Below are 114,256 nucleotides of genomic sequence, written 5' to 3'. Positions count from 1 at the left end.
TTCAGCGACGAGAAGCTCTTCGAACTGCGTCGCCGCAAATTCGGCATGGTCTTCCAGAACTTCGCGCTGCTGCCCAACCGCAGTATTGTGGAGAACGCCGCGTTCGGGCTCGAAATCCAGGGGATGGACAAGGACAAGCGCGAGGCCGAGGCCCGCCGCGCCCTGGAGCTGGTGGGCCTGAAGGGGTGGGAGGACGCCTACCCCAACCAACTCTCCGGCGGCATGCAGCAGCGTGTGGGCCTGGCCCGGGCGCTGGCGGTGGACCCGGACATACTGCTGATGGACGAGGCTTTCAGTGCCCTCGACCCGTTGATCCGCCGTGACATGCAGAACGAGCTGGTCGACCTGCAGGCGCGGATGAAAAAGACCATCCTGTTCATCACCCACGACCTGGACGAGGCGTTGAAGCTGGGTGATCGCATCGTGCTGATGAAGGCCGGTGGGGTAGTGCAGATCGGCACCCCGGAGGAGATCCTCAGCAACCCGGCCTCCCGCTACGTGCAGCGCTTCGTCGAGGACGTGGATAAAACCCAGGTGCTCACCGCCGGTGCGATCATGGGCAAGGCCCGGGTGGTGGCTTTCGAGTCGGACGGCCCGCGCACCGCCCTGCACAAGATGCAGGAGGAAAGCTTTTACAGCGTGTTCGTCACCTCCCGCGACTTCCGGGTCAAGGGCGTGGTCTGGGCCGATGACTGCGCCGCGGCCATCAAACGCGGGGACAAGGACCTGACCGGTATCCTCGACACCGGGTTCAGCACGGTCCGCGAGGACGCCCCCATCGCCGAACTGATCACCCTGCTGGCCGACAGCCGGATTCCCGTGGCAGTGGTCGATGAGAACGACAAGCTGCTGGGCACGGTGGTCAAGAGCAATGTGCTTTCCGCCCTGGCCGAGACCCAGGACGCCGATGTGCTCCCCGAGCACCCCGGGCAGGATGATGCCGCCGCTTCCGAGAGCGCGTCACCAGAGGAGGGCGGGACAGCCGCCGCGGGCGAGCAGGTTAAGGGAGGGCAGTCCTCATGAGCCAGGAATTTCCCATCATTGGCAAGATCCCGCTGGCCGACTGGATTGACAGCGGCCTGGACTGGCTGACCGACAAGTTCGCCCTGGTGACCCGCGCCATCAGCCGCTTCATGGGCGATGGCGTGGACGTGGTGGTCGGAGCGCTGACCTATCCGCCACCCTGGGTGGCGATCCTCGGTTTCATGGCACTGGCCTGGCTGTTGGCCGGTCGGCGGGTGGCCATCGGCACGGGCCTGGGGCTGGCGCTGCTGTGGAACCTGCAGCTGTGGGTGGCCACCATGGAGACCCTCACCCTGGTGCTGTTCGCCACGGCGGTGGCGGTGGCTATCGCCATGCCCATTGGCATACTCGGTGGCCTGTCCGAGCGTGCCCACCGGGTCATGACGCCGGTGCTGGACTTCATGCAGACCATGCCGGCCTTCGTCTACCTGATCCCGGCGGTGCCCTTCTTCGGCCTGGGGCCGGTGGCGGCCATGTTTGCCACGGTGATCTTCTCCATGCCACCGGCGATCCGGCTGACTACACTGGGGATACGGCAGGTGCCCGCCGAGCTGGTGGAGGCGGCGGACGCCTTTGGTGCCACCCGACGGCAGAAGCTGTTCAAGGTGCAGCTGCCGCTGGCCGTGCCCACCATCATGGCGGGTATCAACCAGACCATCATGCTGGCCCTGTCGATGGTGGTCATCGCGGCCATGATCGGCGCCGGCGGGCTGGGGGGCGAGGTATGGCGCGCCATTCAGCGCCTGCAGTCCGGTATGGGCTTCGAAGCCGGCATCGCCATCGTCATCCTGGCCATGATCCTCGATCGCGTCACCCAGAAGATTGGCCGGGGTCGCAAGCAAGCCAAGAAGAGCTAGTTCACGTCATAAAGGAGTGGAGCGCTATGAGAAAATCGCTGAGCAGTCTGTTTGCCGTGGCAGCGGCCGGCACGTTGATGGTCACCTCCCTGTCCGCGGCGGCCGAGGGCCGCATCAACATGCCCTACGTGGAGTGGGACAGCGAAGTGGCCAGCACCAACGTGGTCCGTGTGGTACTCGAGGAGGCGGGCTACGACGTGCGCACCACCTCTGTCAGTGCGGCGGCCATGTGGCAGGCCGTGGCCAGCGGTGACCAGGACGCCATGGTGGCCGCCTGGCTGCCCACCACCCATGAAAGCTACCTGGAGCAGACCCGCGACCAGGTAGTAGACCTGGGGCCGAACCTGGTTGGTACGCGAATCGGGCTGGTTGTGCCGGCTTATGTGGAGATTGACTCCATTGAGGAGCTGAACGACCACGCCGATCGCTTCGATGGCCGCATTGTCGGCATCGATCCGGGTGCCGGCATCATGAGCACCACCGAGACCGCGATTGATGAGTATGGGCTGGATCTGCGCCTCGTGGACGGTTCCGGGGCCACCATGGCCGCGGCCCTGCGCGACGCCATCCGCGGCGAGGAGTGGGTGGTGGTCACCGGCTGGACTCCCCACTGGAAGGAGGGGCGCTGGGACCTGAAATACCTGGAGGACCCGAAGGGCGTCTACGGGGGTGAGGAAGAGATCCACACCATTGTCCGGCAGGGCCTGGAAGAGGATCACCCCACCGCCTTCGCTATCCTCGACAAGTTCCACTGGGAGCCTGAGCACATGGCCGAGGTGATGGTCATGAACGAGGAGGGCGGCGACCCCTACGAGAACGCCAAGAAGTGGGTCGAGGAAAACCGCGACATCGTGGAGCAGTGGCTGCCGTGATCGCGGCTTGAGCCGGTCGCCGGCGGGGCATGCGCCCGCGTGACCGGCCCTGTAACAACGGGGCCACCGGATGGGATGGCGCATGGCTGTCCCGCCCGGTGGCCCTTTTGCGTCTCGGGTCGCCGTTCGGAACCGGGTGCGGCCATGGGTTATCATCGGCATCTCTCAGGACAACGGCAGGTGGAATCGTGCGTGAATACTGGATGAGCCCGGTGACCCGCTGGGTGGGTATCGTGGTGTTGGTGGTGATCCCGGCCTTGCTTGCTGCCGGCATCAGCCAGGGGCGATTGACCCCGGACGAGCCGGGCGCCTTTTACATGAACCTGTTTCTGGGCGTGCTGGTGGTCTACCTGGTGGGGATGCTGGTCTGGAATGGCAGCCAGCAGCCGCTGGCCCGCGAGGACGGTGAGCACTTCGAGGTGCTGAGGGCCTTCACCCCCGGTGGCGGTTGGCGGGTCTACGATCTGGACAAGCTGTTCATCGTCCGCCGCTCGCTCTCCGGCACCATGTTCGGCTTCACCGACGGAACCCTGGCCCACCTGCGCACCAGCCTGCTGCGCCGGCCGGATGCCAAACACCTGGTACAGACGATGCGCGAACGCGCTGATCGGCAAAAGCCGGAGGGGCTGGGGTGAGTAAGCAGCAAGCCCCGCACCGGCTGGGCCGGTAACGGGGCTTGGCGGCGATGGCCTGTGTTGTCCGTTACTAACGCTGCGGCTCAGACCTCCTCTGTCGGCTCTCCTTCATCCTCGCTGGTTTCTTCGCCGACGTCGTCATCGTCATCCGGCTCCGTCTCAAAGACGAGTTCGTCGGTCGTATCCCCGCCGGATACATCTACCGACCCCTGGGCGCCAATGATTAGCTCATTTCCGCCTTCTTCCGGGTCATCTTCGCTGGCGTTACAGACAAGGGCCACGGTGTAGGTATCCGGTTCCAGGAAGCCTACGCGGAACTGCCATCGTCCCTCAACGGCCTCGTCGTCACGATTGGCCGTGGTCAACGGGGCATTGTCGCTGCCGATGTCACCGAGGTTCTCCGTTTCGCCCTCATAGACGTAGGTGGCAGGCGTGGCATTATCCGCTGTCTCGTCTTCGCAGAGCGCTGGATCGGCAAGTACCGTCAAGTGGCCGACGTTGTCCAAGGAGACCAGCCGATGCACCGGACGCAGGATGTACCGATCATCGCCGGTGAGCGTCAGTGATTTCCTCAGGTCGATATCAATCACCAACCGGAGGTTTTGGCCGTCAGATATCGTCTCGCCGCCGGGCATGTTCAATTGTAGCCCCCGCTGTTCCCCGGAGGGGATGAAGAGGTTCTCACGCTCGCCGTCGATTTCTATGAAAGACCACTCGGAGCCCGCCAATGGAATGTCGGACTCCTCATCAGCGTCTAGGTGGAGCCGGATCCAGTTGTAGGTACCTGCGGGTATGGTTTCATCCGTGACGAGCGGTTCGCTCTCTGGACCCTGGAGTTCGAGCAGGTTGATGGCGTCAGGGTTTTCGACGGGGACGGTGAATGGCTCGCCATCCCGTGGGTTGAAGGTGACCTCGGAAAACTTGACGAATACCCCGTCAACCTTGTCGACGGGGGCGTCAGTTACGGCGAGCGAGAATGTGGCCTCACCCTCCGAGTCGCTGCTGCTCCCGCCGCTGTTGCATCCGGCGATCAGCGCGCCGCTGGCGACTATGGCAGCCAGGCCGGGCCAATATTTGATTGTCAGTCTGTTCATTGTTTTCAAGTGCCTCTTCCCTAGGTAGCACTACTACCCTAGCCCGATCTGCATATCGGTTCAGCCCGTTGTGTCAAGGGTTTCTCGCTGATGCATAGTTGCCTGTTACCCTTGCGCTTGCAGTAGCCACCGGTGTCACTGTCTATTGGGGCAATCGTAAATGGCAACAGTGGTTCTGATAGCCTGCTGCTATCATGGTCTCTCCCGACAACCACAGCATGGGAGCCTCTCTGCATGTCGCAGTTGACCGTCAAGTCCCTGTACGAGGGCCGGAAAGGGTTCCGGCACGACGATAAGCCGCGCCTCGGGGTGCTGGTAACCAACCTGGGGACGCCGGATGCCCCGACTACCCCCGCGCTCCGCCGGTATCTGGCCGAGTTCCTCTGGGACCCCCGGGTGGTGGAGGCGCCACGATGGCTGTGGTGGTTGATCCTCAACGGCATTGTCCTGCGTACCCGTCCGGCGAAATCGGCCGAGGCCTACCGGGAAGTCTGGACCGACGAGGGGTCACCGCTGCTGCTGATCGGTAACAAGCAGACCGACGGTATCCTCAAGCGGTTGCGCGAGCACTGTGACGGGCCCGTGGTGGCCGAGCTGGCCATGCGTTATGGCAATCCCTCCATCGCCTCGGGGCTGCAGAAGCTGCGCGACCAGGGGGCGGAGCGTATCGTGGTGCTGCCCCTCTACCCGCAGTACTCCGGCTCCACCACAGGTTCCACTTTCGATGCGGTGGCGGACGAGCTAAAGCGCTGGCGCTGGGTGCCCGAGCTCCGCTTCATCGGCCAGTACCACGACGATGAGCGCTACATCGACGCGTTGGCGGCCAGTATCCAGGAGCATTGGGCGGAGCACGGCCGCGGCGAGAAGATGCTCTTCTCCTTCCACGGCACCCCGCGCCGCTACCTGCTGGACGGCGACCCCTACCACTGCCAGTGTCAAAAGACCGCCCGGCTGGTGGCGGAAAAGCTGGAGCTGCCGGACGACGCCTGGCAGGTGACCTTCCAGTCGCTGTTCGGCAAGGAGGTGTGGCTGCAGCCCTACACCGACGAGACGGTGGAGAAGCTCGCCAAGTCCGGCCTGAAGCGGTTGGATGTGATCTGTCCCGGGTTCTCGGCCGACTGCCTGGAGACCTTGGAGGAGATCGAAGGCGAGAATGCCGAGATCTTCGAGGAACACGGGGGCGAGAAGCTAAGCTACATCAAGGCGCTGAACGACCGCGAGGACCATCTCGACATGTTGGCAGGTGTGGTCATGGAGCACATCCAGGGCTGGCCGGAGGCGGGTGGCCCGCCGCGCACCCTGCGCGACCCGGAGGCGACCATGGCGCGGGCCCGGAAACTGGGTTCGGAGGTCTGAGCGTATGGCTCGGCTCCGGCCCTACCGCTTGTTCTGGGCGGGCCTGGCGGCCGTGTTACTCTGGGCCGTGTTCACCGCCGGCACCGGCTGGGATCCGCTGGGCCTGCTGGTGGTGGCGGCCGCCGCACTGGCCGGCGCGTGGTGGGCCCCGACCGACCTCCTCAGGGTCAGCTGGCGCGCGCTGCCGGGCTTCGTGCTCTTCTTCGTGGACCGCTCCCTGCGGGGCGGCGTGGATGTGGCCTGGCGCGCCTTGCGCCCGACCCTGCCGTTGGAGCCGCAGTGGGTCGTGCGGCCGTTGCGACTGCCGCCCGGCGGACCGCGCAGCCTACTGGTCAGCGTGATCAGCCTGATGCCCGGTACGCTATGCGCCGAGTTGGTGGACGACGAGCTGGTGGTGCACGCCCTGACGCCGGGCCTGGACGGCAAACTCGACGATCTGGAGCAACACATCGCGCGGCTATACGCATTGCGGCTTTAGTCGAGGGAGTGGTTGATGGACACGGCCCTGCTGCTGGTGGCGGTTTTTCTCATGCTTAACCTGCTGACAGGGCTGGTCCGGGTATGGCGTGGTCCCACGCCCGCCGACCGGATGCTGGCGGCCCAGCTGTTCGGTACCACCACCGTGGCCGTCCTGTTGATCCTGGCCGAGGCCATGAACCTCCCCGCGCTGCGGGACGTCGCGCTATTGTTCGTGCTGTTGGCCACCCTGGTCAGCGTGGCCTTCGTGCGCCTGCCCCGGCGGGCGGAGGAGCGGGAGTGAACGTGGCAGCAGTGGTGGCCTGGTCACTCATCGCGGTCGGTTCGGGGTTCTTCCTGGCCGGCACCGTCGGCCTGCTGCGTTTTCCCGGCGTTTTCTCCCGGCTGCACGCCCTGACCAAGGCCGATAACGTCGGGCTTGGCCTGCTGGTTCTCGGGCTGGCGATCCTCGCCGGCAGTCCCTGGACGGCCCTCAAGCTGGCCGTGATCTGGGCCCTGGCGCTGTTGGCCGGCACCGTCTCCTGCCATCTCATTGCCCGCTACGCCCTCCGCGAGCAGGGGGGCAGGGAGCGGGCCGAGCCATGATGGACTGGTGGCTGGACAGCCTGCTGGTGCTGGGTCTGCTCTGGCTGGCCTGGCAGGCGGTGAGTGCCCCCCGCGTGTTCCGGTCGGTGGTGATGTTCATCGTCTTCGGTTTGTTCATGAGCCTCTGCTGGGCGCGCCTGGCCGCGCCCGACCTGGCGTTGGCCGAGGCGGCCATCGGTGCCGGCCTGACCGGGGCATTGCTGCTCTCGGCCTACCGGGCGCTGCTGGCGCGCCACGAGCAGCGCCTGCCGGAGCCCCGGGTGTCGCGGCCGCTGGCAGGCCTTATCGCGGTGCTCTGCGCCCTGGCCTTCGGCGTGCTGGCCTGGGTGCTGTTGACCGTGCCAGGGGTGGAGACGCCCGCTGGGCGGGAGGCCCTGGCGCGCATGGACGACCTCGCGGTGGACAACCCCGTTACCGGCGTGTTGCTGGTCTTTCGTGCCTACGACACCCTCATGGAGCTGGGGGTGCTGCTGCTGGCGCTGCTCGGGGCCCGGGTGGTGGCTGAGCCGCTGCGCGCCTCCGGGCCGGGCCCCTGGCAGCGCCCGGGGTTGCGTGAGCCGGTGCTGGTGGCGCCGTTGCTGGCGCTGCTGGTGCCGCTGATCGTGCTGGTGGCAGGCTATTTGCTGTGGGCGGGCACCTCGGCGCCCGGGGGCGCCTTTCAGGCCGGTGCGGTGCTAGCCGCGCTGGGGGTGCTGCTGCGCCTCACCGGGCGTGTCCGGCCCACCATGAACAGCAGCTTCCATGAGCGAGCCTTGCTGGTGCTGGGGCTGGCGGTGTTTACGGTGGCCGGGGCCCTGGGCTTCGGTTTCGAGGGTTACATGCTCAGCTATCCGGCCGGCTGGTCCTATCCAATCATCCTGGTGGTGGAGAGCGCGCTGATGCTCTCGATTGCGCTCACCCTGGCGCTGTTGTTCAGCGGCTCTGGCGGCCTCCGGGGAGGGGAGTGATGGACCAGGTACCGCTCTACGTTCTGACCGCGGCGGCCCTGTTCGGGATCGGCGTTTACGGATTGCTCGTGCAGACCCACCTGCTGCGCCGCATTCTCGCCGTGAATGTGATCGGCAATGCGGTCTTCCTGCTGTTGATTGCCTGGGCGGTGCGGGACGGTCAGCCGCCGGACCCGGTGCCCCACGCCATGGTGCTCACCGGCATCGTCATCGCGGTCAGCGCCACCGCCTTTGCCCTGGCGCTGTTGCGGCGCTACCACCGGGACACCGGGTGCGTCAGCCTTGAGGGCAGGGAGGACGAGGGCGGATGACGGGGGCGGTCTGGGCGATCTTCTGGCCGCTGCTGGTAGCGCTGGCCGACTACCTGTTCCATGGCCGGGGGCGGGGGGCGTGGCTCGCGATCGGTGCTGCGGGGACCGTCGTCTCGCTGGTGGTGCTGACCGGCGCGGTGGTGGCCGACGGTGTCCTGGTGCACCCGCTGGGTGGCTGGGCGGCGCCGCTGGGTATCGAGTTGTACGCCGACGGGCTGGCGCTGCTGATGCTCTGGCTTACCGCGGTGGTGATGCTGGCCGTGGTGCCCTATTCCCTGGCCTGGTTCGGTGATCAGGCCCGGGCCCGTTATTACTGGCCCATGTGGTGGTTGCTCTGGTCCTCACTGAACGGCCTGTTCCTGTCCGCGGACCTGTTCAACCTGTACGTGATGCTGGAGCTGGTTACCCTGGCGGCCGTGCCCATGGTGGCGCTGGCCGGCAAGGCGGAGGCCCTGCGCGCCTCGCTGCTGTACCTGCTCTTCGCGCTGCTGGGGTCGCTGGCCTGGCTGCTCGGGGTGGCGCTGCTCTACGCCGGCGCCGGCACCCTCCATCTGCATGGCCTGCCGGCACTGGCCGGTGAGCCCTATGCCGCCCTGGCGGCGGGGCTCATGACTGCCGGGCTGTTTGCCAAGGCCGCGCTGTTCCCTCTGCACGCCTGGCTGCCGCCGGCCCACGGCAACGCGCCGGCACCCGTCTCTGCCATCCTCTCCGCGCTGGTGGTGAAGGCAGCAGTCTACCTGGTGCTGCGGGTATGGCTCTGGGCCTTTCCGGAACTGCTGGACCCCCTGGTCGGGCAGGTGCTGGGGCTGATCGGCGGTGCGGCCATGGTGCTCGGGTCGATCTGGGCCTTCCGGCAGACGCGGCTGAAACAGGTGATCGCCTACTCCACCGTCGCCCAACTGGGCTATCTGCTGCTGATCTTCCCGCTGGCGGCCAGTTTCGCCGCCTGGCAGGGTGTGGTTTACCACGGCCTGGCCCACGGGGTGGCCAAGGCGGCGCTCTTCCTCGCGGCGGGGAACATCATGATCGTGGTGGGGCACGACCGGCTGGCCGAGATGCGGGAGCTGGGCAGCGTGCTGGCTCCGAGCCTGTTCGCCTTCGGGCTGGCCGCCGTGAGCCTGATGGGGCTGCCACCGGCCGGCGGATTTGTGGCCAAGTGGTTGCTGGTGCAGGGGGCACTGGAGGGTGGCCAGTGGTTCTGGGCCCTGCTGGTGATGGCGAGCGGGCTGCTGGCGGCGGCCTACCTGTTCCGGGTCATGCGCATCTTCGTGCGCCATGCAGCGGCACCGGGCGAGGGGGCCAGAGGGGCCCACCGCCTCGGACCGGCGCTGAACCTGCCGCCGCTGCTGCTGGCATTGGCCGCGGTGGGGCTGGGGCTCGGGGCGGAACCGCTGCTGGATCTGCTCTCCATCGCGGAGGGGGGGCCATGAGCGCGCTGTACACCGCCATGCCCGTCTGGGTGATGATGACCTCCCTGGTCACCGCGGTGGTGATCTTCCTGCTGGGCGAGCGCCGGAACCGCGCGCGAACGGCGATGAATCTCGCCGGTGCGCTGGCCAAGCTGGCGCTGGTCGGCGTAATGCTGATGGGCGTCTGGTCCGGCCACGACTTCCACTTCCACTGGACGGTGATCCCGGACGGGCCGGCCATCGTGCTGCACGCCGACGCCCTGGCGATGCTGTTCATATCGCTGTCGGCGGTGCTTTGGTTGCTGACCACCATCTACGCAATCGGCTACCTGGAGGGTCAGCCGCACCGCGCGCGTTTCTTCGGCTTCTTCAGCCTCTGCGTGGCGGCGACCATGGGCATCGCCACCGCCGGCAACCTGTTCACCTTCTTCCTCTTCTACGAGTTGCTCACCCTATCCACCTGGCCGCTGGTCGTTCACAAGGGCAGCCACGCGGCGATGCGCGGTGGCGCGGTCTACTTGCGCTACACCCTCGGTGCGGGGTTGGTCCTGTTGCCCGGCATGGTCGGGTTCTACCTGCTCACCGGGCTCCAGGAGTTCCAGCCCGGCGGCGTGGTGGGTGAGGTGTTACCCGGCCAGGCGCTGCCGCTGACCGTCTTTTTCTGGATGATGGCGCTGGGGATTGGCGTAAAGGCGGCGCTGGTGCCGCTGCACGGCTGGCTGCCCACGGCGATGGTGGCGCCGGCCCCAGTCTCCGCGCTGCTGCACGCGGTGGCGGTGGTAAAAGCGGGGGCGTTTGGCATCGTGCGTCTGGTGCAGGACCTCTATGGCGTGGACGTGGTGCTCGACCTGGGGGTGGGCGTGCCGCTGGCACTGCTCGCCTCGGTCACCATCCTTTACGGGTCGTGGCGGGCCCTGGCCCAGGACGACATCAAGCGCCGGCTCGCCTTCTCCACCGTCAGCCAGGTGTCCTATATCACCCTCGGGGTGGCGGTGGCCGGGCCGGTGGCGACCGTGGGCGGGCTGGTGCACCTGGTACACCAGGGCCTGATGAAGATCACCCTGTTCTTCTGCGCGGGCAGCGTGGCCGAGACCCTCGGCGTGCACAAGATCCAGGACCTGGACGGCACCGGGCGACGCATGCCCCTGACCATGACCGCCTTCACCCTGGGGGCCTTCGGCATGATCGGCGCGCCCCCGCTGGCCGGCTTTATCAGCAAGTGGCACCTGGGCATCGGCATGGTGGAGGCGGGCATGCCTGCCTTCATTGCCGTGCTGGTGGCCAGCACGCTGCTGAATGCCGCCTACTTTCTGCCGGTGCTCCACCGGATCTGGTTCCGGGAGCCTCCGGCGCAATGGCCGCAAGAGCGCGACCTGGGCCGGGGCGAGACCCACAGCTGGCTGCTATGGCCGACCCTGGTTACAGCCGCCATGGCCGTGGGGGCCGGCGTGCTGGCCGGGATGCCCTTCAGCCCGCTGGACTGGGTGGCCCTGATCGTCGAGCGGGAGTATGGGCTGGTTCCGGTGGTGGACTGAGCAACCGGCACGCACGGATTGACATAGTGTTAAAGGAACACTAAGTTTCTTTCCTTGTCACACTAGCCAAGAACATGCAGATTGCCCCGAGAACCAACGCCGCCGTCAGCGCCGATGTGGTGATCTTCACCATCTACGAGGGTCGCCTCAGCGTGCTGCTTGTCAGGCGGGTCACCGCCCCCTACGCGGGGTTGTGGTGCCTGCCGGGCGGGTTGCTCGACGAGGGCGAGGCGCTGGACGACTGCGCCCAGCGCGTGTTGCTGGAGAAGACCGGCATCCAGGGCGTGTACCTGGAACAGCTCTACACCTTCGGCCAGCCGGGGCGTGACCCCCGCGGCCGGGTGCTCTCCGTGGCCTATTATGCGCTGGTCCCCTACGACCGGCTGCACGTTCGCGGCGGGGTGGAGCGGTTGGACTGGTTCCCGGAGGACGAGTTGCCGCCGCTGGCCTTCGATCACCGGCAGATCGTGGGTGCGGCCCGACGGCGACTGGTGGGGAAGCTGGAGTACTCCACTATCGCCCTGCAGTTCATGCCGGAGGAATTTACCCTGTCGTCGTTACAGGGTGTTTACGAGACCATCCTGGGCGAACGCCTGGACAAGCGGAATTTCCGTAAACGCCTACAGGCCCTGAACTGCCTGGAGGACACCGGAAAGCGTTACAGCGGCGGCAAGCACCGCCCTGCGCGCCTCTACCGGGCGAAAAGCCCGGGCGAGGTGCGGATCATCAAGTAGGCAAGGCGGCCCCGGGGCCGGAGGTGGATTTTATGAGCAATGCGCAGGCCATCCGTATGGAACGCCCTCAGCACTTCCGCGAGCAGCCGCAACGGGCCGCGGACGGGGTCGGCGGTGACGAGCGCGAACGGTTGATGGCGCGCATCGCCGAACTGCTGCGCGAGCGCGACGCCGTGCTGGTCGCGCACTACTACACCGACCCGGATCTGCAAATACTGGCCGACCGGACGGGTGGCTACGTCTCCGACTCCCTGGACATGGCCCGCTTCGGTGCCGAGCACGAGGCCTCCACGCTGGTAGTGGCCGGGGTGCGATTCATGGGCGAGACGGCGAAGATCCTCACCCCGGAAAAGCGCGTGCTCATGCCCGACCTGGAGGCCACCTGCTCGCTGGACGAGGGCTGTCCCCCGGACGAGTTCGCCGCCTGGTGCGACCAGTACCCGGATCGCACCGTGGTGGTGTATGCCAACACCTCCGCCGCCGTGAAGGCGCGCGCTGACTGGGTGGTCACCTCCAGCATCGCGCTGGACATCATCAACCACCTGAAGGCAAAGGGCGAGAAGCTGCTCTGGGGCCCGGACAAGCACCTGGGGGATTACCTGCAGCGGGAGACCGGTGCGGACATGATCCTCTGGGACGGCAGCTGCATCGTGCACGAGGAGTTCAAGGGCCTGGAGCTGGAGCAGCTTCGCGCCGAGCACCCCGAGGCGCTGGTGCTGGTGCACCCGGAGTCCCCCCGTGCCGTGGTGGAACAGGCGGACGTGGTGGGCTCCACCTCCAAGCTGTTGGAGGCGGTCACCACGCGGGATGAAAAGCAGTTCATCGTGGCCACCGACGCCGGCATCTTCCACAAGATGCTCGAAGCCGCCCCGGAAAAGGAACTGCTCAAGGCCCCCACCGCCGGGCGCGGTGCCACCTGCTCCAGCTGCGCCCACTGCCCGTGGATGGCCATGAACGGCCTGCGCAGCCTGCTCCGGGTGCTGGAAGAGGGTGACAATGAGATCCACGTGGATGAGGCGGTCGCCGAGCGGGCGCGGGTCTCGCTGGGGCGGATGATGGACTTTGCCGCGGCCCGCCGGCGGGTCGTGGCCGGTGATGCGTAAGGAGCCGATGACCCTTGCGCATCACCCAGCTGCTGATCGCCGTCTACTGCACCCTGCTGGCCTTCTCCGCGATCTACGCACCGCAGCCGCTGCTGCCGGTGCTGCAGGAGGCCTTCTCGGTCAGTGAGCCGCGTGCCTCGCTGCTCATCACCGTGACCCTGCTGCCACTGGCCATCGCGCCGGTGGCCTACGGGTTCGTGCTTCAGCGCTTTTCCGCCAAGCGACTGCTCATCGGTGCCACGGCGCTGCTGGCGGTCACCGAATACGCCATCTTCTTCGTCCAGCACTTCGAACTCTTCCTGTTCCTGCGCCTGTTGCAGGGGCTGATGATCCCGGCGATCCTCACCTCGCTGATGACCTACCTGTCGGCCAGCGCGGAGCAAAGCCGGATCTCGCGGGTGATGGCCTTCTACGTGGCCGCGACGGTGATGGGCGGGTTTCTCGGTCGGGCGGTCTCCGGGGTTATCTCCACGGAGTTCGGTTGGCGCTGGTCGTTCCTTTTCCTCGGGGTCGCGCTGACTGTCTGTGCGCTGCTGCTGCGCCGGCTGGATGCCGACCCGCCGGTCAGCTTCCAGAAGCTGCGCCTGGGCACCGTGGCGGAGGTGCTGCGCCAGCCCAGCTTCCTGCGTCTGTACGGGGTCATCTTCTGCGCTTTTTACGTCTTTGCCTCGCTGCTCAACTTCCTGCCCTTCCGGCTGGTGGAACTGGGCAGCGGCATGAACGAGACCGGCATTGCGCTGATGTACTCCGGTTACCTGATGGGTGTGGTCACCTCGCTGTTGTCGCTGAAGATCGCGGACCGGATCGGCGGCCAGGTGAACACCATGCTGCTGGGGACGCTGATCTTCGCCGGCTCCCTGGCGTTTTTCTTTGCCCATCCGGTGTGGCTGATCTTCCTCGGGATGTTTGTCTTCTGCGGGGGCATGTTCCTGATCCACTCCCTGGCGCCGGGCTATCTCAACAAGCGCGCCGGGGAGCATCGCGGCGTGGTCAACGGCCTCTATATCGCCTTCTACTACGCCGGCGGTACGGTGGGCTCGTTCCTGCCCGGGTTCATCTACCACGGCTTCGGTTGGGGGCCCTACCTGATCTCGCTGGCGGCGGTGCTCGGCCTGGCTGCCTTCTGGTTGCTCGGTCTGAGCCGCCGGACGCGGGAACAACCGGCCTGATGCCGACGCCTCCAACGGTCTGAGTGGCATCCCGCCGGAACTACGGGGTTTCACGCATTACCCCGGATGGCCGCTGCCGTACATACTGTCAGTACCACGCATCAGTACTGATACGGACAGGGCCTTTCACCGGTGAGTCACTCAGCAGGGCACGCCATACCCGATCCGCAGAGCAGGGCGGTCGCCACCGCGCCATCCATGGCACGGGTGCTGCTGCTCAGTACGGCCCTGGTAGTGCTCTATGTCGGGGTGGGGGCCTGGGGCTTCGTCTTCACGCCCGATGCGCTGGGTATCCCGCTGGTCTGGCCGGCGACCGGCGTTGGCCTGGTCTTCGTGTTTCTGTACGGGTACCGCTTGCTGCCGGCCGTCGCCGTGGGGGCGGGGCTGATCGCCATCCTGTTCACCGGCGACATGGCGCCACCGCTGGAGCGGGTGGTCAGCGTGGCGGCCACGGTGGCGGCCACCGCACTGGGGGCCGGCCTGCTGCGGCGTTGGCGGTTCGACCCTCGGCTCGCCCACCTGCGCGACCTGGGGGTGTTCCTGGTGGCCGGTGGCGGCGTCAGTTCCGGGCTGAATGCCGTGGTCGGGGCCTACGGCATTGCGGCCGGCTCCGAACAGGCCGCCTTTGCCACCACCTGGTGGGTCTGCTGGGCGGCGGACTTGATGGGGCTCGCCCTGATCGCGCCGCTTTTGTTCGCCCTGATGGGTGGGCGGTTCCTGCTGCCGCCGGGCCACGATTATCGGGTCGGCGGCACGCTGATTATCGGCATAATCGCCACCTCGGTCGTGGTCTACCTGGTGCCGCTTTCACTGGCGGTTGCGCTCCCGCTGTCCTACCTCGCCTTTCCGCTGATCATGTTCGCGGCGTTGCAGTGCCCGGTGCAGATCACCACCGGCCTGATCGGTCTGTCCGGCGCACTGGCGCTCACGGCGACGGGGCTTGGGTACGGACCCTTCGCCGCGCTGGGGTTGGAGCACAGCCTGCTTGCCCTGAATGCGCAGCTGGGCCTGCTGGTGATCACCGGGTTATCGCTGACAGCGATCCGGTCGGAGCGGGAGGCGGCGGAGTCGCGCGCCCGGGATCACCTGGAAAGCCTCGCCCGTGCCGGGCGGATCAACCTGATGGGGCAGTTGTCCGCCACCCTGGCCCACGAACTGAACCAGCCGCTGTGTGCCCTGACCACCTACGCACAGGCCGGGCGCCGGTTGTTGCAGCGCGGTGAGCCGGAGGCGGCCGCCGATGCCCTGGAGCGGCTGGAAGACAACGCCCGGCGGGCCTCGGAGACGGTGCGCCAGATCCGCACCTTTGCCAGTCGGGAGGCGCCGGACAGGCAGTCGTGCAGCCCCGCGGAGTGGGTCCGGAACGCGGAAGCGCTGATGCGGCGTGAACTGGGGCAACGGGGGGTGGCACTGCAGGTGAACGTCGCGCCCGAGCTACCGCCGGTGGCGGTGGCCCCCATCCAGGTCGAGCAGGTTCTGGTGAACCTGCTCCGGAACGCGGGAGAGGTGCTGGCGGGGCGTCCGGATGCAAGGATTCGCTTGTCAGTGTACCGGCGGCGCCAGGAGCTGGTGCTACAGGTCAGTGATAACGGACCGGGTATCCCGCCCGAGCACCTGTCCCGCCTGTTTGAACCCTTCACCAGTTTCAAGCGGGGCGGGATGGGCATCGGGCTGGCGCTCTGCCGCTCGATCGTCGAATCACACGGCGGCGCATTCACGGCGCGCAACGGGAATGCCGGTGGGGCCGAGTTCCGTTTCACACTGCCATTGGAGGCAAGCCATGGTCACGCGCAGACCGACCGTTCATCTGGTGGATGATGATGACGACATCCGGGAGGCGGTGAGCCTGCTGCTGATCACCGAGGGCATAACCGTCCGCGCCTACGAGGATGCCGCCGGGCTGCTGCAGGGCGTCACGCCTGATGACAGCGGGTGTCTGGTGCTGGTGTGCGGTTGCCGGACATGGATGGGCTGACGCTGCAGACGACCCTTCACGAGCGGGGGGTGAGGATGCCGGTGGTCTTTATTACCGGGCACGGCGATATCCCGATGGCGGTCAAAGCGGTGAACGAGGGGGCCCTGGACTTCCTGGAAAAGCCATTTGATGACGAGGCCCTGCTCAGTGCCGTGGGCCAGGGGCTTGAGCTGGACGCGGCACAACGGGAGGACCAGGGCCGGCGGGAAGAGATCGAGGCCCGGCTGACCCAGTTGACCCCAAGGGAGCGACAGGTTCTGGACGGGTTGCTGGACGGAAAGCCCAACAAGCTGATCGCCCGGGATCTGGATGTCAGTGTCCGGACGGTGGAGATCCACCGGGGCAACCTGATGCAGAAGATGCAGGCGCGAAGTGCGTCTCACCTGGCGAGGCTGGCGCTGGCCTGCAGGGCCTACCGTGACCGGCCCCCGCTGGAGTGAGTGGCGGGGCCGTGACGAGCGGGCCGCTCTCCCGCGCCGTGACCGGCGCCGAGCCACCGGCCCGGGCGGTCGGCTCAGCCCGCAGACGCCGGCACGGCGAACGATGGCTTGGCGCGCCAGTGGCGAAGCGTCGATGGCGCAACCCCGAACTCTTCACCGGGCCGCAGGCCGGCCTCCTCCGCGAGCATGGCGATCAATGCCATGTGGTGCACCGTGTGGCTGATGAGGAACATCAACTCCCGCTGGAGGCTGGAGGGTGTCCAGGTCCGGTGGGGGCCCGATGCCGTGTTGCAGACGCAGGCGACGCGAAGGGGTGTGTCCGGAGCCAGGGCTGCCAGCTCCTGGCCGAGCCGGTCATCCAGCCTGGCCAACGTTTCCAGAGCGCGGTCCGGGTCCCGTTCCAGCACCGGGTCCCGATCGCGGTCATCGTAATCGAGTTCACCCCGGGCACCGGCCAGCAGCGACTGCACATGCTCAAGGATGTGTCGGACCTGTCTGCCGATACCGTTACCGCCGTAAGGCCCGCTGCAGGCCCGGAAGCGTTCAGCGTCCAGCTCGCCAACGAGGCCGGCCAGTTGCCGGAGGAAATGCCGGTTATCATCCACCAGGCTGGCGGTGACGGGATGACCGTTCATGCATTCGTGCTGATACCCCATGACTTGATCCCTAGGTTGGGCAGGTGCCCCGGCGGGGCCGCGGTGGCCCTCTCCGCGCCGGTGGCCTTCACCTGCACTGCGACAGAATGCACATCCCTGTGCAGGGGCGGATTCCGGTGCGCCGGTGTGGGGCAGGGCGGCATCAGTAGCCGCCTTCACCCTCCGCTTCACCTTCACCTTCACCTTCACCCTCGGCCTCTCCTTCGCCTTCACCTTCCGCCTCGGCCTCGCCGGCAGCCTCCGCGGCGGCCATCATCTGGTAGCCACTGTCGGCGACCGCATCAGACATGATGGCGTGGATGCCGGCGCTGCCGCCGACGATCGCCAGTACGGGTACGGTGTAGGCGACGCTGCGCGATAAAGTGCGCAGCAACTGCTGTCGGACTGTTTTGTCGTCACTCATGTTGCCTCCTGTCACTCGGTTGAGGACCCACCCGGACCTTGAAAACCGTTGAGATCCTTTGGGGCTCGGAAATGGCCGGGGCACGCCCCGGCATCGTCATTGCTTGTTGCCCCTCGCCAGGAGATAAAGCGCCACGAATAGCAGGCTCACCTGAAACATCATCCCGCCCATGGGATGGGTCGCCGTAGGCATGAAGTGCCACTGGCCCCAATGCACCATGAAAATCGCGCCCAGCAATACCGGCACTGTGGCCAGTGCACCGAGCCGGGTGACCCAGCCGTTGGTCAGGGCGCCGAGTACCACCAGGACGCCAGCGGCGATTTCTGCGAGGGCCACGAGTAGGGCAACACCCAGGGGGAGGCCCATCATTTCGGCCCAGGGACCGATGCCTGCACCCAGAAACTTGTCGACACCCATGTAGGTGAATACCGAGAATATTACTGCCCGGAGTAACCAGTGGGCGTGGCGTTCCACCCTCTGCAACTCTGCATTGGCTGTCGATAATGCGGCTGTCATGATCATCTTTTTTCACCCTCTTTTGCAGCTTGATAATGGGACCGGAAACAGGTCGTTAATGGCCGATCATTGATGTCTACAATAGAGGTGTGCGGCGATTCCGGGTATCCGTAGTATCACGGAACACCCGGCGTAATGGGCGACTATTGCACTGCTTTTTCCTTCCTCTTTTTCTGGGTGACGTCATGCAGAATGGGGTACACCCTCCGCGTGATGGTCTCGGGGGTTTCCCGAGGGTGCACCGCGTAGACCGGGTGTTGGGCCACCCAGTCGGCAAACCGTGACAGGGTCTGGCGGTCGAGGCCGGTACCACCGTGGCTGGCCGTTTCTGGCAGCAGATGGCCCAGGGCTTCACGCAGGCTCAGTCGCCGGGGGAGGTGGTCCAGTGTCCCGTCGTGCTCACCCGGCATCGCCACCAGAATGGCGGCTACCCGCAGGTGGTTGTCCGGTCCGGGCGTTCCGGTCGCCGGCACCAGATGGCCGCGTTGGCCGAACCACCAGAGCGGGTCCTCTGAAAGGGTCGAAGGGTGCCGGGCCCGACGGAGCGGGAGGCCGAGCGGACGGGCGTGGCCATCACCCGCCAGCGCGATGGTGGCACCGCTCCCCCATGCGGGACCGGTGTCGCCCGTCAGGGCGGCTGCCAGACCGTCGTCGTCGGTCGCGCCGGCGCGGCAGACCAGCACCGCGGCGTCGGGTGCCGCGGGATCGACAGTCACCAGGGTGCTGCTGACCGCCACGGTGCCGGAGCTTGGTGCACGGCGCAGCAGGGCGCGGACGAACCACGGTCCCAGCTCCGCCAGCCGCAGGTGTTCGGCTTCCACCTCGCCGCCCACCAATACCGTGTAGCCTCGGTGGGAGCGGCCGATTTCCACCTGCAGCGCCTCTTCGGCGGGTGCTGCCATCGCCAGCGGTGCCAGCAACGGGAAAAGGCGCTCCGCGGCCGGACCGCTCCAGGTGCGCAGGTGCAGCGGCTGTTGCGCCACCCGGAGCGAGAGGGTGTGGGGCGTGTCGGCCCGATCCCTGTTGGCTGTTTCGCCCGGGGGTGCCGTGGCTTTCACCGCCGGTTCGCCCGGCAACGGCTCCGGGCACTGGACCAGGAGCCCGGCCTCCGCCCAGTCGGCCAGGGCCTCCCAGACTTGCTGTTCCAGGGTGCCCCGGTCCGCGCCCTGAAGGGTCTGTTGCAATGCATCGACGATCTCGTCGGGGTGCTTGCCGTTGGTAGCGTGCAGCCAGATCAGGGCGGCGGTGGGATTGGGGGCGTACAGGGCCTGGTGCGCTTCTCCGTAAAGCAGCAGTTCTTCCTCGGTGATCACCTCGGCCACCTGCCAGCGATGCAGTGCGGGGCGTCTCACTGGGGCCTCGCTCATGCTGTCGGCCAGCGCCACGTCGGCGAAGCGGGGCAGGGGGAAGCAGGCGAGGTAGCGGGCCGCATCGGCTGTCGGGAGCAGACGCTCGAAGCCTCCCGAGTGGCGGGCCTCCCGTTCCGCTTCGGCGCGCCAGCGCGCGACGGGGTCGTCGTGCTGCTCTGTACTGTCGGGGGCCGGATCGTTGAGGCCGGCCATGGCCACCAGGTCGGCCACCAACCGACGCTTGATGCCGGCTTCGATGTGGCCCCCATCCTCGGGTGCGGCGCAAACGCCCAGCGAGGGACTGAGATTGCACTCCAGCAGCCAGGGCCGGATCCGGTCGTCGACCAGGCAGTCCATGCCGATGAGCTCGTAGCAACCGGCCGCATCGGCGCCCTGGTGCGCCAACTGTGCCCGCAGGTTCTCCCGCGCCGCGATGGTGGTCAGCGCAACGATATCGCGCAGTCGGTCGAACAGTGCCGCGTCGTCGTGGCCCTGCTCCCGCAACCAGCGGCGGTAGCGCTCCAGGTCCACGAAGACCACGGGGTCGTCGGCGGCCTCGTTGCGGGCGTTGACGTCGGGATTGGTGAGGTGGACGTAGGGGTTGTCGGCATCCTCCAGGCTATAGGGCATGGAGGCGAGCTTGGCGAACCCCTGTTCGTACAGGTAGACGCGTAACGGTTCCACCGAGGTGATCAGCACGTAGAGGCGCAGGACGTACTTGCGCCCCTGCATCAGGTGCGGCTGGCTCAGGTACTCCTGCACCATCCAGCGGTCGTCGGTAGGTACCTCTGCGACGTCCGATACCAGCGAGATGTCCTTGCCGCGCGCCGAGTTCTTCGGCTTGAGCAGCCAGCGCTTGTCGGGATGGGCGGCGGCGTGGGCCTGCAGGGCATGGTAGTCGCCCGGCATGCTGAAGACCCGGGGCACGAAATCCGCTCGCGTCAGGTCCGGGTGTCCGGCCGGGCGGCTGGCCGCCAAACGTCGCTGCAGGTTGTGGACTGTCTGGTAGAGCCGGCTTTTGACCGTGAGGCAATTGTTGCCGGGGATATGGTTGACGGTTCGGTCAGGTCCCGTCTGGCGGAAGACCTCCCGGGGCGGCATGCCGGTGTACCAGCAGGCGTGCCAGTCATCCGCGTCCCCGGGCTGCCACAGCGCCGGGTCGAGTGCCTCCTCGAAGAAGATGTCCTGCTCGCGTTTTCGCTTGCCGCCCAGCCAGTAGCGACGGCGGTGGTCTGTGGCATTCATCTGGTTTCCCCCGTGCAGTCCCTCTGGCGGGCAGCCCGGTGCGCCGCCCGCGTTAGAAGCCTAGGTGGCGGCCCGATTGGCGGGTATGGGGGAAACTACGTAATCAGGGGGTCCACTGACGTTCCCGGAAGAGTTCATCCACCTCCGGGTGGAGCAGGTGGTTGGAGAAATTGCTGAGCGTCTTCACCGCAATGGCGAGAATGATCGCCAGGACGTCAGCCTCCCGGTAACCGGCGTCAAGGAAGGCCTGCAGGTCGTCGTGCCCCGGATGGCCGCGCGTTTCAACCATGATATCCGTGAACTGACGCAGCGCCTCGAGGCGGGTATCCGGCAATGGATGGCCCTCCCTTAGCGCGTCCGTGACGGGTTCGGGTACGCCGGACATCTTGTCCGCTATGGTGCTGTGGGCCGCCATGCAGTACCCGCAGCCATAATATCAGAATCACGTTGCAAGCCTAGATGGCGGGAGCCGGCGGATCATTACGTGACTCTACCTATCGGAAATGCCGGAGACGCGGGCCTGGGCCTGACGGGGCCGTCGGCCGCGTCTCCGGGCATCGGGCGCCATAATCAGATCCCGTGGTTGCGGGTCCTGGCGTCAAGGACGCTGTTGCGTCCGTGCCGGGCGCGTTCCCGCTCGGTCGGTTGAGCGGCCCCTGGCCGCTCCGCCTGCTTGCGTTGCAGGGTCCGCTCGCGCACGGACTGGATGAATGGCAGGTAGTTCTGGCCGACCAGGGGGTCGCCGAAGCTCCGCTCTTCGGGTCCGTTATCCCGGACATGATTGACCCAGGTCTCGTAGTTCTGCCCGACACCGGCGCCCTGGGCTTCGGACAGGGTGGTCGGCGGATTGGCCCGGACCTGATCGACGAACGTGGTCCAGTTCTGGGCCGAGGCCAGTCCGGAGACGGTGAGGCCGGCGCCGAGGGTCAGGGTTACGGCGGTCTTGATAAGCGGTTTCATGGCATTCTCCTGCGCTTTCGCGGTTTGCGGATCGGGCCTTTTTCTCTCCGGCCGAATCCCTGTTGTGGTCTGCGCCTCCCGGGTCTGGGTGATGCCCTGTTTCCGGTTGGCGCACTGTCAGAATAGGGGCATGGGTCATTTGGCGTAATTCGTTGGATTACCTAGCGGAAAATGCTTAACGGGGCGGCTCACGAGTGATTTTTGAGGGGGCGCCGGCGCGGGGCGTCGGCCGGATTTGAAGCGCGGCTGGACCTCTCCTGCCGGGCCTAATACTCTGGGTATTCGAACGGGTTTATTAGCACTGAGAGGGAGCCGAATCGTGGAGGACAAGCCAAGGCCGGAACCGCTGCCTGCACAGCTGGATCCATGGGGTGTGGGTGAAGCCTGGGCGGAGTTGGGGCTGCAATGGCTGCGCCACCCCGATTACGCCCGGAACATGGCGCTGCGCTATGCCGCCGGCGGTGCAGCTTTCGGGCAGGAGGCCTGGCGCCGGCTTTCAGGGTTTCCGCCGCAAACGGTGGAGCACCCGCACCCGGACGATATCCGGTTCAAGGACGCGGCCTGGGAGCAGAACCCCTTCCTCAATGGCCTGATGCAGGCCTACTTGTTCAATACCCGCTGGTGGATGAACGCCGTTTATGAAACGCCGGGCATGGACCCGGCGTTGCTAAAACGGGCCGCATTCTGGGGGCGCCAGTGGGTGGATGCCTTGGCCCCGGGCAATGACTTCTGGAGTAATCCCCAGGCGGTGGAGAAGTTTCTCGCCAGCGGCGGTGAGAGCGCGCTGCGGGGGCTGCGCCAGTTCGGGCGGGATCTGCTGGCCGGTGAACTGCCGATGACCGATCGGGCGGCTTTCCACGTGGGGGGCAACGTCGCCACCACAACCGGGCAGGTGATTTACCGCAACCGGCTCGTGGAGGTGATCCAGTACCGACCGACCACCGACACGGTTCATTCGGTGCCCCTGTTGTTCGTGCCCCCCTGGATCAACAAGTATTACGTGCTCGATCTCAATCGCCGCAAGAGCATGGTCCGCTGGCTGGTGGAGCAGGGCTTTACCGTGTTCCTGATCAGCTGGCGAAACCCCGGGCCGGAGATGCGGGACCTGCGGTTCGGTGATTACCTGAGCGAGGGCCTGGATCCGGCGGTTGAGGTGGTCCGCGAGATCACCGGGGCGCCCCGGGTGCACGCCATCGGCTACTGCATCGGCGGCACGCTGCTGAGCTGCTACATGGCCTGGCGCAACCGCGGGCCGGGCGGGGCGCGGAACAACCCCATCGCCCACTGGACCACCTTCACCACCCTGGTCGATTTCGAGGACCCGGGCGAGATCGGCGCCTTCATTAGTGAACCGGCCATCGAAGCGCTGGAACGGATGATGGAGGGGCCGGGGTACCTGCCCGGAGAGGCGCTGGCCTTTTCCTTCCGGATGCTGCGCCCCAACACCCTGATTTGGCATTACTACATCCGCAACTACCTGCATGGGGAGGACCCGACGCCCTTCGACGTGCTTTTCTGGAACACCGACAACACCCGGCTGCCGAAGGCGATGCACAGCGAGTATCTGCGCGAGTTCTACCTGCATAACCGCCTGCGCGAGCCGGACGGGGTGGAACTGGCCGGTCGCCGGATCGACCTGGGGCGGATCCGTCAGCCGCTATACTGCGTGGGCACCGTCGATGACCACATTGCGCCCTGGAAGCAGGTCTTCCGTCTGCCCGCTCTGGTGGCCGGCGAAGTGCGCGGTGTGCTCAGTACCTCGGGGCACATCTTCGGCATCGTCAACCCGCCGGTGGACCCGCCCAAGCGCAGCTTCTGGGCCGGCCCGGCCACGGGCCTCACCGATCCCGAGCAATGGCGGGCGGAGCAGTCCCTCACGCCGGGCAGTTGGTGGGAGGACTGGCGGGACTGGCTGGCGCAGCGCTGCGGCGAGCGGGTGGCGCCACCGCCCCAGGGCAGTGATGCCCACCCCCCCTTGATGGAGGCGCCCGGCCAGTACGTGCTGGAGCGCTGAGTTGGAGGAGCGAACCGTGGCAGTAATGCAGCACAACAGGCCTGTGGCCTTTTACGATGGCGGATGTCCGGTCTGCCGGCGGGAGATTGCCCATTACCAGCGGCTGGATCGTGAGGGGGCGGTGGAGTGGCGGGATATCCACGCCCGCCCCGAGGTGCTTTCGGACGTCGACATCACCTGGGAGACGGCCATGCGGCGCTTCCACTGCCTGGATGAGACCGGGCGTCTGCGCCACGGGGTGGACGGCTTCGCGGTGATTTGGGCGCGACTGCCCTACTGGCGCTGGCTGGCCCGGCTGGTGCGCGGCACCCGTCTGGTCGGGCCGCTGGACCGGGTTTACGCCTGGTATGCGGATCGCCGCTACGTCCGGCGCTGCGGTGCCAGTGGTTGTGATACCTCGGCGAGGGACTGAGCGGTGGCCGTGCAGATTCGGATGCCCGATGTTCGCCGCTGGCCCGAGGTCGAGGTGCCCACTGCCGGCTGGGATGCGCTGGCGGATTTCCTCGCCGCTCACCCCCGCACCCTGGTCCTGACTGGTGCCGGCATCAGCACCGGGTCCGGCATTCCCGCCTACCGGGATTACGAGGGCCGCTGGGTGCACCGTCAGCCGATGCAGTACCAGGCCTTCATGGGCAGCGAGGTGCTGCGGCGGCGCTATTGGGCGCGCAGCTACCTGGGCTGGCCGCGGATGCAGGCTGCACGACCCAACCCGGCCCATCATGGACTGGCCGCCCTTCAGCACGCTGGTTATCTGGGTGATCTGGTTACCCAGAACGTGGATCGACTGCACCACAAGGCCGGGAGTCCGGCGGTGACCGAATTGCATGGCACGCTTTCAGAGGTGGTCTGTCAGGATTGTGAGCGGCGGATACCCCGAGAAGCGCTGCAGGCGGAGTTGGACGCGCTCAACCCCGACTGGGCGGCCACCGTGCACGGTATCAACCCGGACGGTGACGCGGAGCTGGACGAGGATGCCTATGACGGCTTCCGCATCGCCCATTGCCACGGCTGTGGCGGCGTGCTGAAACCGGATGTGGTGTTCTTCGGCGAGAGTGTGCCGCCGGCCCGGGTCAGCGCCGTGCGTGCGGCGTTGGCGGCCAGCGACGCCCTGCTGGTGGTGGGGTCATCGCTGGTGGTCTGGTCCGGCTACCGCTTTGCCCGCGAGGCGGCGGCCCTCGGCAAGCCGTTGGTCGCGATCAACCAGGGCCGCACCCGAGCCGACGGGCTGCTTCGCTTCAAGGTCGAGGCCCCGTGCCACGAGGTGTTGCCCGCCTTGGCTACCCACCTGTCATAGCGCGCCCCCGCAACTGGACCCTTGCCCGGCGGTGCAGCCGTAGCAGTGGTCCGCGACGGCGATGGGGGCACCGTCGAGGTCGCGTCCAATGAGATCGCGCAGGTGGCTCCGGGGCTTGGCGTCGGCGCCCAACGGGATGGCGAGCATCTGGTTGAAGTCGCAGTCGTAAACGTAGCCGCGCCAGTCCACGCTGAGCAGACTGCGGCACATGACGTTGGCCAGGTTCTCCGGCCGGTAGGCGGACTTGAGCAGGGCCATGTAGGTCTCGTACTGCCCGGATTTTTGGAGCTGCTTGGCGAAGCGGTGGATGGGCATGTTGGTGATCGTGAACAGGCCGTTGAACACCATGCCGAATTCATCCGCCAGGTGCCGCTTGTAATCCGCCTCCAGTTGGCCCTGCGGGGGCGGCAGGGTGGCGCCCAGGGGGTTGTATACCAGGTTCAGGGTGAGGCCGCTTCCCGGTTGACCATAGCCCACGGCGTTGAGTTTGCGCAGGCCGTTGATGCTCTGTTCGAAGACCCCCTCGCCGCGCTGGCTGTCGACGTTGTCTGCCGAATAACAGGGCAGCGAGGCCACCACCTCTACCCGGTGGGCGGCCAGAAAGTCCGCCAGATCCGCCTGTCCGGGCTGCTCCAGTACCGTAAGATTGCAGCGGTCCATGACATGCACCCCCAGGGCGCAGGCCTGTTCCACCAGATAGTGGAACTGCGGGTTCAGCTCCGGTGCCCCGCCGGTCAGGTCCAGGGTGCGTGCGCCGGACTCGCGCAGGTAGTCCAGCACCAGGTCGGCGGTGGCGCGGTCCATCTTCTCCTTGCGGTTGGGCCCGGCGTTCACGTGGCAGTGGAAACAGGTTTGGTTGCACACATAGCCAACGTTTACCTGCAGGGTTTCCAGCTGGCGGCGGCGGATGGCCGGAAAGGTTGTCGGTTGCAGTTGCGGGAAGGTAGCGCTCATCGAGCCTCCGTGGGAACGTGCAAGGGGTCAGCGCCCCGGTAGCCAGCGTTGCAGCAGGGCGACCAGTCGGCGCGTCCTGTCACTGTAGAGTGTCTCGGTGTAGCGGGTGTTCACCGCCCGCCGGAACACCTGGGCCAGGGTGGGGTAGGCGTGGATGGCCGAGGCCAGGGTGGCCACCCGCAAGCGCGCCTGTATGGCGAGCACCGCCTCGTGGATCAGCTCGCCGGCGTGCGGCCCAAGGACGCTGGCGCCCACCAGGCGGCCCCGGCGGACCACCAGCTTGGCTTGCCCCGCCGTTTCCCCCTCCGCCAGGGCGCGATCCACGGCGCTGAAGGGGAAGCGAAGCACCTCCACCTCGATATTGCGGGCCCGGGCCTCGTCCTCGGTCAGCCCCACGGTGGCCAGTTCGGGCGCGGTGTAGGTCACCCAGGGAACCACCCGGTAGTCGGCCTTTTTGGGCACCCGGAAGAGCGCGTTGGCGATGGCGATACCGGCCTGGTACTCCGCCATGTGGGTAAAGGGGTAGGGGCCGCAGCAGTCGCCGACCGCGTAGATATGGCGGACACTGCTCCGCTGCCTCCGGTCCACCCGTATGCCGCGCGGGCCGAAATCCACCCCGGCAGCCTTCAGGTCAAGGTCCAGGTTGGGCGTGCGGCCGGCGGCCAGCAACAGGGTATCGGCCTCCACAGTCCAGTGCGCGGTTCCGTTGCGGCAGGCCAGCCGCGAGACCCCGTCGGCCTGCTCGATCCGCTCCACGGTGGTGCGGGTATGCAGGGTGAGCCCTTCTGTTTCCAGCACCTGGCGCAGCTCAGCGGTCAGCTCCGCGTCATCGCGCGGCAGGATCTGACCGGCCATCTCCACCACGGTGACCTGGCTGCCGAGACGGGCGAAGGCCTGGGCCAGCTCGATACCGATGGGGCCGCCACCCAGCACGGCCAGGCGACGGGGTAGCGTCCTGAGCCCGAAGATGGTCTCGTTGGTATGGAAGTCGGCATCCGTCAGCCCGGGGATCGGCGGTATCGCGGGACGAGAGCCGGTGGCTATCAGAAAGCGTCGCGCCTGCAGCCGTTCCCCGTTGACGATCACCGTGTCCGCGTCGGTGAAACGGGCGTGACCGAAGCGGACGTCCACCCCGTAGGCCCGGAACCGGTCCGGGTCGTCGTGCTGCTGGATCTGACCGATCACGGCGTGGACGCGATCCATCACGGCACCCAGGTCCACCGGGCCGGGGTTCGCCGCCAGCCCGAATTCCCCGGCCCGGTGTATCAGTCGGGCCACCTCCGCGGAGCGGATCAGGGTCTTGCTGGGTACGCAACCATGGTGCAGGCAGTCGCCGCCCAGGTTCTCGCCGGCATCCACCAGGACGGTGTCCACGCCCAGTTGGCCGGCAACGCTGGCCGTCACCAGCCCCCCCACGCCGCCGCCGATGATGACCAGGTCGTGCTTCATAGGTCTCTCCCGGTGGGGGGCGGATGCTCATCGGGCAGGGGTTGCCGGCGGATGCGGCGGATCAGTCGGGGCAGGAACAGCATCAGCGCCAGCAGGGCCAGCGCGATCAGTATGGCCTGGATGGCGCGCTCGCCGCCGGCGATGGCCTCGGCACCGGCATAGCCGAGCCAGGTGTAGGCCAACGCCCCGGGCGCCATGCAGATGAAGGTTGCGGCCAGGTAGTGCGTGATCGGGATGCGGGTCAGGCCGAGCGCATAATTGAGCAGATTGAAGGGAAACAGTGGCACCAGCCGGGTCAAGGCAACGAAGCGCCAGCCCTCGCGCTCCACCCCGGCGATGACCCGGCCGAGCTGGCCACCGGCCTTGCGCGCGACCCAGTCGGCGGCCAGATGACGCGCCACCAGGAAGGCCAGCCCGGCGCCCAGAGTGGCCCCGACGAGGCTGTACAGCGTGCCCCAGAGCGGGCCGAAGAGCACGCCTCCGGCCAGGGTAAAGACCGAACCGGGGACGAAGCCCACCGCCGCCACCGCATAGGCCCCCATGAAGGCCAGAGGTGCCCAGGCACCGAGATCATCCAGGGTGGCCCGCAGCATATCCAGTTGCAGGTGGTCGCGCAGTGCCCACGCCGCTGCAATCACGAGCAGCAGGCCGAGCACAACCGGTCCTTTGCGTTTTATCGTACTTCGCATGGGATTCCCCGAACTGGCGCATCTGTCAGCCAGTATCGGGGAATAGGGCGCCGGGTGAAATCAGTAATACCCGAAGGGAAGCGGCGGGGGTCAGGCCCGGGCTCCGTCGGTGTGTGAGCATCCGTCCCCAGAAGTCGTGCAACAGCGCCAGTGTTACGGCCTCTGCCAGTTGCCGGGCAGGTGAGCGAGGTCGCCCGGCTCGTCAATGTCGTGCAGCGTGGGCATGCAGTGCAGCGTCCAGCCCAGGGCGCGTGCGCGGGCCAAGGTAATGGCCGTGACGGTGGATGTGCTCCAGGGCACCTGGTGGAAAAGGTCCGCGTGATAGCGGCGCAGGGCCAGTGCCGAATAGCCACCGTCGCTGACCGGCGTGATCACCGCGTCGGCACCATTCAGCGCACGGGCCATGGCGCGGAGCCGGGGGGCGGTCAGTGCCGGGCAGTCGCTGCCCATGAGCAGCACCGGGTGGCCGGTGGCTGTCACCCTTCGGGCCGCCCGGGCCATCCGATCACCCAGATCGCCCCCGCCCTGGTCGCTGATCCGCAGGTCGCGGGGTAGCGCGATGCCTTCCCAGGCCGCCTCGCCGCCCGGCGTGCGGCAGAGTTCCACCGGCCCGAGGTCGGCCGTTAAGGCCTGGTGCAGTGCGTGGGCCAGTAACCGGTCCGCCAGCCGGGCGGCACCGTGGGCGCCGAGTGCGGGGATCAGCCGGGTCTTGGCCAGGCCCGGGCGCGGCGCCTTTGCCAGAACCACGATATGTACCGGGGGGCTGGTCATCGGTAGTGGCGGGCCAGGGTTTTGGCCGGCACCCCCCGCCAGTACGCCAGGCGCAGGCGCCACATCAGGGTGATGGTGCGCCAGACGCCCCGCTGGTCCCAGCGGCGGCCGGAGGTAGTGACCCGCGCCCGCAGACAGCGGGGCGGAGAGAGCCGCTTCAGACGGCGGCTGATCTCGATGTCCTCCATCAGCGGCTGGTCGGGAAAGCCGCCCACGGCATCAAAGGCGCGGCGGGTCATGAACAGCGCCTGGTCCCCGGTGGCGATGCCGGTGAGCCGGGAACGGCTATTCATCAGGGTGCCGACCAGGCGGAGCACGGGGCTGGCGCCGGTGATCGTGACGTCGAACCGGCCCCAGTGCCGCGCGCCGCTGCGCAGCGCCTGTTCAATCAGCGCGTCGGCGCCCTCCGGCAACCGGGTGTCGGCGTGCAGGAACAGCAACAGCGGCCGGCTGCTGGCAGCGGCGCCAGCGTTCATCTGGGCGGCCCGCCCCGGCGGGGAGGACAGCACCCGGAACCCGTGCTTGCTGGCCAGCTCCGCGGTCCCGTCCCGACTGCCGCCATCCACCAGCCACAGCTCATGGCCAGGGCGAAGTGCGGCCTGGAGATTAGCGGCCAGCGCGGGGATGTTATCGGCCTCATCCAGCGCCGGTACGATCAGCGCCAGGCGGTCGGTTTGTTCGGAGTCGCGGTTCACGTTCTCCAGTATGACACGGCCGGTGCCGGCCGCCCGGGCGGCTTAGCCGTTCTGCCAGCCCAGGTAGCGGATCAGTGCCACCACGGCGGAATCGAGCAGGTAGCCGATGACGCCGATGATCAACACCAGGGCAGCCAGCTGGTCGTAGGCCAGGATGTCGCGGGCATCGTTGATGGCGTAGCCAAGGCCGCTGGTCACCCCCAGGTACTCCGCCGGAACCAGCACCACCCAGGCGATCCCCAGCGCCAGGCGGAAGCCGGCCAGGATGTCCGGCGCCACCGCGGGCAGCACCAGCCGGCGCAGGCTGGCGGCCGGCGAGGCGCCGAAGTTGCGCGCGACCTTGAAGTACATCGGGTCGATCCGCTGCACCGCGAAGGCCGTGGAGAACAGGATGGGCCAGAGCGAGGCCATGAAGATCAGGAAGATGATCGCCCCGTCCCAGGTGGCGAAGGCCAGCACGGCAATGGGCATCCAGGCCAGCGGGCTGACCATGCGCAGCAGCTGGAAGGGGAAACTGGTGACCCGGCGGACCACCGGCAATGCGCCCACCAGGATGCCCAGGGGGATGGCCACCACCGTGGCCCACATCAGGCCCTGGGCAATGCGGTTGAGGCTCGGCGCGGCGTGGTGCCAGGCATCGCCGGAGGTCACCAGCTGCCAGGCCGCCGGCAGGGCGTGGCCCGGGGCGAAGCCGCTGAAGGCCATGGTGTCGGGGTTATTGGCGATGGCGTAGCCACCGAGCCACCAGAAGCCCAGCAACAGGGCCAGCCCGGCCAGGGGGTAGGCCAGCGGCGCGGTGCGCTGCCAGATCACCGCGGCAGCGGAGGGGGTGCGCGCCGCGTTGACAGCGGAAGGGGCACCGGCAAGCGGTGCCGGTCCTTGCGTACTCATAGCCGGATGATCTCCTCCCGTTCCCAGGCGGTGTCGGCGGTGACATCGCCCTGGTGCGCCTCCGGGTACTGCTCCAGGGCGCGGCGCACGAACCGGTCGTCCACCAGGTCGGCTGCCACCCGGTCCGGGTCCAGGTCGTCCAGGAAAGTCTTGTCCCCGCCCACGAGGGTCTGCGTCATGTTGCGCACTAGCTCCCGGGTGGCAGACGGGTAGGGGTAGGGGGCGAAATCAATTCGGCCCACACCCCATTCCGAATGGCGGATCGCCCGCGGGTCGGCGTACTCCTCCGGGTCGTAGTGGGTCATGGCCCGCACCACCACGTTGGCGGGCATGGGCAGGTAGCCCTTGCCGTCCCGAGAGAGCATCTCTGCAGTCTCCACCTTGTTCTGCTGGGCGTAGAGCTCGGCGCGCACCAGCGCATTGAGGACCTTCTGGGTGCGCTCCGGGTTGGCCTCTACCTGCTTTTCATTCATGCACAGCACGCAGCAGGGGTGGTTCTTCCAGATATCCCCGGTGAAGCGCAGCAGCGACCCATTGGCGAGCAATTCCCCCGCGGCATTGAACGGCTCGGCCACGGTGAAACCGTCGATGCGGCCGGCCGCCAGGGCTGAGGGCATCTCTGCCGGTGGCAGGATGGCCAGGTTGACCTGGTTGTCGGCCAGCTCCGCGGACTGGTCCTGGATGACCGGTTCCAGCCCGGCCTCGCGCAGCGCCATCTGCAGCAGCACGTTGTGCACCGAGTACCAGAAGGGCACGGCGATCTGGGTGCCGCCCAGGTCGGCGAACTCCTTGGCGCCGCTGGCCTGGCTCATCAGCACGGCGGAGCCGTTGGTGTGGGCCCAGGCCATGATCTTGACCGGGAAGTGGTTGTTGTAGCGCATCCAGACGGGGATGGGCTTGAGCAGGTGCACCAGGTTGTAGCGGCCCCGGGCAAAGCCCTCCACCAGCGGTGACCAGCCACGGATCAGCTCCGGGTCGGCCACCTCCAGGCCTTCGTCCTCGAAGTAGCCGCGGGCGTGGGCGACGAGGAGCGGGGTGGCGTCGGTGATGGGCAGGTAGCCGATGCGCACAACCTCGTCCTTGCTGGCAGCCGCGGCGGTGCTGAGCAGGCCGGGCATGCCGAGACCGGCAGCCAGGCCACCGGCGGCCAATGAGTCGAGCAAGAAGCGCCGGCGGCCGTTGCTGAAGTCGTAATCGATGTGGCTGTCGCCGTCGTGTTCGCACTTAGCCATGGGCCAGCTCCAGTTGCGCGTGGTCAGGGGTGGGCGCCGGTTGGTCACGGGTGGTCTGAGGGGCCACCGAGTCGCGGAACCGTGCCATGAGCGCCTCCCGCTGGCGGCCGAACGCCGGCTGCATCGGGTTACGCGGATAGGGCAGGTCCACCGGCAGGACGCTTCGGAAGGTGCCGGGAGCGCGGCCCATGACCACCACCCGATCGCCCATGGTGAGCGCCTCGTCGATATCGTGGGTGACCAGGACCAGGGTGATGCCCTGGTCGCGGGCGATCTGGCTGACCTCCAGCTGGAGGTTGCGACGGGTGAAGGCGTCCAGGGCCGAGAAGGGCTCATCCAGCAGGATGATCTCGGGGCCCACCGCCAGCGACCGGGCCAGCGCCACTCGCTGCTGCTGCCCGCCGGAGAGATCGCCGATGGGGGCCTCCGCCTTGTCGGCCAGGTCCACCAGCGCCAGCATCTCCGCTACCCGGGTCTTCAGGCTGTCGGTCTGCCCGGTGAACTGCAGGCCCAGGGCCACGTTCTGTCGCACGTTCAGCCAGGGGTAGAGGCCCGGCCGCTGGAACATCATGTTCCAGGCGGCGTCTGGCCGTTGCACGGTGCGGCCGCCGATGCGCACCTGCCCGGCACTGGGCAGGGTCAACCCGGCCAGCATGTGCAGCAGCGTGGATTTGCCACAGCCGCTCTCGCCGATGATGGCCACGCTCTCACCGGAGGCGATCTCCAGCGAGAGGGCTTCCAGCACCCACGGGTCGCGGGTATGGAAGCGGTGGGAGAGTTGTTCGATCTGAATCGGTGCGCCCATAGTGGCCTCCATTACTGTCTCCGTGCCGGATGCGGGCTATGGGCAGGAGACTAGCCCCAGTTCTTAATAACAATAAATACCGATTGTTCGTTTATTTATGCGCCTGATGCATATGCCGCATGGGCACTAGCGTTTTCGCCTTAAAGGCCAAAAAAGAATAAGTAATTTTTTCTTTAGTCTTTTTCGGTTGCCAAGGACTGAGCCTAGACTGCGGGCATTCGCCGTTGCCGGGGCCGGCACCGCCGGGCCGCAACGTCAGTCAGTGAATCACCGTCTGTAAACGACAGGAGCAGTGCCATGAGCGAGTCCGCAACCCGCACCAAGGAACGCAAGCCCCTGCGCCCCATCGACCTGGAGGGGCTGAAGGCCCTGGGCGCCAAGGCCAAGCTCGACCCCGCCAAGGTCAACACCCTCAAGGCGCACACCGAGTGCGAGGGCGTGTTCCGCATGATGACCTACTGCCGGGACCTGGACGGCCACCTGATTGATGAGCCGCCGACTCTGCTGGGTGAGGACAACGCCCCGAACCCCTCCGAGGCCACCCTGGCGGCATTGGCCTCCTGCCTGCTGGTGGGTATCCACGCCAACGCCACCTACCGGGGCATCACGCTGTACAAGCTGGAGGCCGACCTGGAGGGGGATATCAACATCAGCAGCGCCTGGGGCGTGGGTGATACCAGCGAGAAGCGGCTCGGCTTTACCGAGATCCGGGTGAAGTTCGATATCGATGCCAACTGTTCCCGCGAGGAGTTGCAGGAGCTGATCGAGTGGTCCGACAAGTGGTCACCGGTGGGCAACACGTTACGTAACCCGGTGGAGACCAAGATCAGTCTCGCCTGATCCTCGGCGGGCGGTGCCGGCCCTGGTGCCGGTCCGCCCGCCGCAGACCGCCTCAGGAGGCCGCCATGTCCGTCGCCGCAGAAAAACTCTCCCCCGTCGCCACCCCGGACCTGCCGAGCCGTGTCGCCGAGCTGGTCCGCACCGACCTGGCTCCCCACACCGTCCGCGTGGACCGCGAGGGCTGGTACCCGGAGCCCTTTATGCGCAAGTTGGGGGACCTGGGCGCGTACCGCCAGCACCTGGCATCGCGGAATGGCGCAGGCCAGGCCGATTTCCCCGGCGCCATTCGCGCCATGGAAGCGGTCTCCCGGGAGTGCATGTCCACCGGCTTCTGCGTCTGGTGCCAGGACGCCCTGGCCTGGTACCTGGATAACGCCGACAACCCGGCGGTGCGCAGCATCATGTTGCCCGCAGTGGCCGAGGGCCGACGTCTGGGCGGTACGGGACTGTCCAACGCCATGAAAAACCTGGCGGCCATCGAACCACTCAAGGTCCGGCTGCAGCGGGTGGACGGCGGGTACATCGCCAACGGCACGTTGCCCTGGGTCTCCAACCTCGGCGAGCGGCACGCCTTCGCTGCTGTGTTCGAGCTGGCCGGGAGCGGGGGACGGAAGGTGATGGCCGTGGTCCGCTGTGACCAGCCGGGTTTCTCGCTGCAGCGCTGCGCCGAGTTCACGGCCCTGGAGGGCAGCGGCACTTTCGCCTGCCACTTCAATGACAGTTTCATACCCGACTCGCAGGTGATCACCACCGACGTGGCGGGCTTTATCCCGCGTATCCGCGCCGGTTTCGTGCTCCTGCAGATGGGGATGGGCCTGGGCCTGGTACAGGGCTGCATCGACATCATGCAGTCGGTGCGGCAGACTCATGGGCACGTTAACCGCTACCTGGACGAGCAGCCGGAGACACTGGCCGAGGCCCTGGCGGACGCCCGCGCAGCCACTTACGCCCTGGCCGAGGAGGTGCATGACAGCTCCGATGGCTACTTCGCGGACGTGCTGCAACTGCGCCACACCGGCTCGGAACTGGCCCTGCGCGCCTCGCAGGCCGCCATGCTGCATTCCGGGGCCCGCGGTTACCTGGCTGACGCACCCGCCCAGCGCAAGCTGCGCGAGTCCTACTTTGTGGCCATCGTGACCCCGGCCATCAAGCACATCCGCAAGGAGCTTGAGCGGTTGGGCGCCACCTGATCAAGCGAGGAGTTCATGGGCAGCACACCGTTCCGCCGTTACCTGTGTCGTGTTTGCGGCTACATCTACGATGAGGCCGAGGGGGACCCGGACGGTGGGCTACCACCGGGGACGCGGTTCGAGGACATCCCCGACGACTGGGAGTGCCCGGATTGCGGTGTGCGCAAGGTGGACTTCGACCTGCTGGAGGAGAGCGCGGAGGCTTTGGAGGCCGCCGAGGCCCCCGCGATGCGTTCGGTGGACCTGGCCGCCGGCCAGGGGGCGGACCAGGTGGTCATCATCGGCGGTGGGATGGCCGCCTGGGCAGTGGCCGAGGCGCTGCGTGCCCAAGATGAGGCGCGCCCCATTACCCTGGTCACCCGCTGTAACGGCGATGTCTATTACAAGCCCCAGTTGTCGGCAGCGGCGGCTCGGGGCCGTACGCCCGACGACCTGGTCCAGGCCGCGGGCGAGGATAAGGCGAGGGAACTGGGCGTGAACCTGGTGGCGCGCACCCGGGCACTGGCCATCGACACCGACCGACGCCGGGTCATCACCCCGCGGGGCGGGGTGCCGTACGGCGACCTGGTGCTGGCTACCGGGGCGCGGCAGCCGCGCCCGTCGCTGCAGGGCAACGCTGCTACCGAGGTGCTCCAGGTGAATGACCTCGCCGCCTACCGGCGGCTCCGGGAGCGGGTGGACGCCCACGACCCGGCGCGGGTCTTGATCATGGGCGCCGGGCTGATCGGCTGTGAATTCGCCGAGGACCTGTCCGGGGCGGGGCACCGCATTACCCTGGTGGATATCGCCGATCGGCCGCTGAGCCGCCTGTTGCCGGCGCAGGTCAGTGGCGATCTGCAGGCCGCGCTGAGCGAAAAGGGGGTCGACCTGAGGCTGGGGCGGACGGTCGCCACCGTGACGCGTACCGGCGAAGGGCCCTATACCGTTACGCTGGACGACGACACCCGCCTGGAGGTGGACGTGGTGGTGAGCGCCCTGGGGCTGATCCCGAGCACCCGTCTGGCGGAAAAGGCCGGACTGGCGGTGGGCCACGGCATCCGCGTGGATGAGCGGCTGCGCACCAGCGACCCCCGCATCCGGGCCTTGGGCGACTGCAGCGAACACGAGGGGCATCTGCTCCCCTACGTGCAGCCCCTCAAGGCACAGGCCCGGGTGATCGGCGCCGCGCTCGCCGGCGACGAGGACGCCGTCTACCGTGCGGAGCCCGGTACCGTACGGGTGAAAACCCCCTCTCTGCCCCTGGCGGTCTGGTCCCCCTGGACCGCCGGCGAGTGGAGCGAAAAGACCAGCGAAGAGGCCGGCCGGGTGATGTTGCACTACTCCGGGGCCGCGCTGACCGGGTTCGCCCTGTCGGGGCGCCAGGTGCGCCAGGGCCCGAAGCTGGAAAAGGCGATACGGGCCGGGAAAAGCCCGGATGCGGCCTAACCCCGGGCGAGTATTGCCTGCAGCGGGGTCAGCAGGACCTCGGCTCCGAATACCGCCCGGCCGTCCGGTAGCAAGCCCAGGCAGTGATGGCGGTGCTGTTCCGGGGCAGCGCCCCGCAGCCCGCCGCCCTTGGCCACCGGCTCCGGCGCATCCACCAGGATGTGCAGGCAGTCGTTGCTCCGCAGCGCCCGCGCCAGGCCCTGGTCGACGCTGATCAGGTGGCTGGTGTAGACCATGGGGTTGGCGTAGAAGTCGAACCCCATGCTGTCGGCCCGCTCCAGCAGGGCGCAGGAGATCAGCGAGGCTGGCACCATGTCCGGAAAGTTGACCCGGTGCTCGATCTCGTCGAAGTACCAGGCCTGATCGCCCAGGGAGGCGGAGATCAGGTTCTTGGCGTTCCCGTTCATCAGGTACTTGCGCTTCAGGAACCAGTCGGTCTCTGCTAGTGGCTGGCGATCCGGGGCGGTCCGGAGCTGCTCCTCGCTGGCACCCACCCGACTCAGGCCCTCCGTGACCAGCGGACACTGGGGTGTGGCCGTGTCCCGGACGTTGCCCATCAAAGCCAGGCCCCCCTCCTTGCGGAGGATGACCCGGTTGGCAATGACCGGGAGACCCTGGTCGTCGCGGGTCTCCCGGGTGGCCCGTATTTCCGGCTGGAAGGGCTCGTCGGGGCGCAGAACATCGGCGAAGGTGAACTGATAATTACGGAAACCGCCCTGCGGTAGCGGGTAACCCCGCGCCTGCCGCTCCAGGCTTACCAGGTATTCCACCAGGCATTCCATCTGAAAGCCCAGCGCAATGGGGCCACCGAAGGGGTTGTTGCGGATCAGGCGCCATTTGCGGCTGTCGTGGAAGGGGTTGAAGTCATCGGTGGCGTTTCGGGCCACGTCGATGTGGATCTGCTGGAATCGAAACGGGGCAGAGGTCTCGTCGAGTTGCAAGGCAGCGCTGGCCATAGGGTCGTTCCCTTCCGTGCGGGCGGAATCCACCCTATGCACTGTAGCTCACGGGGTCGCCACCAGGTAGTGGCCGCGACAGGTCTGTTTGACGCCGTACATAGAACGATCGGCCATCCGGAGCAGCTCGTCCGCTGTACCGCCATGGTCGGGGTACAGGGCGACACCGACGCTGGCCCCCACCTGGCAGGTCTTGCCATCGACGGTGATGGGCGCCGGGATCGCCTGGACGATCTTGTCGGCCACGGCGAGCGCGCTCTCCGCCGACTCGATGGCCTGTAACAGCAGCACGAATTCATCGCCGCCGTAGCGGGCCACGGTGTCGGAGGCGCGGACCAGCCCCTGCAGCCGCTCGGCCACCTGGCACAGCACCTTGTCGCCGAATTCATGCCCGTGGCGGTCATTGATGGGCTTGAAATGGTCCAGGTCGATGAACAACAGCGCAACGCGCTCCTGGTGGCGGTGGGCCAGGCCGATGGCCTGGTCGAGTCGATCCTGCAGCAGTCGGCGATTGGCCAGCCCGGTGAGGTTGTCGTGCAGCGCCAGGTGGCGGATGCGTGCCTCCGCCTGCTTGCGCTCGGTGACATTGTAGGCCAACCAGACCACGGCCGGCCGCTCGTGTACATCCGGGGGCAGCGGGTAGACCCGCGCCTCGAACCACTGCCGCCCGGGCATATCCCCCTTGGTCACGGCCAGGTCCTCGGAGTCCGCATCGAGTGTGTATTCATGGGTCACCAGGCTGTCGTCCTGGATGGCCTGCTGAACCACCGCCTGGAAGGCCGCGGCCTGTTGCGGGGGCAGAACCTCCTGCAGAGTGCGTCCGCGCAACCGGTCGGCGTCTGGATAGTGCTGGCTATCGCGGCCGCCGATCACGTCCACGTACAGGCCCTGGTCATCGAGCACAAAGCCGATGTCCGGCAAGGCGTGAACAATGGCCTCCAGCTTCCGAGAGACGCGGCGCAGGGCCAGTTCTGCCTCTCTGCCTCGGGTATGGTCATGGCCAATGCTCAAGACTTCCTCGATTTCACCATCGGTGCCCCGCACGGCCTGATTGCTCCACATCATCCAGCGGCGGCTGCCGTCCTTGCGTACCACCTCGTTCTCGTTGAGTGCGTAGCGGTCCGGTGCGTGCTGGATGGCCTGGATCAGCCGGACCAGGTCGCGCCCGTCCTTGTCCCGGGGCGGCACGATGGTGCCGATGACGCTGCGGCCGACCAGTTCACCGGGTTGGTATCCGAACAGGCGCTCGCCGTGGGCGTTAATGAAGTGGATACGGCCATCACCGCCCCAGCGTAGGACCACGCCGTTGACACCCTGTACCAGGTGGCGGAACTGCCGCTCCGAGTCATGCAGGCTGAGCGTCTGGCGGGTCAGCAGCCAGCCCAGCATTGCGGCGATCAGTGCCGAACCGCCCAGGGCGGCCTTGCGCCATGCCGGCAGGGCCGCGGCCGCGTCCCAGCCGTGCGAAGGGCGCGCCGCTATCTCCCACTCGTTGCCGATAAAGCTGACCAGCTGGCGTACGGCATCCGCCTCGAACAGCTCCGGGTTCCCGTGAAAGACGGCGCCCTCCGCCCCCCGCCCGTCGTGACCGCGGATCGCCAGGTCGAGGGTTTCGCTGGCCCGGTCGACTCCGGCCCGCTGGTAAAGGCTGTCCAGCCGCACCGGTACGCTGGCCAGGCCCCAGTAGTTGTCGTCGTTGGTGTATACCGGCGTGCGAACGATGAGGGCCATCCCGCCCTGGACGAGTTCGGTCGGCCCACCGACCACCGTGCGCTGCTCCCGCATGACCCGTCGGACCGACTCGCCCTGGTCGGGATGATTCACAAGGTCGGTGCCGATGGCGGCCTCGTTGCCCTCCAACGGGTAGGCCAGGGTGATGACGTTGTCCGGGGCCAGTGTGATGTGGCGCAGGGCGCTGTCCGGGGCAAGTGTCTCCGAGGCCATCTGCTCGAAGGTCTCCCGGTCGATGTCCGGGTTGGTGGCCACGTAGTTAGCGAGCCCGGTGACCAGGTAGGCGTTGGCGTTGAGTTCGCCCTCAAGGCGGGCGCGCAGCGTGGAGACCTGGGAAGTGATCTGGGCGCGAACCTGCTGGAGGCTACGCTCTTCCGCCAACCGCTCCGCCCACAGCCCCACACCAACAACCACCGCGCCCGCCAGCAAGGCGGTCAGCAGAGGCAGCAGTTGTCTCGGCAGGCGGTTCACGCGGAGGCTGTCCTTATCCCGGTCACGGGCGTCGATTATCCACTAACGGCATTAGTTCACCGTTAGTGATCAACCTATTCCCGCGGGGGAATAAACGCAATGGCTCGGTGTCTGTCCGTTATCGTGCCGAGCCCAGGGCGGGGGTGGCCGGGGTTGCAACGTCACCACCGTAGAGGGCAGCGCGGCGTTTGCCGGCGGCCTTGGCTTCGTAAAGCGCCTGATCGGCTTGCACCAGAAGGGCATCCGGGCTGTTCGCCCCCTGGCTGATATGTGCACAGCCCATACTGACCCCGACGTTCACCGTTACCGGGCCGTGCTCGGTGGTGGCAAAGGTTATTGGCGCATCGAGCGCGTCGAGCAGGCGCCGGGCAACGTCGAGGGCCGCGGGGGCATCCGCGCAGTCGTTGAGCAGGATGACGAACTCATCCCCTCCATAGCGCGCCGCGATATCGCCGCCCTTGTGATTGTGCCGCAGGCGGGCGGCGAGGGTTTTGAGCACCTCGTCACCGGCGTGGTGGCCGTACTGGTCATTGATCGCCTTGAAGCTGTCCAGGTCCATGATGAGCACGGCAAAGGGGGCGCCATGGGTGCGCCAGCTCGCCATGCTCTCCTCCAGGGCCTCGAACAGGTGGTGGCGGTTGCTTAGGCCGGTGAGCATATCCCGGTAGGCGAGCCGCTCCAGGTCGTTCTGGCGCGTGCGGTACGCCACTGCCGCCTCCAGATTGCGCTGGGCGTGAGCGACCAGCAGCGCCATCAGCCCGAAGGCGAGAATATGCGCACCGGTGGACCAGACGGGCACCGCGTGACCGGGCGTTAGTTGACTGATGACGATGGTCGCTGCGGTGAGCAGCGTCAAGCCCAGGGCCGCGCCGCTCTCTCGGAGGAAGATGCTGGCCCAGAAAAGCAGCGGTAATGCGCCGTACAAGAGTGCGTGCACCGGGTCTGCCCGGCTGAGCTGATAGCTGACGATCAGCCCGACTGGCAGTAACAGGGCCAATAGTACGAGCAACGCCTCGCGGCGTCGCCCATGAAAGCGAGGCGGCCCGTACCGCAGCCAGCTGCTTACCAGTGGTACCACGCAGACGAAGCCGAAGACGACGCTGAGCCACCAGTTGCGGGCGATCAGCAGGAAGAGTTCGGCCGGAGCGGTGCCGGTGACGGACAGCCAGCTCGCGGCCAACAGGGCACCGCCACCGGGTACGAGGAGGAGGCAGATGAAGGCAAACCGGGCCGTGCCGGTGAGATCGAAGTCCAGCACTCGGTGCCGGCCATAGCCCGTGAGCAGCCGCGCCGCTATGCCGATCTCGGTGACTGCGATAACCCCCAGGCCGGCGGCCACCCAGTAGGGCGCCTCGCTCATGGGCGGGCTTACCAGCCAGTGGGCGGCCAGCAGTACCGGGAGCAGCCAGTAGCCCCAGACCAGCACGGCCATCAGGCCCACGCCGCTCGCGAGCCAGACGGTGCTGATCTCTAGGGAGAGTTCCGCGATGAGCAGGCTCAGCGCAACGGCAATACCGTAGCAGGCGCCCACGCCCAAGCCGATCAGGGCCCGCGGCTGGCCCAGCACCCGGGCGGGATAACCCTGTGGTGTCGGTTCTTGTTCGTCCGTGTGAGGCATCGGCGTTCGGGCGCCCTGGTGGATTCGGTCAGCCGGAGCGGAGCGCTTCCGGCACGGCCCCAAGCTTAGCAACCTTTTTCGGGTTGTTGGGACGCGGGGTTACGGACACAAAAAACGGGCCGCCACGCTGGGTGAACGGCCCGTCTCTATCGGTTTGGTCGGGGTGGCAGGATTCGAACCTGCGACCACCTGCACCCCATGCAGGTGCGCTACCAGGCTGCGCTACACCCCGTTTGGAGAGCCGAGATACTACAGTAGTCCGCCGGCCCTTGCAATTGCCTGTCAGCGCTTGAGGATGTGCAGGACGCCTTCAAGCTCGATCCGCATCTGGCGGATCACCTGTTGAGTCTGGCTGACGTCCTCTTTGGCACCTTCGCCGGAGAGTTTTTGCCGCGCACCGCCAATGGTAAAGCCCTCCTCGTAGAGCAGGGCACGGATCTGGCGGATGACGATGACGTCCTGGCGCTGGTAGTACCGGCGGTTGCCCCGCCGCTTGACCGGCTTGAGCTGCGGGAACTCCTGCTCCCAGTAGCGCAGCACGTGCGGTTTGACGGCGCAGAGCTCGCTGACCTCACCGATGGTGAAGTAGCGCTTGGCCGGGATGGGCGGCAGCTCAAGATTGTTTGACGTTTCCAGCATAGGCCTCTACCCGCGTCTTGAGCTTCTGCCCGGGACGGAAGGTAACCACCCGGCGGGCCGAGATGGGTATCTCCTCGCCCGTCTTGGGGTTGCGTCCGGGGCGCTCGTTTTTGTCACGCAGGTCGAAGTTGCCGAACCCCGAGAGCTTGACCGGCACGCCGGTTTCCAGCGCCTGCCGGATCTCTTCGAAGAACAATTCGACCAGCTCCTTGGCCTCACGTTTGTTCAGGCCTACCTCTTCGAACAGACGTTCGGCCATGTCGGCCTTGGTCAACGCCATGCCGTTATTCCCCCCTCAAGACTGCACCGGTTTCCTGTCCGAGGCGTTCGACCACGCGCCCCAACACGCGGTCCATGTCCTCGTCGGTAAGCGTGCGCGAAGAATCCTGTAAAATCAAGCCCATGGCAACGCTTTTCTGCCCCTCCGGCACCCCCTTGCCGGCGTAGACGTCAAACAGCCGGACGTCCACCAGTTGCTCGCCACCGGCGCCGAGTGCCGCGTCCACCAGCTGCTGGGCCGGGACATCGTGGGCGACCAACAGTGCCAGGTCGCGGCGGTTGGCCGGGTAGCGCGACAGGGGACGGAAGGCGGGCAGCGCAGCGGTCTGAACGGCCGCCAGGTCCAGGTCGAACAGGAAGACTGGGCCCTGGATGTCCAACTCCCGGGCCTGGGCCGGATGCAGGGCGCCGAGCCAGCCGATGGGCTGCCCACCGTCAAGGATGCGCGCCGTCTGGCCCGGGTGCAGCGCCGGATGGCGGTCCGGCTGGAAGCGGAACTCGGCACCGCGACCACCGGCAGCGAGCAGGGCCTCCACGTCGCCCTTCACGTCGTAGAAGTCCAGGGCCCGGCCCGGTTCACCCCACTGCTCGGGGTTGCCGGGGCCCAGTGCCAGGCCGGCCAGTCGTGGTTCCTGGCGCAGATGCCCCATGGCACCGATAAAGCGCAGGCCGCTCTCGAACAGGCGGATGCGCTGGACCTGCCGGTTCTGATTGTGGCGGGCCGCCTGTACCAGGCCCGGCCACAGGCTGGTGCGCATCACCGCCAAATCGGCGGAGATGGGGTTGGCCAGGGGCAAGGCCTCGTGCTCCGGGTCCAGTGTGCGTTGTGTCTCGGGAGCCACAAAGGAATAGGTGATTGCTTCGTGGTAGCCGCGCTGGACCAGCACCTGGCGTAGGCGGGAGAGGCTGGTCTGCTCCTCCGGCGCCCGGCCCACGGTAAGCGGGATCGGCGGCCGGCGTGTGGGCAGTTGGTCGTAGCCGTAGAGGCGGGCGACCTCCTCGATCAGATCTTCCTCGCGGGCGATGTCGAAGCGCCAGCTGGGCGGGTCCACCTGCCAGACGCCGTCGGCCTCCGGCGTGACCCGCATGCCCAGGCGCTCCAGCATCCCGATGATGCGATCGCCGGGGATGTCGGCGCCCAGTACCCGGGCAACCCGCGCCCCGCGCAGGCGGACGGCCTCGCGCGCCGGGAGGTGCGATTCGGCGACGGCCTCCTTCACGGGGCCCGCCTCGCCGCCACAGATGCTCAGCAGCAGCTGGGAGGCCCGCGCCATGGCCCGGTGCTGGCCGGCGGGGTCCACCCCGCGCTCGAAGCGGTGGGAGGAGTCGGTGTGCAGGCCGTGGGCGCGGGCACGGCCTGCGATGGCGGCGGGTGCGAACCAGGCGCACTCCAGGAGGATGTCCCGGGTGTCGTCGCCGACGCTGGAGTCCTCGCCGCCCATGATGCCGGCGAGTGCCAACGCCTGCTGGTCATCCGCAATCACCAGCTGGTCGCTGGCCAGTTCGATGGTCTCGCCGCCGATCAGGGTCAGGGTTTCGCCGGGCCGGGCCCAGCGGGCGTGGATCGTGCCCTCGACCCGCGCCAGGTCGAAGGCGTGCATGGGCTGGCCCAGCTCGATCAGCACGTAGTTGGTCACGTCCACTAGCGGACCGAGGCTGCGGATACCGGCGCGGCGGAGCCGTTCGCGCATCCATAGCGGTGTCTCGGCCCGTGGGTTCAGGCCGCGCACCACCCGGCCCAGGTAGCGGGCGCAGGCCTCGGGCGCATCCAGTTGCACCTCCACCGTGTCCTCGAGGGCAGCCGGCACGGCGGGGATGTCCGGGGTTTGCACCGGCTGCTCCAGCAGGGCACCCACCTCGCGGGCAACACCGATCATGCCCAGGCAGTCGGCGCGGTTCGGGGTCAGGTCCACCTCGATCACGTTATCGGCCAGACCCAGATAGTCGCGCAGGTCGCGCCCCACCGGCGCGTCTTCCGGCAGTTCCATCAGGCCGTCGGCGTCCTCGCTCAGGCCCAGTTCGCGGGCGGAGCAGAGCATACCGAAGGAGGCCTGGCCGCGGAGCTTGGCGCGCTTGATCTTCAGGCCGCCGGGCAGCTCGCCGCCCACCGTGGCCAGCGGGGCCACCAGCCCCTCACGGGCGTTGGGCGCCCCGCAGACAACCTGCAGGGGCTCGCCCTGGCCGGCGTCCACCTGGCAGAGGCGGAGCTTGTCGGCATCCGGGTGCGGCTCGCAGCGGGTGATACGGCCAACCACGACGCCGCTGAAGGCGGGGGCGGCGGGCTCCACGCCGTCCACCTCCAGGCCGGCCATGGTCAGCCGGTGGGCGAGTTGCTCGGTGGGGCCGGTGTCGGCCACCCATTCACGCAGCCAGTGTTCACTGATTAGCATGGATTCGATCCCGTCCTTGTCCGGGGCAGGGGACGCCGTGCCGGCGGCGCCGGCTCAGCGGAACTGCGCCAGGAAGCGCAGATCGTTCTCGAAGAAGAGGCGCAGGTCGTTGACCCCGTAGCGCAGCATGGCCAGGCGCTCCACGCCCATGCCGAAGGCGTAGCCGGTCCAGCGCTCCGGGTCGATGTTGCTGTGCTCGAAGACCCGCGGGTGCACCACGCCGCAGCCCAGCACCTCCAGCCAGCCGGTGCCGCCGCAGACGCGGCAGCCGTTGCCGCCGCAGTTCACGCACTGCACGTCCACCTCGGCCGAGGGCTCGGTGAAGGGGAAGTAGGAGGGGCGGAAGCGCACCTCCAGGTCCCGCTCGAAGAAGGCCTGGAGAAAGTCGTACAGCACGCCCTTCAGGTCGGCAAAGCCCACGCCCTCGTCCACCAGCAGCCCCTCCACCTGGTGGAACATGGGGGTGTGGGTGAGGTCGGAGTCGCAGCGGTAAACCCGCCCGGGCGCGATGACGCGCAGCGGGGCGCCATCCTTTTCCATCACCCGTACCTGCACCGGCGAGGTGTGGGTGCGCAGCAGGTGGTGGGCGTCGAAGTAGAAGGTGTCGTGCATCGCCCGGGCCGGGTGGTGCTCCGGGATGTTGAGCGCCTCGAAGTTGTGGTAATCGTCCTCGACCTCGGGGCCCTGGCCCACGGTGAAGCCCGCGGCCGCAAACAGCTGCTCGATGCGCTCCAGGGTGCGGGTGACCGGGTGCAGGCCGCCAGGCGCCTGGCCGCGGCCGGGGAGCGTGACATCCAGGCGCTCGGCTTCCAGTGCCTGCTCCATGGCCCGTGCCTCGAGCGTGGCCTTGCGGCCCTCGAGCCGGGCCTGGAGTTGCTTTTTGGCGGCATTAATGGCCTGACCGGCCTGCGGGCGCTCGTCGGCGGGCAGCTTGCCCAGTCCCTTCAGCGCTTCGGTGAGCTGGCCCTTCTTCCCCAGGTAGGCGACCCGCACGCTGTCCAGCGCGGCCAGATCCCGGGCCTGGTCCACGGCCTGTTCGGCCTCGGCCAGCATCGCTTCCAGTTGACTTGCGTGATCGCTGCTCATGCTGATCCCGTTGCAGTCAGGTGTTGGCGCAGCGGGGGCTGCGCTTATTCAGGGCAGGGGTCGCAGGCACCTGGGGCGCCACAACCGAAAACGGGGGAAGGCCTGGGCCATTCCCCCGTTCGGCCCCGCGCAGCGCGGGGCGACTCGCCTGTACCGGCGCACCGCTCGTCTTCGGCGAGGCCCCGTGGTGCCGGGCCGGCCGTGCGGCAGCTTACGGTTGCTGGACGCGTCTCAGGCGGCGAGGGCCTCGCGGGCTTTCTCGGCCAGCGCGCCAAAGGCGGCCTTATCGTTGACGGCCAGATCGGCCAGCACCTTGCGGTCCAGCTCGACGCCGGCCTGCTGCAGCCCGTGGATGAGGCGGCTGTAGGACAGACCGTGCTGACGGGCGCCCGCGTTGATCCGCTGGATCCACAGCGCCCGGAACTGACGCTTGCGCTGGCGACGGTCACGGTAGGCGTACTGACCGGACTTGATGACCGCCTGGCGCGCAATGCGGAACGACTTGCGGCGGGCGCCGTAATAACCCTTGGCCTTCTTCAGCACCTTGTTGTGCTTGGCGCGGGCAGTGACTCCTCGCTTGACTCTGGACATGACTCGATAACTCCCGGCGAACGGTAACGCTTAGCTGTAGGGCATCATGCGGCGGATCATGGGGGTGTCCGCCTCGGCGACCAGCGCATCGGCGCGCAGCTTGCGCTTCCGCTTGCTGTCCTTCTTGGTCAGGATGTGGTTGTGGAAGGCGTGGGCGCGCTTGTAGCGGCCGGTGGCCGTGGCCTTGAAGCGCTTGGCCGCCCCACGGTTGGTCTTGATCTTGGGCATTCCAGACTCCCTAAATAACAAACAAAGACGCCACCCCCGGTACGCAACCCCGGGGTGGCGCCAGGGGATCGGGTGGCTCGATTACTTGCCCTTTCTCGGGCTCATCATCATGACCATCAGCCGGCCTTCCATCTTGGGCCGCTGGTCAACGGTGGCGATGTCTTCCAGGTCCTGCTCGACCCGGTTGAGCAGCTTCAGCCCGAGGTCCTGGTGGGCCATCTCGCGGCCCCGGAAGCGCAGGGTGACCTTGCACTTGTCACCGTCTTCCAGGAAGCGCCGGAGGTTTCGCAGCTTGACCTTGTAGTCACCCTCGTCGGTGCCGGGCCGGAACTTGACCTCCTTGACCTGGATCTGCTTCTGCTTCTTGCGAGCCGCCTGAGCCTTCTTGCTCTGCTCAAACTTGAACTTGCCGAAATCCATGATCCGGCAAACCGGCGGCTTCGCATTCGCATCCAGTTCAACCAGGTCCATCCCGGCTTCTTCGGCGCGTTCGAGAGCCTCTTCGGTGGCAATGATGCCCACCTGATCGCCCGTCTGGTCTATGAGCCGAACCTCCGGTACCCGGATGTTGCGGTTGACCCTGCGATCGTCTGAGGGGGCGTTACGCCCACCTCCTCTTTTTGGTCTGACAGCGATCCTTTAATCCTCCGAGTTGCTGCGTCCAAGCCGTGCCACCTCGCCCTCGAGGCGTTCCAGGAAGGCGTCCACGGACATGGCGCCCAAATCCTGGCCCTCGCGGGTACGCACGGCCACCGTTTGATTCTCCACTTCTTTGTCCCCCACGACCAGCATGTAGGGAACCTTTTGAAGCGTGTGCTCGCGGATTTTAAAGCCGATCTTCTCGTTTCTCAAGTCGGCATCGACCCGCAAGCCCCGCTCACGGAAGCGCTTTTCGATCTGGCGGGCAAAATCCGCCTGCCGATCAGTGATATTAAGCACAACTGCCTGCACCGGTGCAAGCCACGGGGGCAGGGCGCCGGCGTAGTGTTCGATGAGGATGCCGATGAAACGCTCCAGCGAGCCGAGGATGGCCCGGTGCAGCATGACCGGCACCTTTTTGCTGCCGTCTTCGGCCACGTAGGCGGCGCCCAGCCGGCCGGGCATGGAGAAATCCACCTGGATGGTGCCCAGTTGCCAGGTGCGGCCCAGGCAGTCCTTCAGGGTGAACTCGATCTTCGGCCCGTAGAAGGCGCCTTCGCCCGGCTGCAGCTGCCACTCCAGGTTGGCGCGGTTCAGCGCCTCTTCCAGGGCGTGTTCGGCCTTGTCCCAGAGGGCATCTTCGCCCACGCGCTCGTCCGGGCGGGTGGACAGGGCGATGATCACGTCATCGAAGCCGAAGTCGTTGTAGGCCTTGAAGACCAGGTCGATGAAATCGGCCACTTCCTGCTGGATCTGGTCCTCGGTGCAGAAGATGTGGGCATCATCTTGCACGAAGTTGCGCACCCGCATGAGTCCGTGCAGCGTGCCGGAGGGCTCGTTGCGGTGGCAGGAGCCGAACTCGGCCAGGCGCAGGGGCAGGTCGCGGTAGCTTTTCAGGCCCTGGTTGTACACCTGCACGTGGCAGGGGCAGTTCATGGGCTTGACCGCGTAGTCCCGGGACTCGGACTCGGTGATGAACATGTTGTCCTGGAACTTGTCCCAGTGGCCGGACTTCTCCCACAGGCTGCGGTCCACCAGCTGCGGGGTGTGGATCTCCTGGTAGCCATGGCGATTGGTGAGCTGCCGGATGTACTCCTGTACCTCCAGGTAGATGCTCCACCCCTTGGGGTGCCAGAAGGCCATGCCGGGGGCCTCCTCCTGCACGTGGAAGAGATCCTGGGCGCGGCCGATACGGCGGTGATCGCGCTTTTCGGCCTCGGCCAGCCGGTGCAGGTAGGCCTTGAGCTGCTTCTTGTCCGGCCAGGCGGTGCCGTAGATGCGTTGCAGCATCTCGTTGTCGGAGTTGCCGCGCCAGTAGGCGCCGGCCACCTTCTGAAGCTTGAAGGCCTTGAGCTTGCCGGTGCTGGGCACGTGGGGGCCGCGGCAGAGGTCAAGGAACTCGCCCTGCTTGTAGACGGAGATGATCTCGCTTTCTGGCAGGTCCTCGATGATCTCGGCCTTGTATTTCTCCCCCTGTTCGAGGAAGAACTGAATGGCCTCGTCCCGGTCCCAGACATCGCGCTCGATCTGGAAATCCTGCTTTGCCAGCGCCTCCATCTTCTTTTCGATGGTCTTCAGGTCGTCTTCAGTGAAGGGGCGCTTGTAGGCAAAATCGTAATAGAAGCCGTTCTCGATGACCGGGCCAATGGTGACCTGGGCCTCGGGGAACAGCTCCTTGACGGCCTGGGCCATCAGGTGGGCGGTGGAATGGCGGATCATGTCCACGCCATCCGGGTCACGGTCGGTGACGATCTCCAGCTCGGCATCGGACTCGATGCGGTGGCTGAGATCGACCAGCTTGCCGTCCACACGGCCGGCCAGCGCGGCGCGCGCCAGGCCCTTGCCGATGGATTCGGCCACTTCGCCAACCGTGACGGGGTGTTCGTACTCGCGACGGGAGCCGTCGGGGAGGGTGATTGCAGGCATGTGTCACTCCTGACAGTGGTGGCCTATACGAGGGGCCACGTGTGTGTGGGCACTCGGGAAGGTGCCGGCGATATCAGCCGGCTATTGTTGCAATTTGGAGCGCCTTTCTCAAGAGGGCCGGTCAGGTTTTTTGCGGTGCGGCAAAGGCGCGCTGGGCGAATGCGACCCGTTCAGCGGCGGGGTAGAGCTCGTCATCCTGTTTGCGGATGCGTTCGCGCTCCTGCTTGTCGATCCGGGCCACGCGGGGCGCCAGTCCGCAGCCGTTGGCCATCTGGATGGCCAGTCCGGGGCGGGCGTTGAGCTCCAGCAGCAGGGGGCCGCGGTTACGGTCGAGCACCATGTCGGTGCCCAGGTAGCCCAGGCCGCTCATTTCATAGCAGCCCGAGGCCAGCTCCAGCAGCCGGGTCCAGTCGGGGATGGCCAATTCATGCAGGTTGCGGCCGGTGTCCGGGTGCACCGTTACCGGGCGATCGTACTGTACGGCGCGATTGGCCTTGCCGGTGGCGATGTCCAGCCCGACACCGATGGCCCCCTGGTGGAGGTTGGCCTTGCCGTCGGAGGCGTGGGTGGAGAGGCGCATCATGGCCATCAGCGGGTAGCCGCGGTAGACCACCACGCGGATGTCCGGCACGCCCTCGAAGGTGAAGGTCTCGAACTGGGCGTCGAACTCGATCAGTGCCTCGATGACCGCCACGTCCGGGCTGCCGCCCAGGGTGTAAAGCCCGGAGAGCAGGTTGGAGAGGTAACGCACAACATCGCGCCGGCTCACCCAGACGCCGCTGCCCTTGCGGAACCAGCCGTCCTTGTGTTCAAGAATGACCAGGATGCCCTTGCCGCCGCTGCCCCGCGAGGGCTTGATCGCGAACCCCTGGCCGGGCCGGAGCAGTGACTCCAGCTTGCGGATCTCGCCCTGGCTGTGGATAACGCCCAGCAGCTCCGGGCTGTCGATCCCGTACTTGCGCGCCAGCAGTTTGGTCTGCAGCTTGTCGTCCACCAGCGGGAAACGCTCGCGGGGGTTGTGCAGGTTGATCAGGCTCAGGTTGCGCTCATTCAGCCCGACAATGCCCTGTTCACGCAGCTGGCGGGCCCACCCGAACAGCCGCATCACCGCGACCCCCCGCCCTCGGTCAGGAAGGGCCGGAAGCGCCAGAGCTCCAGCAGCCGGTAACCGGTGTAGCTACCGAGCAGGATGATCCCGGCCAGGACCACCAACTGCAGGCCGAGGAAGTTGAACATCAGGTGTTGGACCAGGTTCATTTGCATCAGTCCGAACGCGGCGATGGCGGTGATCAGGCTGCCGGCACCCTGTTTGAAGACATCGCGCGGGCCCTCCTCCTCCCAGAGGATGGACATGCGCTCGATGGTCCAGGCCAGGATGATCATGGGGAAGAGGGCTACCTTGAGTCCGGAGGTGAAGCCCAGGTGGAAACTGAGGACCGAGAGCAGCGATATCAGCCCGATTACGCAGACAATGACCACCGAGACCCGCGCCACCAGTAACAGGTTGAGGTGGGCCATGGCCTGGCGCATCAGCAGCCCCCCGCCTACCACCAGCAGGAAGGTGATCAGGCCCGGGAGCAGGTTCATCTCCAGAAAGGCGAGGGCGATGAGCACCGGCATGAAGGTGCCGGAGGTCTCCAGCCCGACGATAACGCGGAAGAAGACCACCACCAGTGCCCCCAGTGGCAGCAGCAGGATGCTCTGAAAGATGGCCTGTTCCGACAGCGGCAGGCTGTGAATGGAGAGGTTGAACACCGCCTCGGTGACGGTGCCCTGTTCACCGAGGCCGGCAGCGGACTGGCGGGTCTCCAGCATGGAGAAGGAGACCTGCGAGTTGCGGCCACCCTCCACCTCGAGCACCGGACCGCCGGTGCCCTCCCAAAGCAGCACCTCATCCGGGTTGACCTGGGTTCCGGCGGTGGCATCGAACAGTCGCCACTCCCCGTCGTCAAATACCTGGACGAAGGGTTGCAGCGACTGTCGTCGGCGCCCGTCCTCCAGGATCAGCCCGTGGATGGTACGGGCCGGCACTTCGGCCTGGTGCAGCAGTCGGACCAGCGTGGTGCTGGCCGGGTACTCGCTGAGGAGCAGTTGCGCGTTCTGGTTATCGCGATCGTTCAGCCGGCGGGCCAGGGCGCGGGCCAGGCTGAGGCCATCGGCGGACTGCAGCCACGCCTGCTCCAGCACCTGTGTGGAGGCTAGTTGCAGAGAGGGACTCCAGGAGATGCTGCGGATTTCAGGCGGGTCGCCCATGTTGCGCGAGCCCAGCGTCGGGTCCACCTGGAACTGGGCACGGTAATACAGGACCTGCGTCCCGCTTGCCTCACGGGTGGTCCATTCGGCCACGCGGCGTTCGTCCTCCAGGAAGTTGAGCCCGTAGCCCGGCGACGCGGTGTGCTCCGCCACGCGCCGGAACCCGGGCGGATCGTCTGGCACCGCCAGGGTCACCTTGACCGGGTTGCCTTCGGCCTCCAGCTGGACCGTCGCCTCGATGTCCCAAAGGGTCTGCGCGGCGCCGGGTAGCCAGGGCACCCCGTGTTCCAGGTGGCGGTGCGCACTGTGGGTTAGGCCCACCAGGATGAGCACGGCGGCAATCCAGAAAAGGGAGCTACGGGCGAGTTTCATGGGCGCGGGCCGGTTCAGTCGTCGTCGGGGTGCGGATGCAGATAGGTCTCCGCCACATCGATCAGGGCGATGTCCATGAGCAGATCCCGGCCGATCAGGGCGGGGTAGGTGAGGTGGGATCGATCGGAGAGCGTGAAGCGTGCTTCATCCTCGATCGGGCCCAGCCGCACCGGCAGCCGGACCACTAAGCGCTCCTCGCTGCCCGAGGCCTGACGTACCGTGGTACGACTGTCCAGCGGCGCTTCAAGTTCCACTTCCCGGTAATCGTCGTCGTCCACCTCATCGGGCTTGCCGTCAGGGTAGACCACGGTGAAGCGGACCCAGGTGTCCCCGTCCCTTTCGAACTCGCTGATATCCTTGGCATTGAGCGAGGAACTCGCCGCGCCGGAGTCGACCCGTGAGGCCATGACGATATCGTGCTCGGTCAGTGCCAACCATTCCACCGCGCCCAACAACAACTTGCCCTCGAGGCCGTTGCCGTTGTCGGTCGGCACGCGGGCATCCACCACCGAGGCGAAGCCGCGGTTGTCGTCCTCCTCGGCGGTCGTGGTCAGTTCGGCGACTCGCTGGTTCAGCTCGGTGAGGTTGTGCCCCAGGGTTGCCAGCTGTCCATGCTGTTCGTCCAGGTCCTCCTGGAGGGCGCGTTCCAGGGATTCGAGCGCTTCGCGCAGGGCCTCGGTCTGTTCGGCCTGGCTCTCCTGGAAGGCGGTCACGGAGAGCTGCTCGTCGCTGGGCAGCGTCTGGCATCCTGCCAGTAGCGCGGTGGTCAGCAAGCCGCCCAGGATCGCGGTAACTCGCAGGCGGCGCCCCCGCCGATGTGTCTGGGTCATGTGGTGCTCCGGCTCATGGTTAAGACTGAGGAATTCTACCAGCCTAAACCAACGGCGACCTGAATGAACGCGAAGGCCGCGCCGGGCATGTGCATGAACGGCGGCGCGGTTGCCGCGGACGCCCCTGGTTTTACAGGGCGCCGGGGGGTGAGGAGGCCTGGGCGTATTGGCGCGCCGGCATCCGCCCCGACAGCCACGCCTGCCGGCCGGCGATTACGGCGTGGCGCATGGCCTCGGCCATCCGGACCGGTTCACCGGCATCCGCAATGGCGGTGTTCATCAGTACGGCGTCACAGCCCAACTCCATGGCAATAGCGGCGTGGGAAGCCGTGCCGACACCGGCATCCACCAGCACCGGCACCGCGCAGGTCTCGACGATCCGGGCGATGTTCAGTGGGTTCTGGATGCCGAGCCCGGAACCGATGGGGGCTCCCAGGGGCATGACTGCCGCGCAGCCCAGCGCTGCGAGCTCCCGGGCGATCAACGGATCGTCCGTGGTGTAGGCCATGACGTCGAAGCCATCATTGACCAGCGTCTCGGCAGCGGCCAGCGTGCCGCGAATGTCGGGTTGCAGCGTCTCCTTGCAGCCGATCACCTCGAGCTTGCAGAGCGACTCGCCATCCAGCAGGTCCCGGGCCAGCTGGCAGGTGTAGACGGCGTCTTTGGCCGTGTAGCAACCGGCGGTGTTGGGGAGCACGGTGCAGCCTAGCTCACTGAGCAGGGGCAGTAGTCCGCTCCCGCCTGGTGTGGAGGACAGGCGCCGGATCGCCACGGTGACGATCTCCGCGCTGCTGGCCTGGATGGCCCGACGGGTTTGGTCCAGGTCCTTGTAGCGCCCCGTGCCCAGCAACAGGCGGGACCCGTAGTGGCGCGAGCCCAATATCAGGGGTGTATCGAGAGCGGTCATGGGGTGTTCTCCCTTTTGTTCAGCCGCCCCCGACGGCGTGCACGATGTCGATCGCATCGCCGTGCGTCAGGCGGCGGGTGGGGTAGTCGGTTCGACGGATGACCGACCGGTTGATCGCGATCGCCATGCGTTCGCCCTGCAGGCCCCGCCGGGTGATCAGGTCGGTGAGCCGGCTGCCGGCGGGCATTCGATACGGATCGCCATTCACGGTGACGGTGATCCAAGGGGATTGGGTCTCGGCGGTCATGAGCCTCACTCCTGCAGGCGCAGGGAGCTTCCCCGCCGAAGGGGGTGGAAGCTCCCTGCGCCGGTACGATCCGGATCAGGTTCGAAGGGTCTGTTCTCAGCCCCGCGGGGCACCCCTGCTTCTGCGATGTGTTCGGGTCCGGTGCCGACCGGGCCTCTCGGGGTGCGTGGCACCCCGCCGGCAAGCGCTTATGCCGGGAACAGGAAAACCGGTCGGGTGGACTTCATGGTGATCTTCCGCGCCACGGAGCCGATGATCATCTCGCCCACCGCCGAGTACCGGTGGGAGCCGAGGATGATGCAGTCGGCGTCCAGCCGGTCCGCCTCGGCAAGGATCTCCTTCGGCGGGCGGCCCTGCCGGACATGGACCCCGGCGATGTGCGCGGCGCTGGCATCGGCCGCATCCAGCAGGGTCCGGCCGAACTGATCCAGGCGCTTGCGCAGGTCCTCCTCCACCTCCTCGAGCGTGGACTTTTGGTAATTGCTGAGCAGCGAGGGGTCAATGAAGCGCTCGGCTGCCTGGGCCTGGATCTGATTGCGCATGTACCGGGGCTCCTCGACCACGTGCACGATGTGAATCGCCGCCTCGAAGCGCTCCGCGATGCCGATCACGCAGCGGAAGACATCGGGTCCCCTGGGGCCGAGGTCCGTGGCGTAGAGGATGGTCTTGATGTCGAAAGCCATCTGTATTTCCTCCTTTTGGCGCTGCCGGTGTCGGCGAGCCCAGTTCGAAAGCTGTGGCCGGCGCGGGCCCGGCCACTTCTCCTGCTCTTCTGGCCAATGGGATCAGGCCACCGCCTTCACGCGCCGTTGGCCATGGCCCCGGGCCCGGCGCTCAGCTCCGACAGCATGTCCGGAATCTTCAGCCGCTGCACCTTGCCCGACGGCCCCTTGGGCAACCACTGGACCACGTGAAGCGCCTTGGGTGCCTTGTACTGCCCCAGCTCCCTGGCCGCGGTCTCGCGGAGCTCCTCCGGTTGGGCCTGTTTGCCCTCTTTCAAGACCACGCAGGCCATTACCTCCTGGCCGTAGTTCTTGTCGGGTACACCGAAGGCGGCGGCCTCGAGCACGGCAGGGTGCTTCAATAAGGCTTCATCAATCTCACGCGGTGCGATGTTCTCGCCCCCCTTGATGATCAACTCCTTGAGCCGGCCCGTGATGTAGAAGAACCCCTCCTCGTCCTGGTAGCCCAGGTCGCCGGTGGCAAACCAGCCGTCCGCCGTGAGCGCCGATGCGGTGGCCTCCGGGTTCTTGTAGTAACCCTTCAGCACGTTGTCGCCCCGGACATGGAGCTCACCCGGCTCACCGGCGGGGGCGTCACGGCCGTCCTCCAGTACCACCTTCACCTCATTACGGTAGGCGATACCGGGCGAGCCATACTTGAACTCGAAGGGCGGGAGCGGGTTGGAGAGGATCTGGGCCGCGGTCTCGGACAGGCCCATGGTCTCGATAAGGGCGATGCCGAAGCGTTCCTCGAACGCCTTGTGCGCCTCTGGCGGCAGAGCGGAGGAGGCCGAGCGGCCGAAACGCAATTGGGCCAGTCGCGGGTTGTCGCGCACCTCGACGGGATCGGTCTCGGCCTTCTCCAGCAGGTAGGCGACGATGGTGGGGACCACGCTGAACCAGGTGCACTGGTGGTCCATTAACAGGTCCCAGAACTGGCTGGCGCTGAACCGGTGGGGGACCACGACGCTGCCACCGCTGATCAGCGGTGCCACCATGGTCACGATCTCCGCGTTGATGTGGTAGAGCGGCAGCACGCAGAGCCCGCGGTCCTCCTTGGACAGGCAGTGGGCCTCCACGGTGTTGAGCCCGCCGCCGATGACGTTCTGCTGGGTCAGCATGACGCCCTTGGGTTTGCCGGTGGTGCCCGAGGTGTAGATGAGGAGCGCGTTGTCATCGGGCGTCGGCACGGGGGGCTGGTACCCCTGGGCCGGGGCCGGCTCCCCCGGCCATTCCGGGCCCTGGTCGGGGCAGGTCGGGATGACCCGGATCTCGCGCTCCGAGGCCTCGCTGATCTTGCGCCCGCGAGCCAGGTGGCCCGCCGAGGCGAACAGCACGTTGGCGTCGGAGTGGTCCAGCACATACTCCAGCTGCGAGTCACCGGAGATGGCGTTCAGGGGGACGACCACGCGGCCGCTGGCCATGATGGCCAGGAACAGCAGGCCCGTCCATTTGCCGTTGTCCATCAGCGTGGCAACGTGCGCCCCCTGGGGCGCACCCAGCGCGTCCAGCTGGCGCGAGATGGCGGACACGTAATCCTGCAGCTCCGAGAAACTCACCTGTTCGTTCGGCTCCGGGGCCACCAGGTAGGTCTTGTCCGGGGTCTGCCCGGCCCAGTGTTCGATGTAGTGCAATATGGTCATGGTTACCTCTCCCGACTGCCCCGGGTTCACGCGCCTTCAAGGCCGAATTTCTGCCAGTAATCGCCGAAGATCTCGTCCAGCGTCGGTTCGTTGGGTGTGATGGTCTTCACGACCCGGGTCGTGTTCAGGTAATGGCGGTAGTTCAGGTTCTCGGAGATGCTGTTCTGGCCCCAGGTGCCACACCCCATTGAGAGGGAGAAGGGCAGGCCGTTGTCGAAACTGCCGCCGGTAGCCACAGCGTGTGCCTGATTGACGATGACGCGACAGACCGGCATGTGCAGGCCGAGGCGGTTGATGTGCGCTTCATCCTCAGTGTGGATGCCGCAGGAGTGGCCCTTGCCCTGGTGTTCCAGGATCTCGCGGGTACGGTCATAGGCACCGTCAAAATCCGGTGCCCGGTATACGGTGAGCACCGGGGAGAGCTTCTCGCCTGAGAAGGGGTGGTCCTTGCCGACCCCGGTCTCCTCCACCAGCAGCATGGTGGCGCTGCGCAGTTCGGGACGGGAGAAGCCGCAGGCCTCGGCGATCTCGGGCGCACTCTTGGCGATGACATCGCGGTTCAGATTGCCATCCACCCACAGGGTCCGCTGCAGCTGGGCCTTTTCCTCCGGGGTAAGCACAATGCCGCCTTCCACCGCCAGCGCCTTGATCGCCGCGTCGTACACGTCGTCGACGATGACCAGGTTGTTCTCGGACGAGCAGCTGGTGGCGTTGTCGAAGGTCTTGGAGAGGCGGATCTTGGCGGCGGCTTGGGCCAGGTCGGCGCTGGAGTCGATGATGACGGGCACGTTGCCCGCGCCGACACCGATGGCAGGGCCGCCACTGGAGTAGGCCGAGCGCACGTTGTTCTGCGAGCCGGTGACCACTACCAGGTCAGCCTGGTGCATCAACTGATGCGTGGTGGCCTTGTTGACCGGGGCCGGTAGTTGTTGCACCAGATCCCGCGGGGCACCGATCCGGTCCAGTTCGGCGTGGATGTACTTGATCAGACGGGTGCAGACCTCCTGCCCCTTTGGGGAGGGGGCCAAAATGATGGCGTTGCGCCCCTTGAGGGCGTTGAGGGTCTTGTTCATCGGCGTGGCCGCCGGGTTGGTGGACGGCACCACGGCGCCAACCACGCCCACCGGGCGGGCGATCTCTACCAGGCCCAGCTCCGGCAGTTCCTGAACCACGCCTACGGTCCGCGCGCCCTTGAGGTCGCGCAGCAGGCCCATGGTCTTGCGGTGGTTCTTGGTGATCTTGTCCTTGACGTTGCCCAGGCCGGTGGTGCTGACGGCGAGTTCAGAGAGCTCACGGTTACGCACCGGTTCCAGCAGCGCCCAGGCGGTCGCGACGACGACTTCGTCCACCTGTTCCTGGTTGTAGGTCTCGAATTGAAGCTGTGCGACGCGGGCTCGGTTCATGAGGTCGCTGACGATGGCCTGCGCCTCATCGTCGATGCCCACGGTACTGGCTTTGTTGCTCATCATGGAGGGGCTCCCCCTGTGTGTCAGGCAATTCAGTTAACTCATATATATGAGTGGAAAGCTAGGTTACCCCTGCCCGTCGGTCAAGCGGATCCGGTCTAGCGGTAATCCGGCCTGGTGAGGGGTTAGGGGCAGGGCGGGCACCCTTGGGGCCCGCCCTCGCGCCATCAGGGTTGGTCCTGCTCGAGTTCTTCCTCGATCTCGTCAGCATCCATCTCGGCGAACAGGTCTTCCAGGAAGGCCTGGCGTTCCTGCCACATCTCCTTGAGCTCTTCGCGGCCCATGACGTTCATCGGGGAGCCACCCTCTTTCATCTGCGACTTGATCCGCTCGTCGTTGAACATGTCCACGAACTTGTCGGAGAGCCACTGCAGGCGCTCCTCGGAGGGGCCCTGCGGGGCCATGATGCCGCGGAAGTTCACGCTGGAGTTGTCGATGTCGTAGCCCAGCTCCTGGAAGGTGGGGACGTCCGGCAGGAAGTCCTCGTCCCGCTCCAGATCGGCGATGGCCAGGATGCGCAGCCGGTCCTGGTTGCGGTAGGCATCGGAGAGGTTGTTGAAGCCGGCCATTACCTGGCCGCCCATCACGAAGCGCAGGGCGTCGACACCACCGGCTGTCGGCACGTAGCGGAGTTCGATGTCCGCTGCACGCTCCAGCTGAAGGGTGCCGATGTGGTGACCAACGAACAGACCCGCGCCGGAAACGGTCACGCCGCCCGGGTTCTCCTCGGCGTATTCGACCAGGTCGTCCACGGTCTCGAAGGGGCTGTCCGCCGGCACGATCAACACGGCCGGGTCCTGGCCCCAGTTGGCGATGGGCTCGAGGTTTTCGATGCTGTAGTGGGTGTCGTACATGATCGACTGGGCGATAAAGTGGGGCACGTTGTAAGACGCCAGGTCATGCCCGTCGTCACGGCCGCGCCGGACCAGGTGGTTCCAGCCCACCTGGCCGCCGGCACCGGGGCGGTTGGTGATGACGATAGGTTCGCCCAGGTACTCCTCGGCGGCCATGGTGGCGATGCGGGCCTGGAAGTCCGTGGCACCGCCCGCCGAGTAGGAGACGATGACGTTGATGGAGCGGGACGGGAAGTCGTCCGCCATGGCGGGGCCGGCGGCGACGGCGAACAAGGTACCGGCGCTGATGGCGGTGACGGCGGCCTTGGCTTTGCGGATCGCGTTGCTCAGTTGCATGGTTCTCCTCCAGTCGCCCCTTTGAGCGGGGCTTTGGTTATGGTGCTTCGCCTTAGAACAGAACCCCTTCGGGGACCTGAACGTTTAAAACCACGACAAAGATCAAATAGAGGGCGCCCATGAAGGCGAGGGTGATGGCGCCCACGCGGGTGACCCGGGCCCAGCTGAACCGCCCGGGGCTGTAGATGCTGGCGATGAGGAAAAACGTGATGGCCGAGGACACGAAGTAGCCCAGTGACTCGCTGACCAGCAGAAAACCGAACAGGATGGCCAGCAGGGGCCAGACGGACCCCCATGGCACGGGCTCTTCCTCACCACCCGTCACCCGGGCACCTGGCTTGAAGGCCAGGAGCATGAGGAAGACGGCGATGCCGAGCATGCTCAGGGCGACGACCTGTGGGAACTCGTAGCCCATCGGGGTATCGGGCGCAAAGGACGCCCAGACCACGAGCCCGCAGACCACCACGGTGGCAACGGCAGTAATACGGTGGCGGAGATGGCTGCTGTTCATCAGGCCTGCCCCCCTTGTGCAGTCTGCTCATCCTGACGGCGGCGGGCGCGGATGCGGAACTCCGCGATGATGCTGTAGACCACCGAGACGACGCAGAAGGAGATGAGGATGATGTTGATGGTGCCGGTGAAGAAGTAGGTACCCATGCCCACAGTGGCCTCGGCGATCATCTGGCCCTGCAGGAAGTTGTTCTCCGCGATCGGGCCCAGAATGATGCCCAGCACCACCGGACCGGGGCTGAAGCCCCAACGCATGGCGAAGTACATCATCGTGCCCAGCGAAACCATGATGATGACGTCCGAGAAACTGTTCTGGACGCTGTAGGTCCCGAAGACCGCGAGAATGGCCACGGCGGCCGCCATGTACTGCTTGGGGATCCGGATCACGTACTTACTGAAGCTGGCCAGGTAAAGCCCACCGGCCACCAGCAGGAACTGGCTGACCAGCAGCGCACCCATGAAGGTCCAGGCCACGTCAGCATGGTCGCGGAACAGGTCCGGGCCGGGGAACAGCCCCTGGATGAGCAGCCCGCCCAGCAGTACCGCGGCGGTGGGGCTGCCGGGAACGCCCAGGGACAGCATGGGCACCAGCGACGAGCCCACCATGGCGTTGTTCGCGCTCTCGGAGGTGATCACCCCGTCGGGCTCGCCCTTGCCGAATTTCTCCGGGTTGCGGCTGAACTTCTTGTTCTGGTCGTAGGCAATGAGGCCTGCGATCTGCCCGCCGGCGCCAGGGATCAGGCCGACCAGCGAACCAATGGTGCTGCCAATGCTCAGTGAACGAACCCGCTTGAGGTTATAGAACAGCGAGTGGATGATGGGGCGCTGCTCCATGGCGAACTCCGTGCCCTGGCGCCCGCGCTTGGCGGTCTCCACCATTTGCAGGATCTGCGGAATCGCGAACAGCCCGATTAGTGCCGGGATGATCGTGATGCCGCCTTGCAGATGCTCCGAGAAGACAAAACGCTCGGTGCCAGTTACCGGGTTCATGCCCACCAGGGAGATCCAGATCCCGAAGGCGCCGGCCAGCAGCCCCTTGAGCACCGACGAACTGCCCAGCGACCCGATGACCGTGACCCCCAGGATTGCCGTCCAGAACAGCTCCGCCGGCCCGAACTGCAGCGCGAAGTTGACCAGCATGGGGGTGAACAGGATGAGCACCATTACCCCGATCACGCCGCCGATGCCCGAGCTGATGAAGCAGTAGTGCAGCGCCTCGGTGGCCCGGCCGTTACGGGCCATGGGGTGGCCGTCCAGCATGGTGGCGATGTTGGCAGGGGCCCCGGGGATGTTCACCAATATGGCACTGACCGCGCCGCCGGCCACCGTGGCGGTATAGACCACGCCGAGCATGATCAGGCCGGAGGTGGCGTCCATCTGGAAGGTGAAGGGAATTAGAAGCGCGACCGCCATGGTGGGACTTAGCCCGGGCGTGGCGCCCAGAATGATGCCGAAGATCGTTCCCAGGATCAGTATGGCTATGTTCCAGCCACTGAAGACCTGTGGCAGATACTCAAATAGTTCCACTGCCTACTCCTCCCGGTGCCCGGAGCTTTGCTGCCCCGGTGCCTCTTTTCTGGTGGCCTCCGCCCGGTATCCCATTCTCTGTGGGCTTGGTGGTCCGGCGGGGCCTACCCTTATCGTTGTGTGTCAGCCTCGATAGTTTCTTCCGTCCGACAATGTTTGTCGCAGTATTGCCATGAATCTTCCCGGACGTCTATCGGGGCTGCCCATCCAGTTCACATAGGTCATATAGATAACCTACGTAATTGGTTTAGACTATCTGGGAGGGTAAGTCAAACAGGATCTTCCCCAGGGACCTCTTCAGGCTGGCGTGGTTGGACGTCCGGGGCCCGTCACAGCGGTGTTTGCCGACCGTGGAAAATTTTTTTTCTGAGGTCGGTATGATAGGGCGGCGGGAGCTGACCGGGAGAGGAGATGACGGATATGGAAGCAGAGAGTGATCGATTGATGCTTTTTAAAGCAACGAGTCTGGAAGCCGCGAAGGGCCGTCCTCTGTACCGGTTGGTCGAGAGCCACCTGCGCGATCTCATCAACTCCGGCAAGCTGATACCCGGGGACCTGATCCCGTCGGAGTCACAATTGGCCAAGGCGCTGGAGGTCAGCCCCGGCACCGTCAAGAAGGCCATCGATAATCTGGTCTGGGAGGGGCTGCTCTTTCGCCACCAGGGAAAAGGGACCTATGTCTCGAAGGTGGACTTCGAGAAGAGCCTGTTCCGTTTCTTCACCTACGGTGATGCCGAGGGGCGCGCGGTGCGGATCCACAAGATCACTACCGCACGCGGGCGCATGCCCGGCCCCCTGGACGCGTGCAAGCGCCTCGGCTTCGAGCCGGGCGCAGAACTGATCTACATCGAGCGCTTGGGCCTGATCGGCGAGACCCCGATCCTGGTGGAGTACTCCTGGTGGTCACCCGAGGTCGTCTCCGGGCTTGAGGACGAGAGTATTCACATCCCCGATTACCTTTACGCGCTGGTGCTGGACCGCTTCGGGGTGCCGATTATTCGCGCCGAGGAGACGTTGACCGCCGGGGCCGCCGACGAGCAGACCGCGGAGTTGATCCATGTGAAAAAGGGCGCGCCGGTGGTGGTGCTCAAGCGGACCACCTACTCCAGGGATGACCAGGTGGTGGAGTTCCGCACGACCAAGGGGCGGGCAGACCGCTTCAGCTACAAGACCGAGATCCGCTAGGCGCCGCAGCCGGTACACAGGGACACGGGATACAGAAACGCCGAGGGCCCCTCCGGAGGGGCCCTCGGCGTTTCTGGCGGGCGAGCTGTTCGGGTTACTTGGACAGCGTGGCGTCCTGGTTGAAGAAGCCGGCCAGGCGCTCTTCAATCGCGCTAATGCCCTTGGACAGCAGCGTCACGGCGCCGGAGACGGCCACCACCAGCGGGTTGTTGAACTCGAACTCCACCGAATCGCCCGCTTGGCGCACGGTGACAGGCTCCAGGCCAGGCTGGTGCTTCAGCTCTTCGGTCGCAATGCTGGCATGCTGCTGGTTGTCGAGCTGCAGTTTAAAGGACGTCTTCATGGTGAGCACCTCCTGCTGATGTTGCGATGCAGTATACCGCTTTTATTGCGCTGCAGCAACTGCGAGGTGCCCACTATTCTAGGGTCTGTCAACCCTTGGCGTGTTGATTGGCGGCATGGGGTTGCATGGCCACGGCTCGGAGGGTGCGCCGGCTCCGGTCTAGGCTCAGGGGGGGGGCGGGCCAAGGCCCGGGAAACGGGCGCGCCAGGGGAGGGGACGCACCGAGTGCGGGCAATAAAAGGGCCACCCTGACCCGGCACGGGATGCCGGGTCAGGGTGGAAAGCAAGCGCTGCCTTGTTCGCGCTTGCAGCCGGTGCTCTTTCAGGCGACGCCGTTTTAGACGTAGTCCTTGTACTTCTCCAGGAAGCGGACGGGCTTGGACAGGGCATCCCGGCGGAAGGGGTCGCCCAGCTCCCGGGTGCACATGATCTCGAGGATGCAGGTCTTGCCCTCGTTCATCTGCATGTCCACCGCCTTCTTCAGTGCCGGGCCGACATCCTCGAGCTTGTCCACGGTGATGCCCTCGGCCCCCATGGCCCGGGCGATCTCCGCGAAGCTCTCGTTTTCCAGCTCCGCGGCCACGAACCGGCGGTTGTAGAAGTCCACCTGGTTCTTCTTCTCAGCACCCCACTGGCGGTTGTGGAACACCACGGCGGTTACCGGGATATTGTGCTGCACGCAGGTCATGGTCTCCATCAGGCTCATGCGCCAGGCGCCGTCACCGGCGTAGGAGATGGCCGGACGCTCCGGTGCCGCCACCTTGGCGCCGATCATGGTGGGGAAGGCGTAGCCGCAGTTGCCGAAGCTCATGGCGGCGAAGAAGCTGCGCGGCCGCTCGAAGCGCAGGTAGCTGTTGGCCACCGAGTTGATGTTGCCGATGTCGGTGGACACCATTACATCCTCGGGCATGGCCTTTTCCAGCTCGCGCAGCACCTGGCGCGGGTGCAGCCAGTTGTCGCCCTCGCCCTTCTGCTCATCGATCATGTCGAGGCTGAAGGGGTCCCGCTCGTGGGTCCACTCGTCCAGTTCCTTCTCCCAGGCATCCTTTTCGGCCTGGACCTTCTCCAGCCGCTGGTCGCGGTTCTCGTCGCAGACGAGCTTGCGGTCCTGAAGGCGCTCGGTGATGGCAACTGCGGAGGCCTTGGCATCGCCCCAGACCGGCACGGAGATCTTCTTGACCAGGCCGAGCATTTCCGACCGGGCATCCACCTGGATGATCTTCGCGTCCTTGGGCCAGTAATCCATGCCGTGCTGGGGCAGGGTGCCGAACGGGCCGAGCCGGGAGCCCAGGGCAAGCACCACGTCCGCCTGGGAAATGAGCTTCATGGCCGCCTTGGAGCCCTGATAGCCCAGCGGACCGCACCAGAGCGGGTGGCTGGCAGGGAAAGAATCGTTGTGCAGGTAGCTGTTCACCACCGGTGCACCCAGGCGATCGGCCAGCGCCTTGCATTCCTCGACGGCATCGCCCTGGACCACACCACCACCGGAGATGATCACCGGGAATTTGGCCTTGGCCAGCAGGTCGGCCGCGTCGTTCAGGCTCTGCTCGCCGCCGGCGCCCCGCTCGATGTGGGTCGGCGTCGGGACCTCGGTTTCCAGCTCACCGTAGAAGAAGTCGCGGGGAATGTTCAGCTGGGTCGGGCCCAGGTTGTTCATGGCGCGGTCGAAGCAGCGGCCGGTGAATTCGGCCATGCGCTTCGGGTTGTTCACGTGGCCCTGGTAGACCGTGAACTCCTGGAACATCGGCAACTGGTTGGCCTCCTGGAAGCCGCCCAGGCCCTGGCCCATGGTGCCCGTTTCCGGGGTGACGATGACCACCGGGCTGTGGGCCCAGTAGGCGGCCGCGATGGATGTGACCGAGTTACTGATGCCGGGGCCGTTCTGGCCGATAAGCACCCCGTGACGGCCGCTGGCACGGGCGTAGCCGTCCGCCATGTGCCCGGAACCCTGTTCGTGGACCACCGGGATGAAGCGGATGCCGGCCGGGGTGAAGATGTCCATGGCATCCATGAAGGCGGAGCCCATGATGCCGAAGATGTCGGTGACCCCGTTGGAAACCATGGTCTCCACGAAGGCCTCGGACGGGGTCATCTTCTGCACGCCGCGGGCTACCTGTCGGTTATCGGTCTGTTGCTGCGGCTCGGCCACCGCGCTGTTCTGTTTGCTCATCGCTCCTGTCTCCTTTGGCGGTCCGATCTGTATTATCTGGTACCTATGGTTCCGAATATCGGTACACAGTGATGACTCTAGGTCTGCTTTAGCTGCGCGTCAAGGGAAATTTTTAGAAAACGGAACGTCAGGGTTCACTTGGTGGAATATTGCTTGCGAAGAGGTGTGTTGGACAGGCAAGGAGGGGCGGTCCCGGGGCGGCCGTCTGGTGCCCCGGGCTGATAGCAGTGGCCGTGGGACCGGCGGGCGGGATCAGGTCTCGAGTTCGGCGAGGGCGTTGGCCGCTTCCCTGAGATCGGGCAGCAGTGACTGGGCCTTTTCTGCGTCCAGGCGCATCACCGGGGCCTGCAGCGCGACGCAGAGGTTGGGCTTGTCAGAGGTGGGGACGAGCACGGCAACGCATATCAGGCCGGGCAGGAACTCTTCCCGGTCCAGCGCGAAGCCCTGTTCCCGCACCTCGGCGATCTCCGCCTCCAGCGCCGCGGGGTCGGTGAGCGTGTTGACGGTGTGGCGCTCCAGCGGGGTCCGCGCCAACAGCCGTCGGCGCTGGGAGGGCGTCATCTGGGCCAGCAGGAGCTTGCCGCTTGCCGAGCAGTGCACGGGCACCCGCGACCCCGGGTGGAGGTAAAAACGCAGGGGGGCATTCGTCTCCACGCGGTCCAGGTAGAGCACTTCGCTGCCCGAGAGCGCGGTAAGGTTGCAGCTCTCGCCCACGCGGTCCACCAGTTGGCGCAGGACCTGGTGACGGGCCGCGTGCAGGGTGTCGTTGAGCAGGATCTTCTCGGCCAGGCGCCGCAGCCGCACACCGGTGCTGTAATGCCGGCTGTCGGTATCCCGCTGCAGGATGCCGGCCGCTTCCAGTTGTTGCAGCATCCGGTGCAGGGTGGGCTTGGGAACGTCGGTTTCCTCGACCAGATCCTGCAGTGAGAAGACCTCGTCCTTGGACGAGATGACCTCAAGCAATGAGAATAGGCGCAGCGCCGGGGTCTCCCCCTCCAGTTTTACCGGGGCCACTAGCCTGCGTGCCGGGGCACGTTCCGTATTCGTCGCCATCTCCCTTACCTCGTATCTTCCGGCCTTGTCTTTTCCTGCCCGTTCGCCGGGGTCACGCTGCCCCAGTGCCACTGCGCCCGGGCCGCGGGCGGTCAGCGTCGATGCCGTCCGGCCATCAGTTGCACCATGTCGAAGAGCAACTGGTTATCCAGCCCCCGGGTGAGGTCGGTGGCGAGGCTCTGGCGGTAATACGCGCTCAGATCCAGACCCACGCCTAGGCCTAGGATATTGAGGTCCGGCCGTGCATCGTAACGGGACACCACGTCGCGCAGGTGGTTGTCCAGGTAGTGCTCATGGTTGGCCAGGGCCGTGGCCCGCTCCATGGGGCAGCCGTCCGAGATCACCAGCAGGAGGCGTTGCTCCGCTTCGCGGGCGAGCAACCGCTGGCAGGCCCATTCAACGGCCTCGCCATCCACGCCCTCACGGAACAGGTCCTGCTTGAACAGGCCCGCGATTGCCCGGCGGCTCCGGCGCCAGTTCTGCTCGGCGGACTTGAAAACCAGGTGGTTCACCTCGGTCAGCCGGCCCGGTGCCTTCGGACGTCCGCGGGCCAACCACTCCTGCCAGACTCGGCCCCCGTTCCAGCCACCCGTGGTAAAGCCTAACACCTCGGTCCTGGCCTGCGCCTGCTCCAGCGCCCGGGTCATGATGTCCACCAGCGCCGCCACCGACTCCATGTGTTCTTTCATCGACCCGGAGCAGTCGATCAGGATGCTGACCACCGCGTTACCCACGGGCTTTTCCCGTTCCAGGCGAAAGATGCGGTGCTCATCCGGGGAACTGACCAGCTGACCCAGCCGGCGGCCGTCGATATAGCCCTGCTCTTCGCCGAAGGACCAGCCATCCCGTTGCGGTACCGCGAACAGGGCGCTGAGCTGGCGTACCAGCCGTCGGGTGTTCACCCCCTGGGCGGCGACCAGGGCATCGAGTTGCTGGCGGTACTGGGCCAGCAGGTCCCTGCGCACCAGCTTGCTGATCTCCAGCTCGCGGTCGTACCGCCGGCTGTAGACATGGTAGTGATCCCCGGCCTCGTCCGGTGAGCGCCCGCCCGAGGCGGCCGAGCCGTCCGCCGGTTCGTCGCCTTCCAGGTCGAAATCGAGCAGCAGGGCAAAGGCGGCCAGGGCGTCCTTGTCCTCGTCGGTCTCATCATCGCCCTCGCCACCGGCCTGGCCGATCAGGCCGGAGACCAACTCGCCCAGCGCCAGGGCGTGATCCGCGAAGGCCGCCTGATTCCCGCGCGTACGCCGCAGGCCCGCGAGGTGGGGGCCGAGCAGGGGGGCGACGGCGGCCCGGGTGGCCTCGATGACGCCCTCGGTCTCCTCCAAGGCCGGCTCGCCGGTGAGCCGGGCGCGGAATATCTGCGCCACGGTGAAGAGCAATACCCCGACATCAGTCTCGGTCATGCCTACGCCGTGGAAGTCCCGAAGCCACTGCTCGAAGCGCTGGCGGAGGTTGCGCTTCATGCCGGGCATGGTGTCAGGGGCGTGGGTCTCGACCCTGAGTTGTTCGAGCAACTCAAAGATCAGCCGACTGATCGGGTCGGTCGGGGCCAGGGCCCTGTGCAACTCCGGGTCGGAATGGCAAAGCCTGAGCGCCACGCTGTCGATCATGCCCCGGTGGGCCTGCAGGTCATGCCAGTCGGGGTCCAGGCGCAGATGGGGTGCGTGCACCGGGACGAGCCGGTCCCGAAGCCGCAGCCGGCCGGCTCGGAAATGGAGGTCCGGTTTGCCGGTCAGTGCCCGCGCCGTGGCCGCGCAGAGCTCCTCCACCCGCTGCTGGCGCCGGGCCCTTTGTTGCACGCTTTCCACTACGTGGCCTCGCTCCAGTCGGAGGCCTCGGCCAGTTCCTCGCCGAAGCAGCGCTCGTAATACTCTGCCACGATGGTGCGTTCGATCTCATCGCAGCGGTTGAGGAAGGAGAGCCGGAAGGCCAAGCCAACGTCGCCGAAGAGCCGGCTGTTCTCCGCCCAGGTGATCACGGTGCGTGGCGACATCAGGCTCGACAGGTCCCCCGCGGCGAAGCCCTGGCGCGTGAGGTTCGCCAGCTCCACCATGGCCCCGACCTGGTCCCGGCCCCGCTCGTCATCCAGTTGCGGGACCTGCGCCACCACGATGTCCACCTCGTCCTGCTGGGGCAGGTAGTTCAGGGTGGCGATGATGTTCCACCGGTCGAGCTGGGCGTGGTTCAACACCTGGGTGCCGTGGTACATGCCGTTGACGTTGCCCAGGCCCACGGTGTTGGCGGTCGCGAACAGCCGGAACCAGGCGTGGGCCTGAATGACGCGGTTCTGGTCGAGCAGGGTGAACCGGCCGTCCCGCTCCAGCAGCCGCTGGATCACGAACATGACATCCGGGCGTCCGGCGTCGTACTCATCGAAGATCAGGGCCACCGGCCGGCGCAGGGCCCATGGCACGATGCCCTCCTGGAACTCGGTGATCTGCTTGCCCTCCTGCAGCACGATGGCGTCCCGCCCCACCAGGTCCATGCGGCTGATATGGCCATCCAGGTTAACCCGCAGACAGGGCCAGTTCAGACGTGCTGCCACCTGCTCGATATGGGTGGATTTGCCCGTGCCGTGCAGGCCCTGCAGCATGACCCGGCGGTTACCGGAAAAGCCGGCCAGCAGGGCCAGGGTGACCTCGCGGTTGAACCGGTAGGCTGGGTCGATCTCGGGGACCAGTCCATCCCGGTGGCTGAACGCCGGCACCTCAAGGTCGACGTCCAGTCCGAAGGTGTCGCGGACCGACACGGTCTGGTCCGGGCTATCGACTGCGATGTGTGTCACATCAACCTCCTGCGCTCGCTCCCCGACCTGACCGGCATGGCATCGTCAGCCGGCACCCGGGTTGGATGAGAGGGCGGAGGGTCACCTCCGCGACCTGCTTGCAGTATACATAGCCAATAAACAGAATGCACTGTACCGTTTTTTAAGATTGTAGCTATCCGGGCGGGCCCCGCCCCTGTGGCATACTCGACGGACCCGCACAGTGAGCCCTGGCCTATGAATCTTCAGCTACTCCGTGTCTTTGTCGCCGTGGTCGATGCCCGCAGCTTTTCCCGCGCCGCGCAGGCCCTGGGCGTCAGCCAGCCCGCGGTCTCGAAGTCGGTCAGGGAGTTGGAGTCCCAGCTGGAGACGGTGCTGCTGGAGCGCCAGGGCAGGGCATTCGAGCCCAATGAAGCGGGGCGGGTCTTGTATGACTACGGCCGCAGCATCTTCGCGCTGGAGCGGGAAGCGCAGGAGGCCATCAGTGCCTTCTACGACCTGGAGCGCGGGCGCCTGACCATCGGCGCCAGCACCACCATTGCCACCTATTGGCTACCGCCTTACCTGGTGGAGTTCCGGCGTCGGCATCCCCACCTGGACGTGGTCCTGCAAAGCGCCAACACGCAGCAGATCATCGAGCGGCTGATCGACTGCGAGCTGGATGTCGCCCTGGTGGAAGGGCACGTGGCGGATCCCCGGGTGGAGGCCCGTCGCTGGTTGAATGAGGAGATGGTGGTGGTGGCCCCGGGCCGCTCCCACGGGAGCGAATCCATGGCCAAGCGCCCCCTGGGTCAGCAGGTCTGGGTGGTCCGCGAGCAGGGGTCGGGCAGTCGGGAGGCCACCGATGCCCTGCTGGCGCGCCTTGGGCATGCGCAGCCAGCCACCATTGAGGTGGGGAGCAACGAAGCGGTGGTGCAGACGGTCGCTGCCGGCGGTGGCCTTGGTCTGGTGCCCCGGGTCTGTGCTCGCGACCAACTGGAGTTCGGGCGGGTGCAGACGGTTCAGCTCACGCCTGATCCGATCCGCAGGCAGCTCTACCGGGTGCGGCTGCCCCATCGGGTCATCAGCCACGCGGCTCTGGCCTTCGAGGCGCTGATTGCCGAGTCGGACTGATCCCCGGCTGCCTGCTGCCCCTCGTCCTCCCAACTGATAACCCAAGGTTATTAATCCGTAACTAACATGGCATGGAGTAATACAGGTCTCTGGCATAGCCTGAATAGCAACAGGCAATAAGTCGGCACGGCTGTGGCGGGGCCGCAGCGTGACACGCCGCAGAACGATAAGGGGCGCAGCCCCCCGGAGGAGACCTGTCGTGTTGAGGAACCTGGTCAAAATGTTTTCCCCCGCCGGGGGCGAGGTGTCGCAGGCCGCCGCTCTGCCGGTGGATGGGCCGCTGCCGAAGTTCGAGGATCACGCCAAGCAGGAGAAGCGCTACACCACCTGTTATATGTGCGCGTGCCGCTGCGGCATCGAGGTCACGGTCGAAGACAATCAGGTCCGGTTCATCCGCGGCAACCGCTACCACCCGATTAATAAGGGGGTGCTCTGCGCCAAGGGCAACGCCGGTATCATGAAGCAGATCTCCCCGGCGAAGCTGCGCAACCCACTGATGCGCAAGCCGGGAACCGAGCGCGGGGAGGGCGAGTTCGTGGAGGTCAGTTGGGACGAAGCGCTCGACTACCTCACCGAACGGTTGCGCAAGATCCGCGAGACCGACCCCAAGAAGCTGGCTTTTTTCACCGGGCGGGACCAGATGCAGGCCCTCACCGGGCTGTGGGCGCAGCAGTTCGGCACCATTAACTGGGCGGCCCACGGCGGCTTCTGCTCGGTGAACATGGCGGCCGCCGGGCTCTACTCCATTGGCCAGTCCTTCTGGGAGTTCGGCGATCCGGACTGGGATCGCGCCAAGTACTTCATGCTCTGGGGCGTGGCGGAAGACCACGCCTCCAACCCGATCAAGATCGGTATCGAGAAGTTCAAGCGGCGCGGCGGCAAGTTCGTGGCCATCAACCCCGTCCGCACCGGCTACCAGGCCGTGGCCGACGAGTGGGTGCCCATCCGGCCCGGCACCGACGCCATGCTGGCGTTGGCCATGTGCCACGTGCTGCTCTCCCGCGACCTGGTGGACTGGGCCTACCTGGGGCGCTACACCAATGCGCCTTTCCTGGTGATCGACCACCCCGGTCACAGCGATGACGGGCTGATCGCCCGTGACGACAACGACCGCCCCCTGGTCTGGGATGGGGCCGGTGAGTGCTTTGCCGACGGCATGACCCCCGGGGTGGAGGCCGCGCTGTTCGGCGAATACGAGTTGCCGGACGGTCGCAAGGCCCGCACCGTGGCCACCCTGATGGCCGAGAAGTACCTGGACGACGCCTACAGCCCGGAACGGGCGGCGAAGGTCTGCGGGGTGCCGGCCGAACAGATTGAACGGCTCGCGCTGGAGATGGCGCACGTGGCCTTCAAGGAAACGATCGAGATCGAGTGCGAGTGGACGGACTGGGCGGGCCGCAAGCATGACCGTTTCGTGGGGCGGCCGGTCGCGATGCACGCCATGCGCGGCATCTCCGCCCACTCCAACGGCTTCCAGACCTGCCGGGCGCTGCACATGCTGCAGGTGCTGCTCGGCACCATCGACGTCCCCGGGGGGCACCGGGCCAAGCCGCCCTTCCCGCGGCACACCCCGCCGCCGATCAAGCCGGCGCGGGACACCGCCCCGAACACGCCGCTGTCCGCGCCGCCGCTGGGCTTCCCCACCCGTCCGGAGGACCTGGTGGTGGACGACGCCGGTCGGCCCCTGCGCATCGACAAGGCCTACTCCTGGGAGGCGCCCATTGCCAACCACGGCCTGATGCACATGGTGATCACCAACGCGGTCAACGGCGATCCGTACCCCATCGACACGCTGATCCTGTTCATGGCCAACATGGCCTGGAACTCCACCATGAACACCGGCAGCGTGCAGGACATGCTGCGCGCCAAGGACGAGCAGGGCGAGTACAAGATCCCCTACCTGGTGGTAGTGGACGCCTTCCACTCCGAGACGGTCAACTTCGCCGACCTGGTGCTGCCCGATACCACCTACCTGGAGCGCCACGACGTCATCTCCATGCTGGACCGGCCCATTTCCGAGCCGGACGCCGCCTGCGATTCCGTGCGGTTGCCGGTGCTGGATGTGGACCGCAATGTGCGGCCGTGGCAGGAGGTGATGGTCGACCTGGCTGGGCGGCTGGGCTTCCCGGCCTTCGTGGACGAGCAGGGCCAGCCCAAGTACGAGGGTTACACGGACTTCATCACCCGCTGGGAGAAGGCGCCCGGCGTCGGTTTCCTGGCCGGGTGGCGCGGTGAGCAGGGCGAGAAACCCATGCGTGGTGAGCCCAACCCCGACCAATGGGAGCGTTATCGGGACAACCAGGGGTTCTTCCAGCACCACCTGCCGGAGCACATGCGCTTTTACCGGTTCGCCAACCGGGACTACCTGGAGTGGGCGAAGGAGGTAGGTTTCAACCCCTCCAGTGAGCCGATCGTGATGGAGCTCTACTCCGAGGTGCTGCAGCGCTTCCGGCTTGCCGGCGAAGGGCTCTACGACGGCCCGCTGCCCCCGGAGGAGGTGGACCGCGCACGCCTGGTAGAGTACTTCGATCCGCTGCCGTGCGCCTACCAGCCGCTGGAGGAGGCGCGCATCGACACCGAGGCGTACCCCTTCCACGCGGTGAATCAGCGGCCCATGTTCATGTACCACTCCTGGGACTCCCAGAACGCCTGGCTGCGCCAGATCGCGACCCAGAACTACCTGTTCATGAACCGCGGTCGGGCCCTGGAAATGGGTATCGAGGATGAGAGCTGGGCCTGGGTGGAGTCGCACAACGGCCGCGTCAAGGTGCAGGTCAAGCACATGGAGGGCTGTGAGCCCAACACCGTGTGGACCTGGAACGCGCTGGGCAAGCAGAGCGGTGCCTGGGGGTTGTCCCCCGATGCGCCTGAAGCCCGCAAGGGCTTCCTAATGAACCATCTGATCTCGGAACTGTTGCCGGGTGCGGATGACCCGCGGCGGCTGACCAACTCCGACCCGGTCACCGGCCAGGCGGCGTGGTACGACCTGCGGGTCCGAATCACCCCCGCCAGGGCGGACGAGGCCGAGGAGAGTGCGCCGCAGTTCCCCACCATCAAGCCGTTGCCGGGGGCGTCCAGTGCGCCGGGGCGGCTGCGTTACGCCACCCATGCGCCGGTGCGCCTGCACCGTGCGTTCATGGATATCCTCAAGCGGAGGTAGGCATGAAGCTTGGTCTGGTAATTGATATGGACAACTGCGTGGGCTGCCAGGCCTGCGTGGTTGCCTGCAAGCAGTGGAACACCTCGGGCACCCTGGGCCCCCTGACGGACTACGACCCCTACGGGGAGGCCCCGGAGGGTGTGGCCTTTAACCATGTGCGCTCCTACGAGGTCGACACCTTCCCGAATAACAAGACCTTCAACATGCCCATGTCCTGCATGCACTGCGAGACCGCGGAGTGCGTGACGGTCTGTCCGACCGGGGCCTCTTACAAGCGCGAGGAGGACGGCATCGTGCTGGTGGACCAGGACAAGTGCATGGGCTGCAACCTGTGCGCCTGGGCCTGCCCCTACGGGGCGCGGGAGCTGGATGAGGCCCAGGGCACGATGAAGAAGTGCACCCTGTGCGTCGACCGGATCTACGATGAACAGCTACCTCCGGAGGAGCGCCAGCCGGCCTGCGTGCTCACCTGCCCGAGCAATGCCCGCCACTTTGGCGACTTCGACGATCCCGACTCCCACGTGAGCCAGCTGGTCCGGGAGCGAGGAGGGCAATCGTTGATGCCCGAACTGGGCTACAACCCGGTGAACCAGTACCTGCCGCCCCGTAATCAACCGCACATGGAGCAGGCCGAGGGCGAAGCCCCTGCAGGTCTCGCCGAGCGGCTGAAGCGCTGGCTTGGCCAACGCGTGGCGCGCTGAACCGGCTGTCGAGGAGAAACCGTTATGCACCCTGCCTTGTCCGTCATTTTCTTCACCGTGGCCTCCGGTGCCGGATTCGGCCTGGTGATCGTTACCATCACCCTCGAACTGCTCGGCGGTGTGCCCGGCCTGGGTGCGGGAGGCACGCTGAGCGCGGTGGCCCTGGGCGTGGTGCTGGCCACGGCGGGGCTGCTATCGTCGACGCTGCACCTGGCCAATCCGAAGAACGCCTGGCGGGCCTTCTTCCGGTTCCGGACCTCCTGGCTGTCCCGGGAGGCGGTGTTTTCCGTGCTCTTCTACCCGGTGGTGCTGGCCTACGGCCTCGTGCTCTGGTCGACGGGGGGCGGGGGTTGGGCGAGTGCTGCCCTGGGCGTGCTCACCGTGCTGCTGGCCCTGCTGACCGTGTTCGCCACCGGGATGATCTACGCCAGCCTGCGCACCATACCGCAGTGGAATAGCCCGCTGGTGCCCACCAACTACCTGCTGTTGTCCGTCGCGTCCGGCGCCCTGTTGTTGACATCGGTCGCCGGGATCAGCGGCGGTGAACTGGGGACGCCCGCCGTTCTTGCGCTCGCCCTGCTGGCGGTTGCCGCCCTGGCCAAGACGGTTTACTTCTTCTGGATGGGGGCGCCGCAGGGCCCCAGCATCAACACCGCTACCGGCATGACCCGGGGGCAGGTGCGGCTGCTGGAGGCCGGTCAGAGCCACGACAGCTTCCTGAACCGTGAGTTCAGCTATAAGGCGCCTGCGCAGAGGCTGAAGGCCCTGCGACGGGTGGTGTATCTGGTCGCTTTCGTTATTCCGCTGCTATTGCTGGTCGCCCTGGTGCAGGGCGGCGGGGCGTGGCTGGCCGCACTCGCGACCCTGCTGCTGCTGGCGGGCCTGCTGGTTGAGCGCTGGCTCTTCTTCGCGGAGGCACGCCACACGGTTAACCTGTATTACGGGCAGCAGCGGTGCTGAGCCGATGAGACAGCTCTCGCAGCAGGTGGGGGGAGGATGACTCATGCGGGCTGAACGGCTCCTCCCCTTCCTGGAGTGGATGCCCCGGATGAGCGGCCGCAGCCTGCGTGCCGATCTCATCGCGGGGCTGACCGGGGCGGTGATTGTTCTGCCCCAGGGCGTGGCCTACGCCCTGATTGCCGGTTTGCCCCCGGAATACGGCCTTTACGGCGCCATCGTCATCGCCATCGTCGCGGGTCTGTTCGGCTCCTCGATGCATCTGGTCTCCGGTCCGACCGCGGCCTTGTCCATCGTGGTGTTCAGCGTGGTCTCCGGCGTGGTCTCACCCGATAGCGCCGAGTTCGTGCCCTTCGTGCTCACCGTGACCTTCATGGCCGGTGTATTTCAGCTGGTGCTGGGGGCTGCGCGGCTCGGCGCCCTGGTCAACTTTATCTCCCACACCGTGGTGGTGGGTTTTACCACGGGCGCCGCGGTGTTGATCGCCACCAGTCAACTCCGCCACTTCTTCGGGCTGGACATGCCCTCCGGGCAATCGTTCATCAACACCGTGGTGCAGTTCGCGCAGCTTCTGCCGCAGCTTAACCCCTGGGCGGTGGCCGTAGGGGCGCTGACGCTGACCACTTCGGTGCTTGTGGCCCGGTTACGTCCGCAGTGGCCCAGCATGCTTGTGGCCATGCTTGTGGGCAGTGTGTTCGCCACGCTCATTGGCGGGGCGGAGCGGGGCATCAACATGGTGGGTGCCATGCCTGGACAGTTGCCGCCCCCCAGTACGCCGATATTCTCGCTGGAGGTCATGAGCCAGCTCGCGCCAGGTGCACTGGCCATTGCCATAATCGGGCTGATCGAGGCGGTGGCGATCAGCCGCGCCGTGGCCACGAAATCCGGTCAGCGACTGGACGGCAATCAGGAGTTTCTCGGTCAGGGGCTCTCCAACGTGGCGGGCAGTTTCTTCTCCTGCTACGCGGGTTCCGGCTCGTTCACCCGCACCGCGGCCAACTACCATGCCGGTGCCTGGACGCCCCTGTCGGTCATCTGCAGCGCCATGCTGGTCGTCCTGGTTCTGGTCTTCGCACCCGGGATTACCGCGTGGTTGCCCATGCCGGCCATGGCAGCGATCGTGCTGCTGATCGCGTGGAAGCTGATTGATCTCAAGCACTGGCGAGCGATTATCGGCGTGAGTCGCCAGGAGACACTGGTGCTGGTGGTGACCTTCGCCTCCACGCTGCTTCTGGCGCTGGAGTTCGCCATCTACCTCGGTGTCCTCGTCTCCCTGATGCTCTATCTCAAGCGCACCGCAAGCCCGCGCATGGTACCGCTGGCGCCGGTGCCCAGCCGTCCGGAGCGGCCCTATCGCAACGTCGAGAAGTGGCAGGTAGAGCAATGCCCGCAGCTGAAGATCCTGCGGGTGGATGGCTCCCTTTTCTTCGGCGCTGTGGCCCATGTGCAGTCTGTCCTGCACGGCCTGACGCAGCAGGGCTACCGACACATCCTGCTGGTGGGGCCAGGGGTGAACTTTATCGACGTGGCGGGTGCGGAGATGCTGGCCCACGAGGCGCGGCGACTCAGGGATCTGGGCGGAGGGCTTTACCTGTCCAGTTTCAAGAGCACTGCCCTGGAGTTGGTCCGCCAGGATGTTTACATCAGCGAGGTTGGTGAGGAGAACATCTTCCACTCACCGCAGGAGGCGGTCGCCACCCTATTCCCCCGGCTCGACGAGTCGACCTGCCGCGCTTGCACCGCGCGGATATTCCAAGAATGCAGCAGGGTACCTGGACCGGAGTCCCAGACCACAAAGTCACGGACGTCGGATCCTGAAAAATAGACCCGTGGAGGAGAAGCGGCGATGAAGGTTTTTGACCAGATTGTGGATCAGGCAAGGTTGAGTCCCCGCCACGTGGTGTTGATGGAAGGGGAGGATGAGCGGGTCCTTGAGGCTGCCGGGCGTATCGTCGACGAGGGCATTGCCCGGGTATCCGTCGTGGGTGCGGCGGAGCCTGTTCGCACCCGCCTGGCGGAGTTAGGGGTGGATCCGGCCAAGGTCAACGTGGTGGACCCGTCTGACGACGCCCTGGCCAGCCGGCTTGGTAGCCGGCTTCTGGAACTGCGCAAGCACAAGGGGATGACCGCCGAGGAGGCTGAGCGGCTGGCGCGGCAACCGCTTTACGCCAGCCTGTTGATGGTGGCCGGCGGCGAGGCGGACGGCTGCGTGGGCGGGGCGGTGCACGCCACCGCCGACGTGGTGCGCGCGGCGCTGCAGGTGATTGGGGTCGCCAAGGACGCAGAACTGGTCTCCAGTTTCTTTCTGATGCTGCTCTGCGAGGAGTTCCACCAGCGCAAGGGGGGCGCGCTGTTCGCCGACTGCGGGCTCGTGGTGGACCCCAATGCCGAGCAACTGGCGGAGATCGCCATCACCACGGCGGCCACGGCGCGTCGGCTGCTCCACGAGGAGCCGCGGGTGGCGATGCTCTCCTTTTCCACCCGAGGCAGTGCCAGCCACCCGGTGCTGGATAAGCAGGCGCGCGCCCTGGAGATCATCAAGGAGCGCGCCCCGGATCTGGCCGTGGAGGGGGAGATGCAGTTCGATGCCGCCTTCGTGCCCGATGTCGGTAACAAAAAGGCGCCGGGGTCTGCCGTTGCCGGCACCGCGAACGTGCTGATCTTCCCGGACCTAGAGGCCGGAAACATCGGTTACAAGATTGCCGAACGCATCGGCCGTGCGGGTGCCATCGGCCCCGTCCTGCAGGGCCTGGCCAAGCCGGTGAACGATCTCTCCCGTGGCTGCAGCGTGCAGGACATCGTGCGCGTGGCGGCCATCACCTGCGTGCAGGCGCAGCAGAGGACCGAGGTCGGGGCTGCCTAGCGCGGGATGTCCACCCACCGATGGCCTGGTGGCGGAAAAGGCGACCCCGGGATGATGCTGGTGGGTCGCCTTTTTGTGTCGGGGCGACAAAAACGGCTCGTGACCCCGTCAACCTTCCCTCCAATTACGTTACAGTGGCGGTCATGATCGCGCCCGCCCAGGTCGGGGCGGCCCGAACCCCTTAGTGCATATCGCCCGGGAGAAACCCCATGACCTACTGCCTTGCCGCGTCCCTCCGGGCGGGCCTGGTCTTTGCCGCCGATACCCGTACCAACGCCGGTCTGGACCACGTGAACAGCTTTCGCAAGATGCACAGCTTCGTCTGGGAGGGCGATCGGGTGATGGTCCTGCTCAGCGCGGGTAACCTGGCCACCACCCAGGCGGTGGTTACCCATCTGCAACGGGAGGCGGAGGAAGGCGGGCCGCTGCGCGAGGTGGCGCACTTGAGCGATGCCGCCGAGCACGTGGGACAGGTCAGCCTGCAGGTGCAGCAGCGCTACCACAGCGCCGATAGCGCCAACCCGGTCTCGCTGGAGGCCACCTTCATTCTCGGGGGGCAGGTGGGCGATGAGGCCCCCAGCGCGTTTCTGATCTATCCGCAGGGCAACTTCATCACCTGCTCCGAGGAGCAGCCCTTCCTGCAGATCGGCGAGACCAAGTACGGCAAACCGATCCTCGACCGCATTATCGAGCCGGGGCTGAGCCTTGAGGATGCGGCCCGCTGCGCCCTGGTGTCCATTGACTCCACCATGCGCTCCAATCTGTCCGTAGGCCCGCCGGTGGACCTGGCCATCTACCGTGCCGGTACCCTGGAGGCCCCGCGCACCCTGCGCTACAAGCACAACTCGCCCTATTTTGCTTCCGTGCGCAAGCATTGGAGTGAGGGCCTGCGGCGGCTGTTCGATGACCTGCCCCGGTTCGACTGGGAGTCCTGACCCGCACCCCGGCCAGCCGGTGCCATGGTGGCGGGCATCAACGGTCCTGCGCGGTCGAGCCTACCGTGACCATGCCGTGTACTTCCCGGTGCACGGCCTCTAGCTTGCGCGCCACGGTCGGCGTGATGGTGAAGGGGTACATGTCTGGCGACCCCATGCTGCGACTCATGCTGTTCATGGCCATGGTGAGCTCCAGCCAGGCGTCCAGCAGGTACTGGAAGTCGTCCCGGTCGGAGAAACGCACGGTGCTGGCGCAGGACTCCAGCACCAGGCCGAGATCGCCGGCCGTCTCCAGGGCATCGCGCATGTGCAGGTAGTGGGCCCAGGTTTCTGCCCAGTCTTCCCAGGGGTGGCTGCTGGCGTAGCGGCTGATGTGCTGCTCCTGCCAGTCGGGGTTGGGGTTGCGGTAATGGTCGCGCAACGCCTGGGCATAATCCTGCCGTTCGTCCCCGAACAGCGCTCGAAAGGCCGGCTGTCGGCCGGTATCCGCGAAAAAGCGCTCCCAGTAATAGTGCCCGCTTTCGTGGCGGAAGTGGCCGAGGAGCGTCCGGTAGGGTTCGCCGAGCTTCTCCCGCACGGCCTCCCGGCGGACCGGGTCGGCCTCCTCTATGTTGATGGTGATCAGCCCGTTGGTGTGGCCGGTGGAGATGGGCGAGGCCTGTGGCTGATCGGCCAGAAAGGCGAAGGCCAACCCCCGGTGCCCGCCTGCCCGCTTGCCCTGAAAGGGCAGTCCCAGGTGGAGCAGCTGGTAGACGAGGCGCCGCTTGGCCGCCTCCAGTTTGGCCCAACGCCGCCAGTTCTGTAGCACCGACAGGTCCGGTATCACGTGATTCAGACGGCAGGCGAGGCAGTGGTGGTCCTGGTCGTCCAGGGGCACCATCCAGTTGCACACCCCGGCATGCTCATAATGGGCGCACTGCCGGTAGCGGCGACCGTCTACCTCCGGTCCCAGCGCCGTCCACGCGCCGTCCGGGTCCGGGCGGATCGCGCTGAGCGTGAGCCGATCCGGCAGGAAGCCCAACTGGTGGTGACACTTCAGGCAGTAGGTATTATCGAAGAAGAGCCGGTTGCCGCAATGACACTGGAAGCGTCTCATGGGGTGAACCGGAAATAGGTCTGAACCACATCGCCGTGCAGCGCGGCAAAGCCCTGCTGCAGGCCGTCGATGAACTCGTGCATGGCATCGGGTGAGAGATCGACGAGACTCGCCGTTGCCAGCACCGCTTGCAAGGCCTCCAGCCTGGCTGCGGGTTGCTGGTGGTTCGGCAGCCCCTCCAGGCATTGGCGGATCCTCGCCAGGGCGAACCCCACCGCCCGCGGGGAGCGCTCGCCCTGTAACAGGTAGTGCACCACGTCGCGGCCGCGCACGAGGCCGTGCAGGTCCTGCCGGTACATCTCATACGCGCTGAGTGAGCGCAGCACGCTGATCCAGCAGACCGACGAGTAATAGCTGTCGTTGCCGTCACCATCCATGGGAAAGAGGCTGGCGTAGCGGACGTCCAGAATCCGTGTGGTCATGTCCGCCCGTTCCAGGTAGCGCCCCAATGCGATGAACTGGTACCGCGGGCCGCGGCTGACCGAGCCGTGGAGCACGCCCTGAATCCGCTGGCACTGGGCCGCGATGGCGGCCAGCAGGTCGTTGCGGCGCCAGCGACTGGCGATTGCATTGGGCGCCTGCTCCTGCAGCAGGTAGTGCAGTCCGTTGATCGCCTCCCACGCCTCCCGGGGCAATTGATCCCGGGTGACGCGGGCGTTCTCGCGGGCGCTACGCACACTCGCGGCGATGGAACCGGAGTAGGCCGGGTCGCTGATCAGAAACCGCATCACGGCGCGCTCGTTTTCGGAGCCGTGCCGCGCTCGGTAGGGCTCGCTCGCCCCGAGGATCTCCAGCAGCGAGTGCCAGCTCATGGGCATCCCGCTGGGCAGGTCCATCTGGATTTGCGCCGAGGCCAGCAGCAGGCGCGCCGTGTCCTCCGTCCGCTCCAGGTAGCGGGCCAGCCAGTAGATGTTCTCAGCCAGTCTGGACAGCATCAGTCCGCCCCTCCCACGGTTCCGTCATCCACGGCACCCGGGCCGGCATCCGCGGCGGTATCCACGACCCAGGTATCCTTGCTGCCTCCCCCCTGGGAGGAGTTCACCACCAGCGAGCCCTTGCGCAGGGCGACCCGGCTAAGCCCGCCGGTGGTCACATTGAAACTCTTGCCCTGCAGTACGAAGGGCCGTAAATCCACGTGGCGGGGTTCCAGCTCGCCGTCACAGAGGGTCGGGCAGGTGGAGATCATGAGCGTGGGCTGGGCGATGTAATTGCGCGGATTGGCGCGGATCAGATCGGCGAACTGCGACCGCTCATCGGCAGTGGCGGCGGGGCCGATGAGCATGCCGTAGCCACCCGACTCGTTGGCCGGTTTGACCACCAGTTCTGCCAGGTGATCCAGCACGTAGGCCCGGTCGTCCGGGTCCACGCATTGGTAGGTGGGGACGTTCGGAAGGATCGGTTCCTCGTCGAGGAAGTAGCGGATCAGCGCCGGCACGTGGGCATACACCACCTTGTCATCCGCCACGCCAGCGCCCGGGGCATTGGCGATGGCCACGTGCCCCTTGCGCCAGGCGCGCATCAGGCCGGGCACCCCCAGCGTGGAGTCGGGGCGGAAGGCCTCCGGGTCGAGGAAGTCGTCATCGATGCGGCGGTAGATCACATCCACCCGCTCCAGCCCGTGGATGGTGCGCATGTAGACGTATTCATCCTCCCCCACAACCAGGTCGCGCCCTTCCACCAGCTCCGCACCCATTTGCTGGGCCAGGTAGCTATGCTCAAAGTAGGCGGAGTTATAGATACCCGGAGTAAGCACCACAATCTCCGGGTTGGGGACGTCGGGGGCCAGCGAGCAGAGGGTGTCCAACAATTGCCCCGGGTAGGCATCCACCGGCATGATGCGGCTGTGCTCGAACAGTTCCGGGAAGATGCGCTTCATTACATGCCGGTTCTCCAGCATGTAAGAGACGCCAGAGGGCACCCGCAGGTTGTCCTCCAGCACGTACAGGGTGCCGTCCTTGTCGCGCACCAGGTCGGTGCCGCAGACGTGGGCCCAGACCCCGTGGGGTGGCGATACCCCCTGGCATTGGGGGCGGAAATCGCGTGATTTAAGCACCACGGACTCGGGCACCACGCCGTCGCGCAGCGCACGCTGGTCGTTGTAGACGTCGTCGATGAATGCGTTGAGTGCGCGCAGCCGCTGGAACAGCCCGGCTTGGATGGTTTCCCACTCCCGACGCTCGATGATGCGGGGCACGAAGTCGAAGGGCCACGCCCGGTCGATGTTCTCGCCGTCGGAGTAGACCGTGAAGGTGATGCCCATCGCCCGAATGGTGGCATCAGCCGCCTGATGGCGGTCCGCCAGTTCCTGTACCGAGAGGGATTTGAGGTATTCCAGCAGGTGCTGGCAGCCGGGGCGGGGGGTTCCGCTACCATCCACCAGTTCATCGTAGTAACCGGTACCGGGCCGGTACCCGTTCCATTGCTGCATGCGTGGGCGCCTCCGAAGGAACCGTGGCCCGACCGGGGCAGCAAGCCGTTGGCCCTGGTCTCAGGGCGTGGGCTTAAGGCCTGGCGCTGAATGCCCGGTTGCCACAGGCATGAGTATAGGTCAGCCTTGTATTTTGCAGTGCAACACAGCCGGTCGCGCTTTTCAACTCACGACCGCGCATCACCGCGCGCAGGCCGCCGCCTGCCGACCAGGAGATTCAAGCATGTGGTTACGTACCGGTTGTGAAATCGAGTTCAGTGAGAGCCTGCCCGCACCCTTCGTGCTCATGCTTCGCCCTCGCAGCGGCAGACGGCAGTGGGTGGCCCGGGAGACGTACGTCTTGTGCCCCAGCGTGCCGGCCATGGAGTACACGGACAGTTACGGCAACCTGTGCCAGCGGCTGATGTCGCCTCCCGGTCGCTTTTTGATCCGAACTTCGGCGGATGTCTTCATTCCTGACGAGTCTGATGACGCCGAAGGCGGGAGCTTCGTGGAAGTGCAGGACCTGCCCGATGACGTGTTGACCTACCTGCTGCCCAGCCGTTATTGCGAGTCCGATCGCTTCATGCAGATGGCGTGGTCCATCGTCGAGGATGCCCGGCCTGGCTACGACCAGGTGGCCAGGATCACGGCGTGGATTCGGGAGCATGTGCGCTTTAACCCGGACTCGCCCCATTTCCAGCTGTCGGCCGTGGAACTGAACCAGGCCCGAGAGGGGGTTTGCCGGGAATTCGCGCACCTGGGCATTGCCCTGTGCCGGGGGCTCTGCATACCGGCCCGGATGGTGGTGGGGTTCCTCCACGGGCTGGAGCCCATGGATTTCCACGCCTGGTTCGAGGCTTACGTGGGCGGGCGCTGGGTCGCCTTCGACGCCACCCAGAAGGAGGACAGCGGGAAGCGGGTGACGGTTGCCTGCGGCCGGGATGCTGCGGACGTGGCGATCTTCAACCAGTTTGGCCCCCCCATGTACCCCAGCCGTATCGCGGTGACGGTGGAGGAGGTGGACGGACCGCCCGCGGTGTGACTGTCGGAGTCGGCAGCACTCAAGGTGGTGCTCGAGTGGAAGGAGGTCAGGGCGGTGCGCTGCTGGGCCCACCGTGGCGGTCTTGGAAAGGGCGTTCGGCGCCGTCTGCGGACGGCAAACGCAAAAACGGCGACCCGGACATGCCGCAAGTCGCCGTTTTTACTTGGTAATCTGGTAGGCGCGAGTGGACTCGAACCACCGACCCCCACCATGTCAAGGTGGTGCTCTAACCAGCTGAGCTACGCGCCTGTCGTGTTCGAGTGGGGTATTCTACATTGAGCGTTTGGCATGTCAATAGCGGGCGTATCCATCTGAAATAAAGCCAGTTTCCCTGGTGTGCCGCTTGCTCGGATGCCAGACTTCGGATTGCCTCCCCTGTTGGTGGCTTCAGGGCCACGTGCCGAACCGGCTACTTGAGAATCAGGAAGTGGTATTGCCTTACTTGACGGTGTATCCACTGTTCATGTCCTGTGGTCAGTGCGGATTCACACTGGCCGAGTGTCCAGGAAACGATACATCGGTCATGCGGTCCCAATGCGTAGCCTGTTCTGTACGTCTCTAGGAGGACCACCGAGTGAGCGCAACCGACGATATCCTCTGCCAGACATATCAGTTGGGCGACCTGACTCTGCCCAACCGCATTGTGATGGCCCCGCTGACCCGGTCCCGTGCCGGTCAGCCCGGCGATGTGCCGACAGCCCTTAACGCGGAATACTATGCCCAGCGGGCCGGCATGGGGCTGATCATCAGCGAGGCCACCCAGGTCTCACCTCAAGGCAAGGGGTATGCCTTTACCCCCGGCATCCACTCCTCAGAGCAGGTGGCGGGCTGGCGCGGTGTTACCGAAGCCGTGCACCGGGCCGGCGGCCGGATCCATGCCCAGCTGTGGCACGTGGGGCGTATTTCGCGGCCGGAGTTGCAGCCCGGCGGCGCGCAGCCAGTGGCCCCGTCGGCCTTGAAGCCCGAGGGGGCCATGACATTTATCAGCGCCGAATCCGGCATGGTGGAGGTCCTGGAGCCCCGCGCCTTGCGTAGCGATGAGATTCCGGGCGTGGTCGAGCAATACCGTCAGGGTGCCGAGAATGCCAAGGCAGCGGGTTTCGACGGGGTAGAGATCCATTGCGCGAACGGTTACCTGATCGACCAGTTTTTGCGCAGTGGCAGCAATCAGCGTAGCGATGAATACGGGGGCAGTCTCGAAAACCGGCTCCGTTTCCCGCTGATGGTCGTGGAGGCGGTCAAGCAGGTCTGGCCCGCCGGCCGGATTGGTGTCCGCGTGAGCCCGACCGGCAGTTTCAATGACATGCGGGACGAGGACCCGGTAGCCACTTTCGGGGCGTTTGCCCGGGCCCTGGACGAGGCGGGTATTGCCTACATCGAGGTGGTGGAGGATTCGTTCCAGGGCAACCATGCCAATGGTCGGCCGGAGGAGGTGGTCGATGCCATTCGGTGCGTTCTCTCCGGGACCTACATCGGTAATGGCGCCTACAACGCGGAGGAGGCGAGGGCGCGGATCAGTGACGGCCGGTGTGACCTGGTCTCCTTCGGTCGCCCCGCCATTGCCAACCCGGACCTGGCCGAGCGTGTCCGCCGGAATGCCCCGTGGAACGAATGGGACGAGCAGACCTTCTACGGCGGGGATGAGCGAGGTTACACCGACTACCCACCGCTGGCGTCGGGCTAAAGGCCCGGGCAGCCCTGCCGATACCGCAGAGTAGCGGTGAAGGTGCATATGGTATCAATCATATGCGCGCTCGGGCATGGGCCGCGCGCCTTTGCTTGGGCGCGCCTTCGCCGCCCATCCATAAACCGGGTCAAGGTGGCACACCATGGCAATCAGAGATGAAATCGCCCAACTACTCCACGGTGCGCTGCGCGGTATCGGCCTGCGCCGGCTGGACCATCAGTTCCTCTTCTCCTATGCACTGATCTTTCTGTTGGCGTTGGGCTCGGCAGGGTTTCTCTACATGAGCGTCGACGCTGCCTCCGGGCGGGCGATTGATGTGGCGGGTGCGCAGCGCATGCTCAGCCAGCGGGTCGCCAAGGAGGCCATGATGGCCGCCGAGGGGGTCGAGTCCCGGGCCACGGTCGAGGCCACTGCCCGGACCTGGGAGCAGGCCCATGCCGGCCTGCTGGAAGGCAGTGAGGAGTTGGGTATTCGATCCGTGGATGATGCCGAGACCCGCGCCCAACTGGAACACGTGCTGGAGCTTTGGGAGGCGTACCGGGCAGCTTTGTTCCGCTACATGGATGACCCCGCCGAGCAGGGGGCGTTGGAGCGCGTGCACGAGCTCTCCCCCGAGGTGCTGCAGGAAATGAACCGAGCTGTCGGCATGATGAGCGACGATTTTCAGCGCTCCATCACCATCAACCAGAGCATATCCGGTGCCATGGCGTTAGCCATTCTCGTTCTCGTGGTGCTGGGTCGCATGTTCGGCCTCAGTTGGCTGATGGACCAGATCGATGCCGTTCGCCAGCGCATGGGGGCGGTTGCGGGGGGTGATTTCACCCAGCGGTTGAGCACGCCCTACAAGGACAACGAGGTCGGTGAGATGGTCACCGCCTACAACGATATGCTCGACCAGATCGGCCAGGTGGTCCACGGCGTGCACCAGACGGCGGATCAGGTGGGCACCGGCACCCAGCAGGTCACGGCCGCCATGGGCGAGACAACGGCGGGCGTCAAAGAGCAGGCCGGCGACATCGACCAGGTGGCCACCGCCATGAATGAGATGGTGGCCACGGTGCAGGAAGTGGCCAGGAACACCTCTGACGCTGCCAACTCCGCCCGTGATGCCGACGAGCGTGCCAACGAGGGCCAGAGGGAGGTGACCCGTGCCGCTGAGACGGTACAGGAGCTGGCCGAGCAGATGGAAGCGTTGGCCGAACGGATGGAGGCATTGCAGGTCGAGAGTGACGAAATCACCAAGGTGGTGGACGTGATCAACGGCATTGCCGAGCAGACCAATCTGCTGGCGCTCAACGCGGCCATCGAGGCGGCCCGTGCCGGCGACCAGGGGCGGGGGTTTGCCGTGGTGGCAGACGAGGTCCGCAGCCTGGCGCAGAACACCCAGCAGTCCACCGGGGAGATCCGCAAGATCGTCGATCGGCTTCAAGAGAATACCGGTGCATCGGTGAATGCCACCCGGGCCAGCCAGGAGCGCAGCCGGGCCGGGGTCGAGCAGACTCGTGCTGCAGGGGAGGCGTTGACCGGGATCGTCGGTTCCGTGGCCCACATCAACGAGATGACCCAGCAAATCGCCACCGCCGCGGAGCAGCAGAGCCACGTGGCACAGGAGATGGACCAGCGGATCACCAGCATTGCGGGCGTAGCGCAGCGCACCGAGCGTTCCGCCGCGGAGACCCAGCAGGCCACCGAAAGCATCGGCGGTCAGATGGAGCAACTCCAGCAACTGGTGCGCCACCTGCGGGTCTGACGCTGTGGGCCACGGCCGGATGGCCGTGGCCGTCGGGCCGTTCCTGACGGTACACTCCGACACCGGATCGGGTGCCCCCGGCACCCCCCCGGCCACACCGCTGCCACGACGCTATCTGTCGTGGCAGCGGTGTAGATTGAGGGGTAAGTGGGGTACCAAGGGTAACGGCAACGGAGGTGTCTGGTGTCCGGAGGGGAGGAACTGCAACCCGGCTTCATGGCGGTGCACGGCAACCGCCTGGAGGACCTGCGGGCGGTCATCGTGGAGTGGATGCAGGCCTACCCGCTGCGGCCACTGGAAACCGAGACCGTGCTGGTCCAGAGCAATGGTATGGCCCAATGGCTCAGCCATGCGCTGGCCGCCCACCCGGACAGCGAGGAGCCCGGCTGCGGGATTGCCGCCGGCCTGTCGTTGCAATTGCCGGCCCGCTTTACCTGGACCGCCTACCGCGAGGTGCTGGGCCGCGAGGCGGTCCCCCTGGACTCCCCCTTCGACAAGCGGCCGCTGACCTGGCGGCTGATGAGGCTGCTCCCGCAATTGGTGGAACAGCCCGGGTTCGAACCCCTGCGCGGGTTCCTCGAACGGGATGACGATCGGCGCAAGCGCCACCAGCTGGCCGAACGCCTGGCGGATCTGTTCGACCAGTACCAGGTCTACCGGGCCGACTGGTTGGCGGACTGGGCCGAAGGCCGGGACCAGTGCGCCGGGCCGGGCCGCGCCCCCCGCCCGCTGGCCGAGCGCGACCGCTGGCAGCCCCGGCTGTGGCGCGCCCTGTTGGCGGATATGGACGACGCCGAGCGCGGGCTCAGCCGGGCGGCCATCCACGCCCGTTACCTGGCGGCACTGCGCGAGCTGCCAACCCGCCCGGCCGGGCTGCCGCGCCGGCTGATCGTGTTCGGTATCTCGTCATTGCCCCACCAGGTGCTCGAGGCACTGGAAGGGCTGGCCCGCTTCACCCAGGTGCTGGTCGGCGTGCACAACCCCTGTCAGCACTTCTGGGCAGACATCGTCGCGGACAAGGATCTGTTGCGCGCCCGGCGGCGGCGCCAACCGCACAAGCCGGGCATGCCCGAGACCCTGGACGACAGCGAACTGCACAACCACGCCCAGCCCCTGCTGGCGGCCTGGGGCAAGCAGGGCCGTGACTACATCCGGCTGCTGGACGAGCACGACGACCCCGAGCACTACCGTCACCTGCTGGAGTCGCTGTCCTGGCAGCGCATCGATATCTTCCAGCCCCACGGCAACGGCCAGCTGTTGCACCAGTTGCAGGAGGACATCCGCGAGCTGCGGCCCCTGCGCGAGACCCGTGAGCACTGGCCGGCGGTTGCCGCCGACGACACCTCGCTGCAGTTTCACGTTGCCCACAGCCCCCAACGGGAGGTGGAGGTGCTGCATGACCGGCTTCTGGCGCGCTTCAATGCCCCCGACAAACCGCTGCTGCGGCCCCGCGATGTCATCGTCATGGTGCCGGACATCGACCGCTACGCCCCGCACATCCAGGCGGTCTTCGGCCAGACCCGGCCGGGCGACCCGCGCCATATCCCCTATACCCTGTCCGACCAGGGGAGCCGGGGCCGGGATACCGTGCTCATTGCCCTGGAGCGGTTGCTCCACCTGCCCGAGAGCCGCTGCGCGGTGAGCGAACTGCTGGACCTGCTGGACGTGCCCGCCCTGCGCCGCCGCTTCGGCCTGCGCGAGGGGGACCTGCGCCAACTCCACCAGTGGGCCGAGGGGGCCGGCGTCCGCTGGGGGCTGGGGCCGGAACAACGGGCCGGTCTGGGGTTGCCCGGGGGCCTGGAGGCGAACACCTGGCGCTTCGGCCTGCGCCGCATGCTGCTGGGCTACGCCGTGGGCAGCGGCGAGGCCTGGCAGGGGGTGGAGCCTTACGACGAGGTGGGCGGCCTGGATGCCGGGCTGCTCGGCCCGCTGGAGCAGCTGCTGACCACCCTGGACGCCGCCTGGGCCCGGTTGCGCCAGCCGCAGCCCCCGGCGGAGTGGCTGCTGACGCTACAGTGGCTGTTGAATGCCTGCTTCGACCCGGGTACCGAGACCGAGGCCACAACCCTGGATCAACTGCAAGAGACGCTGGAGCAGTGGGCCGCGGACTGCGAGGCCGCCGCCCTGGATGAGCCCTTGCCGCTGAACGTGGTCCGCGAGCACTGGCTGTCCAGCCTGGACGAGGGTGGACTCAGCCAGCGCTTCCTGGCCGGCGCGGTCAACTTCTGCACCCTGATGCCCATGCGCGCCATCCCCTTCCGCGTGGTCTGCCTGCTGGGCATGAACGACGGCGACTATCCGCGCAGCCCCACGCCGCTCGATTTCGACCTGATGGCCGACGACTACCGCCCGGGGGACCGCTCCCGGCGCGAGGACGACCGCTATCTCTTCCTGGAGGCGCTGCTCTCCGCCCGCGAGCAGCTCTACATCAGCTGGGTGGGGCGCAGTGTCCGCGATAATGAACCCCGGCCCCCGTCGGTGCTGATCGGCCAGTTGCGCGATCACCTGGCCGCCGGTTGGGCGCTGGCGGGGGCCGGTCACGAGCCCCGCCCGGACAAGAGCCCGCTGCTGCAGCAACTGACCACCGAGCACCCGCTGCAGCCCTTCAGCCGGGTGAATTTTCCCCTCTCCGGCGCCGTTGATGCCCGCCACTTCACCTACGCCCGGGAATGGCAGGGGGTACAGGCTGCGGCCGGCGAGCACGATCCGGCCGAGGCGGCTGGTCCCGACAACGCCCCGTTGCCGGAGGATGAGCACGCCGACGAACCGGTGGCCCTGGCCCCGACGACGCTGGCCCGCTTTCTGCAGCGGCCGGTCCAGGCCTTTTTCCAGCACCGGCTCGGGGTCTATTTCGACGAGGACCAGGAGGGCAGCGAGGACCTGGAGCCCTTCGAGCTGGACGGGCTCACCGCCTGGCAGCTTCGCCAGCAGCTGGTGCAGACCGGTCTCGGCGCCGTGGACAAGCCGGAGGCCTGGCCGCAGGTACTGGGAGGGGAGGCGGCCCGGCTGCGCCGCAGCGGAACCCTGCCGGTGGGCACGGCCGGCGAACTGGTGGCGGCGTCGCTGCTCACCCAGGCCGAAGACGTGCTGCAGCGCTACCACGAGCGCTTGCAGGCCTTCCCGCAGGTCGTGCCGCCTATCGCCGCCGAGCAGCCGCTGGCCCACGGCCGCTGGCAACTGGCATCCGAGCTGGAGGGCCTGCGCAGCGATGGCCACCACCGACTGCAACTGGGGTACAACGTCAGCCGGTTGAAGGACGCCAAGAGCCGGGATTGGCGGTACGAGAAGCTGCTCGCCACCTGGGTCGATCACCTGGTGGCCAACGCCCTCGCGGGCCCGGTCACCACCGAGCTGGTCGGGCTGGACACCGGACTGAGCCTGCAGCCTGTGCCCGACGAACTGGCCCGCAGCCACCTGGCGCAGGTGCTCCGGGCCTGGGATGCAGGTCAGCGCCGGCCCCTGCCGTTGGCCTGCAGGACGGCCATGGCCTGGTTGGATGCCGAGGCTGGCGGCAAGCATGATCCACTGGAAAAGGCACTGATAACCTACACCGGCAATGAACACACGCCCGGGGAGGCCCAGCGCGACCCCTACCTGCTGCGGGTCTACCCGCAGGCCGACTGGCTGCTGGCGGACCCGGACTTCGCCCGCTGGCGCGATGCGCTCTACCGGCCGCTGCACCAGGCCGTGCAGCGCCACGACCAGGCCGGGAGGGTGGCATGAGCCGATCAGACCACGAAGAGCTGGACCTGCTCCGGTTGCCGTTGCGCGGCAGCCGGCTCATCGAGGCCAGCGCCGGCACCGGCAAGACCTTCACCATCGCCGCGCTCTACCTGCGGCTGGTACTGGCCCACGGCGAGGTGTGCGGCGATGGCGCCCCGCTGGACCCACCGCAGATCCTGGTCGTCACCTTCACCGAGGCCGCCACCCAGGAGCTGCGCGAGCGTATCCGTGACCGGCTCAGCCAGGCGGCTGCCGCCTTCCGCGATCCGACGCTCTACCGGGATGACCCCGTGCTCTCCCGGCTGCGGGCCGACTACCCGGAGGCCGAGTTGTCGGCCCAGGCGCGCCGCCTGGAACTGGCCGCCGAGTGGATGGATGAGGCCGCCGTCTCCACCATCCACAGCTGGTGCTACCGCATGCTGCGCGAGCACGCCTTCGACAGTGGCAGCCTGTTCACCCAGGACCTGGAGGCGGACCAGGGCGAGCTGCTGGCAGAGGCGGTGCGCGATTACTGGCGCACCTTCCTCTATCCGCAGGAGGCACCCTCCCTGGCGCTGCTGCGCAGCGAGGTCTTCGGCGACACCCCCGAGGCGCTGCTGGCGAAGGTGCGCCCCCTGGTCGGGCAGCCGCTCCCCGCTGACCCGGAGCTGGAATCCGCCGAGGGGCTGAGCCGCCTGCTGGCCGGCCAGCAGCGGGCGGTGGACGGGCTCAAGCGGCCCTGGCGGGAGGCACCGGAGACCCTGGAGGCGCAGCTGCGCGAGCTGGTGGCCGGGCCGGTCAGCAAGCGCGCCTACGGCGATATCGACAAGCTGATGCGGCTGATGCAGGCCTGGGCCGACGACCCTGGCGCCCTGCGCCCCGAGCCGGTCAATGGCAGCTGTATCCTGGAGCGGCTCTCCCGCGCCGGCCTGGCCCGCCGCCTGAAAAAGAACCAGACGTTGCCCGACGACCTGCATCCGGGGTTCGAGTGTCTGGATGACCACGATCAGTACTGCGACCTGCCGGCGGAGCGGCTGCTGCGTGCTGCTGCTCGCTGGATCGGCGCGCGCTTTCGTCAGGCCCAGCGCCAGCGGGCCCAGATGGGCTTCGATGACCTCCTGACCCGGCTGGATGCGGCCCTGGCCGACGGCGAGGCCGGGGAACGGCTGGCCTCCACCCTGCGTCGGCAGTTCCCGGTGGCGCTGATCGACGAGTTCCAGGACACCGACCCGGTGCAGTACCGCGTCTTCCAGCGGGTCTACCGCGTGGAGGAGAACCGCCCGGAGCAGGCGCTGCTGCTCATCGGTGACCCCAAGCAGGCCATCTACAGCTTCCGCGGCGCCGACATCCACAGCTACCTGCAGGCCCGCGAGGCCACCCGGGGCCGGCACCACACCCTGCCGATGAACTTTCGCTCCACCACCACCATGGTGGACGGGGTAAACCAGCTGTTTGCCCAGGCCGAGCAGCGCTGGGAGGAGGGGGCCTTCCTCTTCGGCGCCGGCGGCGACAACCCCGTGCCCTTCAAGCCGGTAACGGCCAAGGGCCGTGACGAGGTACTGGAGGTGGATGGCCGGGTGCTGCCCGCGGTCCACCTGTGGTGGGAGGACGAGGGGGAGCCGGTGCGCAAGGGCGCGTACCTCCAGCGCCAGGCGGACGCCTGCGCCAGCGAGATGGCGGCCTTGCTCAATGGCGGTGCCGACCGCCGCGCGGGTTTCCGTGACCCGGAGGGCGGGCTGCAGCCGTTGCGGCCCCGGGACATCGCGGTGCTGGTGCGCGACTTCAACGAGGCGCGACAGATCCAGCAGGCGCTGGGGCGGCGCCGTATCCGCAGTGTCTATCTCTCCGACCGCGAGTCCGTCTACCGGACCGACCAGGCCGGTGACCTGCTCCGCTGGTTGCGCGCCTGCGCCGAGCCCACCGTGGAGCGCCTGCTGCGGGCGGCCCTGGCCACGCCCACCCTGGGCCTGGCGCTGGCCGACCTTCACCGGTTGGCGGAGGACGAGCTCCTCTGGGAGCAGCGGGTGGAGCAGTTCCGGGGCTACCGGCGCACCTGGCAGGCCCAGGGCGTGCTGCCCATGCTGCGCCGGCTGCTCCACGACTTCGAGGTGCCGCGCCGGCTCGTCAGCCGGCCGGACGGCGAGCGGGCGCTGACCAACCTGCTGCACCTGAGCGAGCTGCTCCAGCAGGCCGCCGCAGAACTGGACGGCGAGCAGGCGCTGATCCGCCACCTGGTGGAACACCGCGAGGGCAATGGCCAGGGGGCGGACGAGCAGATCCTGCGGCTGGAGAGCGACGAGGACCTGGTCAAGGTGGTCACGGTGCACAAGGCCAAGGGCCTGGAGTACCCACTGGTCTTCCTGCCCTTCATCTGTACCTTCAAGCCGGTGAGCAAGGGCCGTCGACCCTTCCTGGACCGGGGGGCGCCGGAAGGCCCCCGCTGGGTATTCGAGGTGGACGACGAGATCCAGGAGCGCGCCGACCGCGCCCGCCTGGCCGAAGACCTGCGGCTGCTCTACGTGGCCATGACCCGGGCCCGCCACGCCTGCTGGTTGGGACTGGCCCCGTTGGCCCCCGGCAATGCAAAGCGCAACCAACTGGAGCGGAGCGCCGTGGGCTACCTGCTCGCCGGCCCGGAGGGCATGGCCAACGGGGAGCTGAAAGAGGTATTGGAAGCAGCCCGCGAGGGGGAGCCGGCCATCGCCGTGACCCCACTTCCGGCCGTCACCGACGCGGTCTACCGGGGCCGCGATGAGGCGGGTGAGGCGGGCCCGGCCCGCACCCCGGCGCGCCCGGCCTACGAACACTGGTGGATCGCCAGCTACAGTGCCCTGGCCATCCACGAGACGCCCGACCGGGGTGCGGCCGGTACCGCTACGGCGCCCGATGCGCCCGCCGCGCCGGAGACTGTCCGCCAGGAGATCATCCGCGAGACCGTCACCGAGCGGGACGGCGGGGCGGAACCGGGCGCCGGACCGGCTGCGGCGGGCGAGCCGCTGCACCGCTTCCCCCGTGGCCCGGGCCCCGGGACCTTCCTGCACGGCCTACTGGAGTGGGCGGCGCAACAGGGGTTCGCGGAGCTGGCCAGCCGGCCAGCGGTGCTGGAGCGGGAGGTCCACCGGCGCTGCCGTCGGCGCGGCTGGTCCGATTGGGCCGCCCCCGTGGCCGACTGGCTGCGACGGCTCCTGCAGGCTGACTACCCGCTGCCGGGCCAGGGTCCGATGAGTCCGGTCCGGCTCATCAACTACCAGCCGGAGCTGGAGTTCCTCTTCGAGACCCGCTGGCTGGATGCCCGGCGGCTGGACCGTGCCGTGCGCGAGCAGACCCTGGACGGGGCCGCCCGCCCGGCGGCCGGGGCCGGTCTGCTCAACGGCATGCTCAAGGGCTTCATCGACCTTGTCTTTGAACACGAGGGCCGCTTCTATGTGGGCGACTACAAGTCCAACTGGCTCGGCCCCGGCGCGGCGGATTACGGTCCCGGTGCCCTGCGCGAGGCGGTGCTCGGCCGCCGCTACGACCTCCAGCTGGTGCTCTACACCCTGGCGCTGCATCGGCTGCTCCAGGCCCGTCAACCCGATTACGACTACGACCGGCACGTGGGCGGGGCGGTCTACCTCTTCCTGCGCGGGGTGGATGCGCCCGGCCAGGGGCTTTTCCACTGTCGCCCGCCCCGGGCGCTGATCGAGCAGCTGGACGACTGGCTGCGTGAGGGGCCGGATCGACCCGCCGCGGTCCTGACCGGGAGGCCTGATGACTGACCGTACCGCTGTTGCCCTGCCGGCCACCGCCGGCGACACCCTGGCGCTGCTGGACCGCTGGGTGGCGCACGGCTGGCTGCGCCCCCTCGACCGCGCCCTGGCCGCCTTCCTGCTGGAGCAGGCACCGGACGCCTCGCCGTTGCTGCTGCTCTGTGCAGCGCTGGCCAGCCACCAGGTGGGGCGGGGCCACGTCTGCCTGGACCTGCCGGCGCTGCTCGCCGACCCGGATACCACCCTGTCCCTGCCCCCGGAGGGCGGCGAACCGGCCGATACTCCCCCGCCACGTCCCTCGCGCTGCCTGGCGGGCGTATGCCCGCGGGCGCTGGACGCGGCGCTGGATGCCCCGGAACTGGTCCAGTCCGGGCCCGGTAATAGCCCGCTGGTGCGCCGGGGTCCGCGGCTTTACCTGCGCCGGTACTGGGCCTGCGAGCAGCGCATCGGCGCGGTACTGCGGGCACGCATGGCCGATGCCGCGAGCTGGCAAGAGGCGCTGGACCCGGAGGAGGCCCGCCGTTGGCTCGACACCCTGTTTGCTGGTGCGGCCGGTGAGGGGCCGGATTGGCAACGGCTGGCCTGCGCCCTGGCTGCCGGCCGGGGCTTTTCGGTGATCACCGGCGGACCCGGAACCGGCAAGACCACCACCGTCCTGCGCCTGCTGGTGCTGTTGCAGGCGCTGCGCGAGTCGGCCCGGGCGGGCGCGCCCCTGCGCATTCGCATGGCCGCGCCCACCGGCAAGGCCGCCGCCCGGCTCAACGCCTCCGTGGCCGGCGCCCTGGACCGGTTGCCGCTGGCGGGCGTTACCGGTGGGGAGGCGTTGCGGGCACGGATACCCACCGAGGTTACCACCGTGCACCGTCTGCTCGGCGCCCGGCCGGGCAGCCGCCATTTTCGCCACCACGCCGGCCGGCCGTTGCCGCTGGATGTGCTGGTGGTGGACGAGGCCTCCATGATCGACCTGGAGCTGATGGCCAGCCTGCTGGATGCACTACCCGCCCGAGCCCGGCTGATTCTCCTGGGCGACAAGGACCAGCTGGCGTCGGTGGAGGCCGGGGCGGTGATGGGCGAGCTCTGCCACCGGGCGGATGGCGGCCACTACACCCCGGAGACCGCGGCCTGGCTGGCCGGGGTCTCCGGCGAAGCCATTCCCCGGCACTACCAGGACAGCGCCGGTCGCCCCCTGGATCAGCACATCGTCATGCTCCGGTACAGCCACCGCTTCGGTGCCGAGAGCGGCATTGGTCGTCTCGCCCGCGCCGTGAATGATGGGGTGGTCCGGGATGCCGAGGGGCTGTTTGCCGAGCGCGGGCGCCACCCTGATATTGCCCGACTGGACCTGGCCGGGCCGGAGGACGCGCGCCTCGAGGCGCTAGCAGTCAGCGGCGGGGGCGAACACTTCGCGCCGTCGACCGACGGTGCTGTGCCCGCGGGCCAGCAGCACTACCTGCAGGTGCTGCACCAGGGGCGTCCCGCGCCCGATGCCCCGCGCACCGCGTGGGAGGACTGGGCCCGTGGGGTCCTGCAGGCCCAGGGCGCCTTCCAACTGCTGGCGGCGGTGCGGCGTGGGCCCTGGGGCGTGGAGACGCTGAACCAGCGGATCGCCGCCGCCCTGCGCGATCGTGGCCTGGTGCGCGGTGAGGGCGTTTGGTATGCGGGCCGGCCGGTGATCGTCACCCGCAACGACTACGACCTGGGGCTGATCAACGGTGATATGGGGGTCACGTTGGCGGTGCCGGCCTGGCTGGCCCAGGGGCAGGCCGGCCCGGAGCCGGCACTCGCCGCGGCCGATGGGGCCCGGGACCTGCTGCGGGTGGCCTTTTTGGCCAACGATGGCAGCGGCCGCATCCGCTGGGTGCTGCCCAGCCGGCTGGAGCAGGTGGAGACCGCCTACGCGCTGACGGTACACAAGGCCCAGGGCTCGGAGTTCCGCCACGCGGCGCTGGTACTCCCGGACCGCAACAGCCCGGTTCTGACCCGCGAACTGCTCTATACCGGCATCACCCGCGCCAGCCGCTGGTTCACCCTGCTCAGCAGTGAGCCGCGGGTGCTTGCCCGGGCCATGGGCCAGCGCACCTTGCGCAGCGGGGGATTGCGGGGCGCATTGATGGACGGGAGCGTGTCGGAAAGTGGTTGATCGACTACCGGGAGGGGTGGCCGAATTGCCCCCGATCCAACCCATTGGCCGGGTCCGTACGCCGTTCCCGGAGCGGTTCGGCATCCCCCGTCAGGGCGGGCTGGTGGAGGCCATCCCGGGTACCCTGGATCTGGATGCACCCCACGACCGCCCCGAGGCCTGGCAGGGCATCGAGGCCTTTAGCCACCTGTGGCTGGTCACCTGGTTTCACGCCGGGAAGGGGCAGGGCGGGCTGACCGTGCGCCCGCCGCGGCTTGGGGGCAACCGGCGCCTCGGCGTGTTCGCGACCCGCGCCCCCTACCGGCCCAACCCCATGGGACTAAGCCTGGTGCGCCTGGCCGAGGCGGACCTGTCCGGGCCCCGGGCCCGCATCGTGATCCGAGGCCCCGACCTGCTGGACCGCACGCCATTGCTGGACGTGAAGCCCTACGTGCCCTACTGCGATGCGGTCCCCGATGCCCGGGGTGGGTTTGCCGCCACGGCCCCGGACCCGCTGCTGCGAGTGGTCTGGACCGACGCTGCCCGCAGGCGGGCCGAGGCGGAGGCCGGGCGGCATGCAGGGCTGGTCGCCTTGATCGAGGCGGTGCTCGCGGCGGACCCGCGTCCGGCCTATCAAAAGAGCGCCGGGCGGCAGTACGGGGTGCGCCTCTATGACCTGGATGTCCACTGGCGGGTGGTCGAAGGGGTGGTGGAGGTCCTGGGCGTGCAGCGGGTCGGGGCGTAGCCGAGTTGCGCCCGGGGCGAGATGTCAGCTTGTCTGGCGGCCCTGTTGCTGCAACCCCAGTCCGGCGAGGATCAACACCAGACCCACCAAGGTGGAGGGCAGCAGCGCTTCCCCCACGATAAAGTGCAGCAGCAGCAGTGAGACCGGCGGCGAGAGGAAGATCAGGTTGGAGATGCGGGCGGTTCGCCGGGTGGTGTTTACCGCCAGCTGCCAGAGCATGAAGGCCAGGCCCATCTCGAACAGCCCGACGTAGATCCCGGCACCCACGGCCCCCCAGCCTGGCCAGCTGAAGCCCGGCCCCAGCAGCATGAACAGGGTGAGCAGTGGCAGGGCGACGCTGAAGTTCTGCCATTGGCCCACCAGGACCGGTCGGCTGTCCCGGGCGCTGAACAACCAGTAGCCGGCCCAGAGCAGGGTGGAGAGCAGGGCCAGCGCCACCCCCAAGCCGTCCTCGAAGCGCAGGTCCAGCACCGCCCCGCGGGTGGCGATCACCCAGACCCCCGCGTAGGCGATCAGCCCGGCCACCAGGTCGCGGCCGGTCAAGCGGTGGCCGAGGATCGGCACGGCCAGGAAGGCCATGGTCAGCGCCCAGGTGTAGTTCAGCGCCATCGCCTCCTGGCCGGGGAGCCGGTCGTAGGCGCCGAACAGCACCAGGTAGTAGGCCACCGGGTTCAGCACGCCCGCCCACAGGGCGGTTCGCCAGCCCCGGGCCGTCAGTGCCTGGCGCCACTCGCCGCGGTACCCGAGCACCGCGCCCTGGAGCAGCCAGGAGGTGAGCGCGGCCAGCCAGATCAGTTCCAGCGGGGACAGGGTCTCCAGGGCCAGCTTGAAGGCGGTGGCCACCGTGGACCAGAGGCCCACCGCGCCCAGCCCGTAGAGCAGTGCCAAGCGGTCGTGGGTCATCGGGGCGGGGTCAGTTGGCGCGGTCGAGGCGTTCGCGGACCCGCTGGCGCATGTAGGCGATATGCAGGCGCAGGTTGTAGAACTCCTCCATGTAGGAGAGTGGCACCTCCGTTTCCGACACGTCGTGGTCCAGCTTCTCCAGCTGCTCCAGGTCGCTCTCCAGCCGCGCCACGGGCACGTCGTGCCGGCCCAACTCCTCGTCGATTACCCGTAGCTGGCGGTACCAGCGGAAGATCCGGCGCCGCATGCTCCAGGTGACCGCCGCGGGGGCGATCCGCACCAGCGGGATGATGATGGTGAGCAGGGGGATGATCAGGATGGCCGTCCGGTCCACCAGCGAGGCGGCCCAGAAGGGCAGGTGGCGGTGCAGGAACCCCGGGCCGCGCTGGAAGAAGTAGCGCGCCTCTTCGGAGACCGGGATGTCCATCTGCTCCAAGGAGGGGAACTCGTTGCCGTTGCCCACCAGGTGCACCCGCTGACTGCGTTGCTCCGCCTCCACCAAGAGCTGGACCACGGCGCGGTGGGTGTCCTTGCGGCTCACCAGGTAGGTGGCCGGCGCCAGCATGAGCACGTCGTGGGGCGGAAGGTTGCGCCGCGGGTCCACCACGCCCTCGAAGAGCGTCACCGGTGCCAGGTAGGGGAGGCGCTGGCTGAAAGAGAGTGCCTGGGACTGGCTGAGGGCGCTGATACCCGGAGCGGACAGCAACTCCTGCACCAACGGGGCATTGGGGGACATGACAAACGCCGCCGCGCCCACCTCGCCGTCAAGCAGGGCCTGGCTGGCGGCCGCTCCGCCCAAGGGTAACAGGTCGGTCTCCAACGCCTCGGAGCCGGCGAGGCCCAGTTCCTCCAGCAGGGTCAGCACCAGCGTGCGGGTGCCGCTGCCTTCGGCGCCGATGGCGATACGCAGGCCGGAAAGGGTGTCCAGCCGCTGTGGCGTGTCCGGTCGGCTGTCCAGGAGCTGCGCGGCGTTCAGGGCGTCGTCGCGGTAGAACACGAACAGCGGCTCGTGGGCCACGCTGACCAGCCCTTCCAGCTGCTCGTCGGCACCCGGCGGGGCGGTGCCCCCCTGGACGATCGCCGCGTCCACCTCGCCCTCCAGCAGGCGCTGCCAGTTCTCGGTTGCCCCCTCGGTGGCCACCGTTTCCAGAGTGATGCCCCGGTCCTGGAACCAGTCGGCGTATTCACTGCCGATTTGCTCGTAGGCGCCGCCGGCGGTGCCGGTGGCCAGGGTGACGTGGCGGGGCGGGGCGGGCTCGACGAACTGCCAGGTCACCACCAGGGCAACGATACCGAGGAGCAGGATGCCCCCCCAGATGGCCAACGGCCCGCCCGGCAGGCGGGCGCCAAGGCTGGGCTTGCGGGGGGCGGGTGTCGCGGCCACGGTGGTCGTCGCGGGCTCAGGCCATGACGTCGAGCCGAGAGCCTACCTGTTCTGAGGGGACCGATGGGGCGGCCGGGGCCGGCTTGCCCCCCTCCAGGGTGGCATCGATCAACTGCAGGGCACTGGACTCCTGAATATCCATGGCCGTTTTTTGCACGCTGGTCTGTACCGCCTGTTGCAGGTTGGCCTGCGACAGGCCCGTGGCCAGGCTGGCGATGCTGCTGACGTCTGCCATCGGGACCTCCTGATGCGTTTTCCCTCCGTCCAGTTTGCCTGCCCCCGGCGTCCCTGTGAAGCGCTGCGGGTGCCCGTAGCGGGGGCAGGTTGGTATCGGACTGCCCGGAGCCGGTTGACCTGGCCGGGGTGGGGGCATAAAACGGTCAGCCCCGAGGGGGTATCAGCTGGAGGCCCCGGTTAACACAGCGAGCGCAGACGGAAGAGGGTATGGCCGAAGACAGTCTGGACACGGGGAAGCTACCCCCCGAGCTGATGGCACGCATGCTGGGCGGTCTGCCGCCCGTGGGCGAGGACGTGGTGGTGGGCCCGGGTGTCGGGCTCGACTGCGCCGTGGTCCGGCTGGGCGAGCGGTTGCTGGTCTGCAAATCCGATCCGGTCACCTTTGTTTCCGATGCCCTGGGTGAATACCTGGTGCAGATCAACGTCAATGACCTGGCCACCACCGGCGCCACGCCCCGCTGGCTGCTGGTCACGCTGTTGCTGCCGGCGGAGGATACACCGGCGGCACAGCCGGCGCGGATCATGGGGCAGATCACCGATGCCTGCGGGCGCCTGGGGATCACCCTGGTGGGCGGGCACACCGAGGTGACCACGGCAGTGACGCGCCCGGTGGCCGTGGGCTGCCTGCTGGGCGAGGTCGGTCCGGAACGGCTGGTCACACCCACCGGGGCTGAGCCGGGCGACGTGCTGCTGTTGACCAAGGGCGTGCCGCTGGAGGGGGCAGCGATCCTGGCGTCGGAGTGCCGCGGGCGCCTGGTCGGGGCGTTCAGCGAGCAGGCATTGGACGAGGCGGCCGCCTATGTCACCGAGCCGGGTATCGGAGTGCTCCGGGATGCCCAGGCCGCCCTGGCGGCCGGCACGGTGCACGCCATGCACGACCCCACCGAAGGCGGGCTCAAGGCCGCACTCTGGGAGCTGGCGCAGGCCAGTGGCCGGCGGCTGCGGGTCGATGCGGCGCGTATCCCCGTTCCTGACCTGGCCCGGCGCATCTGCGAGCACCTGGGTCTGGACCCGCTGGCCACCATCGCATCCGGCGCACTCCTGCTGGCGGTCCCACCGGGTGAGGCGGCGGCGATCAGCGGCGCCCTGGAAAGGAAGGGCATAGCCTGCACTGCCATCGGCAGGGTCGCCACCGGCCCGGTTGGCGTGGACTGGTGCACGCCCGAGGGCAGCCGGCCGCTGGCGCCGCCGGCCCAGGATGAGCTGGCCCGCCTGATCTGAGGCCGGCTCGCCGTCCGGCCATTCAAGCGCGCGCGATCCCGGCCGATACCATGGGTGAGCAGCAACCAACCGCGAGTCGGCCCAGGTGGCCGGGAGGGTGCCCCCATGAATCCCCTGTTCTACGCCGTGATCTGGTGGCAATGGATGCTGGCACCGCAACCCACCAGCGGGCCCGCCGGGGGGGCACGCCCCGGTGGCCGGGTGATCGACTACCGCGGGCATGAGCGGGCGCGGCGGCGCTGGCAGCCCTGGCAGGGGCTGCGAACCGGTTGATCGCGCCTGGCAGCAGGCGCCGACCCTGAGATCCCGCGCCCGGGTGCGTTAGACTGCGGGCATCGTCCCCAACCGCCGGTCCTGTCGTCCATGTCGCAGCCCCGAAGCCTGCCCCGTTACGCCCTCTGCCTGCTGGCGCTCTTCCTGTTGTCGTGGAGCGGGGCACCGGCCTGGTCGGCCGATGGCGGGGAGCGGGAGCCGCAGGAGCGGCAGGAAGCCATGGAATCGCTCGATGACGTCATCCACACGCTGGAGGATGGCGAGCAGCGAGAGGTGTTGCTGGAAGACCTGCGGCGGCTCCGTGCCGTGCTCGGCGAAGGGGAGGAGTTGCTGGAGGGGGGCGCTCGGCAGGGCGTCCTCGGTGTGCTGGGTGAAGGCCTGGCGGAGCTGCGTGAGGCGGCCACCGGGGATGAGGCGCCGGTGGAGTCGTGGGCGGCCCGCTTCGAGGACGCCGGGGCGGACCTTAGGCGACTGCTCGGCGAGGCCGACGCGGGCGATATCGCCCAGTTTCTGCTGGATGCGGGCCTCTTCCTGATGTTCTGGGTGGTCACGCTGTTCCTGCTCCTGGGTTTGGCGCGGCTGCTCGATCGCCGCCAGCACTGGCCGGATCAGCTCCCCAATGAGGCCCACGTCTACCTGCTGGCCGTGCACTTCACCCGCCGGCTGTTGCCCTGGGCGCTGGCGTTCGCCCTGGTACTGGGGCTCAACCAGTTCCTGCAGACATCGCCGGGGCACGCGAGCGCCCTGGTCATCGCCTACGTGGCGCTGTTGGGTCGGCTGCTGGCCCTCGCCGCGGAGACGGTCTTCTCCCTTTATACCCGCGGGCACCGGCGCGTGGCGGTGCGCATCCTGCGTGAGCGCTCGCTGGGGCTGCTATTCACGGTGGGGTCGTTGGTGGCACTGGCCGATGCCCTGGACAGTCAGCGGGTGGTCGGCTTCCTCGGTGCGGAGCTGGCCGAATTGGTCTCGCTTCTGGCCAGCCTGGCGGCAGCCGTGCTACTCGGGGCCTTTGTGCTGCGCTTCAAACGACCGGTCCGGCACCTGCTGGTCAACCGGCCCTATCCCCGCCGCCACCACTGGAGCACCGCCGATGATGTGCTGCGTCTGCTGGGTAATGTCTGGCACATCCCCGCGTTGCTGCTGATCGGTGCGTCGTCGTTGGCGGTGCTGCTGGAGGCCGGCGACCCGGGTGCCGCCGTCACCCGCGCCATGGTTACCGCCGCGCTGTTGGTCTTCACCCTGGTGGTCACGCGGCTCGTGCGCCGCCAGGGCGAGCGGCGGATGAGTCGCCGCCGGATGTCGCTCTACCGGGAGCGCCTGGAGCGGTTCGGTTACACCCTGGGCCACCTGGCCATCTGGGTCGCCTTTGTGGAGGTCTCGCTGCAGGTCTGGGGTGGCACGCTGCTGGGCCTGGGCACCGAGGGCCTGACGGCCCGCCTGGGGCAGGCGGTGCTGGCGGTGATTATCACCGTGCTGGTGGCCTGGCTGGTGTGGATCCTGGCCGATACCGCGATCCAGCGGGCGCTCACATCCACCGCCCGGGCCCGCGGCCGACGGGTGAACGTGGCCCGGGTGCAGACGATTACCCCGATGCTGCGCAACATCCTGTTCAGCGTCATCCTGGTGCTGGCAGGCATTGCGGTGCTGGCCAATCTGGGCGTGAATGTCACGCCGCTGCTCGCGGGGGCCGGCGTGGTGGGCCTGGCGTTGGGCTTCGGTGCCCAGGCGCTGGTGCAGGATGTGATCACCGGTATCTTCATCCTGATCGAGGATTCGCTGGCGGTGGACGACTTCGTGGAGATTGGCGGACACATGGGTACGGTGGAGGGCCTGACCCTGCGCACCGTGCGGCTGCGCGACCTGGACGGGGTGCTGCACATCATCACCTTCAGCCAGATCCAGGTGATCAACAACATGTCGCGCCAGTTCGGCATTGCGCTGATCCGGGTGCGGGTGCCGCAGTCGATGCCGGTGGACGATACCATCAAGCTGCTGCGCGAGGTGGCCGCCGACCTCCGCCGGGATACCTTCCTCGGTTTCCGGGTCTGGTCCCGTCTGGAGGTGCAGGGGGTGGAGCGTTTCGATGAGGGGGGCGCTATCCTGCGGGTGCGCATGCGCACCGCACCAGAGTGGCAGTGGGACGTGGCCCGTGGCTTCAACCTGCTCCTCAAACAGCGCATGGAGGAGTTGGGCATTGACGTGGCGGCGCCCCGGCTCAGCGTGCAGATGGAGGGGCGCGGCGGTGGCGAGGTGCCGGCCGTAGAGCCGACCGATTCGGGGCAGACCCCCGCCTCAGGTGACCTCCGGCAGTCGGGCGGACAGCCAAGCCCCGGCGATGCCCATCCCTGACAGGAGCAGGATCACGCCGGCGACCGGCACCACGGCGGTCAGCAGTCCGACACTGCCCATCAGCAGCAGCACCACGCCGATGACGGTGTTACTCACCGAGACGTAGTCGGTCCGCTTGTCCCCGCCGGCCAGGTCCACCACGTAGGTCTTGCGCCCCAGCCGCACCCCGGCGTGGGCGATGGCCAGCAGGAAGAAAAAGAGCGGGTAGAGCCAGGCGCTCTGTGCCAGGGCGGGTGCGACCTGGGTCAGCACTACCAGTGTCAGCCCGACGCCACCGGCCCCTGCGCCGGCCAGCACCATCACCCGCCGGCTGGAGGCGTCGGCAAACCGGCCCCAGAAGGGGGCGGAGAGCAGGCTGGCCAGGCCGTCTGCGATCACGAACAGGCCCAGCACCAGCGCCGCGCCCCGGGTCTGCTCATGCGCGAGCATGATGATGAACGGCGCGGTAAGCGCCGAGCAGAGCAATAGCGCCCGCGCAATAACGAAACGTCGGAAGGGCGCATCGGTGCGCAGGCGGTCCAGCCGGTGGATCGCCTCGGAAAAGGCATTGCCGCCACCGGTGGTCGCGCCGGGGTATTCCCGGATGGCCCCGTAGGACGCGGCCGCCAGTAGCCAGAGCAGGGCGGCCCCACCGAGCAGCAACAGGTAGACCGCGGTGTCGCCGGCCTCGCCCCCGCCCAGCAGCAGTAGGGCCCCCACGGTAATGGTGACCAGCCCGGCGGCAGCAGCGGACCAACCATTCACCTGGCCGCGCCGGGTCTTGGGTACCGTTTTGCCCAGGACGTCCTTGGAGGCCACGGAGCACAGGCCGCGGGCCAGGCTGAACAGCACCAGGGCCGCGATCAGACCGGTGCCGGCCGCCATTCCATCGAGCCCGACAGCCACCAGGGCCATGGCCAGCACGGCCACCGCCTGCAGCACGCAACCCAGCACGAAGGCCCACTTGCGCTGGGCCACGCGGCGCACGTAGCTGGCGATGAAAAGCTGCGGAATGAGCGACCCGGATTCGCGGATAGGGACCAGCAGGGCGGTGAAAAAGCCCGGCGCGGCAAGGGCGCTGAGCAGCCAGGGCAGCACGGTCTTGGGGTTGGCCACCGCGTCGCCGAGTTTGGTGAAGAAGTGGCTGAGGATCTGGAGAAAGAAATTCCCGGGGACGACGTGGCACGCCTCGTCGCTGATGTTGCGGCAGACGCGGGCGTCCTCCTCGTCCACCAGGGTGCGGTAGGCCTTGTCCAGGGCCGGGTTGCCGTACCAGTGCTCGTCCGCGCGCATGTTCCGCTGCCTTTGTGACCCAATACGCGGATTATGACGGCCCGTCACCGGGGTGAACAGGCCGTCGGGCTGGGCCAGCGTGCACCTGGTTCCCGGCGATCAGGCCGCCTGCCGGGGCTTCTCCGTTCTGAATGCCTCGTTCAGGCCTTCCGTGGTGTCACGGGAGAGGATCTGGATGTGCTCCAGGTACAGGCGGTGCAGTCGCGCTTGCTTGTGCACATCATCCACCGCCTGCGCGTGGCCGCGGCTCACCACCTCCTGTTGGGCGCGGATGAAGGCCTTGAGGCTCTCCTCGTCGCGCACGGCGAGCCCCTGGCGGGCCAGGGCGATCAGGTTATCGCTCTGCTGCTGGCCAGCAGTCAGCTGTTCCAGTATCAGGCGCTCCAGGTAGACCAGTGTCAGCCCGGTCAGGGCCTTGAGCGGGCTGATCATCAACTGCTGGAGCGGCATCGCAGCGGGGTTGAGAGCTGACGTAGACATGGTGTCGGCACTCCGATTGAGCATTCGGCCACAGTGAAAGCACTGCAGAGGCAATGATAACGCACTGCCTTGTGCGCTGCAACAAAATGCGAATTGGTCTGACCGAGGGATGTACGCCGGGGCTGCACAAGCTGCGTTTTAAGTCCTAGAATCAAGGGGGTAGCAGGTTTGTCGGTTATACGTCGTAGCACAGGAGGAGCATTGCCTATGGCTGAAGCCACCATGCGGGCCGTGCAGCTGACGGGGCACGGCGATCTGGATGTCCTGGTCTACCGCGAGAATGTGCCCCGGCCCCAGCCGGCACCCGGCGAGGTGCTCATCGAGGTGAGCGCCTGCGGCATGAACAACACCGACGTCTGGGTCCGGCAGGGGGCCTACGGCACCGAGACCGACGCCGAGGAGGTGTCCACCTGGCGGCGGGGCCGCTCCACGCTTACCTTTCCCCGCATCCAGGGCACCGACACCGTTGGCCGTATCGTCGCCGTGGGCGAGGGGGTGCCGGAATCGCGGGTCGGTGAACGGGTCATGGTGGATTTCAGTCTCTACAACCGCGACGACGACAGCCTGGCGGATATCGACTACATCGGCCACGGGCGCGACGGCGGGTATGCCGAGTACACCACCGTGCCGGCGGAGAACGCCCACGTGGTCGACACTGACCTGACGGACGCCGAGCTGGCCACCTTTTGCTGCGCCTATCTCACCGGCGAGCACATGCTGGAGCGGGCCGGGGTCCGGCCCGGCGAGCGGGTGCTGGTGACCGGGGCCTCGGGCGGTGTCGGCTCCGGTATCGTCCAGCTCTGCCGCGCCCGCGGCGCCATTCCTTACGCGGTGACCGGCGCCGCCAAGGCGGACGCGGTGCGTGGGATCGGCGCCGAGGCGGTCATCCCCCGCGACGCCGAGGACCTGGTGGGGGCAGTGGAAGAGGCCACCGGCGGGGCGCCCATCGACGTGGTGGCCGATCTGGTGGCGGGCCCCCTGTTCAATGACCTGCTGCGGGTGTTGCGCCCGGAAGGCCGGTACACCACCGCCGGTGCGATTGCCGGCCCGCTGGTGCAGCTCGACCTGCGCACCATGTACCTGAAGCACCTGCAGTTGCACGGCTCCTCCCAGGGCACCCGCCAGGACTTTCAGCGCCTGGTCCGCTATATCGAGGCGGGTAAAATCAAGCCGTTGCTCTACAACACCTACCGGCTATCCGACTTCCACCGTGCCCAGCGCGACTTCATGGAGAAGGCCTACATCGGCAAGCTGGTGGTGGTGCCCGACCACAAGTGGGACGAGGTGGGCCGCCCCCATGCGCGCTAAGGCGAGCCTGCGCCGGTTGCGGCTGGTGGACGTGGACGTGGGCGGCGACGTGCACCGCGTGGTGATGGGCGGTGTGGCCCGCTGCCCTGGCCCGACCGTCCGCGACAGCATGGACTACCTGGAATCCCGCGCGGATGGCTTGCGCCGACTGCTCATCAGCGAGCCGTTCGGCTACGACTCCATGTGCGTGGACCTGGTGATGCCCGCCTGTCTCCCGGAGGCGCAACTGGGCTACGTGATCATGGAGGTGATGGGGTACCCCTACTACTCGGGCTCAAACACCATCGCCACCGCCACCGCGGTGCTCGAGGCGGGGCTGATCCCCATGGAGGAGGGTGAACAGACCCTGCGGTTAGAGGCGCCGGGCGGGCTCACGACAGTGCGGGCGCGCAACCGCGACGGGGTAGTGGAATCCGTGACCGCGCAGGGCTCCTCGGCCTTCATCCAGGCCCAGGACGAGGTGGTCCAGGTGCCCGGTCTGGGCGAAGTGCGTTACGACCTGGTCTGGAGCGGGGGGTATTACATCATGGTGGATGCCGCCAGCCTCGGGCACCGGGTGGTGGCGGAGCAGACCGGCGGCATGATCCTGACCGCGGAGCGTATCGTCAACGCGGTGCAGGGGGACTTTCGGCACCAGCACCCGGAGCTCGGGGCCGTCGGGCTGCCGCGCTTTCTGCACTTCATGGGCCCGGTGGAGCGGCGGGCCGACGGCCGCCTGCACACCCCCTCTGCCACCTACGGCCACCCCGGTGTGATCTGGCGTTGCCCGACCGGCACCGGGACCTCGGCCCGACTGGCCCTGATGGCCCGTCGCGGCGAGATCGACGAGGGGGAGCTGCTGGAGGCCGTCTCACCCTCCGGGAACGCGTTCACCGGCGTGATCACCGGCTATCCGCGGGTGGGCGGGTACGAGGCGGTGGACACCACCATAACCGCGGTGCCCTACCCGGTGGCCAACATGGAGATGACCATCGACATCGATGCCCCCATGATGCGGCCCTTCCAACTCGAGCACATCCTGGAAACCCCCGGGGCGTCTATCGCCTTATCGCCCCCTGCGCCGGGCGGTGGTGTGGACTAAAAGCGGCGGTCGTCCTCGTCGTCATCTTCCTTGCGCCACTCCTGCGGTGGATCGATGCGGGGAGGACCGGCCTTTTTCTGCGAGACGATCTGCGAGGCCACGTGGGCAATGGCGATCGCAAAGGCGAGCGGGAAGAGCGGCAGCAGCAACGGCACGGTGCCGACAATGAACAGCGTACCCAGCGGTGATGTCTGTACGGCGATCAGCACCAGGGCGAGGATAAACCAGCGCGCCGCAAACTTGCCGCAGTGATCCCGGCACCACGCCGCCCGCCGCAGGCGGTCCTCCTCGGTGGCGCGGGGCATCCGTGCCAGGTGCCAATGGGCGAACCAGAACGCCAGTAACCACTGGCCGAAGGGAAGGGATTCATGGTCTCTGTGCGGCATGAGCGTCGCGGGCCTCATCAACGCCGGTCTATGGATGTGTGCGGCAGTGTACCGGAAGGGTGCCGGGCGCACCCAGCCCGGGGTGGCCCCTGGGTCAGGGCCGGGCGGCAGACGGGATGCCCTCTTCGTGCCATGCTTGCCGGTAACGGCCCGGCGCTGCCTCAGCGCCGGGCTTTCCCCCGTTAGCTAATGGACACGTTCGGGTTAGGAGGCGCTGTGGCTGGCTATTCAGCACTGTTCACCCGTACCGCCAAGGATGCCATGCGCCCGGCGCTGGTGGTCTGCGACCAGCACACGCCTTGCGAGGACGTCACTGCAAGGATGGCGGAAACCGGGAGCAACTGTGCGGTCATCACCCGGGGTGCCGGTCGTGTGGTCGGCCAGCTGAGCGGTCGCGATGTCACCCACCGCGTGGCCTTCCGCGTCCCGTCCGGCACCCCGGTGGGCGAGGTGTTGACCGGGCCGCTGCGGGTGGCCCGCCACGATGAGCGGCTCTACCGCCTGGTCGGGGTCATGCGGGTCACCCGGGCGCAGTACCTGCCGGTGGTGGACGATGCCGGACGGGTGATGGGGCTGCTCTCGCGGGCCGATGCCCTGGGCGCCGGGCTGCCCCGCTACCTGGAGCGGCTGGACCGTTTCGCCCAGGCCGCCACCGTGGAGGGACTCCGCGCCATGCGCCACGCCCAGCCGGAACTGGCGGCGGACCTGTTGGCCGACCGACTGGATGCCCCGGAGATCCAGGCGCTCCTTTCCGGCATCAACGAGGACATCTATCGCCAGCTGGTCAGAAACACCGTGGAGGGGCTGGCGCTGGATGGCTGGGGGCGGCCGCCGGTGGGTTTTGCCGTCATCGTCATGGGCTCGGGAGGGCGCCAGGAGAGCTTCCTGGGGCCGGACCAGGACAACGGCCTGGTCATCGCCGACTACCCGGATGCGGAGCACACCGCGGTGGACGCCTACTTCGCCGAGCTGGCCCGGCGCCTGACCCGCGACCTGGACGCGGTGGGCATTCCCTACTGCGCCGGTGACGTGATGGCCAGCAACCCGCTATGGCGCAAGACGTACTCGCAATGGCTGGCGCAGCTGGACTACTGGAAGCGCAGCCGCAGCCCGCAGGCCCTGCTGAACGCCAGCATCCTGCTCGACTTCCGTGCGGTATGCGGCGATTTCGCCCTGGGGCGGAGCCTGCGTGGTGCCATGGTGGAGCGGATCGGTGGCTCCAGTGGTTTCATGCGGGCACTGATGCTGAATGACTCCACCAAGCAGGTCGGGCTGGGCTGGTTCGACCGGTTGGTCACCGAGCCGGGCGATTCCGCCCACGAGGGTGAGATCCACCTCAAGCGCAACGGCATCATGCCTATTGTCGAGGCGGCCAGGCTCTACGCGCTGGCCCATGGCGTGGAGGCCACCAGTACCCGCGAGCGGCTGAATCGACTGCACGACGAGGGGGTGTTGGACGCGGACGGCCTGGATGCATTGCTGCATGCCCACGGCTTCATGTGCCGGCTGCTGCTGGCCCGCCAGGTCCAGGAGAGCCTGGCCGGGCAACCGCCGCGCGCCCACGTGCCGCCCGGCGCGCTCACCAGCCGTGAGCGGGACCAACTGGTGCGGAGCATGAAGACATCGTCCTCGCTGCTACGCCGCCTGCGCCGGCTCCTGGTGGGCGATGTCTGAGTCCGGGCAGGGCGCGTCTATTTCTCCGCGTTCTCGGCCTCCCGTCGCTGCCGCAGCATCAGCAGGACGACCCGCACGTTGTAGGCGAGCCCGATGCCGAAGGCCATCAGCGCGGTGATGAAGAAAACCGGCAGGAGAATGGGTGCATCCAGGAAATAGGACAGCCACAGGCAGAGCAGGCTGAATACCGCGATCGGGATGCCGATTTTCATTAATATACGTAAAACGCGATCCGGTGGAATGACGTTGCGTTTTTCCTGGTTCGCCATGTTGCTGCTCCGCTATCCCGCGGTGGTTCGGCCCGCCGCATGCCAATGATTGGGCGATCAGAATAGGGAGTCCGCGCCCGCCGATCAAGTAACACACGCTGCAATCACGGCGCATGACGGCCGGCTTGCCGCTGTGCTATGTTTTTCGCAAAACGATACGAGCTGATCCAACGGGCCCCGAAGCAGGGCCCGGGCAGCGAAGAAGGTTTCGGGAGGAGACATGAAATCCGATTCCATACTCGTCGTGGACGACGAACCCAATATCGTCCTCTCGCTCCGGTTTCTCATGCGGGCGGAGGGCTACCCCGTGCACGTGGCCGTTGATGGCCACCAGGCAATCGATCTGGCGCGCGAGCACCAGCCGCGGGTGGTGCTGCTCGACCTGATGCTGCCAGGCCAGGACGGCTACGAGGTCTGCCAGCAGATGCGCCAGACACCGGGCCTGGAGAATGCCGGCATCATCATGTTGACCGCACGCGGGCGTGAGACCGAGCGGGAGAAGGGCCTTGCACTGGGCGCAGACGACTACATCACCAAGCCGTTCAGCACCCGTGAGCTGCTCGACTGCGTCCGCCAGTACATGGCAGGACCCGCGCGTCAGGACCAGCCATCCGGTCAAATCGGCCCGACGGCCGTGGCCGGAAGCATGTAATGCAGCAACGGCCGTTCGTTACCTGGGTCCTACTGGGCATTGTTGCGGCGGCCCTCGCCATACTCACCCTGGCGGTCTACAGCGTCGTGCCGGAGGGATCCGGCATGCGCGAGCAACTCCCCATGGTCATCACCCTGGCCGGCGTCGGTCTGGTCGGGGTGGGGCTGGTGGGTTGGTTTTTACTGGAGCGGCTGCTCATGCGGCCGACGCGGAAGCTCTCCCGGGGCGTGCGCGCGCTGCTGGAGTCCCGCCAGGCCGATCAGGAGATCATCCTGCCCCGGCACCATGCGCTCGGCGATCTGACCAAGGCGGTTGAAGCGCTGGCGGATGCGCTGCGCAAGTCCCGGCGCGAGACCCGCAAGGCCATGCAGTCGGCCACCGCCGAACTCTCCGAGCAAAAGACCTGGCTGGAGACCATTCTCCAGGGGCTTAGCGAGGGGGTGCTGGTCTGTAACCGGCAACACCAGGTCATGCTCTACAACCGGGCGGCGGTCAGCATCCTCGGCCACCCGGAGGCCATCGGTCTGGGGCGGCCGCTGTTCAATGTCCTGTCCAGCCCACCCGTGCAGCACACTCTGGAGCGCCTGGAACGGCGCCACGGGGGGGACGTGGATCTGCCAGCGGAACTCTCCGCGCCCTTCGTTTGCACCAGCGCCGACGCCCAGCGCATGTTCCACGGCCGGATGGCACTGATCCAGAACAGCCAGGGGCAGATCACCGGCTACCTGATCACCCTGGTCGACATATCCAGCGATCTGAGCCGGCTTGCGCAGGGCGACGCCGTGCGCCGGGCGCTGACCCGGGATCTGCGCGGCGTGGTGGGCAACCTGCGCGCCGCGGCGGAGACCGTGGCCAGTTACCCGGAGATGAAGCCCGACGAGCGCCGGTCCTTCGACGAGGTCATCCGCAGCGAGAGTGAAAAGCTGAGTGAGCAGATCGATGACCTGGCGCACCAGATCCGGGGCTATAACCTCGGGCGCTGGCCCATGGCCGATGTCTTCGTCGGCGACCTCGTTAATTGCCTGCAGCAGCGGCTGAAAGACCTGCCGGATGTTCGCGTGACCCTGGTGGGGCTGCCGCTGTGGGTGCACGGCGACAGCCTCTCGCTAATGCTCGCCATGGACTGCCTGGTTCGCCGTATCCACGAATATACCGGGGCGACGACCTACGACGTGGAGGCCCTGCTGGGCGACCGGCGGGTCTATGTGGATATCAGTTGGGCGGGTGATCCGATCCCCACCAGCGAGCTGAACCGCTGGATGGAGAGCCCTTGCGCGGACGATGAAGTGGGGGCCCAGCGCCTGGGGGATGCCCTGGAGCGCCACGGCTGCGAGCCCTGGAGCCAGTCGGCCAAGCGTGAGGGGTACGCCCTGTTGCGCCTGCCCTTGATGGCCTCGCATCGGCCGCAGTTCATGCAGGAAGAGGAGCGGCTGCCCGCGCGCCCGGAGTTCTACGACTTCGGGCTCATGCAGGAGTACGCCGGTGACAAGACGCTGGCCGCCAAGAAGCTGGCGGAGCTCAGCTTTGTGGTGTTCGACTGCGAGATGACCGGGCTCAACCCCGAGGGGGGGGATGAAATCATCTCCATAGCCGGGGTGCGGGTGGTCAAAGGGCGGGTGCTCACCGGCGAGACCTTCGACCGGGTGATCAATCCCGGTCGTCCCATCCCGCCCGGCTCGATCCGCTTCCACGGCATCACCGACGAGGATGTGCAGGACAAGCCGCCGGTGGAGGTGGTGCTGCCGCAGTTCAAGTCCTTCGCCGGTGACGATGTGCTGGTGGCGCACAACGCGGCCTTCGACATGAAGTTCGTGAGCATGAAGGAGCGCGAGGCCGGGGTGACGTTCGACAACCCGGTGCTCGACACGCTGCTGCTCTCCGCCCTGCTGGACGGGGACGAGGAGGATCACTCCCTGGACGCGCTCTGTGACCGGTACGGTATCGCGATCACCGGGCGGCACACCGCGCTCGGTGACACGCTGGCCACGGCCGAGTTGTTGGTCCGCATCATCGAGCGGCTGGAGGCGCAGGGCTACCGCACCTTCGGCGAGGTCATGAAAGCTTCCCACATGGCCGCGGAACTCCGCCATCGCAGCGCGGTCTTCAGTGCATCGGGTGAAGGGATGGAATCCGCCCGCAGCTGACCCTCCGGCGTTACCTCGGGTTACCTCCCGTTGCGAATCCTCACGTCACTAACGGTGACAAGCTGTTACCTCGGGTGACACGCCTCTGTGTTACCCCGCTCCAAGCTGCTGATTCCTAGGTGCCACTGCATTGGCACGACTCCTGCAAACCACTGTGCGGTACTTACAGGAGCACAGTGGCTTGCAGATGGGCGACGACAATCACAATAAGCTGGAGCAGGGCGCCACGGCCTCCCCCCGGGAGGAAGTGCAGGCCTTCCTGCGTCAGTACGCGCCCTTCGACGACATGGCCGGCGAGCACCTGGACTACCTGGTGGAGCGCCTGACCACGCGGGACTACGCCCGGGGCGAGGCGCTGATTCATCCCGACGATGGTCCCGCCGAACGCCTGTTCATCATCCGTTCGGGCCGCGTGGGCGGGGAGTCGCCCCGGGGCGAGGAGCAGGACGGTCGTCCCGTCTGGGAACTCCACGCCGGCGAGTGCTTCCCAGTGGGCGCACTCATCACGGGCAAGCCGCCGCGCACTATCCACCGGGCCCTGGAAGCAACCACCTGTTTCGAACTCGATAAAGGCGACTTTACCCATTTGCTGCACGTGTCGGAGGAGTTTCACTCCTTCTGCACGCGCTGGCTCTCCACCATGCTCGACCAGATCCTGGTCCAGTACGAGAGCCAGGAGGTGAAGGGGCTGGGGAACGGCGATACCTCGCTGGATATCCCCCTGAGCGAGCGTTTGCGGCGCGAACCGGTTACCTGCCGGGAGGAGACCACAATAAAAGAAGCGCTGCAGGCCATGGACACCGGGCGGGTCGGGAGCGTCATCGTCACCGATGACCAGCTCGCCCCGCTCGGTGTCTTCACCCTGCACGATTTGCTGCGCCGCGTAGCCCTGCCCCAGGTGGACCTGACCCGCCCCATCCGGGACGTGATGACCCCCGACCCGGTGGCCATGCCATCGACGGCGTTCGCCTTCGAGGCGGCCATGGTCATGGCGCAGCACGGCATCCACCACATTTGCGTGGTCGATCAGGGTCGGCTTCAGGGGGTGATCTCCGAGCGGGATCTCTTCTCCCTGCAGCGGGTGGGCCTGGTGAACCTGACCCGCACTATCAAGCGGGCCAAGTCGGTAGAGGCCCTGGCCCCGTTGCAGGCCGATATCCACCGCCTGGTGGGGCAGATGATCGACCAAGGCGTGAAGGTCGGGCAGATCATGCAGATCATCACGCTGCTCAACGACCACATTGGCGAGCGGATCATCGAACTCTGCCTGGCCGACAGTGATGACGACCTGGCCGATATCGACTTCTGCTGGATTGCCTTCGGTAGCGAGGGGCGCCAGGAGCAGACCCTGAAGACCGACCAGGACAACGGCATCCTGTTCATGGTGCCCGATGACGGGCCCGATGCCGACGCCCTGCGCAAGCGCCTGCTGCCGGTAGCGCGGCGCATCAACGAAGCGCTGGACCGCTGCGGCTACCCGCTCTGCCCGGGCAACATCATGGCCAGCAATCCGGAATGCTGCCTGTCGCTGGAAGAGTGGCAGCAGCGGTTCAAGCGCTGGATCGACCAGGGCACGCCGGAGCACCTGCTAAAGGCGGCCATTTTCTTCGACTTCCGGGTCATTTATGGGGCGGCCGCCGGGGCCGAGGGCCTGCGCGCGTGGCTGCTCGAGCGCACCTCGCGCAACAGCCGGTTCCGCAAGCAGATGGCGGCCAACGCCCTGCGCAACCGGCCGCCGCTGGGCGTGATCCGCGACTTCGTCACGCGGAGCCACGGCGACCAGCGCGATGTCATCGACCTCAAGCTCAACGGCGTCACGCCCTTCACGGACGCGGCGCGTATCTTTTCCCTGGCTCATCGGCTGCCCGCCACCAACACGGTGGACCGCCTCAAGGAGGCGGCAGAGGCCGGTGCCCTTGCCCGGGGTGATGTGGAGGCGTGGATCATCGCCTACCACTACATCCAGGTGCTGCGCACCCGTAAGCACCAGGAGCAGGCAGCGGCCGGGAAGCCGCTAAGCAATCATGTTTCACCCACCGAGCTAAATGAACTGGATAAAAAAATTCTTAAGGAGGCATTTCGAGAAGCGAGAAAATTACAATCAAAACTCACTTCAGAGTATCAACTGTAAAGGCCTTGAATACGGCAAAGGGAATTGCTGAATCATCACTTCAATCCTAGGAAAGAGGAGTGTCATCAATGTCTGATTCGGAAAATCAGGTGACAAAAGACAGAGGCGAGTACTGGCGGGCTAACCTCAGAATCATTGGGGGCTGCCTCGTCGTCTGGGCCGTCGTAGGCCTGGGTCTGGGTGTGCTGCTGGCCGACTGGCTGAACAACTTCAGCATCGGTGGCTACCCGCTTGGGTTCTGGGTGGCGCAACAGGGCTCCATCTATACCTTCCTGGTGATCATTTTCTTCTATGCATGGCGCATGAACAAACTTGATCGCGAATACGACGTCTACGAGGACTGAGGCTGAATAACAATGGAAGGATCTCAACAGATACTTAACCTGACCGTGGTGGGTCTCACGTTCGCGCTCTACATCGGTATCGCGATCTGGGCCCGCACCGGTAGCACCAGCGAGTTCTACGTTGCTGGCAAGGGCATCAACCCGGTTGCCAACGGCATGGCCACCGCGGCGGACTGGATGTCCGCGGCGAGCTTCATCTCCATGGCCGGCCTTATCGCCTTCCTGGGCTTCACGGGCGGCGCCTTCCTGATGGGTTGGACGGGCGGCTACGTGCTGATGGCCCTGCTGCTGGCCCCCTACCTGCGTAAGTTCGGTAAGTTCACGGTGCCGGAGTTCATCGGCGACCGGTTCTACTCGAAGACGGCGCGGGTCATCGCGGTTATCTGCCTGCTGGCCATCTCCATCACCTACGTTATCGGCCAGATGCGCGGTGTCGGGATCGCCTTCTCGAACATCCTGGAAGTGGACCTGACCGTGGGTCTG

102 protein-coding genes, 2 tRNA genes and 1 riboswitch (2 of these 105 only partly in view) are annotated in these 114,256 nt (G+C 67.0%); of the genes, 50 read left to right on the top strand and 54 right to left on the bottom strand.

Going from position 1 to position 114,256, the window contains the following annotated elements; genetic code table 11:
* From DFR31_RS04480 to DFR31_RS04465, 4 genes are all read left to right on the top strand, one after another.
* Positions 1-1,023 carry the 3' portion of a quaternary amine ABC transporter ATP-binding protein gene (locus tag DFR31_RS04480; RefSeq protein ID WP_121441432.1) on the top strand. 279 nt of this gene lie to the left of the window's left edge, so the window shows 1,023 of its 1,302 coding nt (coding positions 280-1,302); its start codon lies beyond the left edge, outside the window; the stop codon is at positions 1,021-1,023.
* Entirely contained in the window at positions 1,020-1,880 is an 861-nt protein-coding gene (locus tag DFR31_RS04475; protein ID WP_121441431.1) for an ABC transporter permease, read from the top strand. The genes DFR31_RS04480 and DFR31_RS04475 overlap by 4 nt, the downstream gene beginning before the upstream one ends.
* 26 nt (positions 1,881-1,906) lie before the next feature.
* Positions 1,907-2,752, top strand: coding sequence for a glycine betaine ABC transporter substrate-binding protein (locus DFR31_RS04470; protein ID WP_121441430.1), 846 nt, complete (start codon positions 1,907-1,909; stop codon positions 2,750-2,752).
* A 188-nt stretch (positions 2,753-2,940) separates the two neighbouring features.
* A complete protein-coding gene (locus DFR31_RS04465; protein WP_147436939.1) occupies positions 2,941-3,387 on the top strand; it encodes a hypothetical protein in 447 nt (148 codons plus the stop codon).
* An 83-nt stretch (positions 3,388-3,470) separates the two neighbouring features.
* Here the strand turns inward: DFR31_RS04465 and DFR31_RS04460 are convergent, their stop codons facing one another.
* Positions 3,471-4,481, bottom strand: a complete 1,011-nt coding sequence (locus tag DFR31_RS04460; protein WP_121441428.1) for a DUF4382 domain-containing protein — start codon at positions 4,479-4,481, stop codon at positions 3,471-3,473.
* A 234-nt stretch (positions 4,482-4,715) separates the two neighbouring features.
* Here DFR31_RS04460 and hemH point away from each other — a divergent pair, with 234 nt between their 5' ends.
* The 14 genes from hemH to DFR31_RS14040 all read left to right on the top strand — a co-directional run bounded on the left by hemH (position 4,716) and on the right by DFR31_RS14040 (position 16,522).
* On the top strand, positions 4,716-5,837 hold the full coding sequence (gene hemH / locus DFR31_RS04455; protein WP_121441427.1) for a ferrochelatase: 1,122 nt from the start codon (positions 4,716-4,718) through the stop codon (positions 5,835-5,837).
* A 4-nt stretch (positions 5,838-5,841) separates the two neighbouring features.
* The gene (locus DFR31_RS04450) at positions 5,842-6,315 is read left to right on the top strand and encodes a Na+/H+ antiporter subunit E (protein ID WP_121441426.1); all 474 of its coding nucleotides are present in this window, start codon (positions 5,842-5,844) and stop codon (positions 6,313-6,315) included.
* Between the two features lie 15 nt (positions 6,316-6,330).
* Positions 6,331-6,597, top strand: coding sequence for an MrpF/PhaF family protein (locus DFR31_RS04445; RefSeq protein WP_121441425.1), 267 nt, complete (start codon positions 6,331-6,333; stop codon positions 6,595-6,597).
* Positions 6,598-6,599: 2 nt separating this feature from the next.
* Complete coding sequence (locus DFR31_RS04440; protein WP_121442171.1) at positions 6,600-6,899, top strand: cation:proton antiporter; 300 nt, start codon at positions 6,600-6,602, stop codon at positions 6,897-6,899.
* Complete coding sequence (locus DFR31_RS04435) at positions 6,896-7,846, top strand: Na(+)/H(+) antiporter subunit B (protein WP_121441424.1); 951 nt, start codon at positions 6,896-6,898, stop codon at positions 7,844-7,846. The genes DFR31_RS04440 and DFR31_RS04435 overlap by 4 nt, the downstream gene beginning before the upstream one ends.
* Positions 7,846-8,157: a sodium:proton antiporter gene (locus DFR31_RS04430; RefSeq protein ID WP_121441423.1), complete on the top strand. Its 312-nt coding sequence runs from the start codon at positions 7,846-7,848 to the stop codon at positions 8,155-8,157. The genes DFR31_RS04435 and DFR31_RS04430 overlap by 1 nt, the downstream gene beginning before the upstream one ends.
* Positions 8,154-9,587 carry a complex I subunit 5 family protein gene (locus DFR31_RS04425; RefSeq protein ID WP_121441422.1) on the top strand — a complete coding sequence of 478 codons (1,434 nt, stop codon included), beginning with the start codon at positions 8,154-8,156 and terminating at the stop codon, positions 9,585-9,587. The genes DFR31_RS04430 and DFR31_RS04425 overlap by 4 nt, the downstream gene beginning before the upstream one ends.
* Positions 9,584-11,101, top strand: coding sequence for a proton-conducting transporter transmembrane domain-containing protein (locus DFR31_RS04420; protein WP_121441421.1), 1,518 nt, complete (start codon positions 9,584-9,586; stop codon positions 11,099-11,101). The genes DFR31_RS04425 and DFR31_RS04420 overlap by 4 nt, the downstream gene beginning before the upstream one ends.
* A 74-nt stretch (positions 11,102-11,175) precedes the next feature.
* Positions 11,176-11,835 carry an NUDIX hydrolase gene (locus DFR31_RS04415; protein ID WP_121441420.1) on the top strand — a complete coding sequence of 220 codons (660 nt, stop codon included), beginning with the start codon at positions 11,176-11,178 and terminating at the stop codon, positions 11,833-11,835.
* 32 nt (positions 11,836-11,867) lie between these two features.
* The gene (gene nadA, locus DFR31_RS04410; RefSeq protein ID WP_121441419.1) at positions 11,868-12,938 is read left to right on the top strand and encodes a quinolinate synthase NadA; all 1,071 of its coding nucleotides are present in this window, start codon (positions 11,868-11,870) and stop codon (positions 12,936-12,938) included.
* Between the two features lie 14 nt (positions 12,939-12,952).
* Entirely contained in the window at positions 12,953-14,107 is a 1,155-nt protein-coding gene (locus tag DFR31_RS04405) for an MFS transporter (protein ID WP_121441418.1), read from the top strand.
* A 132-nt stretch (positions 14,108-14,239) separates the two neighbouring features.
* On the top strand, positions 14,240-15,925 hold the full coding sequence (locus DFR31_RS04400) for an ATP-binding protein (protein WP_245971083.1): 1,686 nt from the start codon (positions 14,240-14,242) through the stop codon (positions 15,923-15,925).
* On the top strand, positions 15,888-16,082 hold the full coding sequence (locus DFR31_RS13915) for a response regulator transcription factor (RefSeq protein ID WP_211328232.1): 195 nt from the start codon (positions 15,888-15,890) through the stop codon (positions 16,080-16,082). Before DFR31_RS04400 ends, DFR31_RS13915 begins: the two co-directional genes overlap by 38 nt.
* Complete coding sequence (locus DFR31_RS14040; protein WP_211328231.1) at positions 16,070-16,522, top strand: response regulator transcription factor; 453 nt, start codon at positions 16,070-16,072, stop codon at positions 16,520-16,522. Before DFR31_RS13915 ends, DFR31_RS14040 begins: the two co-directional genes overlap by 13 nt.
* Positions 16,523-16,596: 74 nt before the next feature.
* On the opposite strand, the gene DFR31_RS04390 is transcribed toward DFR31_RS14040, so the two are convergent.
* The 6 genes from DFR31_RS04390 to DFR31_RS04365 all read right to left on the bottom strand — a co-directional run bounded on the left by DFR31_RS04390 (position 16,597) and on the right by DFR31_RS04365 (position 21,651).
* Positions 16,597-17,157, bottom strand: a complete 561-nt coding sequence (locus DFR31_RS04390; RefSeq protein ID WP_170153591.1) for a DinB family protein — start codon at positions 17,155-17,157, stop codon at positions 16,597-16,599.
* Positions 17,158-17,320: 163 nt separating this feature from the next.
* Positions 17,321-17,581 carry a hypothetical protein gene (locus DFR31_RS04385; RefSeq protein WP_121441415.1) on the bottom strand — a complete coding sequence of 87 codons (261 nt, stop codon included), beginning with the start codon at positions 17,579-17,581 and terminating at the stop codon, positions 17,321-17,323.
* 96 nt (positions 17,582-17,677) lie between these two features.
* Complete coding sequence (locus DFR31_RS04380; protein ID WP_121441414.1) at positions 17,678-18,103, bottom strand: DoxX family protein; 426 nt, start codon at positions 18,101-18,103, stop codon at positions 17,678-17,680.
* Between the two features lie 137 nt (positions 18,104-18,240).
* Positions 18,241-20,691 carry a PqqD family peptide modification chaperone gene (locus DFR31_RS04375; protein WP_121441413.1) on the bottom strand — a complete coding sequence of 817 codons (2,451 nt, stop codon included), beginning with the start codon at positions 20,689-20,691 and terminating at the stop codon, positions 18,241-18,243.
* Between the two features lie 103 nt (positions 20,692-20,794).
* The gene (locus DFR31_RS04370; RefSeq protein ID WP_147436937.1) at positions 20,795-21,106 is read right to left on the bottom strand and encodes a carboxymuconolactone decarboxylase family protein; all 312 of its coding nucleotides are present in this window, start codon (positions 21,104-21,106) and stop codon (positions 20,795-20,797) included.
* 155 nt (positions 21,107-21,261) lie between these two features.
* Positions 21,262-21,651 carry a hypothetical protein gene (locus DFR31_RS04365; RefSeq protein WP_121441411.1) on the bottom strand — a complete coding sequence of 130 codons (390 nt, stop codon included), beginning with the start codon at positions 21,649-21,651 and terminating at the stop codon, positions 21,262-21,264.
* Positions 21,652-21,970: 319 nt separating this feature from the next.
* Here DFR31_RS04365 and DFR31_RS04360 point away from each other — a divergent pair, with 319 nt between their 5' ends.
* The 3 genes from DFR31_RS04360 to DFR31_RS04350 are packed head-to-tail and all read left to right on the top strand — an operon-like array spanning position 21,971 to position 24,959.
* Positions 21,971-23,665, top strand: coding sequence for a PHA/PHB synthase family protein (locus DFR31_RS04360; protein WP_245971082.1), 1,695 nt, complete (start codon positions 21,971-21,973; stop codon positions 23,663-23,665).
* Between the two features lie 25 nt (positions 23,666-23,690).
* Positions 23,691-24,077, top strand: a complete 387-nt coding sequence (locus tag DFR31_RS04355; RefSeq protein WP_121441410.1) for a thiol-disulfide oxidoreductase DCC family protein — start codon at positions 23,691-23,693, stop codon at positions 24,075-24,077.
* Positions 24,078-24,080: 3 nt separating this feature from the next.
* Positions 24,081-24,959: an NAD-dependent protein deacetylase gene (locus DFR31_RS04350; protein WP_245971081.1), complete on the top strand. Its 879-nt coding sequence runs from the start codon at positions 24,081-24,083 to the stop codon at positions 24,957-24,959.
* On the opposite strand, the gene arsS is transcribed toward DFR31_RS04350, so the two are convergent.
* The 8 genes from arsS to DFR31_RS04310 form a co-directional block, all read right to left on the bottom strand.
* Complete coding sequence (gene arsS / locus DFR31_RS04345; protein WP_121441409.1) at positions 24,954-25,913, bottom strand: arsenosugar biosynthesis radical SAM (seleno)protein ArsS; 960 nt, start codon at positions 25,911-25,913, stop codon at positions 24,954-24,956. The genes DFR31_RS04350 and arsS overlap by 6 nt on opposite strands.
* A 27-nt stretch (positions 25,914-25,940) precedes the next feature.
* Positions 25,941-27,362, bottom strand: a complete 1,422-nt coding sequence (locus tag DFR31_RS04340) for a dihydrolipoyl dehydrogenase family protein (RefSeq protein ID WP_121441408.1) — start codon at positions 27,360-27,362, stop codon at positions 25,941-25,943.
* On the bottom strand, positions 27,359-28,051 hold the full coding sequence (locus DFR31_RS04335; protein ID WP_121441407.1) for a TVP38/TMEM64 family protein: 693 nt from the start codon (positions 28,049-28,051) through the stop codon (positions 27,359-27,361). The genes DFR31_RS04340 and DFR31_RS04335 overlap by 4 nt, the downstream gene beginning before the upstream one ends.
* A 153-nt stretch (positions 28,052-28,204) precedes the next feature.
* Positions 28,205-28,798, bottom strand: a complete 594-nt coding sequence (locus DFR31_RS04330) for a TIGR04282 family arsenosugar biosynthesis glycosyltransferase (protein WP_245971080.1) — start codon at positions 28,796-28,798, stop codon at positions 28,205-28,207.
* Positions 28,799-28,818: 20 nt separating this feature from the next.
* Entirely contained in the window at positions 28,819-29,517 is a 699-nt protein-coding gene (locus DFR31_RS04325; RefSeq protein ID WP_245971079.1) for a TIGR04283 family arsenosugar biosynthesis glycosyltransferase, read from the bottom strand.
* 42 nt (positions 29,518-29,559) lie between these two features.
* Positions 29,560-30,408, bottom strand: coding sequence for an ABC transporter permease (locus DFR31_RS04320; protein WP_121441405.1), 849 nt, complete (start codon positions 30,406-30,408; stop codon positions 29,560-29,562).
* Positions 30,405-31,640, bottom strand: coding sequence for an ABC transporter substrate-binding protein (locus tag DFR31_RS04315; protein ID WP_121441404.1), 1,236 nt, complete (start codon positions 31,638-31,640; stop codon positions 30,405-30,407). The genes DFR31_RS04320 and DFR31_RS04315 overlap by 4 nt, the downstream gene beginning before the upstream one ends.
* Positions 31,633-32,445, bottom strand: a complete 813-nt coding sequence (locus DFR31_RS04310; RefSeq protein WP_170153590.1) for an ABC transporter ATP-binding protein — start codon at positions 32,443-32,445, stop codon at positions 31,633-31,635. The genes DFR31_RS04315 and DFR31_RS04310 overlap by 8 nt, the downstream gene beginning before the upstream one ends.
* 297 nt (positions 32,446-32,742) lie before the next feature.
* Between DFR31_RS04310 and DFR31_RS04305 the strand changes: the two genes are divergently transcribed.
* The 3 genes from DFR31_RS04305 (at position 32,743) to DFR31_RS04295 (ending at position 35,900) form a co-directional block, all read left to right on the top strand.
* Positions 32,743-33,285, top strand: a complete 543-nt coding sequence (locus DFR31_RS04305) for an OsmC family protein (protein WP_121441402.1) — start codon at positions 32,743-32,745, stop codon at positions 33,283-33,285.
* Between the two features lie 65 nt (positions 33,286-33,350).
* Positions 33,351-34,475 (top strand): acyl-CoA dehydrogenase family protein, encoded by a 1,125-nt coding sequence (locus DFR31_RS04300; protein WP_121441401.1) that lies wholly within the window; start codon positions 33,351-33,353, stop codon positions 34,473-34,475.
* A gap of 15 nt (positions 34,476-34,490) precedes the next feature.
* Positions 34,491-35,900 carry an FAD-dependent oxidoreductase gene (locus DFR31_RS04295; RefSeq protein ID WP_121441400.1) on the top strand — a complete coding sequence of 470 codons (1,410 nt, stop codon included), beginning with the start codon at positions 34,491-34,493 and terminating at the stop codon, positions 35,898-35,900.
* On the opposite strand, the gene DFR31_RS04290 is transcribed toward DFR31_RS04295, so the two are convergent.
* From DFR31_RS04290 to DFR31_RS04180, 23 genes are all read right to left on the bottom strand, one after another.
* A complete protein-coding gene (locus DFR31_RS04290) occupies positions 35,897-36,856 on the bottom strand; it encodes a hypothetical protein (RefSeq protein ID WP_121441399.1) in 960 nt (319 codons plus the stop codon). The two genes, DFR31_RS04295 and DFR31_RS04290, sit on opposite strands and share 4 nt — an antisense overlap.
* 48 nt (positions 36,857-36,904) lie before the next feature.
* Positions 36,905-39,058 carry a sensor domain-containing diguanylate cyclase gene (locus DFR31_RS04285; protein WP_121441398.1) on the bottom strand — a complete coding sequence of 718 codons (2,154 nt, stop codon included), beginning with the start codon at positions 39,056-39,058 and terminating at the stop codon, positions 36,905-36,907.
* A 118-nt stretch (positions 39,059-39,176) separates the two neighbouring features.
* Entirely contained in the window at positions 39,177-40,676 is a 1,500-nt protein-coding gene (locus DFR31_RS04280) for a GGDEF domain-containing protein (protein WP_121441397.1), read from the bottom strand.
* A gap of 155 nt (positions 40,677-40,831) precedes the next feature.
* Positions 40,832-40,908 (bottom strand) — tRNA-Pro (locus DFR31_RS04275).
* A gap of 50 nt (positions 40,909-40,958) precedes the next feature.
* Positions 40,959-41,315 carry a MerR family transcriptional regulator gene (locus tag DFR31_RS04270; RefSeq protein WP_121441396.1) on the bottom strand — a complete coding sequence of 119 codons (357 nt, stop codon included), beginning with the start codon at positions 41,313-41,315 and terminating at the stop codon, positions 40,959-40,961.
* Positions 41,290-41,595, bottom strand: coding sequence for an integration host factor subunit alpha (ihfA, locus tag DFR31_RS04265; protein ID WP_121441395.1), 306 nt, complete (start codon positions 41,593-41,595; stop codon positions 41,290-41,292). Before ihfA ends, DFR31_RS04270 begins: the two co-directional genes overlap by 26 nt.
* Before the next feature lie 4 nt (positions 41,596-41,599).
* Positions 41,600-43,984, bottom strand: coding sequence for a phenylalanine--tRNA ligase subunit beta (pheT, locus tag DFR31_RS04260; protein ID WP_121441394.1), 2,385 nt, complete (start codon positions 43,982-43,984; stop codon positions 41,600-41,602).
* Positions 43,985-44,038: 54 nt separating this feature from the next.
* Positions 44,039-45,070 (bottom strand): phenylalanine--tRNA ligase subunit alpha, encoded by a 1,032-nt coding sequence (gene pheS / locus DFR31_RS04255; RefSeq protein WP_121441393.1) that lies wholly within the window; start codon positions 45,068-45,070, stop codon positions 44,039-44,041.
* A 231-nt stretch (positions 45,071-45,301) separates the two neighbouring features.
* Positions 45,302-45,661: a 50S ribosomal protein L20 gene (rplT, locus tag DFR31_RS04250; RefSeq protein WP_121441392.1), complete on the bottom strand. Its 360-nt coding sequence runs from the start codon at positions 45,659-45,661 to the stop codon at positions 45,302-45,304.
* A gap of 30 nt (positions 45,662-45,691) precedes the next feature.
* Positions 45,692-45,889, bottom strand: a complete 198-nt coding sequence (rpmI, locus tag DFR31_RS04245) for a 50S ribosomal protein L35 (protein WP_121441391.1) — start codon at positions 45,887-45,889, stop codon at positions 45,692-45,694.
* Between the two features lie 81 nt (positions 45,890-45,970).
* On the bottom strand, positions 45,971-46,525 hold the full coding sequence (gene infC / locus DFR31_RS04240; protein ID WP_121441390.1) for a translation initiation factor IF-3: 555 nt from the start codon (positions 46,523-46,525) through the stop codon (positions 45,971-45,973).
* A gap of 3 nt (positions 46,526-46,528) precedes the next feature.
* Positions 46,529-48,454, bottom strand: a complete 1,926-nt coding sequence (gene thrS / locus DFR31_RS04235; protein ID WP_121441389.1) for a threonine--tRNA ligase — start codon at positions 48,452-48,454, stop codon at positions 46,529-46,531.
* A 121-nt stretch (positions 48,455-48,575) separates the two neighbouring features.
* Positions 48,576-49,559 (bottom strand): alpha-L-glutamate ligase-like protein, encoded by a 984-nt coding sequence (locus DFR31_RS04230; protein WP_121441388.1) that lies wholly within the window; start codon positions 49,557-49,559, stop codon positions 48,576-48,578.
* A complete protein-coding gene (locus DFR31_RS04225; protein ID WP_121441387.1) occupies positions 49,559-51,079 on the bottom strand; it encodes a UUP1 family membrane protein in 1,521 nt (506 codons plus the stop codon). The genes DFR31_RS04230 and DFR31_RS04225 overlap by 1 nt, the downstream gene beginning before the upstream one ends.
* 14 nt (positions 51,080-51,093) lie before the next feature.
* Positions 51,094-51,909 carry an ATP-dependent zinc protease family protein gene (locus DFR31_RS04220; RefSeq protein WP_121441386.1) on the bottom strand — a complete coding sequence of 272 codons (816 nt, stop codon included), beginning with the start codon at positions 51,907-51,909 and terminating at the stop codon, positions 51,094-51,096.
* 130 nt (positions 51,910-52,039) lie between these two features.
* A complete protein-coding gene (locus tag DFR31_RS04215; protein ID WP_121441385.1) occupies positions 52,040-52,816 on the bottom strand; it encodes a thiazole synthase in 777 nt (258 codons plus the stop codon).
* A gap of 19 nt (positions 52,817-52,835) precedes the next feature.
* Positions 52,836-53,063: a sulfur carrier protein ThiS gene (thiS, locus tag DFR31_RS04210; protein WP_121441384.1), complete on the bottom strand. Its 228-nt coding sequence runs from the start codon at positions 53,061-53,063 to the stop codon at positions 52,836-52,838.
* Between the two features lie 35 nt (positions 53,064-53,098).
* A riboswitch (TPP riboswitch) is annotated at positions 53,099-53,190 on the bottom strand.
* Positions 53,191-53,251: 61 nt separating this feature from the next.
* The gene (locus DFR31_RS04205; protein ID WP_121441383.1) at positions 53,252-53,746 is read right to left on the bottom strand and encodes a universal stress protein; all 495 of its coding nucleotides are present in this window, start codon (positions 53,744-53,746) and stop codon (positions 53,252-53,254) included.
* Positions 53,747-53,862: 116 nt separating this feature from the next.
* Positions 53,863-55,428, bottom strand: a complete 1,566-nt coding sequence (locus tag DFR31_RS04200) for an AMP-binding protein (RefSeq protein WP_121441382.1) — start codon at positions 55,426-55,428, stop codon at positions 53,863-53,865.
* A gap of 26 nt (positions 55,429-55,454) precedes the next feature.
* Positions 55,455-56,897, bottom strand: a complete 1,443-nt coding sequence (sauS, locus tag DFR31_RS04195) for an acylating sulfoacetaldehyde dehydrogenase (RefSeq protein WP_245971078.1) — start codon at positions 56,895-56,897, stop codon at positions 55,455-55,457.
* Positions 56,898-57,061: 164 nt separating this feature from the next.
* The gene (locus tag DFR31_RS04190) at positions 57,062-58,084 is read right to left on the bottom strand and encodes a tripartite tricarboxylate transporter substrate binding protein (protein WP_121441381.1); all 1,023 of its coding nucleotides are present in this window, start codon (positions 58,082-58,084) and stop codon (positions 57,062-57,064) included.
* Positions 58,085-58,136: 52 nt separating this feature from the next.
* Positions 58,137-58,595, bottom strand: coding sequence for a tripartite tricarboxylate transporter TctB family protein (locus tag DFR31_RS04185; protein ID WP_121441380.1), 459 nt, complete (start codon positions 58,593-58,595; stop codon positions 58,137-58,139).
* Complete coding sequence (locus DFR31_RS04180; RefSeq protein ID WP_121441379.1) at positions 58,595-60,121, bottom strand: tripartite tricarboxylate transporter permease; 1,527 nt, start codon at positions 60,119-60,121, stop codon at positions 58,595-58,597. Before DFR31_RS04180 ends, DFR31_RS04185 begins: the two co-directional genes overlap by 1 nt.
* 420 nt (positions 60,122-60,541) lie before the next feature.
* Between DFR31_RS04180 and DFR31_RS04175 the strand changes: the two genes are divergently transcribed.
* On the top strand, positions 60,542-61,306 hold the full coding sequence (locus tag DFR31_RS04175; RefSeq protein ID WP_211328230.1) for a GntR family transcriptional regulator: 765 nt from the start codon (positions 60,542-60,544) through the stop codon (positions 61,304-61,306).
* A 94-nt stretch (positions 61,307-61,400) separates the two neighbouring features.
* On the opposite strand, the gene DFR31_RS04170 is transcribed toward DFR31_RS04175, so the two are convergent.
* The 5 genes from DFR31_RS04170 to DFR31_RS04150 all read right to left on the bottom strand — a co-directional run bounded on the left by DFR31_RS04170 (position 61,401) and on the right by DFR31_RS04150 (position 67,657).
* Complete coding sequence (locus DFR31_RS04170; RefSeq protein ID WP_121441378.1) at positions 61,401-61,649, bottom strand: hypothetical protein; 249 nt, start codon at positions 61,647-61,649, stop codon at positions 61,401-61,403.
* A gap of 337 nt (positions 61,650-61,986) precedes the next feature.
* Positions 61,987-63,819: a sulfoacetaldehyde acetyltransferase gene (gene xsc, locus DFR31_RS04165; protein WP_245971077.1), complete on the bottom strand. Its 1,833-nt coding sequence runs from the start codon at positions 63,817-63,819 to the stop codon at positions 61,987-61,989.
* Positions 63,820-64,071: 252 nt separating this feature from the next.
* A complete protein-coding gene (locus DFR31_RS04160; protein ID WP_121441377.1) occupies positions 64,072-64,872 on the bottom strand; it encodes an IclR family transcriptional regulator in 801 nt (266 codons plus the stop codon).
* Between the two features lie 92 nt (positions 64,873-64,964).
* Complete coding sequence (locus DFR31_RS04155) at positions 64,965-66,680, bottom strand: cobaltochelatase CobT-related protein (protein WP_121441376.1); 1,716 nt, start codon at positions 66,678-66,680, stop codon at positions 64,965-64,967.
* On the bottom strand, positions 66,680-67,657 hold the full coding sequence (locus tag DFR31_RS04150; RefSeq protein WP_121441375.1) for an AAA family ATPase: 978 nt from the start codon (positions 67,655-67,657) through the stop codon (positions 66,680-66,682). Before DFR31_RS04150 ends, DFR31_RS04155 begins: the two co-directional genes overlap by 1 nt.
* Before the next feature lie 216 nt (positions 67,658-67,873).
* Between DFR31_RS04150 and DFR31_RS04145 the strand changes: the two genes are divergently transcribed.
* The 7 genes from DFR31_RS04145 to DFR31_RS04115 all read left to right on the top strand — a co-directional run bounded on the left by DFR31_RS04145 (position 67,874) and on the right by DFR31_RS04115 (position 77,365).
* A complete protein-coding gene (locus DFR31_RS04145; RefSeq protein ID WP_121441374.1) occupies positions 67,874-68,749 on the top strand; it encodes a LysR family transcriptional regulator in 876 nt (291 codons plus the stop codon).
* A 220-nt stretch (positions 68,750-68,969) separates the two neighbouring features.
* Complete coding sequence (locus DFR31_RS04140) at positions 68,970-71,909, top strand: molybdopterin oxidoreductase family protein (protein WP_121441373.1); 2,940 nt, start codon at positions 68,970-68,972, stop codon at positions 71,907-71,909.
* Between the two features lie 2 nt (positions 71,910-71,911).
* Positions 71,912-72,610, top strand: coding sequence for a 4Fe-4S dicluster domain-containing protein (locus DFR31_RS04135; RefSeq protein ID WP_121441372.1), 699 nt, complete (start codon positions 71,912-71,914; stop codon positions 72,608-72,610).
* Between the two features lie 24 nt (positions 72,611-72,634).
* Positions 72,635-73,570 carry a dimethyl sulfoxide reductase anchor subunit family protein gene (locus DFR31_RS04130; RefSeq protein ID WP_121441371.1) on the top strand — a complete coding sequence of 312 codons (936 nt, stop codon included), beginning with the start codon at positions 72,635-72,637 and terminating at the stop codon, positions 73,568-73,570.
* A gap of 43 nt (positions 73,571-73,613) precedes the next feature.
* Positions 73,614-75,392, top strand: a complete 1,779-nt coding sequence (locus tag DFR31_RS04125) for a SulP family inorganic anion transporter (RefSeq protein WP_121441370.1) — start codon at positions 73,614-73,616, stop codon at positions 75,390-75,392.
* A 21-nt stretch (positions 75,393-75,413) separates the two neighbouring features.
* Entirely contained in the window at positions 75,414-76,430 is a 1,017-nt protein-coding gene (gene pta / locus DFR31_RS04120; protein WP_121441369.1) for a phosphate acetyltransferase, read from the top strand.
* A 209-nt stretch (positions 76,431-76,639) separates the two neighbouring features.
* Positions 76,640-77,365, top strand: coding sequence for a proteasome-type protease (locus DFR31_RS04115; RefSeq protein WP_121441368.1), 726 nt, complete (start codon positions 76,640-76,642; stop codon positions 77,363-77,365).
* Between the two features lie 37 nt (positions 77,366-77,402).
* Here DFR31_RS04115 and DFR31_RS04110 read toward each other — a convergent pair whose 3' ends face one another.
* Genes DFR31_RS04110 through DFR31_RS04100 form a run of 3 tightly spaced genes read right to left on the bottom strand, consistent with a single transcriptional unit; the run spans position 77,403 to position 80,889 of the window.
* A complete protein-coding gene (locus DFR31_RS04110) occupies positions 77,403-78,461 on the bottom strand; it encodes a zinc-binding metallopeptidase family protein (protein WP_121441367.1) in 1,059 nt (352 codons plus the stop codon).
* Positions 78,458-79,396, bottom strand: a complete 939-nt coding sequence (locus DFR31_RS04105) for an alpha-E domain-containing protein (protein WP_121441366.1) — start codon at positions 79,394-79,396, stop codon at positions 78,458-78,460. The genes DFR31_RS04110 and DFR31_RS04105 overlap by 4 nt, the downstream gene beginning before the upstream one ends.
* Positions 79,396-80,889 (bottom strand): circularly permuted type 2 ATP-grasp protein, encoded by a 1,494-nt coding sequence (locus tag DFR31_RS04100; protein WP_121441365.1) that lies wholly within the window; start codon positions 80,887-80,889, stop codon positions 79,396-79,398. Before DFR31_RS04100 ends, DFR31_RS04105 begins: the two co-directional genes overlap by 1 nt.
* A gap of 223 nt (positions 80,890-81,112) precedes the next feature.
* Here DFR31_RS04100 and DFR31_RS04095 point away from each other — a divergent pair, with 223 nt between their 5' ends.
* A complete protein-coding gene (locus DFR31_RS04095) occupies positions 81,113-81,913 on the top strand; it encodes a transglutaminase domain-containing protein (RefSeq protein WP_121441364.1) in 801 nt (266 codons plus the stop codon).
* Positions 81,914-82,085: 172 nt separating this feature from the next.
* On the opposite strand, the gene DFR31_RS04090 is transcribed toward DFR31_RS04095, so the two are convergent.
* Positions 82,086-82,162, bottom strand: a tRNA-Val gene (locus DFR31_RS04090).
* 325 nt (positions 82,163-82,487) lie between these two features.
* Here DFR31_RS04090 and DFR31_RS04085 point away from each other — a divergent pair.
* The 6 genes from DFR31_RS04085 to tsaA all read left to right on the top strand — a co-directional run bounded on the left by DFR31_RS04085 (position 82,488) and on the right by tsaA (position 95,665).
* Positions 82,488-83,597 carry an alkene reductase gene (locus DFR31_RS04085; protein WP_121441363.1) on the top strand — a complete coding sequence of 370 codons (1,110 nt, stop codon included), beginning with the start codon at positions 82,488-82,490 and terminating at the stop codon, positions 83,595-83,597.
* A 145-nt stretch (positions 83,598-83,742) separates the two neighbouring features.
* On the top strand, positions 83,743-85,350 hold the full coding sequence (locus tag DFR31_RS04080; protein ID WP_121441362.1) for a methyl-accepting chemotaxis protein: 1,608 nt from the start codon (positions 83,743-83,745) through the stop codon (positions 85,348-85,350).
* 183 nt (positions 85,351-85,533) lie between these two features.
* Entirely contained in the window at positions 85,534-89,073 is a 3,540-nt protein-coding gene (gene recC, locus DFR31_RS04075; RefSeq protein WP_425452509.1) for an exodeoxyribonuclease V subunit gamma, read from the top strand.
* Complete coding sequence (gene recB, locus DFR31_RS04070; RefSeq protein WP_121441361.1) at positions 89,070-92,810, top strand: exodeoxyribonuclease V subunit beta; 3,741 nt, start codon at positions 89,070-89,072, stop codon at positions 92,808-92,810. Before recC ends, recB begins: the two co-directional genes overlap by 4 nt.
* Entirely contained in the window at positions 92,803-94,941 is a 2,139-nt protein-coding gene (recD, locus tag DFR31_RS04065; RefSeq protein ID WP_121441360.1) for an exodeoxyribonuclease V subunit alpha, read from the top strand. Before recB ends, recD begins: the two co-directional genes overlap by 8 nt.
* Positions 94,934-95,665 carry a tRNA (N6-threonylcarbamoyladenosine(37)-N6)-methyltransferase TrmO gene (gene tsaA, locus DFR31_RS04060; protein ID WP_245971076.1) on the top strand — a complete coding sequence of 244 codons (732 nt, stop codon included), beginning with the start codon at positions 94,934-94,936 and terminating at the stop codon, positions 95,663-95,665. Before recD ends, tsaA begins: the two co-directional genes overlap by 8 nt.
* A 24-nt stretch (positions 95,666-95,689) precedes the next feature.
* On the opposite strand, the gene DFR31_RS04055 is transcribed toward tsaA, so the two are convergent.
* Genes DFR31_RS04055 through DFR31_RS13845 form a run of 3 tightly spaced genes read right to left on the bottom strand, consistent with a single transcriptional unit; the run spans position 95,690 to position 98,187 of the window.
* Positions 95,690-96,568, bottom strand: a complete 879-nt coding sequence (locus DFR31_RS04055) for a DMT family transporter (RefSeq protein WP_121441359.1) — start codon at positions 96,566-96,568, stop codon at positions 95,690-95,692.
* A gap of 10 nt (positions 96,569-96,578) precedes the next feature.
* Positions 96,579-97,952, bottom strand: coding sequence for a TAXI family TRAP transporter solute-binding subunit (locus DFR31_RS04050; RefSeq protein WP_121441358.1), 1,374 nt, complete (start codon positions 97,950-97,952; stop codon positions 96,579-96,581).
* 16 nt (positions 97,953-97,968) lie between these two features.
* Positions 97,969-98,187 carry a YjfB family protein gene (locus DFR31_RS13845; protein WP_170153589.1) on the bottom strand — a complete coding sequence of 73 codons (219 nt, stop codon included), beginning with the start codon at positions 98,185-98,187 and terminating at the stop codon, positions 97,969-97,971.
* A 209-nt stretch (positions 98,188-98,396) separates the two neighbouring features.
* Here DFR31_RS13845 and DFR31_RS04040 point away from each other — a divergent pair, with 209 nt between their 5' ends.
* From DFR31_RS04040 to DFR31_RS04035, 3 genes are all read left to right on the top strand, one after another.
* Complete coding sequence (locus tag DFR31_RS04040) at positions 98,397-99,410, top strand: AIR synthase family protein (RefSeq protein WP_121441356.1); 1,014 nt, start codon at positions 98,397-98,399, stop codon at positions 99,408-99,410.
* Between the two features lie 105 nt (positions 99,411-99,515).
* The gene (locus DFR31_RS13840; protein WP_170153588.1) at positions 99,516-99,683 is read left to right on the top strand and encodes a hypothetical protein; all 168 of its coding nucleotides are present in this window, start codon (positions 99,516-99,518) and stop codon (positions 99,681-99,683) included.
* A 90-nt stretch (positions 99,684-99,773) separates the two neighbouring features.
* A complete protein-coding gene (locus DFR31_RS04035) occupies positions 99,774-102,032 on the top strand; it encodes a mechanosensitive ion channel family protein (RefSeq protein ID WP_121441355.1) in 2,259 nt (752 codons plus the stop codon).
* On the opposite strand, the gene DFR31_RS04030 is transcribed toward DFR31_RS04035, so the two are convergent.
* Together DFR31_RS04030 and DFR31_RS04025 are read right to left on the bottom strand one after the other, a co-directional pair.
* Positions 101,976-103,304, bottom strand: coding sequence for an MFS transporter (locus DFR31_RS04030; protein ID WP_121441354.1), 1,329 nt, complete (start codon positions 103,302-103,304; stop codon positions 101,976-101,978). The two genes, DFR31_RS04035 and DFR31_RS04030, sit on opposite strands and share 57 nt — an antisense overlap.
* Positions 103,305-103,403: 99 nt before the next feature.
* The gene (locus DFR31_RS04025) at positions 103,404-103,784 is read right to left on the bottom strand and encodes a hypothetical protein (RefSeq protein ID WP_147436936.1); all 381 of its coding nucleotides are present in this window, start codon (positions 103,782-103,784) and stop codon (positions 103,404-103,406) included.
* Between the two features lie 207 nt (positions 103,785-103,991).
* Between DFR31_RS04025 and DFR31_RS04020 the strand changes: the two genes are divergently transcribed.
* Positions 103,992-105,092 carry an alcohol dehydrogenase family protein gene (locus tag DFR31_RS04020; protein WP_121441352.1) on the top strand — a complete coding sequence of 367 codons (1,101 nt, stop codon included), beginning with the start codon at positions 103,992-103,994 and terminating at the stop codon, positions 105,090-105,092.
* Positions 105,082-106,173, top strand: a complete 1,092-nt coding sequence (locus DFR31_RS04015) for a proline racemase family protein (protein WP_121441351.1) — start codon at positions 105,082-105,084, stop codon at positions 106,171-106,173. Before DFR31_RS04020 ends, DFR31_RS04015 begins: the two co-directional genes overlap by 11 nt.
* Here DFR31_RS04015 and DFR31_RS04010 read toward each other — a convergent pair.
* Positions 106,170-106,559, bottom strand: coding sequence for a hypothetical protein (locus tag DFR31_RS04010; RefSeq protein ID WP_121441350.1), 390 nt, complete (start codon positions 106,557-106,559; stop codon positions 106,170-106,172). The two genes, DFR31_RS04015 and DFR31_RS04010, sit on opposite strands and share 4 nt — an antisense overlap.
* A gap of 216 nt (positions 106,560-106,775) precedes the next feature.
* Here DFR31_RS04010 and DFR31_RS04005 point away from each other — a divergent pair, with 216 nt between their 5' ends.
* Positions 106,776-108,233 (top strand): putative nucleotidyltransferase substrate binding domain-containing protein, encoded by a 1,458-nt coding sequence (locus DFR31_RS04005; protein WP_170153587.1) that lies wholly within the window; start codon positions 106,776-106,778, stop codon positions 108,231-108,233.
* Between the two features lie 17 nt (positions 108,234-108,250).
* Here the strand turns inward: DFR31_RS04005 and DFR31_RS04000 are convergent, their stop codons facing one another.
* Positions 108,251-108,502, bottom strand: a complete 252-nt coding sequence (locus DFR31_RS04000; RefSeq protein ID WP_147436935.1) for a hypothetical protein — start codon at positions 108,500-108,502, stop codon at positions 108,251-108,253.
* A 220-nt stretch (positions 108,503-108,722) separates the two neighbouring features.
* Between DFR31_RS04000 and DFR31_RS03995 the strand changes: the two genes are divergently transcribed.
* The 5 genes from DFR31_RS03995 to DFR31_RS03975 form a co-directional block, all read left to right on the top strand.
* A complete protein-coding gene (locus DFR31_RS03995; protein WP_121441347.1) occupies positions 108,723-109,154 on the top strand; it encodes a response regulator transcription factor in 432 nt (143 codons plus the stop codon).
* Complete coding sequence (locus DFR31_RS03990) at positions 109,154-111,298, top strand: 3'-5' exonuclease (protein ID WP_121441346.1); 2,145 nt, start codon at positions 109,154-109,156, stop codon at positions 111,296-111,298. Before DFR31_RS03995 ends, DFR31_RS03990 begins: the two co-directional genes overlap by 1 nt.
* 187 nt (positions 111,299-111,485) lie before the next feature.
* Entirely contained in the window at positions 111,486-113,429 is a 1,944-nt protein-coding gene (locus tag DFR31_RS03985) for a DUF294 nucleotidyltransferase-like domain-containing protein (RefSeq protein WP_121441345.1), read from the top strand.
* Positions 113,430-113,497: 68 nt separating this feature from the next.
* Positions 113,498-113,773 carry a DUF4212 domain-containing protein gene (locus DFR31_RS03980; protein WP_121441344.1) on the top strand — a complete coding sequence of 92 codons (276 nt, stop codon included), beginning with the start codon at positions 113,498-113,500 and terminating at the stop codon, positions 113,771-113,773.
* A gap of 12 nt (positions 113,774-113,785) precedes the next feature.
* Positions 113,786-114,256, top strand: the start of a protein-coding gene (locus tag DFR31_RS03975) for a sodium:solute symporter family protein (RefSeq protein ID WP_121441343.1). Its footprint extends 1,311 nt past the window's final position; 471 of the gene's 1,782 nt are visible here — the first part of the coding sequence; it begins with the start codon at positions 113,786-113,788; the stop codon falls past the right edge of the window.

It is taken from the genome of Alkalispirillum mobile, from assembly GCF_003664325.1.
GTDB classification, from domain to species: Bacteria; Pseudomonadota; Gammaproteobacteria; order Nitrococcales; family Halorhodospiraceae; genus Alkalilimnicola; species Alkalilimnicola mobilis.
The sequence above is the reverse complement of the archived record's forward strand: the minus strand, read 5'-3'. Positions and strand labels throughout refer to the sequence as shown.

Bases quoted from the DNA above. Each gene is read 5' to 3' on its own strand.
- DFR31_RS04015 (WP_121441351.1), top strand. From the start codon at position 105,082: ATGCGCGCTAAGGCGAGCCTGCGCCGGTTGCGGCTGGTGGACGTGGAC.
- DFR31_RS04145 (WP_121441374.1), top strand. From the start codon at position 67,874: ATGAATCTTCAGCTACTCCGTGTCTTTGTCGCCGTGGTCGATGCCCGC.
- thiS (WP_121441384.1), bottom strand. From the start codon at position 53,063: ATGACCGCCGAGACCCAATCCCCTTGGATCACCGTCACCGTGAATGGC.
- DFR31_RS04110 (WP_121441367.1), bottom strand. From the start codon at position 78,461: ATGAGACGCTTCCAGTGTCATTGCGGCAACCGGCTCTTCTTCGATAAT.
- DFR31_RS04105 (WP_121441366.1), bottom strand. From the start codon at position 79,396: ATGCTGTCCAGACTGGCTGAGAACATCTACTGGCTGGCCCGCTACCTG.
- DFR31_RS04230 (WP_121441388.1), bottom strand. From the start codon at position 49,559: ATGCGGCTGTTCGGGTGGGCCCGCCAGCTGCGTGAACAGGGCATTGTC.
- DFR31_RS14040 (WP_211328231.1), top strand. From the start codon at position 16,070: ATGGATGGGCTGACGCTGCAGACGACCCTTCACGAGCGGGGGGTGAGG.
- DFR31_RS04335 (WP_121441407.1), bottom strand. From the start codon at position 28,051: ATGCGAAGTACGATAAAACGCAAAGGACCGGTTGTGCTCGGCCTGCTG.
- DFR31_RS04385 (WP_121441415.1), bottom strand. From the start codon at position 17,581: ATGAGTGACGACAAAACAGTCCGACAGCAGTTGCTGCGCACTTTATCG.
- DFR31_RS04365 (WP_121441411.1), bottom strand. From the start codon at position 21,651: ATGAAACCGCTTATCAAGACCGCCGTAACCCTGACCCTCGGCGCCGGC.
- DFR31_RS04290 (WP_121441399.1), bottom strand. From the start codon at position 36,856: ATGGCCAGCGCTGCCTTGCAACTCGACGAGACCTCTGCCCCGTTTCGA.
- arsS (WP_121441409.1), bottom strand. From the start codon at position 25,913: ATGAGCGCTACCTTCCCGCAACTGCAACCGACAACCTTTCCGGCCATC.
- DFR31_RS04415 (WP_121441420.1), top strand. From the start codon at position 11,176: ATGCAGATTGCCCCGAGAACCAACGCCGCCGTCAGCGCCGATGTGGTG.
- DFR31_RS04305 (WP_121441402.1), top strand. From the start codon at position 32,743: ATGAGCGAGTCCGCAACCCGCACCAAGGAACGCAAGCCCCTGCGCCCC.
- DFR31_RS13840 (WP_170153588.1), top strand. From the start codon at position 99,516: ATGAATCCCCTGTTCTACGCCGTGATCTGGTGGCAATGGATGCTGGCA.
- DFR31_RS04355 (WP_121441410.1), top strand. From the start codon at position 23,691: ATGCAGCACAACAGGCCTGTGGCCTTTTACGATGGCGGATGTCCGGTC.
- DFR31_RS04035 (WP_121441355.1), top strand. From the start codon at position 99,774: ATGTCGCAGCCCCGAAGCCTGCCCCGTTACGCCCTCTGCCTGCTGGCG.
- DFR31_RS04135 (WP_121441372.1), top strand. From the start codon at position 71,912: ATGAAGCTTGGTCTGGTAATTGATATGGACAACTGCGTGGGCTGCCAG.
- DFR31_RS03980 (WP_121441344.1), top strand. From the start codon at position 113,498: ATGTCTGATTCGGAAAATCAGGTGACAAAAGACAGAGGCGAGTACTGG.
- DFR31_RS04095 (WP_121441364.1), top strand. From the start codon at position 81,113: ATGTGGTTACGTACCGGTTGTGAAATCGAGTTCAGTGAGAGCCTGCCC.
- DFR31_RS04315 (WP_121441404.1), bottom strand. From the start codon at position 31,640: ATGGCTAAGTGCGAACACGACGGCGACAGCCACATCGATTACGACTTC.
- DFR31_RS04190 (WP_121441381.1), bottom strand. From the start codon at position 58,084: ATGCAACTGAGCAACGCGATCCGCAAAGCCAAGGCCGCCGTCACCGCC.
- DFR31_RS04000 (WP_147436935.1), bottom strand. From the start codon at position 108,502: ATGGCGAACCAGGAAAAACGCAACGTCATTCCACCGGATCGCGTTTTA.
- DFR31_RS03995 (WP_121441347.1), top strand. From the start codon at position 108,723: ATGAAATCCGATTCCATACTCGTCGTGGACGACGAACCCAATATCGTC.
- ihfA (WP_121441395.1), bottom strand. From the start codon at position 41,595: ATGGCGTTGACCAAGGCCGACATGGCCGAACGTCTGTTCGAAGAGGTA.
- sauS (WP_245971078.1), bottom strand. From the start codon at position 56,897: ATGATGAGCAACAAAGCCAGTACCGTGGGCATCGACGATGAGGCGCAG.
- rplT (WP_121441392.1), bottom strand. From the start codon at position 45,661: ATGTCCAGAGTCAAGCGAGGAGTCACTGCCCGCGCCAAGCACAACAAG.
- xsc (WP_245971077.1), bottom strand. From the start codon at position 63,819: ATGAGCAAACAGAACAGCGCGGTGGCCGAGCCGCAGCAACAGACCGAT.
- rpmI (WP_121441391.1), bottom strand. From the start codon at position 45,889: ATGCCCAAGATCAAGACCAACCGTGGGGCGGCCAAGCGCTTCAAGGCC.
- DFR31_RS04320 (WP_121441405.1), bottom strand. From the start codon at position 30,408: ATGAGTACGCAAGGACCGGCACCGCTTGCCGGTGCCCCTTCCGCTGTC.
- DFR31_RS04170 (WP_121441378.1), bottom strand. From the start codon at position 61,649: ATGAAGACGTCCTTTAAACTGCAGCTCGACAACCAGCAGCATGCCAGC.
- DFR31_RS04310 (WP_170153590.1), bottom strand. From the start codon at position 32,445: ATGGGCGCACCGATTCAGATCGAACAACTCTCCCACCGCTTCCATACC.
- DFR31_RS04300 (WP_121441401.1), top strand. From the start codon at position 33,351: ATGTCCGTCGCCGCAGAAAAACTCTCCCCCGTCGCCACCCCGGACCTG.
- DFR31_RS04370 (WP_147436937.1), bottom strand. From the start codon at position 21,106: ATGGCGGCCCACAGCACCATAGCGGACAAGATGTCCGGCGTACCCGAA.
- DFR31_RS13915 (WP_211328232.1), top strand. From the start codon at position 15,888: ATGGTCACGCGCAGACCGACCGTTCATCTGGTGGATGATGATGACGAC.
- DFR31_RS04460 (WP_121441428.1), bottom strand. From the start codon at position 4,481: ATGAACAGACTGACAATCAAATATTGGCCCGGCCTGGCTGCCATAGTC.
- nadA (WP_121441419.1), top strand. From the start codon at position 11,868: ATGAGCAATGCGCAGGCCATCCGTATGGAACGCCCTCAGCACTTCCGC.
- recD (WP_121441360.1), top strand. From the start codon at position 92,803: ATGACTGACCGTACCGCTGTTGCCCTGCCGGCCACCGCCGGCGACACC.
- DFR31_RS04450 (WP_121441426.1), top strand. From the start codon at position 5,842: ATGGCTCGGCTCCGGCCCTACCGCTTGTTCTGGGCGGGCCTGGCGGCC.
- DFR31_RS03990 (WP_121441346.1), top strand. From the start codon at position 109,154: ATGCAGCAACGGCCGTTCGTTACCTGGGTCCTACTGGGCATTGTTGCG.
- DFR31_RS04470 (WP_121441430.1), top strand. From the start codon at position 1,907: ATGAGAAAATCGCTGAGCAGTCTGTTTGCCGTGGCAGCGGCCGGCACG.
- DFR31_RS04025 (WP_147436936.1), bottom strand. From the start codon at position 103,784: ATGTCTACGTCAGCTCTCAACCCCGCTGCGATGCCGCTCCAGCAGTTG.
- DFR31_RS04140 (WP_121441373.1), top strand. From the start codon at position 68,970: ATGTTTTCCCCCGCCGGGGGCGAGGTGTCGCAGGCCGCCGCTCTGCCG.
- DFR31_RS04030 (WP_121441354.1), bottom strand. From the start codon at position 103,304: ATGCGCGCGGACGAGCACTGGTACGGCAACCCGGCCCTGGACAAGGCC.
- DFR31_RS04375 (WP_121441413.1), bottom strand. From the start codon at position 20,691: ATGAATGCCACAGACCACCGCCGTCGCTACTGGCTGGGCGGCAAGCGA.
- DFR31_RS04215 (WP_121441385.1), bottom strand. From the start codon at position 52,816: ATGACCGCTCTCGATACACCCCTGATATTGGGCTCGCGCCACTACGGG.
- DFR31_RS04340 (WP_121441408.1), bottom strand. From the start codon at position 27,362: ATGAAGCACGACCTGGTCATCATCGGCGGCGGCGTGGGGGGGCTGGTG.
- DFR31_RS03985 (WP_121441345.1), top strand. From the start codon at position 111,486: ATGGGCGACGACAATCACAATAAGCTGGAGCAGGGCGCCACGGCCTCC.
- DFR31_RS04020 (WP_121441352.1), top strand. From the start codon at position 103,992: ATGGCTGAAGCCACCATGCGGGCCGTGCAGCTGACGGGGCACGGCGAT.
- DFR31_RS04130 (WP_121441371.1), top strand. From the start codon at position 72,635: ATGCACCCTGCCTTGTCCGTCATTTTCTTCACCGTGGCCTCCGGTGCC.
- DFR31_RS04390 (WP_170153591.1), bottom strand. From the start codon at position 17,157: ATGAACGGTCATCCCGTCACCGCCAGCCTGGTGGATGATAACCGGCAT.
- DFR31_RS04420 (WP_121441421.1), top strand. From the start codon at position 9,584: ATGAGCGCGCTGTACACCGCCATGCCCGTCTGGGTGATGATGACCTCC.
- DFR31_RS04270 (WP_121441396.1), bottom strand. From the start codon at position 41,315: ATGCTGGAAACGTCAAACAATCTTGAGCTGCCGCCCATCCCGGCCAAG.
- pheT (WP_121441394.1), bottom strand. From the start codon at position 43,984: ATGCTAATCAGTGAACACTGGCTGCGTGAATGGGTGGCCGACACCGGC.
- pheS (WP_121441393.1), bottom strand. From the start codon at position 45,070: ATGAGCAGCGATCACGCAAGTCAACTGGAAGCGATGCTGGCCGAGGCC.
- recB (WP_121441361.1), top strand. From the start codon at position 89,070: ATGAGCCGATCAGACCACGAAGAGCTGGACCTGCTCCGGTTGCCGTTG.
- DFR31_RS04280 (WP_121441397.1), bottom strand. From the start codon at position 40,676: ATGCCTCACACGGACGAACAAGAACCGACACCACAGGGTTATCCCGCC.
- DFR31_RS04055 (WP_121441359.1), bottom strand. From the start codon at position 96,568: ATGACCCACGACCGCTTGGCACTGCTCTACGGGCTGGGCGCGGTGGGC.
- DFR31_RS04380 (WP_121441414.1), bottom strand. From the start codon at position 18,103: ATGATCATGACAGCCGCATTATCGACAGCCAATGCAGAGTTGCAGAGG.
- DFR31_RS04175 (WP_211328230.1), top strand. From the start codon at position 60,542: ATGGAAGCAGAGAGTGATCGATTGATGCTTTTTAAAGCAACGAGTCTG.
- DFR31_RS04080 (WP_121441362.1), top strand. From the start codon at position 83,743: ATGGCAATCAGAGATGAAATCGCCCAACTACTCCACGGTGCGCTGCGC.
- DFR31_RS04435 (WP_121441424.1), top strand. From the start codon at position 6,896: ATGATGGACTGGTGGCTGGACAGCCTGCTGGTGCTGGGTCTGCTCTGG.
- DFR31_RS04475 (WP_121441431.1), top strand. From the start codon at position 1,020: ATGAGCCAGGAATTTCCCATCATTGGCAAGATCCCGCTGGCCGACTGG.
- DFR31_RS04425 (WP_121441422.1), top strand. From the start codon at position 8,154: ATGACGGGGGCGGTCTGGGCGATCTTCTGGCCGCTGCTGGTAGCGCTG.
- DFR31_RS04445 (WP_121441425.1), top strand. From the start codon at position 6,331: ATGGACACGGCCCTGCTGCTGGTGGCGGTTTTTCTCATGCTTAACCTG.
- DFR31_RS04225 (WP_121441387.1), bottom strand. From the start codon at position 51,079: ATGAAACTCGCCCGTAGCTCCCTTTTCTGGATTGCCGCCGTGCTCATC.
- DFR31_RS04115 (WP_121441368.1), top strand. From the start codon at position 76,640: ATGACCTACTGCCTTGCCGCGTCCCTCCGGGCGGGCCTGGTCTTTGCC.
- DFR31_RS04160 (WP_121441377.1), bottom strand. From the start codon at position 64,872: ATGGCGACGAATACGGAACGTGCCCCGGCACGCAGGCTAGTGGCCCCG.
- DFR31_RS04200 (WP_121441382.1), bottom strand. From the start codon at position 55,428: ATGACCATATTGCACTACATCGAACACTGGGCCGGGCAGACCCCGGAC.
- DFR31_RS04205 (WP_121441383.1), bottom strand. From the start codon at position 53,746: ATGGCTTTCGACATCAAGACCATCCTCTACGCCACGGACCTCGGCCCC.
- DFR31_RS04125 (WP_121441370.1), top strand. From the start codon at position 73,614: ATGCGGGCTGAACGGCTCCTCCCCTTCCTGGAGTGGATGCCCCGGATG.
- DFR31_RS04010 (WP_121441350.1), bottom strand. From the start codon at position 106,559: ATGCCGCACAGAGACCATGAATCCCTTCCCTTCGGCCAGTGGTTACTG.
- DFR31_RS04100 (WP_121441365.1), bottom strand. From the start codon at position 80,889: ATGCAGCAATGGAACGGGTACCGGCCCGGTACCGGTTACTACGATGAA.
- DFR31_RS04040 (WP_121441356.1), top strand. From the start codon at position 98,397: ATGGCCGAAGACAGTCTGGACACGGGGAAGCTACCCCCCGAGCTGATG.
- pta (WP_121441369.1), top strand. From the start codon at position 75,414: ATGAAGGTTTTTGACCAGATTGTGGATCAGGCAAGGTTGAGTCCCCGC.
- DFR31_RS04430 (WP_121441423.1), top strand. From the start codon at position 7,846: ATGGACCAGGTACCGCTCTACGTTCTGACCGCGGCGGCCCTGTTCGGG.
- thrS (WP_121441389.1), bottom strand. From the start codon at position 48,454: ATGCCTGCAATCACCCTCCCCGACGGCTCCCGTCGCGAGTACGAACAC.
- DFR31_RS04295 (WP_121441400.1), top strand. From the start codon at position 34,491: ATGGGCAGCACACCGTTCCGCCGTTACCTGTGTCGTGTTTGCGGCTAC.
- hemH (WP_121441427.1), top strand. From the start codon at position 4,716: ATGTCGCAGTTGACCGTCAAGTCCCTGTACGAGGGCCGGAAAGGGTTC.
- DFR31_RS04220 (WP_121441386.1), bottom strand. From the start codon at position 51,909: ATGACCCAGACACATCGGCGGGGGCGCCGCCTGCGAGTTACCGCGATC.
- DFR31_RS04185 (WP_121441380.1), bottom strand. From the start codon at position 58,595: ATGAACAGCAGCCATCTCCGCCACCGTATTACTGCCGTTGCCACCGTG.
- DFR31_RS13845 (WP_170153589.1), bottom strand. From the start codon at position 98,187: ATGGCAGACGTCAGCAGCATCGCCAGCCTGGCCACGGGCCTGTCGCAG.